The 115,343-nt window shown below is 45.9% G+C and carries 109 protein-coding genes, 1 CRISPR repeat array and 1 riboswitch (2 of these 111 running past the window's edge); of the genes, 22 read left to right on the top strand and 87 right to left on the bottom strand.

Annotation, left to right across the window (positions count from 1 at the left end):
• The 7 genes from V8Q34_RS01005 to bcp form a co-directional block, all read right to left on the bottom strand.
• Positions 1-204, bottom strand: the start of a protein-coding gene (locus V8Q34_RS01005; protein ID WP_103731979.1) for a GPP34 family phosphoprotein. The gene continues 459 nt to the left of window position 1, outside the view; 204 of the gene's 663 nt are visible here — the first part of the coding sequence; its start codon is at positions 202-204; its stop codon lies off the left edge, out of view.
• Positions 205-441: 237 nt separating this feature from the next.
• Entirely contained in the window at positions 442-693 is a 252-nt protein-coding gene (locus V8Q34_RS01000) for a hypothetical protein (protein WP_103731978.1), read from the bottom strand.
• A 142-nt stretch (positions 694-835) separates the two neighbouring features.
• The gene (locus V8Q34_RS00995; RefSeq protein WP_335834598.1) at positions 836-1,696 is read right to left on the bottom strand and encodes a hypothetical protein; all 861 of its coding nucleotides are present in this window, start codon (positions 1,694-1,696) and stop codon (positions 836-838) included.
• On the bottom strand, positions 1,693-2,466 hold the full coding sequence (locus tag V8Q34_RS00990) for a hypothetical protein (RefSeq protein WP_335834597.1): 774 nt from the start codon (positions 2,464-2,466) through the stop codon (positions 1,693-1,695). The genes V8Q34_RS00995 and V8Q34_RS00990 overlap by 4 nt, the downstream gene beginning before the upstream one ends.
• A 13-nt stretch (positions 2,467-2,479) precedes the next feature.
• On the bottom strand, positions 2,480-2,821 hold the full coding sequence (locus tag V8Q34_RS00985; protein ID WP_033140556.1) for a hypothetical protein: 342 nt from the start codon (positions 2,819-2,821) through the stop codon (positions 2,480-2,482).
• Entirely contained in the window at positions 2,802-3,869 is a 1,068-nt protein-coding gene (locus V8Q34_RS00980; protein WP_227243515.1) for a hypothetical protein, read from the bottom strand. The genes V8Q34_RS00985 and V8Q34_RS00980 overlap by 20 nt, the downstream gene beginning before the upstream one ends.
• Positions 3,870-3,877: 8 nt before the next feature.
• Complete coding sequence (gene bcp / locus V8Q34_RS00975) at positions 3,878-4,330, bottom strand: thioredoxin-dependent thiol peroxidase (RefSeq protein WP_227243516.1); 453 nt, start codon at positions 4,328-4,330, stop codon at positions 3,878-3,880.
• A 361-nt stretch (positions 4,331-4,691) separates the two neighbouring features.
• Here bcp and V8Q34_RS00970 point away from each other — a divergent pair, with 361 nt between their 5' ends.
• A complete protein-coding gene (locus tag V8Q34_RS00970) occupies positions 4,692-4,904 on the top strand; it encodes a cold-shock protein (protein ID WP_018594431.1) in 213 nt (70 codons plus the stop codon).
• A 61-nt stretch (positions 4,905-4,965) separates the two neighbouring features.
• On the opposite strand, the gene V8Q34_RS00965 is transcribed toward V8Q34_RS00970, so the two are convergent.
• The 12 genes from V8Q34_RS00965 to V8Q34_RS00910 form a co-directional block, all read right to left on the bottom strand.
• On the bottom strand, positions 4,966-5,424 hold the full coding sequence (locus tag V8Q34_RS00965) for a DUF6773 family protein (protein ID WP_054353771.1): 459 nt from the start codon (positions 5,422-5,424) through the stop codon (positions 4,966-4,968).
• Positions 5,421-5,624 carry a helix-turn-helix transcriptional regulator gene (locus tag V8Q34_RS00960; protein ID WP_033140560.1) on the bottom strand — a complete coding sequence of 68 codons (204 nt, stop codon included), beginning with the start codon at positions 5,622-5,624 and terminating at the stop codon, positions 5,421-5,423. The genes V8Q34_RS00965 and V8Q34_RS00960 overlap by 4 nt, the downstream gene beginning before the upstream one ends.
• 109 nt (positions 5,625-5,733) lie before the next feature.
• Positions 5,734-8,142 carry a transglutaminase-like domain-containing protein gene (locus tag V8Q34_RS00955; protein WP_335834595.1) on the bottom strand — a complete coding sequence of 803 codons (2,409 nt, stop codon included), beginning with the start codon at positions 8,140-8,142 and terminating at the stop codon, positions 5,734-5,736.
• Positions 8,102-9,199, bottom strand: a complete 1,098-nt coding sequence (locus tag V8Q34_RS00950; RefSeq protein ID WP_335834594.1) for a DUF58 domain-containing protein — start codon at positions 9,197-9,199, stop codon at positions 8,102-8,104. The genes V8Q34_RS00955 and V8Q34_RS00950 overlap by 41 nt, the downstream gene beginning before the upstream one ends.
• A 3-nt stretch (positions 9,200-9,202) precedes the next feature.
• Positions 9,203-10,150 carry an AAA family ATPase gene (locus tag V8Q34_RS00945; protein WP_335834593.1) on the bottom strand — a complete coding sequence of 316 codons (948 nt, stop codon included), beginning with the start codon at positions 10,148-10,150 and terminating at the stop codon, positions 9,203-9,205.
• Between the two features lie 14 nt (positions 10,151-10,164).
• Positions 10,165-10,791: a flavodoxin gene (locus V8Q34_RS00940; RefSeq protein ID WP_335834592.1), complete on the bottom strand. Its 627-nt coding sequence runs from the start codon at positions 10,789-10,791 to the stop codon at positions 10,165-10,167.
• Positions 10,792-10,875: 84 nt separating this feature from the next.
• A complete protein-coding gene (locus tag V8Q34_RS00935; RefSeq protein ID WP_033140566.1) occupies positions 10,876-11,895 on the bottom strand; it encodes an aromatic acid exporter family protein in 1,020 nt (339 codons plus the stop codon).
• Between the two features lie 173 nt (positions 11,896-12,068).
• Positions 12,069-12,500 (bottom strand): DUF2383 domain-containing protein, encoded by a 432-nt coding sequence (locus tag V8Q34_RS00930; RefSeq protein ID WP_227212059.1) that lies wholly within the window; start codon positions 12,498-12,500, stop codon positions 12,069-12,071.
• Between the two features lie 100 nt (positions 12,501-12,600).
• Positions 12,601-13,290, bottom strand: coding sequence for a diphthine--ammonia ligase (locus V8Q34_RS00925; RefSeq protein WP_227212058.1), 690 nt, complete (start codon positions 13,288-13,290; stop codon positions 12,601-12,603).
• 111 nt (positions 13,291-13,401) lie between these two features.
• Positions 13,402-13,911, bottom strand: a complete 510-nt coding sequence (locus V8Q34_RS00920) for a GNAT family N-acetyltransferase (RefSeq protein ID WP_103733132.1) — start codon at positions 13,909-13,911, stop codon at positions 13,402-13,404.
• 66 nt (positions 13,912-13,977) lie between these two features.
• Positions 13,978-14,514 carry a GNAT family N-acetyltransferase gene (locus tag V8Q34_RS00915; protein WP_335834590.1) on the bottom strand — a complete coding sequence of 179 codons (537 nt, stop codon included), beginning with the start codon at positions 14,512-14,514 and terminating at the stop codon, positions 13,978-13,980.
• Positions 14,515-14,881: 367 nt separating this feature from the next.
• Positions 14,882-15,859 (bottom strand): hypothetical protein, encoded by a 978-nt coding sequence (locus tag V8Q34_RS00910; RefSeq protein ID WP_335834589.1) that lies wholly within the window; start codon positions 15,857-15,859, stop codon positions 14,882-14,884.
• Between the two features lie 539 nt (positions 15,860-16,398).
• Here V8Q34_RS00910 and V8Q34_RS00905 point away from each other — a divergent pair.
• Positions 16,399-17,358 carry an NYN domain-containing protein gene (locus V8Q34_RS00905; RefSeq protein ID WP_033143769.1) on the top strand — a complete coding sequence of 320 codons (960 nt, stop codon included), beginning with the start codon at positions 16,399-16,401 and terminating at the stop codon, positions 17,356-17,358.
• A 135-nt stretch (positions 17,359-17,493) separates the two neighbouring features.
• On the opposite strand, the gene V8Q34_RS00900 is transcribed toward V8Q34_RS00905, so the two are convergent.
• Positions 17,494-18,171, bottom strand: a complete 678-nt coding sequence (locus V8Q34_RS00900) for an L-2-amino-thiazoline-4-carboxylic acid hydrolase (RefSeq protein ID WP_335834588.1) — start codon at positions 18,169-18,171, stop codon at positions 17,494-17,496.
• Between the two features lie 21 nt (positions 18,172-18,192).
• The gene (locus V8Q34_RS00895) at positions 18,193-18,711 is read right to left on the bottom strand and encodes a nitroreductase family protein (RefSeq protein WP_335834587.1); all 519 of its coding nucleotides are present in this window, start codon (positions 18,709-18,711) and stop codon (positions 18,193-18,195) included.
• 168 nt (positions 18,712-18,879) lie between these two features.
• On the opposite strand from V8Q34_RS00895, the gene V8Q34_RS00890 reads away from it, so the two are divergent.
• Positions 18,880-19,200, top strand: coding sequence for a winged helix-turn-helix transcriptional regulator (locus V8Q34_RS00890; protein ID WP_103731961.1), 321 nt, complete (start codon positions 18,880-18,882; stop codon positions 19,198-19,200).
• Here the strand turns inward: V8Q34_RS00890 and V8Q34_RS00885 are convergent.
• The 3 genes from V8Q34_RS00885 to V8Q34_RS00875 all read right to left on the bottom strand — a co-directional run bounded on the left by V8Q34_RS00885 (position 19,197) and on the right by V8Q34_RS00875 (position 21,654).
• Positions 19,197-19,457, bottom strand: a complete 261-nt coding sequence (locus V8Q34_RS00885) for a hypothetical protein (RefSeq protein WP_033143765.1) — start codon at positions 19,455-19,457, stop codon at positions 19,197-19,199. The genes V8Q34_RS00890 and V8Q34_RS00885 overlap by 4 nt on opposite strands.
• A gap of 344 nt (positions 19,458-19,801) precedes the next feature.
• Entirely contained in the window at positions 19,802-20,659 is an 858-nt protein-coding gene (locus V8Q34_RS00880; protein ID WP_148393676.1) for a tyrosine-type recombinase/integrase, read from the bottom strand.
• Positions 20,660-20,736: 77 nt separating this feature from the next.
• A complete protein-coding gene (locus V8Q34_RS00875; RefSeq protein WP_335834584.1) occupies positions 20,737-21,654 on the bottom strand; it encodes an AraC family transcriptional regulator in 918 nt (305 codons plus the stop codon).
• Positions 21,655-21,896: 242 nt separating this feature from the next.
• Between V8Q34_RS00875 and V8Q34_RS00870 the strand changes: the two genes are divergently transcribed.
• Complete coding sequence (locus V8Q34_RS00870) at positions 21,897-23,111, top strand: enolase C-terminal domain-like protein (protein ID WP_335834583.1); 1,215 nt, start codon at positions 21,897-21,899, stop codon at positions 23,109-23,111.
• 132 nt (positions 23,112-23,243) lie between these two features.
• Here V8Q34_RS00870 and V8Q34_RS00865 read toward each other — a convergent pair whose 3' ends face one another.
• The 5 genes from V8Q34_RS00865 to V8Q34_RS00845 all read right to left on the bottom strand — a co-directional run bounded on the left by V8Q34_RS00865 (position 23,244) and on the right by V8Q34_RS00845 (position 28,076).
• Entirely contained in the window at positions 23,244-23,729 is a 486-nt protein-coding gene (locus V8Q34_RS00865) for a pyridoxamine 5'-phosphate oxidase family protein (protein WP_054353798.1), read from the bottom strand.
• Positions 23,730-23,743: 14 nt separating this feature from the next.
• Positions 23,744-24,406 (bottom strand): ECF transporter S component, encoded by a 663-nt coding sequence (locus tag V8Q34_RS00860; RefSeq protein ID WP_033139683.1) that lies wholly within the window; start codon positions 24,404-24,406, stop codon positions 23,744-23,746.
• Positions 24,407-24,473: 67 nt separating this feature from the next.
• A riboswitch (FMN riboswitch) is annotated at positions 24,474-24,611 on the bottom strand.
• 101 nt (positions 24,612-24,712) lie between these two features.
• Positions 24,713-26,227: an ATP-binding protein gene (locus V8Q34_RS00855; protein ID WP_442893843.1), complete on the bottom strand. Its 1,515-nt coding sequence runs from the start codon at positions 26,225-26,227 to the stop codon at positions 24,713-24,715.
• Positions 26,228-26,252: 25 nt separating this feature from the next.
• Complete coding sequence (locus V8Q34_RS00850; protein WP_227210769.1) at positions 26,253-27,551, bottom strand: vWA domain-containing protein; 1,299 nt, start codon at positions 27,549-27,551, stop codon at positions 26,253-26,255.
• 96 nt (positions 27,552-27,647) lie between these two features.
• Positions 27,648-28,076 (bottom strand): hypothetical protein, encoded by a 429-nt coding sequence (locus V8Q34_RS00845; protein WP_335834581.1) that lies wholly within the window; start codon positions 28,074-28,076, stop codon positions 27,648-27,650.
• 158 nt (positions 28,077-28,234) lie between these two features.
• On the opposite strand from V8Q34_RS00845, the gene V8Q34_RS00840 reads away from it, so the two are divergent.
• From V8Q34_RS00840 to V8Q34_RS00830, 3 genes are all read left to right on the top strand, one after another.
• Positions 28,235-28,429: a hypothetical protein gene (locus V8Q34_RS00840; RefSeq protein ID WP_227210767.1), complete on the top strand. Its 195-nt coding sequence runs from the start codon at positions 28,235-28,237 to the stop codon at positions 28,427-28,429.
• A gap of 354 nt (positions 28,430-28,783) precedes the next feature.
• Positions 28,784-29,740: a cupin domain-containing protein gene (locus V8Q34_RS00835; RefSeq protein ID WP_335834580.1), complete on the top strand. Its 957-nt coding sequence runs from the start codon at positions 28,784-28,786 to the stop codon at positions 29,738-29,740.
• Between the two features lie 102 nt (positions 29,741-29,842).
• The gene (locus tag V8Q34_RS00830) at positions 29,843-31,390 is read left to right on the top strand and encodes a helix-turn-helix domain-containing protein (RefSeq protein ID WP_335834579.1); all 1,548 of its coding nucleotides are present in this window, start codon (positions 29,843-29,845) and stop codon (positions 31,388-31,390) included.
• Positions 31,391-31,903: 513 nt separating this feature from the next.
• A CRISPR array of direct repeats spans positions 31,904-32,267; the repeat unit is 32 nt; unit sequence ATTTCAATCCACACTTCCGCGAAGGAAGTGAC.
• Positions 32,268-32,578: 311 nt separating this feature from the next.
• On the opposite strand, the gene cas6 is transcribed toward V8Q34_RS00830, so the two are convergent.
• Positions 32,579-33,148, bottom strand: a complete 570-nt coding sequence (cas6, locus tag V8Q34_RS00825; RefSeq protein ID WP_335834578.1) for a CRISPR system precrRNA processing endoribonuclease RAMP protein Cas6 — start codon at positions 33,146-33,148, stop codon at positions 32,579-32,581.
• A 657-nt stretch (positions 33,149-33,805) separates the two neighbouring features.
• On the opposite strand from cas6, the gene V8Q34_RS00820 reads away from it, so the two are divergent.
• Entirely contained in the window at positions 33,806-34,498 is a 693-nt protein-coding gene (locus V8Q34_RS00820; protein ID WP_335834577.1) for a flavodoxin family protein, read from the top strand.
• A 37-nt stretch (positions 34,499-34,535) separates the two neighbouring features.
• Here V8Q34_RS00820 and V8Q34_RS00815 read toward each other — a convergent pair whose 3' ends face one another.
• Complete coding sequence (locus tag V8Q34_RS00815) at positions 34,536-35,219, bottom strand: DinB family protein (protein ID WP_335834576.1); 684 nt, start codon at positions 35,217-35,219, stop codon at positions 34,536-34,538.
• A 472-nt stretch (positions 35,220-35,691) separates the two neighbouring features.
• Between V8Q34_RS00815 and V8Q34_RS00810 the strand changes: the two genes are divergently transcribed.
• Both V8Q34_RS00810 and V8Q34_RS00805 read left to right on the top strand, forming a co-directional pair.
• Positions 35,692-36,621, top strand: coding sequence for an alpha/beta fold hydrolase (locus V8Q34_RS00810; RefSeq protein WP_335834575.1), 930 nt, complete (start codon positions 35,692-35,694; stop codon positions 36,619-36,621).
• Between the two features lie 342 nt (positions 36,622-36,963).
• Positions 36,964-37,977 (top strand): reverse transcriptase family protein, encoded by a 1,014-nt coding sequence (locus V8Q34_RS00805; RefSeq protein ID WP_335834574.1) that lies wholly within the window; start codon positions 36,964-36,966, stop codon positions 37,975-37,977.
• A 218-nt stretch (positions 37,978-38,195) separates the two neighbouring features.
• Here the strand turns inward: V8Q34_RS00805 and V8Q34_RS00800 are convergent, their stop codons facing one another.
• The 11 genes from V8Q34_RS00800 to V8Q34_RS00750 form a co-directional block, all read right to left on the bottom strand.
• Positions 38,196-40,142, bottom strand: coding sequence for a tetratricopeptide repeat protein (locus V8Q34_RS00800; RefSeq protein ID WP_335834573.1), 1,947 nt, complete (start codon positions 40,140-40,142; stop codon positions 38,196-38,198).
• Between the two features lie 15 nt (positions 40,143-40,157).
• Positions 40,158-40,334, bottom strand: a complete 177-nt coding sequence (locus V8Q34_RS00795) for a hypothetical protein (RefSeq protein ID WP_335834572.1) — start codon at positions 40,332-40,334, stop codon at positions 40,158-40,160.
• A 58-nt stretch (positions 40,335-40,392) separates the two neighbouring features.
• Positions 40,393-42,150: a hypothetical protein gene (locus tag V8Q34_RS00790; RefSeq protein ID WP_335834570.1), complete on the bottom strand. Its 1,758-nt coding sequence runs from the start codon at positions 42,148-42,150 to the stop codon at positions 40,393-40,395.
• 59 nt (positions 42,151-42,209) lie between these two features.
• Entirely contained in the window at positions 42,210-42,782 is a 573-nt protein-coding gene (locus tag V8Q34_RS00785) for a hypothetical protein (protein WP_335834569.1), read from the bottom strand.
• 385 nt (positions 42,783-43,167) lie between these two features.
• Entirely contained in the window at positions 43,168-43,749 is a 582-nt protein-coding gene (locus V8Q34_RS00780; protein ID WP_335834897.1) for a DUF6040 family protein, read from the bottom strand.
• Positions 43,750-43,755: 6 nt separating this feature from the next.
• Complete coding sequence (locus tag V8Q34_RS00775; protein WP_335834567.1) at positions 43,756-44,166, bottom strand: hypothetical protein; 411 nt, start codon at positions 44,164-44,166, stop codon at positions 43,756-43,758.
• Positions 44,069-45,637 (bottom strand): MobQ family relaxase, encoded by a 1,569-nt coding sequence (mobQ, locus tag V8Q34_RS00770; protein ID WP_335834566.1) that lies wholly within the window; start codon positions 45,635-45,637, stop codon positions 44,069-44,071. The genes V8Q34_RS00775 and mobQ overlap by 98 nt, the downstream gene beginning before the upstream one ends.
• Positions 45,638-45,962: 325 nt before the next feature.
• Positions 45,963-46,253 carry a conjugal transfer protein TraD gene (traD, locus tag V8Q34_RS00765; RefSeq protein ID WP_335834565.1) on the bottom strand — a complete coding sequence of 97 codons (291 nt, stop codon included), beginning with the start codon at positions 46,251-46,253 and terminating at the stop codon, positions 45,963-45,965.
• Positions 46,234-46,464 (bottom strand): hypothetical protein, encoded by a 231-nt coding sequence (locus V8Q34_RS00760; RefSeq protein WP_335834564.1) that lies wholly within the window; start codon positions 46,462-46,464, stop codon positions 46,234-46,236. Before V8Q34_RS00760 ends, traD begins: the two co-directional genes overlap by 20 nt.
• 18 nt (positions 46,465-46,482) lie before the next feature.
• Positions 46,483-46,698: a hypothetical protein gene (locus V8Q34_RS00755; protein ID WP_335834563.1), complete on the bottom strand. Its 216-nt coding sequence runs from the start codon at positions 46,696-46,698 to the stop codon at positions 46,483-46,485.
• Positions 46,688-46,963 (bottom strand): SymE family type I addiction module toxin, encoded by a 276-nt coding sequence (locus V8Q34_RS00750; protein WP_335834562.1) that lies wholly within the window; start codon positions 46,961-46,963, stop codon positions 46,688-46,690. Before V8Q34_RS00750 ends, V8Q34_RS00755 begins: the two co-directional genes overlap by 11 nt.
• Positions 46,964-47,524: 561 nt before the next feature.
• Between V8Q34_RS00750 and V8Q34_RS00745 the strand changes: the two genes are divergently transcribed.
• Entirely contained in the window at positions 47,525-47,737 is a 213-nt protein-coding gene (locus V8Q34_RS00745; protein ID WP_095175359.1) for a helix-turn-helix domain-containing protein, read from the top strand.
• Positions 47,738-48,294: 557 nt separating this feature from the next.
• Here V8Q34_RS00745 and tsf read toward each other — a convergent pair.
• From tsf to V8Q34_RS00705, 8 genes are all read right to left on the bottom strand, one after another.
• Positions 48,295-49,230 (bottom strand): translation elongation factor Ts, encoded by a 936-nt coding sequence (gene tsf, locus V8Q34_RS00740; RefSeq protein ID WP_335834561.1) that lies wholly within the window; start codon positions 49,228-49,230, stop codon positions 48,295-48,297.
• Positions 49,231-49,303: 73 nt separating this feature from the next.
• Complete coding sequence (gene rpsB, locus V8Q34_RS00735; protein ID WP_033139699.1) at positions 49,304-50,044, bottom strand: 30S ribosomal protein S2; 741 nt, start codon at positions 50,042-50,044, stop codon at positions 49,304-49,306.
• Between the two features lie 196 nt (positions 50,045-50,240).
• Positions 50,241-51,068, bottom strand: a complete 828-nt coding sequence (locus V8Q34_RS00730) for an alpha/beta hydrolase (protein WP_033139700.1) — start codon at positions 51,066-51,068, stop codon at positions 50,241-50,243.
• 15 nt (positions 51,069-51,083) lie between these two features.
• Positions 51,084-53,036, bottom strand: coding sequence for a fructose-bisphosphatase class III (locus V8Q34_RS00725; RefSeq protein ID WP_033139701.1), 1,953 nt, complete (start codon positions 53,034-53,036; stop codon positions 51,084-51,086).
• Positions 53,037-53,060: 24 nt separating this feature from the next.
• A complete protein-coding gene (locus tag V8Q34_RS00720) occupies positions 53,061-54,428 on the bottom strand; it encodes a hypothetical protein (protein WP_335834560.1) in 1,368 nt (455 codons plus the stop codon).
• The gene (locus V8Q34_RS00715) at positions 54,425-56,002 is read right to left on the bottom strand and encodes a serine/threonine protein kinase (RefSeq protein WP_335834559.1); all 1,578 of its coding nucleotides are present in this window, start codon (positions 56,000-56,002) and stop codon (positions 54,425-54,427) included. The genes V8Q34_RS00720 and V8Q34_RS00715 overlap by 4 nt, the downstream gene beginning before the upstream one ends.
• 130 nt (positions 56,003-56,132) lie before the next feature.
• Positions 56,133-57,899: an arginine--tRNA ligase gene (argS, locus tag V8Q34_RS00710; protein WP_244806224.1), complete on the bottom strand. Its 1,767-nt coding sequence runs from the start codon at positions 57,897-57,899 to the stop codon at positions 56,133-56,135.
• A gap of 9 nt (positions 57,900-57,908) precedes the next feature.
• Positions 57,909-58,784 carry a DegV family protein gene (locus V8Q34_RS00705; RefSeq protein ID WP_033139704.1) on the bottom strand — a complete coding sequence of 292 codons (876 nt, stop codon included), beginning with the start codon at positions 58,782-58,784 and terminating at the stop codon, positions 57,909-57,911.
• Between the two features lie 155 nt (positions 58,785-58,939).
• Between V8Q34_RS00705 and V8Q34_RS00700 the strand changes: the two genes are divergently transcribed.
• Entirely contained in the window at positions 58,940-59,575 is a 636-nt protein-coding gene (locus tag V8Q34_RS00700) for a lactate utilization protein (RefSeq protein ID WP_256138652.1), read from the top strand.
• A gap of 62 nt (positions 59,576-59,637) precedes the next feature.
• Here the strand turns inward: V8Q34_RS00700 and V8Q34_RS00695 are convergent, their stop codons facing one another.
• From V8Q34_RS00695 to V8Q34_RS00685, 3 genes are read right to left on the bottom strand one after another with little or no spacing between them, the layout of a single operon-like run.
• Positions 59,638-60,891: an ABC transporter permease gene (locus V8Q34_RS00695; protein ID WP_033139706.1), complete on the bottom strand. Its 1,254-nt coding sequence runs from the start codon at positions 60,889-60,891 to the stop codon at positions 59,638-59,640.
• A gap of 17 nt (positions 60,892-60,908) precedes the next feature.
• Positions 60,909-62,987, bottom strand: coding sequence for a hypothetical protein (locus V8Q34_RS00690; RefSeq protein WP_335834557.1), 2,079 nt, complete (start codon positions 62,985-62,987; stop codon positions 60,909-60,911).
• Between the two features lie 14 nt (positions 62,988-63,001).
• Complete coding sequence (locus V8Q34_RS00685; RefSeq protein ID WP_118594055.1) at positions 63,002-64,414, bottom strand: efflux RND transporter periplasmic adaptor subunit; 1,413 nt, start codon at positions 64,412-64,414, stop codon at positions 63,002-63,004.
• A 316-nt stretch (positions 64,415-64,730) separates the two neighbouring features.
• Here V8Q34_RS00685 and V8Q34_RS00680 point away from each other — a divergent pair, with 316 nt between their 5' ends.
• Positions 64,731-65,063 carry a sporulation initiation factor Spo0A C-terminal domain-containing protein gene (locus tag V8Q34_RS00680; protein ID WP_033139708.1) on the top strand — a complete coding sequence of 111 codons (333 nt, stop codon included), beginning with the start codon at positions 64,731-64,733 and terminating at the stop codon, positions 65,061-65,063.
• Between the two features lie 63 nt (positions 65,064-65,126).
• On the opposite strand, the gene V8Q34_RS00675 is transcribed toward V8Q34_RS00680, so the two are convergent.
• From V8Q34_RS00675 to rbsK, 7 genes are all read right to left on the bottom strand, one after another.
• Positions 65,127-66,134 (bottom strand): ADP-ribosylglycohydrolase family protein, encoded by a 1,008-nt coding sequence (locus V8Q34_RS00675; protein ID WP_335834555.1) that lies wholly within the window; start codon positions 66,132-66,134, stop codon positions 65,127-65,129.
• Positions 66,135-66,144: 10 nt separating this feature from the next.
• Positions 66,145-67,068, bottom strand: coding sequence for a carbohydrate kinase family protein (locus tag V8Q34_RS00670; protein ID WP_148393441.1), 924 nt, complete (start codon positions 67,066-67,068; stop codon positions 66,145-66,147).
• Positions 67,069-67,161: 93 nt separating this feature from the next.
• A complete protein-coding gene (locus V8Q34_RS00665; RefSeq protein ID WP_335834553.1) occupies positions 67,162-69,300 on the bottom strand; it encodes an ADP-ribosylglycohydrolase family protein in 2,139 nt (712 codons plus the stop codon).
• A gap of 31 nt (positions 69,301-69,331) precedes the next feature.
• The gene (locus V8Q34_RS00660) at positions 69,332-70,180 is read right to left on the bottom strand and encodes a carbohydrate ABC transporter permease (RefSeq protein WP_335834552.1); all 849 of its coding nucleotides are present in this window, start codon (positions 70,178-70,180) and stop codon (positions 69,332-69,334) included.
• On the bottom strand, positions 70,173-71,060 hold the full coding sequence (locus V8Q34_RS00655) for a carbohydrate ABC transporter permease (protein ID WP_335834551.1): 888 nt from the start codon (positions 71,058-71,060) through the stop codon (positions 70,173-70,175). Before V8Q34_RS00655 ends, V8Q34_RS00660 begins: the two co-directional genes overlap by 8 nt.
• Before the next feature lie 162 nt (positions 71,061-71,222).
• Entirely contained in the window at positions 71,223-72,611 is a 1,389-nt protein-coding gene (locus tag V8Q34_RS00650) for an ABC transporter substrate-binding protein (protein WP_335834550.1), read from the bottom strand.
• Positions 72,612-72,669: 58 nt separating this feature from the next.
• Entirely contained in the window at positions 72,670-73,608 is a 939-nt protein-coding gene (gene rbsK, locus V8Q34_RS00645) for a ribokinase (RefSeq protein WP_033139712.1), read from the bottom strand.
• A gap of 235 nt (positions 73,609-73,843) precedes the next feature.
• On the opposite strand from rbsK, the gene V8Q34_RS00640 reads away from it, so the two are divergent.
• The gene (locus V8Q34_RS00640) at positions 73,844-75,745 is read left to right on the top strand and encodes a PfkB family carbohydrate kinase (RefSeq protein WP_256129798.1); all 1,902 of its coding nucleotides are present in this window, start codon (positions 73,844-73,846) and stop codon (positions 75,743-75,745) included.
• A 92-nt stretch (positions 75,746-75,837) separates the two neighbouring features.
• Positions 75,838-76,944, top strand: coding sequence for a hypothetical protein (locus V8Q34_RS00635; RefSeq protein WP_335834549.1), 1,107 nt, complete (start codon positions 75,838-75,840; stop codon positions 76,942-76,944).
• Positions 76,945-77,017: 73 nt separating this feature from the next.
• On the opposite strand, the gene V8Q34_RS00630 is transcribed toward V8Q34_RS00635, so the two are convergent.
• From V8Q34_RS00630 to V8Q34_RS00565, 14 genes are all read right to left on the bottom strand, one after another.
• Positions 77,018-77,782 carry a sulfite exporter TauE/SafE family protein gene (locus V8Q34_RS00630; protein WP_335834547.1) on the bottom strand — a complete coding sequence of 255 codons (765 nt, stop codon included), beginning with the start codon at positions 77,780-77,782 and terminating at the stop codon, positions 77,018-77,020.
• Positions 77,782-79,578, bottom strand: coding sequence for an aspartate--tRNA ligase (aspS, locus tag V8Q34_RS00625; RefSeq protein ID WP_033139715.1), 1,797 nt, complete (start codon positions 79,576-79,578; stop codon positions 77,782-77,784). The genes V8Q34_RS00630 and aspS overlap by 1 nt, the downstream gene beginning before the upstream one ends.
• Before the next feature lie 64 nt (positions 79,579-79,642).
• Positions 79,643-80,893: a histidine--tRNA ligase gene (gene hisS, locus V8Q34_RS00620; RefSeq protein ID WP_033139716.1), complete on the bottom strand. Its 1,251-nt coding sequence runs from the start codon at positions 80,891-80,893 to the stop codon at positions 79,643-79,645.
• A 17-nt stretch (positions 80,894-80,910) separates the two neighbouring features.
• A complete protein-coding gene (locus tag V8Q34_RS00615) occupies positions 80,911-81,453 on the bottom strand; it encodes an HD-GYP domain-containing protein (RefSeq protein WP_033139717.1) in 543 nt (180 codons plus the stop codon).
• On the bottom strand, positions 81,425-82,939 hold the full coding sequence (gene hemZ, locus V8Q34_RS00610) for a coproporphyrinogen dehydrogenase HemZ (protein ID WP_148393489.1): 1,515 nt from the start codon (positions 82,937-82,939) through the stop codon (positions 81,425-81,427). The genes V8Q34_RS00615 and hemZ overlap by 29 nt, the downstream gene beginning before the upstream one ends.
• Before the next feature lie 43 nt (positions 82,940-82,982).
• Entirely contained in the window at positions 82,983-83,615 is a 633-nt protein-coding gene (locus tag V8Q34_RS00605) for an MBL fold metallo-hydrolase (RefSeq protein WP_148393447.1), read from the bottom strand.
• Between the two features lie 11 nt (positions 83,616-83,626).
• The gene (locus tag V8Q34_RS00600; RefSeq protein WP_033139719.1) at positions 83,627-85,936 is read right to left on the bottom strand and encodes a RelA/SpoT family protein; all 2,310 of its coding nucleotides are present in this window, start codon (positions 85,934-85,936) and stop codon (positions 83,627-83,629) included.
• 17 nt (positions 85,937-85,953) lie between these two features.
• Complete coding sequence (locus V8Q34_RS00595) at positions 85,954-86,478, bottom strand: adenine phosphoribosyltransferase (RefSeq protein WP_033139720.1); 525 nt, start codon at positions 86,476-86,478, stop codon at positions 85,954-85,956.
• Positions 86,479-86,579: 101 nt separating this feature from the next.
• The gene (gene recJ / locus V8Q34_RS00590) at positions 86,580-88,295 is read right to left on the bottom strand and encodes a single-stranded-DNA-specific exonuclease RecJ (protein WP_335834543.1); all 1,716 of its coding nucleotides are present in this window, start codon (positions 88,293-88,295) and stop codon (positions 86,580-86,582) included.
• A gap of 70 nt (positions 88,296-88,365) precedes the next feature.
• Positions 88,366-90,600 carry a protein translocase subunit SecD gene (gene secD / locus V8Q34_RS00585; RefSeq protein ID WP_103731306.1) on the bottom strand — a complete coding sequence of 745 codons (2,235 nt, stop codon included), beginning with the start codon at positions 90,598-90,600 and terminating at the stop codon, positions 88,366-88,368.
• Between the two features lie 49 nt (positions 90,601-90,649).
• Positions 90,650-92,008, bottom strand: coding sequence for a thioether cross-link-forming SCIFF peptide maturase (gene scfB, locus V8Q34_RS00580; RefSeq protein WP_335834542.1), 1,359 nt, complete (start codon positions 92,006-92,008; stop codon positions 90,650-90,652).
• A gap of 131 nt (positions 92,009-92,139) precedes the next feature.
• Positions 92,140-92,280 (bottom strand): six-cysteine ranthipeptide SCIFF, encoded by a 141-nt coding sequence (gene scfA, locus V8Q34_RS00575; protein WP_015541285.1) that lies wholly within the window; start codon positions 92,278-92,280, stop codon positions 92,140-92,142.
• Between the two features lie 138 nt (positions 92,281-92,418).
• Positions 92,419-92,793 (bottom strand): TIGR04086 family membrane protein, encoded by a 375-nt coding sequence (locus tag V8Q34_RS00570; RefSeq protein WP_033139724.1) that lies wholly within the window; start codon positions 92,791-92,793, stop codon positions 92,419-92,421.
• Positions 92,794-92,851: 58 nt separating this feature from the next.
• A complete protein-coding gene (locus V8Q34_RS00565; protein ID WP_335834539.1) occupies positions 92,852-94,825 on the bottom strand; it encodes a hypothetical protein in 1,974 nt (657 codons plus the stop codon).
• 278 nt (positions 94,826-95,103) lie between these two features.
• On the opposite strand from V8Q34_RS00565, the gene V8Q34_RS00560 reads away from it, so the two are divergent.
• Both V8Q34_RS00560 and V8Q34_RS00555 read left to right on the top strand, forming a co-directional pair.
• Complete coding sequence (locus V8Q34_RS00560) at positions 95,104-96,384, top strand: HlyC/CorC family transporter (protein WP_033139726.1); 1,281 nt, start codon at positions 95,104-95,106, stop codon at positions 96,382-96,384.
• Positions 96,385-96,451: 67 nt separating this feature from the next.
• A complete protein-coding gene (locus tag V8Q34_RS00555; protein ID WP_033139727.1) occupies positions 96,452-97,174 on the top strand; it encodes a YesL family protein in 723 nt (240 codons plus the stop codon).
• Between the two features lie 65 nt (positions 97,175-97,239).
• Here the strand turns inward: V8Q34_RS00555 and V8Q34_RS00550 are convergent, their stop codons facing one another.
• The 6 genes from V8Q34_RS00550 to V8Q34_RS00525 form a co-directional block, all read right to left on the bottom strand.
• Positions 97,240-97,863, bottom strand: coding sequence for a YdcF family protein (locus V8Q34_RS00550; protein WP_335834538.1), 624 nt, complete (start codon positions 97,861-97,863; stop codon positions 97,240-97,242).
• A 23-nt stretch (positions 97,864-97,886) separates the two neighbouring features.
• A complete protein-coding gene (locus V8Q34_RS00545; RefSeq protein ID WP_335834537.1) occupies positions 97,887-98,396 on the bottom strand; it encodes an NUDIX hydrolase in 510 nt (169 codons plus the stop codon).
• Positions 98,397-98,410: 14 nt separating this feature from the next.
• Complete coding sequence (locus V8Q34_RS00540) at positions 98,411-100,882, bottom strand: beta-mannosidase (RefSeq protein WP_335834536.1); 2,472 nt, start codon at positions 100,880-100,882, stop codon at positions 98,411-98,413.
• 27 nt (positions 100,883-100,909) lie between these two features.
• Positions 100,910-101,197: a GNAT family N-acetyltransferase gene (locus tag V8Q34_RS00535; RefSeq protein WP_335834535.1), complete on the bottom strand. Its 288-nt coding sequence runs from the start codon at positions 101,195-101,197 to the stop codon at positions 100,910-100,912.
• 60 nt (positions 101,198-101,257) lie between these two features.
• Positions 101,258-102,691 (bottom strand): MATE family efflux transporter, encoded by a 1,434-nt coding sequence (locus V8Q34_RS00530; RefSeq protein ID WP_225305338.1) that lies wholly within the window; start codon positions 102,689-102,691, stop codon positions 101,258-101,260.
• A gap of 177 nt (positions 102,692-102,868) precedes the next feature.
• Positions 102,869-103,708, bottom strand: a complete 840-nt coding sequence (locus V8Q34_RS00525) for a DegV family protein (RefSeq protein WP_033139732.1) — start codon at positions 103,706-103,708, stop codon at positions 102,869-102,871.
• A 155-nt stretch (positions 103,709-103,863) separates the two neighbouring features.
• On the opposite strand from V8Q34_RS00525, the gene V8Q34_RS00520 reads away from it, so the two are divergent.
• The 5 genes from V8Q34_RS00520 to V8Q34_RS00500 are packed head-to-tail and all read left to right on the top strand — an operon-like array spanning position 103,864 to position 109,589.
• Entirely contained in the window at positions 103,864-104,367 is a 504-nt protein-coding gene (locus V8Q34_RS00520) for a DUF5721 family protein (protein ID WP_033139733.1), read from the top strand.
• A gap of 39 nt (positions 104,368-104,406) precedes the next feature.
• Positions 104,407-105,342 carry an acyltransferase domain-containing protein gene (locus tag V8Q34_RS00515; RefSeq protein ID WP_335834534.1) on the top strand — a complete coding sequence of 312 codons (936 nt, stop codon included), beginning with the start codon at positions 104,407-104,409 and terminating at the stop codon, positions 105,340-105,342.
• Positions 105,339-106,190 (top strand): NAD(+) diphosphatase, encoded by an 852-nt coding sequence (gene nudC / locus V8Q34_RS00510; protein WP_335834532.1) that lies wholly within the window; start codon positions 105,339-105,341, stop codon positions 106,188-106,190. Before V8Q34_RS00515 ends, nudC begins: the two co-directional genes overlap by 4 nt.
• A 49-nt stretch (positions 106,191-106,239) precedes the next feature.
• The gene (locus V8Q34_RS00505; RefSeq protein ID WP_054353364.1) at positions 106,240-106,923 is read left to right on the top strand and encodes an ABC transporter ATP-binding protein; all 684 of its coding nucleotides are present in this window, start codon (positions 106,240-106,242) and stop codon (positions 106,921-106,923) included.
• On the top strand, positions 106,920-109,589 hold the full coding sequence (locus V8Q34_RS00500; RefSeq protein ID WP_335834530.1) for an ABC transporter permease: 2,670 nt from the start codon (positions 106,920-106,922) through the stop codon (positions 109,587-109,589). Before V8Q34_RS00505 ends, V8Q34_RS00500 begins: the two co-directional genes overlap by 4 nt.
• Here V8Q34_RS00500 and V8Q34_RS00495 read toward each other — a convergent pair.
• From V8Q34_RS00495 to V8Q34_RS00465, 7 genes are all read right to left on the bottom strand, one after another.
• Positions 109,586-110,782 carry a sensor histidine kinase gene (locus tag V8Q34_RS00495; RefSeq protein WP_225305339.1) on the bottom strand — a complete coding sequence of 399 codons (1,197 nt, stop codon included), beginning with the start codon at positions 110,780-110,782 and terminating at the stop codon, positions 109,586-109,588. The genes V8Q34_RS00500 and V8Q34_RS00495 overlap by 4 nt on opposite strands.
• Positions 110,775-111,455 carry a response regulator transcription factor gene (locus V8Q34_RS00490; RefSeq protein ID WP_033139739.1) on the bottom strand — a complete coding sequence of 227 codons (681 nt, stop codon included), beginning with the start codon at positions 111,453-111,455 and terminating at the stop codon, positions 110,775-110,777. Before V8Q34_RS00490 ends, V8Q34_RS00495 begins: the two co-directional genes overlap by 8 nt.
• 15 nt (positions 111,456-111,470) lie before the next feature.
• The gene (locus V8Q34_RS00485; protein ID WP_033139740.1) at positions 111,471-111,677 is read right to left on the bottom strand and encodes a helix-turn-helix domain-containing protein; all 207 of its coding nucleotides are present in this window, start codon (positions 111,675-111,677) and stop codon (positions 111,471-111,473) included.
• 15 nt (positions 111,678-111,692) lie between these two features.
• Positions 111,693-112,010, bottom strand: coding sequence for a DUF6442 family protein (locus V8Q34_RS00480; protein WP_335834528.1), 318 nt, complete (start codon positions 112,008-112,010; stop codon positions 111,693-111,695).
• A gap of 314 nt (positions 112,011-112,324) precedes the next feature.
• Positions 112,325-114,406, bottom strand: a complete 2,082-nt coding sequence (gene htpG / locus V8Q34_RS00475; RefSeq protein WP_033139742.1) for a molecular chaperone HtpG — start codon at positions 114,404-114,406, stop codon at positions 112,325-112,327.
• Between the two features lie 190 nt (positions 114,407-114,596).
• A complete protein-coding gene (locus tag V8Q34_RS00470) occupies positions 114,597-115,247 on the bottom strand; it encodes a class I SAM-dependent methyltransferase (protein ID WP_103733168.1) in 651 nt (216 codons plus the stop codon).
• A 53-nt stretch (positions 115,248-115,300) separates the two neighbouring features.
• A protein-coding gene (locus tag V8Q34_RS00465; RefSeq protein ID WP_335834526.1) for an aldehyde dehydrogenase crosses the window boundary here: on the bottom strand, positions 115,301-115,343 show its 3' portion. It continues 1,325 nt past the right edge of the window; 43 of the gene's 1,368 nt are visible here — the last part of the coding sequence; its start codon lies off the right edge, out of view; its stop codon occupies positions 115,301-115,303.

The following is a 115,343-nucleotide window of genomic DNA, read 5'->3' as shown; positions in this document are numbered from 1 at the left end:
TTCTATATGACTGAGTTCATTCGGAATGTCTTTGATTACTGTGATTTTTTTATTTTCCATTGTAATTACGCCGTTAAGTTTTAAGTCCATAATACCCGCCGCCACGATTCCGGCGATAGATTCGTCTTGATGCATTACCGGCATATATCCATTTTCATTTGTGGCTAAAATATAATATTCCTGTGCGATTGATTTTCTGTTCATGTGTGTTACCTCCAAATTTTTTAGTGTTTGCTAAACAAGGCTGCGGTATTTTTTCATTTATTCCATGCACTAACTTTAGCATATTGCATACCTCTGCTGAGTGCATAATTCCTAAACGGTATACATCTCTTCCTGAACGGTATGCTTTTGTATGTGTATAACAAAAAGAGACTGCCGTTTTTTATGACAGTCTCCTTAATTGGATTTTATATAAAGCTTATGGTTATGAGAAGCTTTTCAATTTCGATTTTTCTTTCTGTAAAAAAACACACATAAGTACACACCAATTATCATTATTACTGCACAATATATGTAAATTCCCATGTAATTTGTCAAATACATAGTATCGCTATAGCTTTGAGTTTCTGATAATTGACTTGCCATTTTCCCAATGACCGGAATCGTTTTATCAAAAAGCGCAGTAATAAAAAGACATATACATCCTATTTCAAACAGAATAAAAGACAATGCAAATCCGATTTTATCCATATATTTTCTCCTCGCAAAGTATCTATGATTATTTCGCTGGAAATGTCCTTGTATTTACAAAATAATACATTTATCACATTGTAACTAACAGTGACAATTATATCGAATGATTCCTTCGACCTTGAGTTTTCATAATCCGCCGTCACTTCTTTTTCCCGAAAAACTTCTTGATGATAATCCCTGTAACCGCCGCTGTCAGGACAACCAGCAAAGCCGCTGTCCATATATTTTCTGTACCGGTCCCGGCCGCATTTTCATTTTCTGCAGTTTGTTTATCTGCCTTTTCATTTCTTATATTCTTATCCGTACCGTTATCTGCCTCTGCAGAAATCCCCGGAACACCGTCAATTTTCTCAGGCGCTTCCTTCACCTCCTCATTAATTTCCCTGACCGGCAGATTGGGATTTTGGGGCTCATCAACGCACACCCAGAAATCCCTGTTTCCCATATAATACCCTACATTTCCCCACTGATGCCCTTCCTCATCCGTAAATGTAGAGCCGTAATCAAACGTATCCTCCATAACTTCTATCTTATATTTTGTCTCAGACCCGGGATATGTCCATCCATATATGACATCTCCTTTTGTCACATTTGGTATAATGCCTTCATCCGGTGTGATCTTATCCTTATACTCTTCATAAAATGACTGGCTGTTATACACAGGATACATATAGTCCATGGGCACCCAGCCGCTGTTCTCCTGACCATCTTCTATAAATCCCCATTTCACATGATTCCTGTCTGTATAGACAAACGAAATATAGTATTTCTCCCTGTTTTTAACAGTCATCACTTTTTCTGCGGATTCCGGACTTTCATAGACATCCGTTTCCCCATCATAACCGTTGACAATGTATGAACGGTTCACATATTCACATGCATCTGCGTGTTTTTCATAAAAACTGTCTTCGGGCTCAAAAATCAGATCTGCATGTACTGCTGCAGTCTGAAAAACAATGCACAGTAATACCAACAAAAATATATGTAATCTTTTTTTCATACCTTTCCTCTTTTCCCATATATTCCCCAAATAAGACACCCGGTCACAATCACAAGCACTGCAGCAAGTCCGGCCGCAAACCAGACAAAAACCGTAACATCTCCATAGACACGGTCAATGGATTCCGGTGGTTCCGGCATCTCATCGTCAACCTCCCGGACAGGAAGATTCAGATTAGACGGGTCATCCACGCAAATCCAAAATGAATGCCATCCCATATAATAGTAATTTACATACGCCCATTTAAGCCCCTCCTCATCTATAAAAACGCGGTCGTAACTAAGAGGATGTCCTTCTGTTTTCACATTATAAGGATCACCTGAACCGGGATACGCCCAATAATACATCTTCTCATTGCTGTCAACCGCAACAATACCTTCCTCTTTTTTGATCTGTGATTTATATTCCTCCAGAAAAGAATCTCTTCCATAATGAGAAAACATATAAACCATGGGAACCCATCCCTCTGTGTCCTCTACATCCTCAACCAATCCCCACTCGTTCCCCTTAATGTCTGTATAAACGTATGAAATATAGTATTCTTCGTTGTTTTTCATAACTGCTTTCACTTTATCAGACAGAGGACTTTTATAAAGTTCTGTTTTTCCTTCATAGCCATTGACTATAAAAAAATGGTTCACGTATTCACATTCATTTGCATGATGCTTGTAAAAAATATCCTGCGGTTCAAATATAACATCTGCAGAAACCTCCATAACCTGAATACCAAAACAGATCAACAGCAAAAACAGCCCCACTCCCTTTTTCATACATACCCCTCCGTTAGCCGATCATAAGCCCCAGAAGAAAGGAACATCCGTTAGCCGCCAGTGAAAACCATACAGGATGTCTCCCCTCCAGCAGATATGCCTTATAAATCTTTCCTTCCGTTACGACTACTGCTGTCTCTGCCACAAGATAAAACAGAAACTTCCCCCCATCTGGCATATACATTCTCCAAACCCAGGCAAGAAACACAGCCGCCGGATTGGTCAGTATGTTCACCAGGCAGACCAGCAGAAAATCTTTTCCACGCCTTATCCCATAAATCCACGCAGCAGCTTCCTCTATCATAAGGGTAAGTCCCAGCGAAACACCAAACATTTTAATCAGATACAGAACCATCCGCCGCTCCTTTCCGCCTTATCACCCCCATAAGCATCACAAGGGAAAACAAACTTCCCAGGCTTCCGGTCAGCCGGTAATCCATGGGCAGTACATTCTGGAAATAGACAGGCAAAAAGCCCAAAAACAAAGCAAACGTCAGCACACCAAATGCCAGTCCCGGCTGTTCCCGCATCTCCTTCCACATAAGAAATAACGTCAGCGGCATGGTCATATTAAAAAATAAAAGCGCCAGTATACCGGCTCCCCAAAAACTTCCCAATCCATACATCAAAGCTGCAAAAACAAGAGAAACCGTCACTGCCCTGTATATTCCAATCCGGTCAGACAGAAATCCTCCCGCCGCTTTTCCTCCCGCCACAGCCGCGGTACACACAACGCCTAGGAAAACAGTATTCTTCCAAGGAAAAGCAACTGCCATCCCCACATAGGACCTCAGTACCACCACCAGGAAACAACAGACAACCACCATTCCGCCTTTTGATGCAGACCTGTTCTCTCCAAATCTGCCAAAACAGCTTCCAAAACCTTCTCCTCGTCCCAGCCACAGGAGCATCCCCCCAAAACACAGCAGTGCCAACGCTCCCGCTAAAGCGATCCATCCTCTGACAGCAGACTGACTCCACATATTTCCTAAAAATAACCCCAGTGCTCCGGGTGCCACAAAAACACCCAGTCGTGTACACACACTGCGCTCCTCTTCACTGGACCAGATCGTGCCTGCGCCGCCTCCCACGTGGAACAGCGCATTTCCGATTCCCAGAACTATCACATGGGTAAATCCGCCGGCCAGCGTAAGCACAGCTCCCAAAACTGCAATCCCCGCAGAGCATCTGTACTTTTCAACCGCACTCTTCCCTCTGCATATCCCGTCCAGCACAACCCCCAGCGGCATCTGCAGCGCAAACGCACAGAAATTATACAAAAATATATACCAGTACCAGGTATCCCTCCCCTGAAACACCCCGTACATGGCAAAGGCGCAGGCTGCGTCCACGAGAAAATGCATACACGAAAACACCCCTAAAACAGCCCTTTCCCTTCTCATGATCCCTCTCAGATTTCTCCCAGCATCTGCGCCGGGTTATCCGCTGCCTTAACCTTACCGAATGCCTTTTCTATCACTCCGTTTTCATCGATCAGGTACGTAGTCCGCACCACCCCCATGACCTTTTTCCCATACATATTTTTTTCTTTCCAGACATCATATGCCCGGATCACCTTCAGCTCCGTATCCGAGAGCAAAGTAAAAGGCAGGTGATATTTCTCCGCAAATTTCTTATGGGAAGCCACCGTATCCTTACTAACTCCAAGCACCACTGCACCTTTTTCCATAAACTGCGGATATAGCTCTCCAAAGTTACAGGCCTGCTTCGTACACCCGGCCGTATTATCCTTACTGTAAAAATACAGCACCACTTTCTTTCCCCTGAAATCACTCAGAGCTGTTTCTTCCCCATCCTGATTTAACAAACAAAATTCCGGTGCCTTACTGCCAATTTCCAGCATATTTCTTCCTCCGTTTCTCATTTTATATTTTCATTTCTTATTTTTCCGCCGTTTACCTGAAAAATCCATCTGCTATCATTATAACTTCATTCCCTGTCTAACGCAACACACTGCGCCTTCCTGCATATCCTTTTAAATATGTGTCCGTTTAAGTCTCTTCTGTTGCATACTGCATCCGGTGTTTTTCTTATTTTTCACATCTCAAAAGTTTTTCTTGACATTCTCCATTCTCCATGATATGATACAAAAAGTGATTAATTTGAATTTAGAGCCGACCAGACAATGATTCCATTTAATTCATTGTTGTGTTGGCTTTTTTCTATTTTATTACGACCAAATATTATATATGGAGGTACTGATTATGAATAACGGTACAGTGAAATGGTTTAACGCTCAGAAGGGATACGGATTTATTACTGATTCCAATACAGGAGAGGATGTATTCGTACATTTTTCCGCTATTGTTTCCAATGGTTTCAAAAGCCTTGACGAAGGACAGAGAGTAACATTCGATACAGAGCAGGATCCGAAAGACAGCAGAAAACTGAAAGCAGTTAATGTTTGTGCAGCATAATTCCTGATTGCATAAAAGAGGCCGCGCATTCCCATGCGCAGCCTCTTTTTTATCCTTTTTACTATTCGTCATACTTCTCTTCCATTTTCTTCTGCCGTCTTTCGGCACTCTTTGCCAGAATTGTCAGCACTGCCATCCCCAGAACAAAGAACAGAACCATACAGCCTGCACCCCATATACCAAGCACCTGCAAAGACGTTCTTCCCGCTGTCTTCAGATACATTGTCACTATAAACAACAGTGCAAAAAACACACCGCAGCTAAGACTGATGATAAGATTTTCCATCACTCTCGGCGTATGCCTGTTCAGATTCCCGTCTTTTACTGTCAGCCCCAAATAGATGCCTCCACCGGCCAGAATCGCTATAGTCTCTCCCAGTACCTGACGCACATCGCCCTGCGCCAGGATCATCTGCGCAATAATCACCGCAGCAAGCACAAAAAAGGTACCTTCAAACGCTTTCCTTCCATTCCGGTCTGCATCCTGCTGTTGTCTTTCATCATAAAATTTTTTGTTCATAGGTCATCCTCCTCCCAGAACAACTGATCCAATGTCTTGTCCAGTGCTCTGCATATAGCAATACACAGTTTCAACGACGGATTGAAATCGCCGGCCTCGATCATACCAATGGTCTGCCTGGTAACGCCCGTCATCTTTGCCAGCTGAATCTGTGAGAGATTCTTTTCCATTCTGGCAATTTTTAACTTCATGTTCTTCACGGCACACCTCCTTTGATACTTTCATTATATTCCTTTCCCAAAGATATGTCAACTATATTTAACATATGACACATTTACACGACATCATCCATTTGTTCTGCGGATTCCTTTATCTATAAACCTTTCCATACCGGAAATAAATTTTTTTATACCACGGCAGTCCTCCATAGACGTAGGAACACGCTTTCTTATAAACACGGCGTGCCTCTCTTCCCTGCATTCCGGAAAGCGCCTCATTTCCAAAGCTTTCCTGCAGGGCAGCCCGCTGTATCTGCCCGGCTTCCATTTTTGTAATGGCGGGAACCATACCAGACAGTCTTTCCGGAAAATCCGCTCCCATGGGATCACAGTCCTTTATCTCTCCTGTCATTCCAAGAACCTCCAGCATTCTTACCATGATCTGACCGGCTCCGTATTTTTCCTGTCTGCGCAGAATGATATACCGCCGCAGAGAAATCATAAGCCATACAAAAATAATCCCTGCCGCAACGGCAAATACAGGTACCATCCTGATAAAAAAGATGCGAATACGCTCCGGCACATTATGTTTACGGTTCTCATTTGTACTGCCTCCCGGCTGCTCCTTCTGTCCGTCATCCCCATCTTTCTTACGGTTTTCTGTCTCGTCGGCAGATTCTTCCTTCCCCGGTTCCTCCCCATATTCTGCCTGATCCGGAACATCCTGGTTTCCCTGATTTGACTCGTCCTCCCTGCCAGTCCCATTTTCCGCCCCGGAAGCTCCGGCTGCTGCCTCTGTATCCGGCATATAGTCTCCGTTTTCCCCATCCATCCCAGCAGACTGTGTCCCGGCTGCAGGAGTTGTCTCCACAGGAAGCCACCCTTCACCGTCAAAATAGATCTCCGCCCAGGCATGCGCCTGCTCATCTGTGAGAACCGCCTTATATCTGCCGTCCTCCTGCTCCTCAAACAAATCCGGTGTCACCCGGAATCCAACGGCATAACGGGATGGAATCCCATAAATTCTGTACATAAGCGCCGCCGCGGTTGCAAAATGCTGACAGTATCCTTTTCCCTGTTCACATATAAAATATTCCGCCGGGTCTCTTCCGATAGGTGCCACACCCGGATTCAGAGAATACGCTGCCTTTGACTGCAGCCAGGCCCGGATAAATCCGGTGACCTCCTCTGTCCCGGATTTATCATTGGACCTGCAGATATTCACAAACTGCGGTACCTCCTCCCAGGGAACCACGAGACAGGACTGTTCCACGAAAGTTTTGTAGGCGCGCTCCTCCTCCTCAAACCGAAGTCTGGTGTCTGCGTCTGCCATGGCAAGCACGGTTTTAAAATCCTGTTCTGTATACATGGTTCCCCTGTGTACCTTATCGTCTCCATACTCTTCTCCGTAAATATAAGGTACCGATACTGTCCTGTTCTCCGGCGCCAGAGACCGCAGCTCCACGTTCTTTTCTCCGGGCACATTCACATCACCGTCTGTCCCTCCAAGACCGGAAAGAATGTAGCGGATCATATAAAACTGCCTGTTTTCAAAATATGTTCTGGCATCTGCTCCCTCCCTGGCCGCGTACTGCCCGTCCAGCCCCTCATAAAACGCGTTCTGGTCCGCTGCCTTCCAGGCACCGTTTTCATAAATATCCCCCACAAAGCTTTTAAGATACAGATCCTCTTCCGGTTTTTCCCGGAGGATCACTTCCATCTGTTCCCTGCCGCTTGGATAAAGACCGCCCCTGTTCACCTGGCCTTTGACGGATTCCGGGAGCCACAGGCCTGCTGCCATCCGCCAGGCTCTGTCACCTGCCTTCAGGGGGACCTGGTACAGGTTTTCCATATGTTTTGACAGCCCTTTGCCTGCAATGCCCATAGCCAGAAGAAGAAGGACAACGAGTACCGGAACTGCCCTTCCCGCATTTTTATAGATGCTTCGTCTGGGCTGCCCTGACTTCCGGCCCGTTTTCCCCGCAACGGCTGCCATCCGGTTTCCCAGATGAAAAACAGCCAGAAGGCAGAGTGTCCATATATCTAAATCCACCTGCTCCATCATTGCGGCAAACACAAGTGGGAAGGTAATAAAATAAAAAATCCATCCCTGCCTGGCCAGATTCGCTGTCAGGTAAACAAAAAGTGTCCCCAGAATCATACAGATACACAGAAGTCCGGTCACTTTGATGACAGGAATCGCCTTCATATTCCACATTCCGGCTGCATACAGCATTTTCATATTCGTAAGATACATGCCCTGCTTTGCCAGAAACATGCCTCCGGCCGCTGCGATGCCCACCCCCATTACAAAGACAGGCTTCCATTTCACGATATCCTGCAGAAACCAGCATCCCACACAGGCTGCAGCCAGGATAAGAGCCACCGGCTCCCAACTGTAATTCAGCCTGAAGATCAATGAACACAGCCTTAGATATCCGCAAACACCGCAAAAATAGCAGACGAAAAAAAGCAGGCCGCTGACCGGTCCGCTGGTTCTTCCCGCTGCTTTTCCTTTATCAGCTAAGTAAAAATCTTTCTTTTTTGATTTCTTCCGCATAATCATCCTCTGAAAACTGAATCAGCAGTTTATGATACAAATGCAGTCTGAGGGATGTGTCCATACAAAGAACGATCTCTCCCTCCTCCTGCCTCCGATACATTTCCCTTAAATATACTTCCTCTGTATATCCATTCTCCACAGTCAGCGCATCCCTGCGGATCATTTCACATACATTGTTCATAATATCTTCACAGCACGCTGTGGGATACACCTGTATCTGCCCGGTCATTCTGTCCCAGCATCCCACCTGATGGCTGATTTTTTCCTTCAAAAGGCCTGCGCTCACCGCATAGCAGAGTTCCCAGAACGCATCCATCTGCCCGGGACTTAAGGGCTTCTCCACCCTGGTATCCCAGAATACAAAGACCGGCGCCTGAACCTCTGTGCAATACTGCTTGCTGAGCAGCTCCCCGCTTCTGGCAGTCAGCTTCCAGTGAATATCCCGAAGTCCGTCTCCGGGGCGGTAAGCCTGTATCTGATAGATTTCAGGCGGCTGCACTCCGGGCCTGTTTTTCCCTGCTTCCGCCTCCATGCCAAAAGGCAGGCTACCCATGAAAAACTGCATCTCATACCCCTTCGGAAATACCACCGCTTTACAGGAAGCCTGTGTCTTTCTCTGTCCGAAGAAAAGGCACAGCGGCTCCCATACTTTCGCTTTTTCTGTGCAGATTTCCAATACTCCACAGTGCTTTGGAGAAATTTCCGCCTCTATCCTTGCAGTCCCCCTTCCCGGAACATATCCCTGTATCTTTTTCACTTCAGCTTTGGATGTTCCCCGGTTCCATATTTTAAGACGGACCTCAAACCGCATGACAGGCACCCAGGAGCGGTTAGCTGCAGTCAGAGCCACTGTCAGAGTGCTGCCCTTAGACACCTTATTTCTCTCCGGCTCCACACTGATCTCAAGCCTGCGGGCCAAATATTTGGATAAAATCCCCAGAATTGTCAGAAACACAAGAAAAGCTGAGATAAAAATCATCACCGAAGAAGAACGGTAAAGACCTGCCAGATAAAAAAACAAAACAAGTACCAATGTTATCAGGAATTTCCTCATCTGTCATCTCCCCTTAAAAAACGGCCTCTCCTCACGTTCCAGTATCTCAGCCAGCACGCTTTCTTTTTCCACACCATCCATACGCGCCCTGGTGCTCAGCCTGACTCTGTGGCCGGTCACAGGAATAAACTGGGCGGACACATCCGCAGGGGAAACAAAATCATTTCCCGCGATCCAGGCAGTGACTTTTGCCATGCGAACAAGAGAAATCGTCCCCCTCGGGCTGGCACCGGCTTCAAAATGAGGATTCCGCCTGGTCGCGGTAATGAGTTTCACGATATAGTGGTAGACAGAATCATGGACAAATACCTGCTCCACTTCCTGTCTGATATTCTGGAGCACCTGGGCATTCAGCATGGATCTCAGATGGTCTGTCCTTCTCTCAATCCCCGTTCCCTTTGCCATCTCCACCTCACTGGCAAAATCAGGATACCCCATGCTGGTGCATATCATAAACCGGTCCATCTGCGCCGGCGGCAGCATCTGTGTGCCGGCAGTTCCGGCAGGATTCTGAGTGGCTATAACAAAAAATGGAGCGGGCACCTTTCTGGTCACTCCCTCCACGGTCACCTGCTCCTCCTCCATGACTTCCAAAAGGGCAGACTGCGTCTTCGGCGATGTGCGGTTGATCTCATCTGCAAGGAGCAGATTACAGAACACAGCGCCCGGCTGATAGACGAATCTCTGCAGGTCCTTTCTGTATATGGAAAACCCCGTCAGATCCGACGGCAGCACATCCGGCGTAAACTGTACACGTTTCCAGTCCAATCCCAGAAGCCTGGACAGCGCCAGCGCTAAAGTCGTCTTCCCCGATCCCGGCAGGTCCTCCAAAAGGACGTGGCCTCCCGCCAGCATCGCTGCCAGAACCTCTGCCGTTAACGTCTCTTTTCCCAATATTACCTGATTGATCTGTGCGAGCACCTCCCACACAGCTTCTCTGTTTGATTTCATAAGATGATATCCCCCTATTCCTGTATTTCTTCTTCCCTGTCCTGATTCTCCCCGTACAGGCCCAGCTTTTCCAGCCATTCTGCCACCTGCTCCCCTGCCTGGTCAGCTCTTGAGCCATAGACTGCCAGTCCATCTGCGGTCTCCGCATCCGGACATAATTTTTCTATATCCGTTACACTGCTGCCAAGCCCGCTGCCTCCGTGGGTACAGAAGGGCGCAATGATTTTTCCTTCAAAATCATATTCCTCCAGAAATGTATTTACGGCCATGGGCATACTTCCCCACCAGATTGGGAAACCGAGCAGCACCACGTCGTACTCTTCCATATTTTCCATATGGGTGGTGAGTGCCGGACGGGCATTCTGTTCCATCTCCCGGGCTGTCTCTTCCAGACATGTATCATAGTCTTCCGCATAGGATTTTTCCGTTTCTATCCGGAACAGATCACCACCCGTGTACCGGGCAGCATTTTCTGCCAATTTTCTTGTGTTTCCGCCGTATGAGAAAAAGGCAACCAGAACCTTTCCGGTATCCCCTTCTGCCTGCTGCCTTGCTGTATCTTCTGCTTTTTCCTTACCGCAGGAGGACAGGGACAGGGAAGCGATCAGGAAACATATGGTCACAGGTATGATTTTTTTCATATTTGTCCATCCTTTCTGCGTATATTTATGCATATCCCTATTCTATCATAAATGGTGGACCTAACTCCAGCGCAAGACCCCAATTCATTCCTTTTTTTCCGTTTCCCAGTAAATCCGTTTCTGCTTTTCACTGAGGGATTCGATAAATCGTTTTTTGTAGAGGAGAAATTCCTCTAAATCCATCATAATATGATATAAGACTGCCCTTCCCTCAAACTCCTCTCTCGTCACGGGAAGAGGTGCCCTGTGAAAAGCATCCTCCACCTGGCGGAGCCGTTCTATCTGCTTTTTCGGTATATTTTTCTCCTCCACATAATTCTTCATGTAGGTAATATACTCTGCGATGGTCTCCGCCTGGCTTGGCATGGTGCGAATCTTCTGTATTTCCAAGTGAAGACTCTGCAGCATACTGCACTGCCGGGTCCGCATTTCAATGTAGTGGTTGTAATATTCCGTGTGCGGAAGAAACGTATTTCTGTCGTACTCATAGGCCCGTTCCATGGAATGGGACAGATGTTCTTCCAGATGGGCGATCTCCTCCCATACATCCGCCTCATTTTCTCTCTGCATAAGGTAGTCTGCCAGCATCTTAAGGATATCCTGCAGTCTGGCCTCCACATACCGCATATCCAGCATAATCTGCTTTCTTCTGCTCTGGTTGCGCTGGAACAGGTTCAGCAGGACAGCAACCGTAATGCCGATAAAGACAAGACAGAATTCATTCCAGATAGTAGCTGCCCCGAAATCATGGGTGGTCCAGAAATGTGTCCCTATGACTGCATTGACAGACATGGTATTCTGCCACCCCACAAAAAGACTGATCCCCACCAGTAAAAATACAAACACACCATATGTGGTCCATTCCCGGCTCATATGGCTGAAGATCATCCAGGCCAGAAGCACGGTGGCAAAGAAAGAGACAAGCCGCACCCCAGACAGCCTGAGTGTGTCCCATCTCGTATTGATCAAAGTCAGCAGGGCAATGATCCCTGCGGAACTGGCAAATTCCAGGTGAAACTGCTCTGCCGCAAGTATGGCAATACAGCTTCCTATGGCTGTTTTCAGAGCCACTGCCAAATATTTTCCGGCTTTCATTTTCAGCATACAAAAACCTCCAAACTCCTGTTTTCATAAATATCACAGCTTTCAGCCAACTGAATCCCTACGGGTATTGGCCCGTTAAAAATCGCTTTGCGATGAAGCGAATACCTGCTGCATGGAAATACGATACAAAAAAGGGCCCCTCACGGATTTCTCCGTCCGGCAGCCCCAATCCTTTAAAGAAAAGGTTTTAAATCTCTCATAAAATTCTCTTCTGATTTGACAAGTCGCTTTGCCAGTGCCACGCTGTCTGTGGACGCATGGCTGTATTGGTTGACAGCCTTGCTGATGCTCTGGATTCCCATGTTGCTGCCATCCGTTAAAATCTTTGCTATTTGTCCGCTGTCATCCTTTATCATAAGCTTCATCTCCGTCGTAACCCAGGAAAATGCGGCAGCCACAGGACCCGGCTCTTTTTCCTCCTCGCCTGATTGTTCCAGCAGCCTGGAGGTTTCTTTCTCCAAATCCTGATGTTTGCGGATATATTCATTTACCAGATCCTTCAGCTTCTCATCTTTGATATAATCGCTGATCTGCTTCATACTGTTGATTCCCATCTTGCATCCTGAGTTACATTCCTCTAAAAGCTTCTTGGTATGTGTCTCCACGTTTCATGCCCTTCTTTCTTTTTTCCTTTTAGTATGGGCATTTGCGGATTTTTTATGCGGGTCTGCCGGCGGTTATACCTACAGGGCACTGGATGACCGGTCACTTTAATTCAAGATACCAGTACCTATTTTGTTTAGAGATATCATCATCCTTCGGATAATCCCTGTAATACTTTCGGCCTATTTCAAAGTCAACAGGTTTACTGAATATTGGTCCGTCAAATACAAAAGAATGATACTCCCCGTTTTCACCACAGATATCTGCATTGGGCGGCAGATCATGTATAAAACTTTCATCAATGATCCTCCCGACAAAAGTTTCATCTAACACCGAGCCGTCAACACATGTGACAATGCTTTTAAATCCCTGCTTTATAAATTCATAAAGCAGTTCTCTCGTGTCCATTCCCCATAGCGGAAACTCTGCCCGAATACCTTGTAATCTGCAGTTATCCTCTCTGCGCTTTCTCAATTCCTCCAAATACAGGTCGCCAAACAGAGCTGCTGCAATATTTTGATCTTTGAATCGCTCCATCTGCCTGTTCATAGCAGATCGAAATTCTTCCTCCGGAGCTGCCAAATCATACTCCAATACCGACAACGGGATCCCAATGGCATCCGCCTGCCTTCTCAGTAAATCAATGCTTATCTCATGCATTGCTATTTTGGATTCTTCCTTTTTGATGATGGTAAACAATGACCGAATATCATATTTTCCATATTTCTCTGCATAATACAGAGCCATTGCTGAATCTTTTCCACTGCTCCAATTAAAATATGCGTTTATCATATGCACCTCTGCAGGCTGAAATTCAGATGAATATACAGCCTTTATCCTGTAAAATCTTTATAATCTAATCCAAGTATTTCACTCGACAGATTGAAATCTGCTGTCTACAAATTATGTCCGGCGAATAAACTCTAACTCCAGACAATTCCAATCCTCGTCAAGAATATGATAAATCTCAGGTTTTAAAAGAAATACATCCTGAAATCCAGCCGCTTTGTAACAATAATAAGCCGGTTCATTATTCTCAAATACTCCAAGTGTTACCTTTTCTGCTTTTAAAATATCAAAGGCGTACTGCAAGGCTGCTTTCAGCATTTCTTTTCCGTATCCTTTTCCCCTTTTACTGTCATCTACAATTACAAATCCGAAGCGAAGTTCTTTTTTATCGCCATCCGTATACCGCATAATCAAATGTCCTGTTATACCTGTCTCATCAAAAGCAGTCATCTCAAAAAAGGAATCGGAAAATGCATATTGCTCATAATAATCATTCAAATCTTCTGCGGTAATAGGGTATGTTTTTAATCTGTCTGCACACCACTTCCTAAAAGCCACTTCATCTTTTATCCATTTAACAATATACTCTGCATCACATTTTTTATATGGTCTTAATCCCAACATATTCCTTCACCTCACTTAATGGATCATTCAAATCATATTACTATCATTCAAACAGGCTCCAGTTTCCTATAGCTTTCTAAAATCATATTCCAATTGCATATCCCGCGCATCGTTTTGGAATAATTCCTCATTTATTTCCATAGCTTCTTTACACCCAATAGCATAATAAAAAGCTATTGTTTCTTCTGATGAACCGGCACATATATAAAACTTTTCTGCCCCATTTCCTTTAGACTTATCAGCCGCCATAAAAAATAACCTTTTCCCGATACCCTTATTTCGAAAATTCTTTGATATATAAAGTTGATCAAGCAGGACATATTTATATTTTTCACCGAAAACAAGACTGTTTGCACTACAATATCCCACAAGACGCATATCATGGAATGCCCCCAGCACCACCCCTCCGGAATTGACCGTTTCTATTAATTTACTTAAGTGAGCATCAAACCCATTGGGAAGGTCCGGTTCGTAATAGTCTATTTTTACAAGCTGTCTTTTACCATCAACTTCGCGCCATGCCTGGCCAATATATTGAGAAGCATCTATTTCTCTTATTTTTAAACATTCCGATATATCTAATCTGCGATATTTTATATTCATAGCTGCCTCTCACCCCCATTATTAAATACAGAAACCCTGATTCCTTTCGACAGACTGGAAATTAAGGGCCTGTTTACAGCATCCCGCCAAGATGGCCTTTGCTGAAGCCAAGTACATCTCTGTAAAACCCAAAAGACTCCTAAAGGTCCTCACGATCATTGTTGAATACTATACTGATATCCTCATACTATAACTCCTGTTTTTTTGCCAAATTCTCATTTGTATCATCATACCATAATCCGGAAGAAAAAGCATTATAGTTTGTCAGTCACTAAATATCCCGGCTATATGCCCAGTTATATGTCTGCAACAGTTCAGACAGGTCTGCACATTTACCGTGATGACCATTCGGCCCATGACGAAGCCTTTATATTCCGAATTCATCAAAAAGCTTCTTCTGATATTCCCGGTCTGTTACAGCTCTCCTGATTTCTTCATAAATCTCCTTTTGACCCGGCTGCCGCAATAATACTTCAATTAACTGATTCACCCGCATTTCTCCCTGTTCAATACCCTGTTCTTCTCTTTCCACCAGCATTTCCTCAATTGCAGTACACATATTCACCTCTCCCTTCTCATTTTCTTTTAAATCTTTCAAAGCAGGAACATTCAGAAACTTTGATACCAGCCAGCCCCTTTTGGCATCCAGATGCATGAACTCCTCCCTTCTGGTCTTCAGAAATTCTTTCATCCCTTCTTTATCCTTCAGAAGCGGAAGCAGTTCAAAGACCTCCCGAAGTCCGGTCCTGAAATGACTGCTCTCCACCGTACCGCTGCATACCAGGTTGACCCGGTAATCCTGGATACACGCTGCCCACGGTTCCAGCTCCGGCGGAATATCCAGCATATCATGAAGACACAGCGGCCCATCCCAGCTCTGTTCCTCCCCATAATAAAATACAATCGTGATCACCGGCAGCAGCCTGTCTTCCCTCTTCATTCCGGATAGATACTCTGCTCCCTTTTCCAGCTTTCCCTCCTCTCTTCTCTCTTTTACCATACGCTCCACCTGCCTTGTATAATCCATTGCATCATAGAGCATACAGCGGACCGGCATGGCATAATGTACATTCCTCTGCCCTTCTGCGGCCAATACAACTGCCAGGCAGCTCTCCCGAAGCCCGGACAGTTTCTGCACGTCCCGGATTCTTCTGAGTATTACCCGCCTTCCGCCTTCCTTTCCTACACGCATAACTTTCTTTTCGTTTTCCTGCTCCAGCATATCCGGCCTGATAATCTGATTTCCCCCAAACAAGGCACCATTAAATAAATCTGCAAAGATTTCGTTATCTGACAGTACCTCATAGATCTCGTCATCCATGGCTGTCAGTACAATTCCTTTCATAGACCTCCTCCCCGGACAAAAAGTAAAAGGCAGACCACCAGACCACAGGATATCTGTATCCTATACCAACAATATAAACCAAAACACAGTTTATATCAACTTTTACTTTGCATCATACTGCAGTTTTTGCCGTTTTTCTCTTTCGTCCGACAATATACAATTTTATACTTTCTGGATTTTTCGGCAGACCTGCCGCAGATTAAATGAAATGCTCTCCAGATAAACCGATTATACCTTCCTCCCTCCGCACTGTCAATCCCGTAAAATTTCACAAATAAAAACACCCGGGCTTCTCCCTGCCCAGCAACACGCTTTCTCGATGCGCAGACAGGGAGCATTTTTCCGTATCATGCTGGCTGCCCGGAGATTTTCTTGCTTTCGGTCTGAAAATATTACGTGGGACAGCAGCGCATGAACCATAATGTATCGTTGCATTCTGTCATTTTACGCGCTTTTTTCCTGTACCAAAATCCGATTTTGTATGGTATACTTTTTGATATGATGTGTGAAAAAACATCGGAATAAGAGGTTAGGGAAATATGGAAGATAAATACGCACTGCTGATTGACGCAGATAACGTCTCAGCCAAATACATCAAGCCAATTCTGGATGAACTCTCCAAATACGGAAATGTAACATACAAGAGAATCTACGGTGACTGGACAAGCACTTATAATTCAAGCTGGAAGGAAGTCCTGCTGGAAAATTCCATCACACCGATTCAGCAGTTCAGCTATACCCACGGAAAAAATGCCACAGACTCCGCCATGATCATTGATGCCATGGACATGCTGTACACCAGCGAATTGGAGGGCTTCTGCCTGGTTTCCAGCGACAGCGATTTTACAAAACTGGCAAGCCGCCTGAGGGAAAGCGGTAAAAATGTCATCGGTATGGGTGAAGACAAGACACCATCCTCTTTTAGAAAAGCCTGTGATATTTTTACGGTACTGGAACTTCTCCTTGAGGATAACGCCATAGAAAAAGAGGAAAAACCCACAATCCACGCAATGGAAAAAGGTGCAAAACAGATCAGTGCGGATGTAGTCTCCAAAACACAGATTGAGGAAGCTGTTGTCAAGATCATAACAGAGAATCAGAACAACGACAAGATAACAGGTCTTGGTGAGGTAGGCAGCCGCCTGGTGAAATTATATCCCGATTTTGATGTGAGACGCTACGGATACAGCCTTCTTTCCAAATTCCTGGAATCCTTTCCCAAATTAAAGCTGCAGCAGGAAGGAACTCAGGTATCAGTCACCCTCTATGAAGACAAGAGCAAAAAAGAGATGCTGGAGGAATACGCGGTCCAGCTTGTTAAAAATGCGGGCCGCCAGGGTGTCCCTCTGGGTACCCTCAGCAATAAGATCCGCAACCGATTCGGAGATTTCAAAGTGCGGGATTACGGTTTCTCCCAGTTCAAACAGTATATACAGAGTTTTCCGGAAATCCATATCCGGGAGGATGGAGAACAGAACTGGGCGGTCTATGATGCTTGAGTGCCATTCTTTTTATAAATATTTATACGGGTATATGGAGTGTAGTGCTCCACATACCCGTATTTTTTTGCAGCCCTATGTTCATATAAAATCACTGCTGTTCTTGTTCTGTAGTTCGGACAGATGTTTTAAGCGTTACCGCTCGATGAGGTTAAAATCTGTTTCCAGATATCCATGCAGAACATCCAGATAGTTCTCTCCATATCTCACCGCAAATTTTTCATCCACATTTTTTATGATCTCTTCCCCATCTGTAAAAACTGTACGCACATATTCCCCAAATGTTTTGTAATAATGACCACAGTGGTAGTCCCAGTCCTTCTTTGCATCTCGGGAGACCGGCACGCTGTTGTCAAGAGCGGCATTTTTAAACACAAGGCGGCAGCACGGTGCATTGTGGAGCACACTTTTCTGTTCAAACAACAGCTCAGGATTAAAGCCTCTGACAATCCCCCTGTCTATCTCTTTACAGTATACAAGGCCGCATTCCGCAAGATCCATCTCCCAAAAGGTATCATGCCATGCGCAGCTGTAAACCCGTGTCTCCGCGTCAGGATACTCCCCGGCCATCTCCGTTTTGCCCGGAATGGTGGCATATATCTCCCCATATGCCATGTATGTATTATAATCCAGAGGCATTTCATCCCGCATAGCCCTGAGAGCCATACGGTGTCCCCGCTGTTCCGCTGTTTTCTGGACAGCTTTTATAAAACATTCCACCCCTGCCGGGCCTTTGGCCGCTTTCATCTCCCTATAAAACGAACCGATCAAAAACGCATGTACTTTCTCATTAAAAACACAGCCTTCCGTCATATGATAAATCCTCCCCTGTTCTTAAAAATGTTCCAATGAGGCCAGATCTTTAATCGGTATACGTGTTTTTCCATGCCTGTCAGAGGGCTGGGGCGTCTCGTCACTATAACCCACTGCAAGTATATTAACAGGTTCCAGATTCTCAGAGATACCAAATTCTTTTCGCAGGACATCCGGCTTAAAATAACAGATCCAGACACTTCCAAGCCCTAAATCCGCTGCCTGCAGCATCATGTGGTCTGTCAGGATGGAAGCGTCAATATCACAGGTCTGTTTATGATCAAAAGGACGAACCCATGCTTTGTCGTGATCTGCACAGACCACAATGACAAGCGGTGCATGGTAAACATTTGCAGCCTTTGACAATTTTTCAAGACCTTCTTCCTCCTGTATCACCAGCAGCCGGACAGGCTGCAGATTGGCTGCTGTGGGTGCCGCATGGGCAGCCTCCAATATCTTTTCTAATTTTTCCTGCTCCACCTTCTTTCCATTATAGGAGCGTACAGAGTATCTCTTTTTTGCCAGTTCTGAAAATTCCATATAATTTCTTCCTTTCTCTTTCGATTTTTTATTGTCTATGCTATAATCTTACCACTGATTTTATTTTTAGCAAGAACGCACTTTTTTGGTATATAGTACCCAAAAAGTAACCATCCCCCCACGCATGATCTCTGCTGTGGAAAATACGAAAAAGAAAGGAACATCAAAATGAAAGTATGCAGCGACACTTACACCTGCCCTGTGGAGGCAACCATTCATCTGATCGGCGGAAAATATAAGGCAGTCATCCTCTGGCATCTGAGGGATCAGGTGCTCAGGTTCAGCGAACTGCACCGGCTTATCCCAAAAGCTACAACCAAGATGCTGACACAGCAGCTCAGGGAACTGGAAAGCGACGGCCTGATCAGCCGTACGGTTTACCCTGTTGTGCCTCCAAAAACAGAGTACGCACTGACGGAATTCGGCAAAACGCTTCTTCCTGTGTTGGAGTCTATGTGCGACTGGGGGCGCAGAATCTGCCCCTCCTAAAACAACTCATCCCAAAAATCAAGCTGGAATTCTCTCATCTTTTCCCGCAGCAGAGACATTTCTCTGTCATTCAGCACTGCAGTTTCCCGCAGTTCATTTTCCGTACATGACAGGATGTCCGTAACATACTCAATCCTGTGGTTTTTCAGTTTATCTGTCAGCTTTCTGCCAAGCCCCATCTCTTCTACATGGTTCGGCATTCTGCTTTTGGTTTCTTTACTCTTTTTGAGGAATTTACTCCGACCTGTTTCAATCATACCCTGCTCCCTCCGGTTTTCTGTCCTTCCTGCGGCTGCTTACTTACTACATAATAAGAATTATGTGGTAAAAAAAGATTATCTTCTAAAGGAATCTTATGAGAGGTGCAGCAGAATATGCCGTCTTTTCTTTTAAGCCTGCTTTTATCTGCCTGCAGGCTTCTTTTTGATATGTTTAAGACTTGGTAATTACAGATAATTTCTATACTCCGCTGTCCAAAAAAGACAAACCGAGTATATTTTGTTGACATTTTTTACCATATGTATTAAAATTTCTATAAACCAGATGCATTAACATTTATCTCAACTACATAATTCTTATTATGTTGTGTTAATGCTTTCCCTTATGGAACAATCAAATCCAACTGTTCTATCATTCCCTGAAATTTCTTCAGTGTATCCGCGGTATAAATCCTCGTCACTTCAAGACTGCTGTGTCCCAGAACATCCGCTAATGCGGCAAGGTTATTTGTGGCCTTATAAAAAGAGCGCGCAAAGAGATGGCGCAGATTGTGTGGGAATACTTTCTTTGGCTTGATTCCTGCCTGTTCCGCTAATACTTTCATCTCTGTCCATATGTTGCTCCTGTCCTTTGGCTTTCCGCTTCTGGTAATGAAGACAGGACCTGACTTGATACCCTGTTTTCCGGCGTAGCACAAAAGCTTCTTCCGCAGGCTCTCCGGAATCAGGACAATCCTTGTCTTTCCCTTGTTACAGACTTCCAGACGGCCGTCCTGAAGATTTTTCACTGTCAGATATTTCAGCTCGCTGACCCTGACCCCTGTGGCACAGATGGCCTCCAGTATTAGGGCAAGCTGGCTCTTCTCCTTCTTTCTTGCTGTCTCTACCAGTTTCCGGTATTCCGTCTTTGTCATTTCTTTTTCTGAATCCAGAAACATGCGCTTCTGCACTTTATAACTTTTTACTTTCAGCTCAGGAAAACACAGGTAATCCAAAAAGGAGTTGACTGCTGCCAGCATGGAATTGGCGCTGCTTACTGCGTACTGCTGTCTCAGCCACTCTTTATATTCCAGAAGACGGATTCTATGGACCTGTCTGTCCGTTCCCAGGTATCCCAAAAACGTCTTTAAATCCGTGGAATATTTTCTGATGGTTGCCGCTGTCTTTTCCTGGCTGTATAAGTGATAAGAAAATTCTTCGATCAATTCTGTCTTCATGGTAAAGGTGATTTCTTTCTGCATTGGCAGGCCTCCTGTGGGTATGGTTTTCTTCCACTATTATAGCTTTTGAGGAGAATAACGCAATCGCTGCGGAGGAATTACCATAATTTACCAGACTTCTCTCTTTCCTCTCTCATTTTCCCCATCCACACACTCACTGATTTCCTGTACTGAAGAGGCGACATCTCCATAATAGACCGGAACTGTCTCAGGAACGTATTTTCGCTTTCATACCCGCATTTTACAGCAATCTCCGCCACGCTGTCTGTACCTGTTTCCAGCAGGGAGGCTGCCCGGCAGATGCGGACCGTGTTGATGTATTTATTCAGGTTATGCCCGCAGCAGCGTCTGAATTCTTTGCTGATCGTAGTCGGATGAAGATAAAAGCGGCTGCTCAATGTCTTAAGCGTGAGCCGCTCCTGAAAATGAGTATCAATATACTCTTTTATTTCCCGCATAGCCTTATCCGCGGCTGTCGATGCTTCCGGGTTCCTCTCCATCCGGAAGGTTCTGAACAGAAGAACGGCTGTCTGGGTCAGGATTCCCCTCTGCATCTGTGTGCGTAACTCCTTTGTCCCCCGTTCTTCCTCCGCCAGATCCTGGAGCAGGCACACAAGTTTTTCAAATGTCTTTGGATCGACACGTTTATAATTCCGAACGAATGATTCCGGTGACGGTGTGGAAAATATTTTCTGCATATCTTTATCCGGAATCATACCTTTTAGATAAGCTGGTTTTACTGTCAGCCCATATCTCTGATAAGGAGGATTCGTAATCACGCTCCTGTGGTATTCCATGGCGCCTATGACCAGAATATCATAAGGCGCCACATGATATTTTTTCCCTGAAATATAATAATCCGCTTCTCCTGTCTCCACCAAAAGGATTTCACATGTATTATGTATATGGGACATTCTGAGCCTGTCATAGCCGCAGGTTCTTGAGACATTATAACAGTCCTCACAGATAGCCCGGAAATGTTCATGCTCCTCATAATCATTTACCCGAATCTGCATCTTTTCACCTCTATTTTGCTTTCGTTTTTCACTTTACCGATAATACATTATACCCTTTATTCTAAATCTTGAATACACCTGACTAAAAAATGGTGATTTTATACCAAATAATATCAACAATCTCCTGCAGAAAAATGTTATGCTTTCAGCAATAAATAACAAAGCGCATCTGCCGGATTTTAGAAACTGCCATAGAGTCCTTTTTTTCATCCGGCAGAGTAAGCAAAAATATGGAGGTAATTATGAAAGACATCACAATCCGAAATATCAGAACCTTTATCACCGCACCGCAAAAGGTCAATCTCGTAGTCGTGAAGGTGGAAACTTCAGAGCCTGAATTATACGGTATCGGCTGCGCCACTTTTACCTGGCGATGCAAAGCAGTTGTCACTGCCGTGGAGGAATATTTAAAACCCATGCTGGTGGGAAAGTCTGTCCACAATATTGAAGATATCTGGCAGTCCATGATGGGCAGCTCCTACTGGCGCGGCGGCCCGGTGCTCAACAATGCGCTGTCCGGCGTGGATGAAGCACTCTGGGACATAAAGGGCAAGCTGGCGGGCATGCCCCTCTACAGCCTGTTCGGAGGCAAATGCCGGGAGGGAATCGCGGTATACCGCCACGCGGACGGAACCACCATGGATCAGGTTGAGGATAAAATAAACGAATACATGGAACAGGGCTACCGCTACATCCGCTGCCACCTGGGCCTGTACGGCGGAAACGCAGGGGGCAGTATGCAGACCATGATCCATCCAGAAAACGCACCTGCAGGCGCTTACTATCATCCGAAAACCTATATGCAGAGTGTGGTAAAAATGTTTGAGCAGATCCGAAGGGATTTCGGATGGGACCTGGAAATCATGCATGATGTGCACGAACGGCTTTCCCCGGCAGATACCCTGAACTTTGCCAAAGAATTGGAGCCTTATAAACTGTTCTTCCTTGAAGATGCCCTTCCGCCGGAACAGGCCGGTTACTTTAAAATAATCAGGGAACAGACCTCTGTACCACTGGCAATGGGAGAACTTTTCACCAGCCCCGCTGAGTGGAGAACTATCGTACAGAATCAGTGGATTGATTTTATACGCGTTCATGTAAGCGATATCGGAGGGCTTACCCCTGCCAGAAAGCTGGCGCATTTCTGCGAAGCCTTTGGTGTGCGCACCGCCTTTCACGGCCCCAATGACCTGTCGCCTGTGGGAATGGCTGCGCAGATGCATCTGGATCTGTCCTGTACCAACTTTGGCATTCAGGAGTTCAGCGGATTCTGCGAAGCGGAAAAGGCGATTTTTCCGGGATGCCCGGAAGTCAGAAACGGATATGCCTATATCAGTGACCGCCCGGGAATCGGAATTGATTTTGATGAAAAGGAAGCCGCAAAATACCCATATACGGATATGGATTTCGGCTGGCTTTTCTCACGCCTGCCGGACGGCACTGCTGTCCGCCCATAGTCTGCTGTAAGTTTTTCCGGTTACGCCTCCAGGTCTATTTTAGATAAAACTACTTATGGGTATCACAAAGCGCAGCACTTTGTGATACCCATAGAACTATTTCTGTAACGATTCCTTTAGCTGAATCGTTGCCTACTTCTTATCGTACGGTTTTACCTCCACAGACTTTTTATCAAAATCAATAAAAAGCTGGTACGCGTATCCATCCTCACTGGTATCCCAGATCTCCACATATCCCGGCGACACTTCTATGAGGATTTCTGTATCCTCATGACTGTATTTGTTATAGCTCTCCCACAGATATTTTTTGTATCCCTCCTCAAATCTTCTTCCCGGTTCCTCCACCACCAGGCCTTTATTTCGCGCAGTTCCCTCTACCTGAACGCCGCTCCAGCACATGGCTACCCTGGGGTTTTCCAGAAGCTGTTTTGTCTTTCTGAAATTTTTGTCCGTTTTAAAATAAATCTTGTCATCGTAAAAAAGGCAGCTTACATTCCTTACCATGACATAGTCGTTAAGACTTGAGGCCAGTGCCATGATCTTGCTGTTCCCAAGCATTTCAAACATGCGCCCTACGGCCTCCTCATAACTGATGGATTTGTCCAGTGTAAATTTCATTTTTTTATCCCCCTTTATTTTTCTACAACACTTTTGATCACTCTGCTTAACCTTTTATATAACAGAAATGTCAGGACTGACGTCACTCCGTACTTTATCAAATTGAACGGCAGGATTCCTAAGACTGCCATGGAAAAAGCATTTTTCATGGCCGGGTTTACTGCACTACACATGGAAATGATCTCATCCATGGTCATGCCAAACAACCGCACATAAAACGGAATGATCAGATACAGGTTCGTAAAGATCGCCACAACTCCAACCAGCACTGTGCTGACGCCCATACCAGCCAATGCGGTCTTCTTCGTCTTATGTCTGTGATAGATCAGCAGCGCAGGCATGACATAGCAGCAGCTTAAAATAAAATTCTGTAACTCACCGGTTCCCAGAGAAAAGCTGCCCTGCATGACAAGCTGCAGCAGTATTTTGACCACAATGATCATAAGTGCTGCCCCGGGGCCGAACATAAATCCCCCCAGCATCTCCATCAGCCCCGACAGATCAAAGGACATAAATGGCGGCATAAAAGGAAGCGGAAACCTGAGAAGCATAAGAACAGCGCTCACTGCCCCCATAAGGCCGATGAAAGCAATCTTTTTCACCCGCATTTTAGCGCCGGTCCCGGCCCTCATACCCTTGTCAAAAGCTGCATTGGTTGTTTCGTTTGTCTGGTTCATAGTTTGTATCCTCCTTCAAAAAAATGAGCCCGGAACAAAAAATATGCTCCGGGCGTAGTTTCACAGAAAATGTCTTTTCTCATCCGGACTATACCGTCGGTGCTGGAATTCCCCTCTTCTATTAAGGAGTCACCAGCTCAGCCGCCAAAAGCGGGTCATGGACTATACCATCGGTAGGGACTTACACCCTGCCACAAAGACTTCAATATTCATTTTTTGAAATCAGAAATGCAGTAAACATCATCTGTTGTATCTGATTATATACCATAGTCTTCCATATGTAAACAAAAACAGGAAATAAAATGTTTATATCTCTTCCAGACAGATTTTTCTTAACTCCTCCTCCTTTTTCCGATAAAGCAGAGCTTCACTATATTGAAAATACGCATCACTTCCATTGCTGTTTATAAATTCCATGGCTCTTTCGCTTTTGGATAGTCCGGTTACAAAGAGCACCATCTCCTGCTCCCCACCAAAAGCATCCGCCAGAAACTGAAATGCATGTTCCAGATTTTCTCCCGCCTGTTTTACGATTTTCTGCCTCTTTTTCACTTCCTGCCCGAAAAGCTCCCGTACACAGGCCATACCCTCTTCTTTATCCGCAATATGTCTCTCCTTCAGATATACAGTAAAGGACTCCAGCCGTCCCACTGCCCACGCCTGTACTGCTGCCTCTTTTCCGGTAATCTTCTCCTCCAGTATCCGCTGTTCCAGTTCTCTTCTTCTGTTCTCCGCAAAAGTCTGAAGCACCTGCATATCTGCACTGTCATGCAAAATCTTCTTAAAATCATCCAGCGCCTCATAGAGAGCACAGACATTCCCGTCTGCCCTGATATATGTAGCAAATGACTGATCCAAATAGGCAAGCAGAAGGCCGGCCACTGTAAATCTCTCCTCAAAGGCAGCCTGGCGGGCCATATCCCTCCGCTTATCATAGTCCTCCTTTGACAAAGTACCTGCCGCTATTTCCGGAATGGCATAATCAGTCCCGTATTTTTGGTACAACCGGTAATACACGGCAAAGTCCCTGGCGATTTCCTCTTTCTGCAGATACTGGATCACCAGTTTCTCCGTGACAGGTATCTGAAATCTCTCATAGCTTTTCAATATTTCAGATAGATCCTCCCATCCTCTTGCAGTCACAAAAAATTTACCGTCCACCGTATTTTCCACAAGATAAAAATTTTCTTTCCTGATATTCAGATAGGAAAGCACAGCCCCGTGTATCTGCTGTGACCAGGCGTATTCCATCCAGACATCACAGTCCACTTCAATATCAATTTTCCTGACCCGGTCAAGCGTGACAATGTCAAATTCTCGGACCGATTTATTGTATTCCGGAGGATTTCCCGCTGCCGCGATCAGCCAGCCTTCCGGCACTTTATGGCTTCCAAATGTCTTGTTCTGCAGGAACTGCAGCATGGTGGGTGCCAGGGTTTCGGATACGCAGTTGATTTCATCAATAAACAGAATCCCCTCTTTTTTTCCCGTGCGCTCCATGCACTCATAGACAGAAGCTATGATCTCACTGAGGGTATACTCTGTTACACTCACAGACCGGCCCTGGTATATTCTGTTTTTGATACTTGGCAGCCCCACAGCACTCTGCCTCGTATGATGTGTAATGGTATAAGAGACCAGACCCACACCGCACTCCTCTGCCACCTGCTCCATGACAGCGGTCTTGCCGATGCCCGGCGGCCCCATGAGCAGTATGGGCCTCTGCCTGACCATAGGAAATACATAATTGCCCTGTTCGTCCTTCTCATGATAGGCCTTCAGTGTACTGCTGATCTCCATCTTTGCCTCTTTGATGTTCATTTCTTCCTCCTTATAGGGTATAAATTCATATCCGGGAATCCCCGGCTCTCTTCTTTTCATGAGATACCACCAGCTTCATGGCCCATGGCGGCACTCTGTCCATACCGGCACCTTCCTCCAAAAAGACGAATGCTGTCTCATACGCAGGCCTGCACTTCGGATAAATCCCATCGCCGTCTGTAAAATAAACCAGTGCTTTTAACTGCCTGATCACTCTCTTCTCCTTCTGCTCTGCCACATACTGAAATACAGGCCGAAAATCCGTCCCGCCCCGTCCCTGAATTTTTATCTCCCTGCTGTATGCTTTCCACTCCTCCTCCGAATGGATGACCACCGCTTCCTGTATCCTGCAGTCACACTGAACAAGGTGCACTTTCATCTTTTTGAAAAAATTCTCCCGCTCACTGAGTATACTGTAGGTCTCTGCCAGAAACTGCTGCACCGTCTCCCTGGAACATGACCCCGATGTATCCACAGCGATCACCAGCTCCTCCAGACGATTTACCTCTTTGTATTCCAAGGGTTCTATAAGCGGCATATCTCCGTAATGCTCCATCCCGAAATGATACATAATATAATCAAAACTCTCGGTATCAAGCTCCACTTCTTCCCTGGGGACAGCAAATTTTTTCAGGAATTTCCTGTAATCATAACGGCTTTTCCCGACGGTCACTGTCTCCTCCTCACCGTCACCTTCCCGGGTTCCTGTTTTCTGTTTCTTCTGATGCCTGTTTTGTCCTGTGTAGGCCAGAATCTTCTCCCACTTGCTTTTTGTCCTGGCTGTCCTCTCTGCATCCTGCTGCGCCGTCCAGAGACTGTGGTCATCAAAACAAAAGGCAGTCTGCATCTCCTCCAGACTGTCCGAAAATACGCCCTGCACCAGCATCCGGCAGATTCTCTCCGCGGAAAGGCTGCGCCCTCCCAGTTTTTCCAAACATCTCTTTCTGACCGGATGGTCCGGCAGGCGAAGCCCCGGCAGCGCCTCCCTCTCAATCACTTGTTCCACGGAAATATCACAGGCCAGATTCCAGATATCCTGCCTCTGCTCCTTGTTGGAAAACAGATGCAGGTACAAACAGTGCAGCATCATGTGCAGATATCCCCTGCGGATTACCTCCGGATTATTCCCGTAGCCTGCCAGCAGAAATACAGGGTCAAAGTAAAATACATTTCCCTCCGTACCGATTCCCTTTACCCCTTTGCCTGCCTCATATGAGACGCTGGCAAAGGCGCCGTCCAGATATGGGAAATAACTGTAAAGCTCATTTCTGCAGTTTTTCAGGATTTCCACTCCCAGAGCTGCTTTTTCTTCATTTGATCTCATTTTCTTTACCCTATGACATATTTATATTTTTCCGGTAATGATATCTCCGGGGTTCCCGGAATATCTACGGCCGGATGTTTTTTATTGTCATTATAATTATATAAGAAAGCTCTTTTCCGTATATCCGTACTTCTTATCTTTCAAATGCATCAGCCACACAAGAGAGGTGGTCTTCTGACGCTCTCGTGCTGTCTGGATGAAGATTTCCAACTGCTCCTCCCGAAACCAGCCCAGGCTTTCCAGATACGCCATTTTTTCCACCGCATCCTCCTCGATCAGCTCCTGCACTGCGGGCACGATCCAATCTTGTATACAGCGTCCAAAATCATCTCTCTGCTCCTTTGAAACGCCGCCTTTCAGAAAGAAGCCGCGAAGAGCCACGGCCAGACGCACGGCATCCTTTTTCGTCTCCCTGTATTTCCGGTACAGCTTTTCTCCTTCCTCCCAAGGGTCATCTCTCTTCTGTCTCTCCAGAGCCTGTACTACCACTTCCACATCTTTCCGGAAGTCACTTATCTCTCCCATGGTATTCCTCCGCGTTACGATTGCCAAATATTGTTAAACATCTATTTTAAATATACCACACCCCCTCTGTGTCAGGCAATCCAAACGCCCAAAGAATTCCCGGCTGAATCTATTTTTTCCTGAAATCCTTTTGGAAACATGACCGGACGGACTGGCGTATGTTTCTGCTCAGTGGATTTATCGACCTGGGTATCAACGGGATAAATAACCTTTTTACCTACGAAACCGACTTTCTTCTGCAGTGTATTGTGGGAATGCTGATTGTCCTGCTTTGTGAACGCATTTTCATCTGCCGATGGAATATTGTGGAGGGACCGGGCCTGTCTGTCGTGTGTATTCTGCCGGATGACTGAATCTGATATTTCATCCTGAAGCACAGGGAGGAAAAGCCTTACTATCAGATATTCGGGAAAACGCTGACCACCTATGAGAAAAAGGACTGAAGACCGCTTCGTCGAAAAAAACCACACTTTATACCAAAAACATCTTCTCATCTTCCATTCTGATATACTAAGAACACATGGTTTTTAAGCTTTATGTCCCTTTTTACCACATGGAGGCATCTTACGATAAAAAGCACACATTTTACCAAAATAAAGACACCGGAAAGAAAAGAATCTCTGTTATAATATAACCACAATTTATCAGCGGACAGTATCATCCGCATGACCGTAACCGACAAAAAGAAAAAATTAGGAGGACACATTATGACAAAGTATACCCTGCACGACATCCACATTGATCCGGAAAAGACCTGGCTTATGGACTTTGATGAATACTACGGAGGGAAGAAAACCTACTCCAAATATCTGATTGAACCTTATGGGCCATACCAGCACAATGAACTGCTGGACACTGTTTACGTGGACCCCAACCATGAAATGTGCTACCACGAACATACCCGCGGTGTGGAAACCTTTCTGGTGGACGGCGGCTCTGTGCTGACGGAAATCTGCGGCAAAAAAGCAGTGTGCACCAAAGGTGATATCGTACATATCTCAGCCTATACCCCGCATAAATTTACCTGGATCGATGCGGGAACCATATGGAGGGAGCTGTTCCAGGAAACCCAGATGGGGGAAGACTGTATTGCCAATCTGCGTTTTAAAGAATATAATAAAACTGAATTCGACATGGCAAAGGACGGACAGAGCACAGACAGCCTCTACTATACCTATACCCCTGTCACAGAGGAGGTTCCAAAGGAACAGATTTACCAGATCCGCCCGTACAACAGCGGCCTGTGTATCTACAGATTCGAGGGCTGCGAGCTGAGGCAGAAGGTAGCCCGCTGGGAGACAAAGGGACACAAGGAGATCTGGCAGCTCTGCATGGAGCCCGGTTTCCAGTTGAGCTGGAGTGCCCAGAATCCTTTCTACAGTCTGTTTATTGTGCAGGAGGGATTTGTGGAGGTCCGCATTGACGGCATGGAGAAGTTTACAGCAAAAGAACGTGACGTGCTGCACATTCCTACCCACCTCTCAGGCGAGATCACAGCACCCGACGGCGCCGTACTTTTTGACTATAACTGTGAAGGCTTCGGTCTTCGTGCCATCGAGGAACTGTATTCCCTGTATGCAGCCGACCCGGAAAAGGCAGAATCTGAAGCTGAGAATATTCTTTCCAAACATAAATGTTATGTACGCGGACGTCTCATAAAATAACAGGCAGCATAAACAGGCCGGAACCGGGAAGATTTCCCGGAGTTCCGGCCGTTTAGTTATGCTGAAAACCAAATGGAAAAAAGGAGATGGAAAAACAGGCATATGAAAATATTAGTTTACGGCAGTAGAGAATTTAAAGCAGGCTTTATGAAGGCACAAAGCCAGTGCGGTCACCAGGTTTTGTTCACCGACCGTCTTCCGTCTGCGGAAGATGCCATATCTTTCTCCCCGGATGCAGTGATCCTGATGGTCCAGAGGCCGGCATCCCGCATACAGGACTGCCTGGCTGTGCTCTATGAATCCTGCTCTACGCGCCGTTTTCTGCTGTTTGAACCGCATCCGAACGGAAATTGCTTTTTTGCAGAAACCACGCAGCAGGATGATTCCCTGCACGATTTCTTCCGCGAAGCAGCCGGATGGAAACACACCATACCGCTGCAGTATCCGGCACAGAGCTGGCAGCTCCGCTTTCCGGATGCCTTTGAAAACCTGCAGCGCAGAGAAGCCATGAAGACGATGCTGTACGGTGTCACCCGGGAAGAATTTGAAAAATACAAGAGGCAGTACCGTCTCCACATAAACACTTCGGATTTTTATCTTTTTATGTGGGAGCTTGACAAAACCGTGTTGGTTGACTATCCGGTAAACAAATCCATCCATTATTTTCTGCACGCTCTGCGCCTGGAGGATTTCAGTATGATACTGGAAGAAAACCAGGGAGGGGAAATCGTATTTTCTGATATTTCCTTTGCCTATATCCTTGTAAATGCTTCCCATCCTTCCTGCATCCGTACAAGAAGGCAGCAGGCAGACCATTTTGCCCTGGAATTTTCCAAAGCTGCCGGACAGATTTCCTCCCACTGTTTTATCAGTGACCTTTTACTGGGACCGGAAGATATCAGCCGCGGACATCAGGATTTTAAACGGACCTGCGCATACCGCTTTTTCTGCCGGGAAGCAGTGGCAATTTCCAATGATTATATCAAATCCCATCAGCGCTGGTTTAGCAGAGATGAGATTCAGAACACCATTGATGCCATTGAACATTATCTCAGCTTTGATATCAGCAGCAAGGAGCTTCCGGAGTTGATCCGGCGTCTGTATCTCAAGATCGTTAAGCCCAGTATGAGCTATAAGCTGTATTACCTGGTAAGTGAATCCATTCTGAAATCTCTGAAAAGTGAACTGTCCGTCAAACTGCTGATGGAGACTATAGACAGCCCCTGGCTTGTTCTGACCACGCAGTTAGGCACCATAGAGGAAAGCTGTACCCGTGTCCTGGACTGCATCCATACTCTGGCAAAACAGCAGGTAAAGACACACAATATCAGCAACCGTGTCGTCCGCCAGGTGCTCCGTTATATGGAAGAGCACTATGCAGAGCCCCTGTCTGTAAGCGATATTGCCAGAGACTTTAATGTAAGCCCTTCTTATTTGAGCCAGTGTTTTAAAAAAGAAACAGGCGCAAGTATGAAACATTATCTGACCATGCTGCGCATGCAGCAGGCAAAAAAGCTTCTTCTCACAACAGACGATTCCGTAAGTTCCATCGCCATAGCGGTTGGCTATGACGATTACCGCCAGTTTTCCAAAATGTTCAAAGTCTATACAGGCGTAACGCCGGTGCAGTGCAGGAAAGGGGTCATGTGATGGCATCCCCCTTACCTGCCATCTCTCATAAGAAGCCATACGGGTTCTCTGTAAACCCCCCTTTATCAGCCAGGCTGACCGGCTTTATCTTCTCCTCCCCGGGCAGACCGAACTGGAGACAAATGTCCAAGTTTTCTGTCCCGCGGTCGTCCCCAAAACGGCCGTCCGATATCAAAGAGGCATGCATCTATTGTCAATGCTTTTACAACATTTTCTCCCACTGCATAGTCCGAAACATAAATTTTCTTCCCTCCGTTGAACAAAATGGTTACGGTTTCCATTAGAAACTCCAATTTTTCTCTTCTATCCTCCTCCTCGCTTTTTTCAGTACCAAGATTTGTGTCAGACCTGAAAAAACCGTCTTTATATCCCCAAGTATCCCGGAGCCAGATTGTATTCTGGCACCTGTTCAAGAAATCGGAATTTTCTCACTTCCACAGGGATATCTACATCCAGATATACTTTGAAAATGTGGGATATGCTCTCACTGTTATATGGAAAGACGTTTGTCTGATATCAATCGACACTTCCGCGAAGGAAGTGACCCATGACAATACCGCATCAAGCCCGTATCCGTTATTTCAATCCACACTTCCGCGAAGGAAGTGACATTTATCGACTCCACAATCCCAGATACAACATTATATTTCAATCCACACTTCCGCGAAGGAAGTGACGATTGTATGGTAGTAGAAGCGCCCAGTAAACACGATTTCAATCCACACTTCCGCGAAGGAAGTGACGATTGCAATTAAACCAATACTTGCTGCCATCCACAATTTCAATCCACACTTCCGCGAAGGAAGTGACGCAATGAGTGGTTAAATAGAAGGGGTGAATTAAATATTTCAATCCACACTTCCGCGAAGGAAGTGACAGCAAACATGCACAATATTCCCAATAAATATTGTTTCTTTCTACCAAATTTTAACCCTTTTTGATTAATAATGCAACCTTTCCTACAAATATATCTTAAAAAAATCACTCCATCATCAATTTTTAACCATTTTTTCAAGTGCGAATCTCCCCGGCAAACTATGTTCACTCCACATTCGCACTTTATAAAATAAGCTTAGTAATCATCTTCTGAACAAATATTATATCATCTGCATTTTCTACAAAAAATTCAAGGCCGATTTTTATCACAATCCCTCTCAATCCAACTGTTTCCAGCCTTTTATTTCCCCATTATTTATCATAAGAAATATCATAATGTCCAAATCCAATGGTAGCACCTTTTCCTACCCGCAGATACTTACCCGCTTCCAAAATTGGCACAAAACTAGATAGATCCCCTTCATATAAAATCCAGCCAGTCCTGGATGAAAGTTTTAACTTTCCATCTTTCTGATTCATAGAATACCTGATGAACGGAACTTCTCTCCAATACTCATCTAAAGTCTTGATTTTCCTGGCCTGGTTCAGAAGTTCCTCCTCTTTCCATTCCAATTGAAAATCGGTGTAAGCCTTTGTCAACAGCGATATTCTGCGGATAAGAAACTGTATAAACGTATCAAAGGGAAGTTTATCAAATAGTTTATCCCCTGATACGATTCTAAGCGGTGTATCAAAAAAAAGGCTTGCATAAGAGGCATTTCGTCCTGTCGTCTGAAGCGGCTTTGGAGAAAGATTACGAAACCAGCATTTTCCCCCTGTATAAATCACATTGCCCGAATCTGAGTCGATAACCTGCATTAAACGAAAGGACAGCCTTGCCGCCCCCCATCCCCTTTTCTCTGCTGCCTGCAGTGCATCCAAATATATGCCTGCTCTTTCTGTTCCACTGCCAAGCAGATTAAGGTCAAATACGCATAAATCTCCTTTCTTCCATCTTTCTCTGCCTTCTCCATGTACATATAACACATATGGATTCACTGCACCTGCTTCTCCACCCGTATTGCTAAAACATTGCACATAGAGACAATTATCCTTTTTCTCACACTGAAAACATCTTTTATCAGGAAAATCACAGCAAAAATCCCGGATGCAATGGCCTAAAATTCCTCTTATTGTAGATCCCAAATATGAAGGCAGCCTTCCTTCTTCCTGACATTCATATGTTGCACGCAATGTTAATATTTTTATGAACTCGAACATATATCCTCCCTGACCTGACTATGATTTATTTTATTACATTATATCCTATATTTTTCCAAATAAAAACCTCTTTTCATTTCATCAAGTCATAATATATTAGCCACTTCAATCATAAAAATAAAATAAATCACCATAATCTGTAGCGCTGCCCTCCATTGGCTTAGATATACCAAAAGCCCTCCCTTAATCGTCCCTATACCGGCTGCAAAAACTATCTCTTTATAATACTAAGTATCTTTCCCAAAACATAAAATAAAAAGTACCTCTCAAACCATTATTATGCTATAATTTACCTGAAAACAGGAAAGGAAACAGAAAATGAAAATAGCTGTTATACATGGTCAAAGCCATAAAGGTTCAACCTATCATATCGCTAAAATGCTAACGGAAAAATTAAATGGCGAAGTCACGGAATTTTTTCTGCCAAAGGATTTTCATTCTTTTTGTATCGGATGTACAAATTGTTTTGAAAAATCAGAAACACTATGTCCTCACTTTAAGGACTTAAAGCCTATCACAGAAGCTATCGACCGTGCCGACGTAATCATTCTGGCAAGTCCTGTATACGTTTATCATACAACAGGAGCAATGAAAGCTTTTTTAGACCATTATGGATACCGGTGGATGGTGCATCGACCAGAAGAAAAAATGTTCCGCAAACAGGCTGTCTGCATATCCACAGCCGCTGGCGGAGGCATGAAAAGTACAAATAAAGATATGGCTGACAGCACATTCTTCTGGGGTGTTGCCAGAACTTATAAATATGGCGTAGGCGTTGCCGCAGTTTCATGGGATGCCGTGAATCCTGATCTAAAAAAACGTATAGAAAAAAAAATCACTGTAATAGCTGATAAAATTAATGAGAATATAGGGCACGTATCTCCTTCCATAAAAACCAGAGCATTTTTTAATATTATGCGATTGTTACAGCGGAGAGGATGGAATGAAGCGGATGTAAAATACTGGAAGGAAAAAGGATGGGCAGAAAAAGCCCGCCCATGGAAGCCTTGACTATCTCCCATAGGCAGCTCCGTTCATCTAACCTATTTTACCGATTATTTAACAAAAACTCTTTAATGACCACACTATCGGACAGATGCATCATATGATGACGAGTTATCGGCAGCAAAATAAGCCCTGCAAAAGTGTGCCGGCCCCAAAAATTTTTAAGCCAAATGGACCCTTTTACTTCCAGCAAACCACCTTCGCTGACCAGCCGCGCTAAATATTCTTCTCCGGGTTTCCGTTTCAAATCAAGTGGTGACAAGGATTTTAATATTTTGCGGGTCTGACAGCCTACCGCGTTTCTGTACTTTATCAGCTCCTGTTTATTTACCTGTTCACTAAAATCAATGATCTGCATGTCCGTCATTACGTTACCGGTATCTCTTACGGACACACTCATTTTTTCCATCCATTCTTCATTGAAAATTTGGGACTGTTCTGCTATAAGAAGATTTCCCACCAAATCTTCTATTCTCGCTATATGCCATAAATGCCAGGCTATTGTTTCGTCTTTCTCAGTCGGCATTATGCTGTAATCCTCATTCTCCAATCCCTCCAATAAATCATCACAAAATGTAGGACTGTCACTTAATGAAACCTTACCTGTGTGCGTCACTGCATGAATTTCCAATGCTAATTCAATTGCCTGATCAAAACGCCTGGACGATTTCAGCAGCTTTCGTAATTCATCAATCTTTAAATTGTAATCCTTTTCGATATCAAACATAAATAGCCTCTCCTTACGTTAATTTTCTTACCGCTCCAAAGTCTATATTGGAATAGAACTACCTCGAACTTTTCATGATTTTGAAACAAGAAATAATTACTAAAATACTTTAGTATATCAGATATAATTCCACCCAAACTTACGACTATAGATGCGAACGGTTATTCTTTTGAAACTTTGAATCTATATTAAGATTTAGATTATAAATATTATAACATTTTAAATGTGACATATGTCTGTCATAATAAAAATTCCGTTATTACTATTTCAATCATTTCATACTGGAGTAATTATATTAACCAGTATTCCAGGTTTCACGAGGCTCTAAAAAATGGAGCCCTGTTCCAAATCATACTCTCCCTGGCTGTTCAGGCTGCAATATTCTCATATAATTTCATTTCCGTTTGACACGCTCCTCTCTGCCCCTTACAATAAAAGTAGTTACAAATTTTATCACTATGGAGGTGTTTTTATGCTGCATGAAGTAAATTTTCTGTCTTACAACAAACGTGACCAGGTGCAGGGATGGATATACGTTCCGGCTGCCAGGCCGAAAGGAATCGTACAGATTATCCACGGATTCGGTGAGCATTCCAGAAGGTATCTGCATATGATCGTAAAATTCATGGACGCCGGTTATATTGTAGCGGCTGATGACCATGTGGGGCACGGAAAAACAGCCATGGTCAGCGGTGTATGGGGTGATTGGGGCGATGCGGGATTCCACACCATGATGGAGGATGAACACAGCCTGAAAAAACTGGTCTGTGAAAAATATCCGAATCTGCCGTATTTTATTTTCGGTCACAGCATGGGATCCTTTATAGCCAGAGATTATGCGGCAAAATATGGAGAAGACCTGGCAGGTGTCACGATCTGCGGTACAACGGGAGTCTTCCGGGGAGCGGATAAAGCCGCAGTGCTTCTCAAAAAAGCCATTGACGACGGACTGGGAATGAATTCCAATCCGGAATTTACAGGTGCCTTGATGGGATGGATGTGCGAACGGTGTGATGATGTTACCATCGGAAATGAATGGATCTGTTCAGACCCTTATGTACAGCGTGACCACGCGGAAGATCCTTTTGATGCCTTTACCAAACCAACCAGCAACCGGTCACTCTATGACTTTACCCAGATGATGCTGGCAATTGAAGGAACACAGTGGGCCGAGAGAGTTCCAAAGGACCTGCCGTTTTATAATATCGGCGGTGACCAGGACCCTGTTGGCGAATACGGAAAAGGTATCTATGAGGTCTCGAACTGGCTTTGTGATACCGGACATGACGTGAAAACCCGCGTATATTCCGGATATCGTCATGAAATACATAACTACAGTGAGATCAAGAATAATGTCGAGGAGGGAATTATCGCATTTATGGACGGAATTCTTGGAATTTAACTGCAATAGAGAACCCGCTTAAACATTGCGGGTTCTCCGTAACAAAATCACACTTCCATGAAAGTTCCCTTTCAGTAAAAATAAATTGTAAGTTTACTACACAGATGATATGATAGTGATACAGGGACAATAGCATATCTGGATCTGTCTGAAATAGGACAGCGTATCCAGCCGGATGGCGAGTCGCCGTCCGGTATAGAAAAAGAGACCAAAAGACTTCCAGATGCTCCGAGGTACTTCAGCACACTGCCGTGTGCAGGCGGCTTACGCCTGTGTACGTCTGCGCATCTTACAGAATCACCTTCTTGTATTGTCCCTGTATACGAGGTGAAAAAGAATCATATGACAACTACTTTATCAAACTATGACAATGATTTATGGAAATATTGTACAAAAGAACAGATCAAAGACATGCTGCTGTCCTTCCGGCTTCTACAGGGAGCACCTGTACGAGAGGAAAAAGAACTTGCATGTCTCTATGCTGTCAGTAATCATATAAAGAAACACTACCATACCGCCCAGATCCCAAAGCGAAACGGCAGTGTGCGCCGTCTGCTGGTACCGGACGCGTTACTGAATACCATACAGAAAAATCTACTTCATCATGTTCTGGACGGACTTTCCGTTTCCGTCTATGCCACTGCCTACAAAAAGAAAACCACAGTGCTGGACAATGCACTTTCCCATGTAGGACAGGAACAGGTCATGAAATTGGATATAGAAAACTTCTTTGAAAACATAACATTTCCTCTGGTTTACCAATCAGCCTTTCCGGCCATCTACTTTCCGCCTGCAGTAAGACGGATACTGGCAGAACTTTGCTGTTATGAAGATTATCTTCCACAGGGCGCACCTACTTCTCCGACAGTTTCCAATCTGGTCATGAAGTCGTTTGACAACTATATGGGAGCATGGTGCGAGGAAAGAGGGATTCATTATACACGTTACAGTGACGATATGACATTTTCCGGTGTATTCGATGAAGTCGAACTGAAAAATAAGGTCAAAAACTACCTTTTAACCATGGGATTTGTGCTGAATGAAAAGAAAACTAAGCTGCTTGGAAAACATACCAGACAAACCGTGACGGGAATCGTTGTGAACGAAAAGGCAGATGTTGGGCGTGCGTATAAAAGAGAGGTACGGGCAGAGGTATATTACTGTAAAAAATACGAGGTAATGGAGCATTTACGGCGTTGTAACAAGAAAGAATGGATGATAGAGGGGCAACCGGATCCTGTTCGTTATCTGCAGCATCTGCTGGGGAAAATTCAGTTTATTCTGCAGATTTCGCCGGAAGATGTACAATTTCGAGAAGCAAGGGAAGATATCCGCAGGCTGCTAAGGGACATATAGTACAAGCCCTTTTGCGCCTGGACCCGGTTCTGGATTGTTGTAATCCGAGAGTGTGAAACGCTGTAAATTCAATACTGACATCTATATATTGTGTCTGATTTAATCTAAAAATGGAATATCTGGTATAGATTTTCCAGATATTCCACCTTGTCCACAAGTTTTCGTGGCGGGATGTAGACATTTTAGAGACATTTCATAAATCTACGTTTATTGTCAACTTAAAAATATTTATCAAGTTGTTCTTGTGACCAGGAATCTCCCAATGAAACTGCTTTCAAATAATACTCTTTAGCCTTATCCATATCCTTACTTACTCCCATTGCATTCTGATAACACCAACCAATATTTGATGTACAAGTAACATTCCCTCGCCTATCACCTTCAGTAAACAACGCAAATGCTTTCTCTCCATCTATAGATACACCGAATCCATTACTATAACACCGCGCATACTCATTTACGGCAGCTAAATTATCATGCTCATATGCTTTTTTATAGTAATTAAAGGCTTTCTTTAAATCTTTTTCACACCCCCATCCATTTGCGTAATCTCTCCCAGCCTCGTATTCGGCTGGTGCATATCCAAAAACTGCAGCTCGCTCATATAATTCTAAGGCTTTCTCTAGATTTTTTTCTACGCCACTACCATTATCATACCTTTTTGCTAATCCATAAATACCTAATACATTTGGTGCTTTTCCAAAGCATTCAATTGCTTCGCCATAGTTATTTTCATCCGAAACACCCAAAAAGACAAGATTAATACAACATCTAGCATATTCTTCCGCTGCATACACATCGCCTTGCTTTACCATATTTTTCAGCAAATCTAGTATAGGTACAATTTTTTGTTTACACAGTTCTTGTTCAGCTTTTCGAAAAATTGGTATATACTTTCTTACTAATGCCGGCCAATACTCCTGTTCGATACATTCATCTAATAAATCATTCATCTTTTCATAATCTATTTCAATATCTGTATAACCAAGTTCATATATTAATGCCAATAAATATTTCGCCTTTACATAACCATAATCTGATAGTTCCTGGAGTATCGGATATACTTTCTCTATCTCGTTATATGAAAATAACAATTCTGCTTCTTTCATTTTTCCATCAAGTGTTTGGACATACATAATTTCTTTCACATATTCCAAATTATATAATAATTCAATTATGAAATCATATGTATTGATACTTGTACTAATATCAACATTAGCATACTTTTTTTCATAATTATCTAAAATACTCTCTTTAACCTCTTCTTCGACTAAGTGGCACCCATTGTCATCTAATAGTTTTATTGTACTATCTATAGTATACTGTTCACTCGTATCTAACAGTGTCTTTTTTTGTATTCCTGAAGCAATCGTCACATACTGTGAGTAATTTTCCACTCCCTTAAGAGATAACCCTTCAAATAGTTTTTCAAAAAGTTCTTGATTGCTTTGAATTGATAATATAAATTCCTTGTAATTAACATTTTCCTTTGGTTGTAAATTAATTGTTGACATCGCAGTTTTGAGTAAAAGCAAATCTGATGTTGTCCACTTCCCTTTAGTTAAATCATAAAAATCTCGAACAATACAAACAATTTTCTGATTTTTCTCTAAATCTGCATATTCAACGCCATTCCACATTTGATATTCTATTGAATTCTGCCAATTTAATAAATTGATGTTTTTTTCTAGTCGATCAACTCGGTTTTCAAGTTGTATAATATCACTCTTAGTCTGCTTAAAAAAAGTTACTAACGTGCCATATATTTTATTAATTTCTGCTTCAATTTCAATAACGGATGCATTTAATTTGTTATTAACTGCAGTGATTAGCTCAAAACTCATCAAATTTTGCTCTGCTAATTTTTGCAATGTCTGCTGAGAAGCATACTGTGCTCTTGCAAGACTATTATCTATTCCATTTTGCAATTTTCTGTTTTTTCCTGTAATCCCACCCCAAAATCTTTTCAGAGTACCTTGTGAATTAAGTTCATTTGAATAGTTTTCACTCTCTGTTAATGCAGCAACACTTTCAAAAACAAGTCGATTAACTTCATATCTATTATTCTTATGCTGGTTAATTATTCTATCAACTTCTTTATCAATTTCACTCTTATCACTTTCCTGCAGTGATGTTACTTCTACTGTTTTTATTGCAAGTTCCACCTTACTTTCCCCCTGTCATCTATTTTTATTGTCTTCAAAACAATTTTTAGCGTATTCATAACTAATATTAAATGTAGCCACTAGTTCATTTATAATCCAGTCATTTCTTTCCTTTATCTGTGTGATATGAACACCAGAACACTTTCTACAAAGCCGGTCTGCATATTCTTTGATTTCTTTTTCACTTGACATAGTGCTCCTCCAATCGTTATCAATTCTTCGTATTCTATATCCTATTACTTCCTTTCATCTATTTTTCAATTATTTTATTTAATTCTTGCTGATACAATTCTCTTTCATGATAAATATCATCACGTTTATTAATCATATTCTCATTACTTCTTTGAATTGATTTCATACATCTTTCCGCTTTCAATTGAGTTTTATTTATCTTCATAACGGGTTGCATAATGCTCATCACTTGTTCTTCTCTTATATTTGAATTTTCCAACAAATTTTGCTGAATATCTGCAACACTTGGTACAATTTCACTTGTATCAAATATGCCAACACCATCTATTGCATCTTCAATCAGCTCTTTAATTCCAGAAAGCATCAAATCTTCATCTGGACAGTCCACAAAAGTTCTTTTAATTAATACTGGATTTACGCATTCCATAATAACCGACTGTACATAAAGGCTTCTGTTTTGACTAACATATATATTTCTTATTTCCTTGAGTGTAAGTTTCTCCTTTAATTTCGGTAATATTTCGTATACTTCATTTTCTGTTATTAAATATTGTTCACATATACTGACAAATTCCGTTTCAACAATTCTCATCATTTTAATGGAATCATCTTCTATAACATTGTCCATTACTGTTTGCGTTGTGCCTCCTACAACAGTTCCACCTATTGCGCTTCCCGCAAATCCACCTATTTTTGATCCGATTTTTGCTCCAGTAGCAGTACCTGTTCCACCTGTTAATACTCCACCAACTGCTCCCCCAACAACGCCTCCTATTGCATTTCCGGCTCCCCATCCGACGGTGCCACCTGTTATAGTAGCTCCTGTTATCGTTACATCTTTAAACAACTGTTCTTTCGAAATACGACCTCTGAAAATATTTATTATATCACCTGACGAAAGAACAACCAATGACGCAAATCCAGCAATAATATTTCCTGCCAAAAGTTTTGAAACATTATTCATTGCAGCTGCACCATAAATATTTGTCCCATTTCGCAATGAATTAGCAATGTTCGAAGTAACTCTAGGTCCTAATTTTTGAACTACAATATCCGTTCCCAATCGAACCGTTGAATTTATTGAAGTTCTTGCTATCTGAGATGTAATAATAGTTGTCATAAATGACACTCCGCCTATCTTCAAGCCACTCAGTGCAGCATTTTGAAGTGCTGTCTGTAGATCTTCTCCATTCCAGATAGATGTTGCGAAAGAAATTGTAGCTGATATTCCCATTGCACTTGCACCAATAATCATTCCATTTGCTGCATCAAATGTGAGTGATTCAACAGTTCCTGCCTGTGCAATTCTTTTTACTTGTGAATATGTATAATGACCCTTTTTTACAATTTTTTCAGCATCATCAGGATTAGTAACACCCTCAACTTGATTATTTTCAATTCTTCGACGCATTGCTTTAACTGCATCTTCATACATATCCGATGGCACTTCAACCTGCATGGGTTCTCCATTTTTTGAATAATATCTATACTTACCATTGTGGAAACATTCTTGAATACATGCTGCTCCATTCCTACAATACTTAGACTGAATCTCCACCCCATTTACCAATCTATCTGCACCATCTTTTGCATTATTATCACCTAAGATTTGAGCATCTTTTCCATGTGCCAAGTCATTAATATGTTCTGCTCTCTCCGCAGCAAATCCATGTCCCTGCTTTGCATGAAACTTATTCATTTCATATGTAGTTTCTCCCACTCCGACATTGCTATAAACAACACCTGATGATTCAGCTATACTATTGCTATTGTTATCGACTTTATCCATAATAATCTCCTCTATGCTTATTTTCATGACATATTTTCCATAAATATCTCAAATTTTTCATCTAATAATGTTTGCTAAATGTCTTCTTAATATGAAATTAATGCCTTGGCATCCAATTCTTCCGTTCCTTCCATAACAACATCCGTAGCTTTATCAGCATCAAAAAAAGTATTGTTTTTTTCTTTGTCGGATATTTCATACAATACATCTATTAATTGCTTTATGTGGTCATATGTAAATATTACACTATCCTCTTTGGCTTCATAGATATATCTCCATTCCATAAAAGAATCAGCATTTCTTGCCACTATTTCTTTTAATTTTTGTTCATCAATTTTTTTCAAAATAGATTCCTGATATTCAATCGGTAGTTTTGAGTATAAAAAATTAAGATTATGTCCTTTAGGAATACGAATCATCTCTGCATTTTGGTCATTCTTTATCTCACGCACACCTATCAAAAACTTTATAAACAGCTCACATGCAAATGCTGCTAATGTAATACAATATGGTATTGGATATTCATCATGTACACTTCTGTGAAATTCCTTGCTTCTAAATTCAGTAACTTTTCGATTAAATTCTTTTTTAAAAGTATTTGCTTCAAAAAATATCATCAATACATTTGCTTTTTTAATCTCATTATATTTATTTTTCATTTTGTCACCTCATTATCGCTAAACTAGAATGACACAATCTGTTATTTCCTTCATTTTTTTCTCCAATTCCTATACTATCCCGTGGTAATCCTTCCATCACTCGGTTTCTCTGTTTCTGCCGGAATTGCCCAGATATGTCCAAATTTTACGGCTCCTTCTATTTTCCCATTTGTGCATAATTTTTGTACCCACCTTGGAGAAACGCACCATTGTTCAGCCTTTTCGCTTATTGTGTTATAATTATCCATTTTTCTTCATCTTTCTTCATAGCTTAATAAAATAACATCAACTTTTCCATTTCATTTATTGTATTCCGAAATGCGTACTTTGTCAATTTGGCATTTTTAATTTACCGTTTTATTTGCTACCCACTTTTACATTAGATTTATCTCTCACCATAAACCATCATCATTCCAATAGGAACCGCAATAATCCCAATCACTCCAAAGAAATGCACAAAAACCGCAAGCGCACCAACTCCGCCAACTGCAATCCCTGCGTATTTTAATATTTTCTTCTTAGCTTTCGTATTCTCCGCCTGAATAATTCCTCTCACAACTGTGTATAACATGAAGATTCCAAGAACCACCATAAACAGATTGATGGATAGGATTGATTTGATTATATCCGCCATAAAAACAATTATTGCAAGTATAAACAGCCCTACATACACGGATATGGCATCTGCTTGCCTCTTTCTAAAGAAGTACACATATTTACTTCCTAATACCACTACAGACGCCCCTAGACCACCTATAATCGCTACACAGACGATTATGAGCAATACCCAGTGAACAATCAGGGAAGCTGTCGCATTTGGTATCATATCCCCTAATCGAGCCACAAATAGTCCTGCTATCTTTCTCCATTCAAACGTAGTCATAATTCCATTTCCAATCATATGAATGAATCCCATAAAATCTGCTCTAATAACTTCCGTCTTAATAGCCATAATAACTGTGGTAATGATTGCTTAAAACAATGTGAATCTTACCATCCCCTTGTATCCCGCAATCATTGCATCATATTTTCTCTGAAGCTTATGGTTTTTAATTTTCTTTGCTTCTGCCAATTCCTTTCTTTGTCTACTTGCAGCACTGGCAAGGACATTTATTTCTGCTTCGACCATTGCCAATGCTTTGTTCTTAATTTCAGCATCAATATTGTGTTCCTTAATAGTAACCAGTGTCTCTCTTTGACCTACACCTTCTTCTCTACCAGAAAGTGCTGATTCCTTCGCCTCAAAATTCTGCTTAACTTTTGCCACTTTCTCATCAGCTTGTTCCCTAGCGGCTTTTACCTTTGCTTCTGCTTCTTCCTCGATCTTCTTGGCATAATTCTGGAGTCTCGTGTTTTCTTTCTCCAGTTCTTCGTTCTTCTTCAACACAAGATCGCTCTCGCTCAGTTTCTCGATTCTCTCGTTCTGTGATACGATAATCTCGCTTTTCTTCTGAACTTCGCTCTTTAATTTCGAGTTCTGTAAGGAAAGCCTGGATATCGTCTTTTGTGCTTCTGAGGTCTTCTCTTGCTCCGCTTGAAGTTCCGTCTGTAATCCCTCTATTTGATCCTGCATCTCCTCCATCAATGAGAGAAGCTGATCTTCGTTCTTTAAGTTTTCTGAATCGCTCATCTCTATCTGCCTCCTTCTGCTGAATTAAGTCTCGGAGTTCTGCAATTCTACTATCTGTAACTGCAATTTCTCCGTCTGTTTTACTAATTTCTTGTTCTGTTTCGTCAGCTGTTCGTTTAAGTTCATCGATTCTTCTAACTCTTCCTTTAGACTTAGAATGATCTTGTCCTTTTCCTCCAGCTCTACCTGTTGTTTTTCCAGTACCTCCATCATCTGATCTTGAATATTCAATATCTCCATGACTTCTTCTAACTTCTTTAAATCTTCCATATATTGCCCTCGCTTTCTCTGTTATTAAATCTGTTAGTTCCTTTGCTATTTTTTTCATCTGTTCCCTGAAAGAATTTCGTTCCTTAATCTCACGACTCATCTGACAACGCTCTGCTATTTTACCTTCTGCTTCCATCTGTCTAGCTGTGACACCCTCATGAATACTTGGCTCCTTATCAACACCTTGACGCTCATAACTTCTATGATCTATCTGATGTTCTACATCCAAATATTTATTACAGTGTTCTGCCCAGGAAGCTCTCCATATTTCTGCTCTTGAATGATCATTCCAATCATTCGCAGGTATCGTGATTTTCTCCCAGAGATACTCCGTACCTTTTCCTTTTCGTACTCTGGTTTTCTGTTCTCCATTTTCATCTAATTGTGGAATACGATACTGAGAAGTAGCATCACGATTTTTAGAATCATAGACTGGTAATTCTAGATTATAGATAGCTCTATCACTTTCATCCCTTACATTTGCAAATACAGTTGTCTGCTTCTGCAACCACTCTTCATGCTCATCAATTCCACGCATCGTCAGAAGAATATGTGCATGAGGATTTCCATCTGCTTTATCATGAAGTGCCCAATCCACTATCATTCCCTGCTCTACAAAATTCTCATTAACAAATGCACGGATACATTCAATCTGCTGTTCTCGATTCATTTCTACAAGAAGAGCAACTTCAATTTCCCTGGCAAATTGTGCATCCGATCTCTTTTCGATTTTCTGAACTTCATTCCACAAAGTTTCTCTATCCTTATATCTCTCAGGAGCATTCACAGGTAAGATAATTTCATTCATAATCACACCACCTTTGTTCGTAAAATCATGAATGATTCCAGTTTCATCATTGTATAATTTCTCACCAGAGCGATATGCAGCTGATGCTACGGCAGAACGACCACCTGCTCTGCTGATAATTTTGATAGAACAATGATAAATTGACATTTTGCATTCCCCCCTTTCTTCTGTAATACATCTGCAAAATGAGTTTTCCAATTTGTTCCCCAACTTGGGGAACAAATGGAATGCCGTCTGCAAGACTTCATGCAAGTAACACTTGACACCGTCCGTGCAGGAGTTTTGCCAAAGCAAAACCAATAACCGCATTTTGGTTATTGCCCCTCGGAGAGTGCAGTCTGCATAAGACCCGCCGACTGAACGCGCCCGGCACGAAGTGACCGGTTGGTGCTTGCACCAAACTTATTCATGTGGGCTTCGCCCACATATAAGTGCGCCCTTAACAAGTTAAGGGAATAGTGAAATTCCCATATTACATTTCCACTGTTTCATCCGCTACTGATGAATTGTTCATTGCTTTAGAAAAGAATTTTCCGTTTGCTTCCTGCTTTTTGAGGAAATTAATGAATCTGATTTTATCTTCTTCTCTGGTATCTCTTCCAAGAACGGATTCCACAATTCCGCCTAGTTCAATCAATCTTCTTGTCCTCTTCTTTCTCTCTTCCTCCGTTTTTCTTTTCTTAATTGCCTTAGCCTGCGCCTCTAATTGCTCTTTCTTTTTCATAATATTTTCTAGCTGTTCATCATATGATTTCTGTGCCATTATCCTGCTCCTTTCCATAAAAGCTGTTTAAAATTTCTAATATGATTCGTAATGATTCTCGTGTCTCTGGATCTAATTCTGATAGATTACAATTCGTATCTATTGCTTCTGCAATTGCATCTAATATTGTTTTATCTGAAACAATAATTTCTGGCAACTGTATTTCTTTCTGTTCCGTTGTCACTGTTATCCCTTGTTGTTCTTTTGCCATAAGCTATGTCACCTTTCTCTAAACTTCATAATATAATTTATCCCATTTTTCGCTTTCCTTTCCGTGTACCGATGTTTTGAATTTATCACCCAACCACCTAACCTCACCGCCCCGAAATCTGATTTCTGGAGTGGCAATATATGCTTTTCCAATTCTGTTCACAACACCATTCTCCGTTTCAATAGCAAATATAACCGCCTGTCTCTCCATTTTATCAATCTCCTTATTTTCCATATCTCCTTTTCCGCTCCGCCACAAGCTGTGCCTGAAACCTCTTCGTCTCTTCCTCAATATATGCCTTCTCCTCTTCCAGCCTCTTTGCTCTTTCTTTATTGAGAACGATAACCAGCTTTCCCTCTTCACACTGGACAGTAACCGGCATATTAGCTGTAAATCCCCATTCCTCCAGCCATACACCTTTTAACATAAGCGTAGGGGTTGGCTTATATCTGTATCCAGATTGTTCACAGACCTTTAAGTCTCTTTTATCTTTTCTCATATTTTTTCCACCCTTTATAAAATTTACAGTATAGCTTGGATTTTTGTTCAGAAATATCTATGAACCTGATATACACGAAAATACATTAGACTAATTGGATATGTATGAAGCAACACTGTAAGATGACCTGGTTTATCGTTACATATTGCAAAAGATTGGGCGTTGTAAGATCCCTGACTTTCAGTAAATGAATCTGATTTATAGCTGTGGTACAAAAACACAGGTTTAACTCTCCCACAGCGCCCGGTTCACATTAAACCCGGCCGGAACTTGTCAACCAACATTACAACGCCCCCGTTGCAACCCGTCAGCATTTATAAGGACTTCGGACCTTCACACTTCCCAGTGTGGTTGCTTTAATCACTAATGTTAGCATATAAATTTTTACAATTAATTCAAGTTTCTTTTCAGTGTGTAAATACTCCTTTACAGTTCTATGATATAACTATTTAGTGAGTTCGTCAAGGACTTTATTCAATCTGGCAATTACTATTTCAAATCTATTAGATTGACAATTACACTATCTAGTTATATATTTAAAATAGGAAGGTGGTGCTAATAATGTCTATGACAGAAAAAATAAAAATTGTTCTTGTCAAAAGGAAAAAGACTGCAGCCGACTTAGCTTCATTACTTGGCTGCTCTTCAACCAATATATATAATAAAATGAAACGTGATAATTTTTCCGAAAAAGAATTAATTGAAATTGGAAATGTTTTGGATTGCGATTTTGTAGGACAATTCAAAATGAGAGATACCGGAGAAACAATATAAAAATAGAGCCAGCGTTACAAGAAAATCACCTTGTAACACTGGCTTTTCAATATCAATCTCTTTTTTATCTCTTTTAAAATCATATCACCTGGAGTCAGCAGCATATTACCGTGGTATCCTGTTTGTTCGTAAAACCTCAAATTCCTAAATCCCTCTATTGCCATAAAATAATCATCTTCACAAATTGAAACGAAAAAGCCTTTTTCAATGTTATATGTATCTATACAGTTTACTTGTTTGGAAGATTACATTTTTTAGTAGTTTCCTTCCTCAGAATGCAAAAATGACACACCACTGATTTCTCAATAGTGTGCCATCAACATTCTTATTATGTGTACCCAGTCACTGACTCTCGCTAACATTTAAACATCAGGCAAAATCCCCTTAAGCAATCGAGACCATTTCCAATCCCAATTTAGTCTCAAATAAGTCCCAATTTTCGGCGATTTCTTATGATATTTTACACTAAGTTACGATAGTTTCCAATTGACCTTACACATCCGATTTTCCTTGAAAACTCAAGGTTTCCGGTATCAAACAGGATACAGCAATTTATATTAGTTGCCACCCATCTGCTTAGCAACTTCCTCAGCAAAATTCTCTTCTTTCTTCTCAATACCTTCTCCGGTCTCGAAACGAACGAAGCCTTTTACTGTAATCTTAGCGTTGTTAGCTTTTGCAACTTCTTCAACGTATTTGGCAACGGTCTGTTTTCCGTCTTCTGCTTTTACATAAACCTGGTCTAACAGGCAGATTTCTTTCAGCTCTTTGTTGATACGGCCCATAACCATACCGCTGATGATCTTGTCGTTAGCGTCCGGTTTCTCGTTCTTAGCTGCTGCTGTCAGGATTTCTTTCTCATGCTCAATGTATTCCTGAGACACTTCACTTCTGTTTGTGTATACAGGTTTCAGAGCTGCTGCCTGCATGGCAATGTTTTTAGCCATTTCTTTTACAGCATCGTTGATGACATCTGTCTCAACATCAACCAGAACACCGATTTTGCCACCCATGTGTGTGTAGGATGCAACAAATCCGTTTTCTTCGGATACCTTTGTAAATCTTCTGATGTTCATGTTCTCACCGATAACAGCAATCTGGCCTGCCAGAGCTTCCTGAACGGTTTTTGTTGTATCGAATTTCCATGCTTCAGCTAAGAAAGCTTCCACATCGGCTGCTTCTGTATCCATAGCCTGCTCTGCAACCTGTGCAACATAGCCCTGGAATTTTTCGTTTTTAGCAACGAAGTCTGTCTCTGCGTTAACCTCTACAACAACTGCTTTCTTCTCGTCAGCAGATACCAGAGTTTTGCACAGACCTTCTGCTGCAACACGGCTTGCTTTTTTCTGTGCAGTAGCAAGTCCTTTTTCTCTCAGGAATTCAACTGCTTTATCCATATCGCCTTCTGTTGCTGCAAGAGCTTTCTTACAGTCCATCATGCCGGCGCCGGTCATCTCTCTTAATTCTTTTACCATTCCTGCTGTAATAGCCATCGTGATATTCCTCCTGAATTCTATTGGTTTTTTCTAAAGAACCGCCTTGGCAGTACAGCCAAGGCGCTTTGAATTATTCCTCTGTTGCTTCCTCTTCTGCTGCTTCCTCGAAGATTTCGCTGTCTTCAGCAACACCCTGGTTAGCTTCAATGACAGCATCTGCCATTTTGGAAACGATTAATTTTACGGCTCTGATGGCATCATCATTGCCCGGGATAACATAATCCAGTTCTTCCGGATCACAGTTTGTATCACAGATACCGATTAACGGAATACCTAATGTATGTGCTTCCTGAACGCAGATTCTTTCTTTTTTCGGGTCTACAATGAAGATGGCATCCGGGAGTTTCTTCATTTCTTTGATACCGCCCAGGTTCTTCTCTAATTTGGCCTGCTCTTTTTTCAGCTCGATAACTTCTTTTTTCGGCAGTACGTCGAAAGTTCCGTCAGCTTCCATAGCTTCGATTTCTTTCAGTCTTGCGATTCTGCTCTGGATGGTCTTGAAGTTTGTCAGCATTCCGCCTAACCATCTTTCGTTTACATAGAACATTCCGCAGCGCTCTGCTTCCACTTTGATAGCATCCTGAGCCTGTTTTTTAGTTCCTACGAACAGGATTGTGCCGCCGTCAGCTGCGATGTCTGCAACTGCTTTGTAAGCATCGTCAACCATTCCTACAGATTTCTGCAGGTCGATGATGTAGATGCCGTTTCTCTCTGTGTAGATGTAGGGAGCCATTTTAGGGTTCCATCTTCTGGTCTGATGTCCGAAATGAACACCTGCTTCCAGTAACTGTTTCATTGAAATAACGCTCATGTTTTTTCTCCTTTTTGGTTGTTTTCTTCCGTCTATTTCCTCTCCGCAGGGACACTGTCGGACGCTTGTCCGCAGGCACCGTCCTTTGGTATTCATAGACGTGGTTATTTTGCAACGTTGGTATTATAGCATAGCTGAGGTGTATGTTGCAAGCTGTTTTTAAGATTTTTTCCTGTTTTTACAAGGTTTATACTACTTATTTTCTTTTGCAGGCATTCTTAAGCCAAATGTTAAGCAGCGGCATCCAGCTCTGGCACTCTTTCTGTACACCGGTGCCGTCTGCACGCATCAGTGTCTCATTTGCCAGGGAGAGGCCATGACTGCCCTTGGGATAGAGATGGTATTCAGCCGGAACGCCCGCTTTTCCCATTGCCTCCACAAATAACAGGGAGTTCTGAAACGGCACGCTCTGGTCCTCAAAGGTATGCCAGAGAAAAGCCTGGGGCACATGGACATCTACCTGGGTTTCCAGTGCCATCTCCGCTTTTTTCTCTTCATAATCACTGCCCAGCAGATTATGGATGCTTTCCAGATGCCCGTAATCCTCCCTGGATGTGATCACCGGATAGCAGAGAATCAGACCTTTTACTTTTAAAATCTCCCTGCTGCATCCCACAGCCTCAGAAAGAAAATCCCTGTTCCAGAAAACACCGTAGCTGGCTGCCAGATGGCCTCCCGCTGAAAATCCCATAACAAAGATATTTTCCGTATCCACATGCCACGCCTCCGCCTTCTCATGTATCATCTGCACAGAGCGGGCCACCTCGGTCAGGGCTGCGGGAAATACACTGGGAGCACAGGAATAGCGCAGAACTGCCGCGTGATATCCCATGCTGTTAAACTGCAGAGCCACCATCTCCGCCTCTCTGTCAGCCGTAAAACGGTATGCGCCTCCGGGACAGATCAGTATCAGAGGCCGCGTTAAGTCTTCTGGCAGCTCCTCATACGCATCCAAAATATAAGTTGTCAAATGTGTCTCTTTGGAAGACCCTGACATTTGAATCGGAATATTTTCATGTATCATGTTTCTGCTCTCCTTTTATTCCTTCTCAATAATCTGGCCGTTTCTGTAGGCCTTCAGAAGTTGTCTCAGCTCATCAATGCTCTCCTGCAGGTGATGTCCGTTATCCGTATCCCCCACTGTTTTCCTAAGAGAGGTGCGTTTTACTAAAATACTGTCAGAGAGAATATCGCTCTCCCTTGTGATGGCATCCTCTGCAGAGGTAAATGGTTCATGGGCTGCCAGGATCATTCCCCAGGAATTATAAATCAACGTATATCCCGCAATCCCGGTCTCCTTCTGATATGCTTTTGAAAATCCACCGTCAATGACCAGCACTTTGCCGCCGCATTTGATGGGACTTTCCCCTGAGGTATGGTGTACCGGGACATGACCGTTTATAATATGGCAGCAGTCCCCTTCGATTCCGAACTCCCGGAAAATATTATCCACTACGCTTTCATCCTCCAAAAGTCTGTAGTAAGGATTCTTATTCTCCACATGGGTTTCCTTCTCGGCAAGGAAATACCGCTCAAAGGTAGCCATCTTATCCTTGCCGAACAGCGGAGACGAGGGACTGCTCCAGATAAACCACAGAATATCCCTGCCGCGCTGTTTTTCTTCCTTGTCCAGAGCAAAGAAAGCTTTCCGCACATAGGCTTCCAGCACGTCATAGAGCTCTCTTCCTTTATAAGTCCTGCCGTACACTTCAACCTCTTTAAAGCTGCCGTCCTCATTCAGAGGGACACAACCGTGATAAAGCAGGTTGTTGTTATATACCTTGTACAAACTTCCCTTCTTCAAAAGAAGCTGCATATGGCGCTGGAGCTTCTCACAGTTGGCAAAGGCGGAGACGAGGCGTTCCATAACCTCCTCCTCCTCTTTTGAAAGCTCATAGGGATTTTCCGGGTCCACGGTCGGGAAGACATGATCCAGAAGGTTGTATTCTTTTCCGTATAAACGGATGGTCCCCTCCTCATAGTTAATATCATCCAGAAGCGCCCGGTCTGCCATATGAAATTCTTTTCTCCTGATCAAAAGCTGCCCTTCCAGTTTGAACTGGATAACGGAAATAGCCTTGTGCATCTTCATGTTCAGCACAGTCTCTGCCGGATTGAGGGTATTTCCCCCTTTTATTTTAAAGCACTCACAGGGGTCATCCTGATAATACGTCAGGGCAAATGTAGCCAATGGCAGCAGATTAATGCCATATCCGTCTTCCAGAAGGTCCAGATTCGCATAGCGGGCACAGATACGGATCACATTGGCAATACAGGAACGCTGGCCTGCTGCCGCACCCATCCAGACAATGTCATGGTTGCCCCACTGGATATCCAGAGAGTGATATTCCTCCAACTTCTCCATGATATGGTGCGGCCCCGGCCCCCTGTCATAAATATCTCCCAGAATATGCAGATGGTCCACAACCAGACGCTGGATCAGCTCCGAAAGAGCGATGATAAACACTTCCGCCCTGCCTATGGCTATAATGGTCTCAATAATCTGCTCATAGTAAGCCTCTTTGTCATTGAGCTCCGGTTTCTCGGTGATAAGCTCCTCGATAACATATGCAAAATCAGGCGGCAGGGCTTTACGGACTTTGGATCGGGTGTATTTGGAGGCAACACGTTTACACACCTCGATCAGACGGTATAAGGTGATCTTGTACCAGTCCTCCATGTTTTCCTCCGTCTTTTTGATCAGCTCCATCTTTTCCTTCGGATAATAGATCAGTGTTGCCAGAAAACGCTTGTCCTGCTCATTGAGTGTATGGCCGAATACTTCGTTGATCTTTCGTCTCACAGAACCGGAACCATTTTTCAGCACATGGGAAAATGCCTCATATTCCCCGTGGATATCTGTCAGGAAATGTTCTGTTCCCTTGGGAAGGTTGAGAATTGACTGCAGGTTGATGATCTCCGTGGACGCCTTGGCGATCGTCGGATATAGTTCGGAAAGGCGTTCCAGATACTTTTGTTCCAGTTTTTCCATTTGGTCTCCCCCAATATTTATAAATTAATTTATGTTGCCATTGTAACACATTTTCCTCTCCCAGAAAACAAGAACACTGCCAATCAATAAAAAAATAATTCCGGCCGGATTTTCTTTCTGCATTTTTACAGCCTCCGGTACGGGCTCTGTGTCCGTTTCGGCATTTTCATTGGCAGGCATGGTAAAATCCCATGGTTCCATATCACTTATGTTTCCTGCTGTATCCTTAACAGACAGGGTTATTCTGTTTTTACCGTTTTTCAGGTATTTACTTGGGATTCTTAGTTTTCCTTCCTTCCACTCATAGAGAACCGGTTCCCCGTTCACCGAACAGGAAACAATTCGGACGGCGTCCACATTGTCCAGGGTTATTTCCGGTGTAAAGCCGCCGCTGTGGGCAATTTCCTCCCTGTCGTATACAAAGCTTGTGCCAGATTGATTGACGGAAAAGAGAAAGTGCTGTTCTGTCCGGTTGCCGTACAGGTCACATGCCTCGCAGATAAGCACATACTCATCATCCTCTGTCACCGGGTCCAGGGTCAGAGTCAGACAATTCCGGTTCTCCTCTTTCCGGAAGGAAATCGTTCTCTCACCTGTACGTTTCCCGGTAAGACGGATTTTTACACTGTCCTTGTCCAGATTCTCATCCTGTACTGTGATACATGGCGATACCTGCGTGTTGCTGGATGAAAGATTTTTCAGATTCACAAGGGCGATAACAGGATACACGCGGTCGGGGATTTCGATTTCTGTCATAGCCGTAGGAGTATCGTCCTCTTTCTCTTTTGAAGGCTGTCGGGCAGATTCGTTTTTTTCTGCCTCCTCTGAAGGCTGCCGGGCGGTTTCAGTTCTCCCTGCCTCCTCTGAAGGCTGCCGGACGGTTTCAATTCTCCCTGCCTCCTCATGTCCGTTACCATTTTCGGTTTCCTCCATATCTTTTATACCGTCTTCTGTGTTCTGCTTCTCATCTGCTGTACCTCCTTGAATTTCTTCTGCATCTTTATCTGTGTATGTATCACCTGTCTGTGTTTTCTCTAAATCCGCAGTATCCTTTCCGTTTTTATCAGATTTCATTTCGTCTGTATTTTCTTTTGAATCAGTCTTTTTCACCCTGATCTTATACCGAACCACCACTTCTGTTTCCCCTTCTTCAAGGGCCTCTATATTTCCGTTTCTTCCCGCGCAGGCAATGCGCTCATCTGCTATCTGTACCATGCCATTGCCGGGCAAAAAAAGCGCTTCTCCCTTCTGCAGTTCTACGATCTGTGTCATTTCCGGCAGAGTCTTGTCCGTATTTCCAAAATCTTCCTCGGCTGAAGCAAATACCGGAACCGCACTGCCTAAACATAAAAATATCACTGTCACTATAAAGAACATCCTTTTACGATTCATTCTGTTTCCTCCGTTTCCAAAGCCTTGATTTTATTTTTGATTTTTTCGCTGTTAAACCCATCCTTTTTTGCTCCTCTTTTTTCCATGAGAGAAAGCAGACTCTCTGCCTTTTTCTGGTTTTCCCGTTCTGCTGCTTCCATAAGGGCATAGGCGCAGTAGGCTTCTGCATCCTGGGGAAAATCGCTCAGATAACGTTCATAGCATTTTTCCGCTTCCATATACTCCTGCATCTGTCGGTACATGGCTGCAATTGACAGACGTGCTTCCTGTTCCAGGTTTACAGGGATTTTTTCTTCCAGAAGCAGTTCATAATACCGGATGCTTTTTACCGGATTATCCAGTTTTTCGTAAATCACGGCGAGCTGATAGTAAATTTCTACACGGTATACCGGTGCATATGTCTCCCGGCTGTTTTCCTTTACATTCTTTTCCGCCTGCAAAAGAAGACCCTGTGCTTTTTCCGCGCTTTCCTGATTGGAGAATCCCAGCTCGCTTTCATATGCCTGTACAATATTTGCCAGAAATATCTGTTCGCCCGCCTTCTCCCAGGAGGTGCCTGCGCTTTTTTCCAATGTTTCTATGGCAGCTCCGGCTTCTACCCAGTTTCTTTTTGACGGCGCCTCTTCTATGGCATCCAGGATTTTTCGGTACAGCTCTCCTTTTTCTGTCCCTTCCTGTTTTTTCAGGAAATACCTGCGTGCCTCCCTGTAATCCGCTGTATCCGCAAGACCGATGTCTTTGCGAAAGCCCAGCAGCCTTCCCGCATCAAGCAGCAGCTCCTGCCGCCTGACCTGCGCGCCTAAAAGGAGCAGAAAACCCACTGCCAGAAAAACGGAACCTGCGTAAACACGCTGCCTGGTGTGCATCCACTCTTCCAGATTCTGCAGTTCTCTCTTGACCGCACGGATGTTCCTGTAGCGTTTTCCCGGAGAGGTTTCCATACATTTGTCTGCAATGTGTCTCCACTTTTTATATATCTTAGATCTGTGTTCATCCGTCTGTTCCATGTAACGCAGGACAGCTCCCAATCCATAGATGTCCGTTCGTTCCTCTGCACTACCGGAAAACTGTTCCGGTGCGGCAAAACCGGGTGTTCCGTACCCGCTGCCGCTCTTATTGGCCAGGGACGCAATGCCGAAATCAAGAATCCGTATATCCCCTGAAATGTGTACCAGCAGATTGGAAGGTTTCATATCCTGGTAGATAATCCCTTTTGCCGGACCATGGAGGTATTCCAGCAGACTGCAGAGCTGTATGGCCCATCGGATCCGTTTGCTCCAGGGTATCTTTTTTCCGCTTTTCTTTATCTCCTCCAAAGTGAATCCTTCCAGATAGTCCATGACAAGATAACAGTATCCATCTGTCCTTAGTGTATCAACGATTCTGGGCAGCGCCGGATGTTCCAGGTACCGCATGATCTCAGCTTCTCTGCTGCTGCCAGCGGGAATCCTTTTGACAGCCCAGTATTTTTCCAGCTTTATGTCAAAGGCCAGATACACCTTCCCCTGTCCGCCTTTTCCCAGGATTTTATCCAGACGGTAGCGTTCTCCAAGAAGACGCTTTTCTCCATACACGAACAGCATCACCTCTTTATGTAATTCTTATATATTGTAGAATGAAAATGGAATGTCAGGCAGAAATGCCGAAATTTCAGATATTTTCAGACGGACTGCCGCATACGGCAGCCCGTCTTTTTATATTAGATCACATTCTCTCAGGTGCTTCAAATCCCAGCAGATCGATGCATGTCTCCAGTACATCTCTTGCCAGAACCAGCAGACGAATCCAGGAAGTCTTCTGTGCTTCGTTCTCCTCACTGAGAATCTTAGTTTCATGATAAAAACTGTTGAACGCATTTGCCAGATCATAGATATAAGAACAGATCTTATGCGGAGCTTTTTCCTCAAAGGCAGGGGCGATCACGGAATTGAATCTGGAGAGTTCCAGCATCAATGCCTTCTCGCTGGCATTTGCCGCCTGCAGTAGTGTGCCCATTTCCGGATTACCGCCCTCTTCGCGGTAGCGCTCCAGAATGGATTTGATACGCACAATTGTATACAGGATATAAGGCCCTGTATTGCCCTCAAAGGATGTGAAACGCTCTACGTCAAACACGTAATCTTTGGAAGCCTGATTGGACAGATCCCCGTATTTGATTGCGGAAAGTCCCACCATCTCAGCGGTCTTTTTCGCATCATCGCCTTTTACACTGCGGTTCTCAACGATTTTCTTGTACATTTCCTCATTGATCTCATTGATGAGGCGTTCCAGACGCATAACGCCGCCTTCTCTTGTCTTAAAGGGCTTACCGTCCTTACCGTTCATGGTTCCGAAGCCGACAAATGCAAGTCCGGTGTTCTCCTCCGTGAGTTTTGCCTTCTTGGCACAGCGGAACACCTGGATAAAATGCAGTTCCTGGCGCTTGTCCACCACATAGATCATCTCATCCGGATGGTAATCCTCCATACGCTGTACAATGGTAGCCAGGTCTGTGGTATTGTAAAGGGAAGCTCCGTCGGATTTGAGGATCATACAGGGAGGAATCTCCTTGGCATCACTTTCCTCTTTTACATCCACAACAAGAGCGCCCTGGTCCAGATATGCATACCCATTGTCCTTTAAATATGCCACCATATCCGGAATATAGGGATCTGCATCCGCTTCACCCTTCCAGAGGTCAAAATCCACATGCAGCTTCTCATAGTTCTTTTTCAGGTCCGCTACAGACACTTCCATGATGTGTCTCCAGAGTGCGCGGTATCCTCTTCTGCCCTGCTGAAGTTCCAGAGTAGCCTCCAGAGCTTCATTTCTGTAGTCCTCATCTTCCTTTGATTTTCCGCTGGCTGTGGGGTATATCTCCTCCAGCTCGCTGACGGTAAACGGCGCTTCCGCCGGATACTCCCCTTCATAGGATGCATCAAAATATACCAGTTCCGGAGAACGTTTTTTAAGCTCTGTGATGATCAGACCCATCTGCAGGCCCCAGTCGCCCAGATGCACATCGCCTATTACTTTGTGCCCAAGGAAACGTCCCATTCGTTTTAAGCTCTCACCGATAATGGCGGAACGGAGATGTCCCACATGAAGCGGTTTTGCCACATTTGGTCCGCCGTAGTCGATGATGATCGTCTTTGGTGACTCTGCTTTCTCAACGGAGAGATCAGCATCTGCCTGCATATCGTTCAGATAGGATGCCAGAAATTCAGGATTCAGCTTCAGATTGATAAATCCCGGATTCACAGCGTCTGCCTGGCTGAACATATCACTCTCTTTTATTTTTTCAACCACATCGTTTGCAATCATGATAGGTGCTTTTTTGTATGTCTTGGCTGCCGCCATCGCTCCGTTGCACTGATACTCGCACAGATCCGGGCGGTTGGATACATTCACCCGGGCAAATTTTTCGTCATATCCGGAAGCTGTGAATGCGTCTTTGATGACTGCTTCCATGCATTCGATGATTTTCTTCATAACTGTTCACTACTCCACTTCTACTTTTTTAGAAACTGCCACCGCAAGGGCACCCTGTCCAATGTGACAGGCAACACTCAGGGACAGAGGGTCCATATGCACTTCCATATCGAAATGCTTCTCAAGCTCTGCCTTCCACTCCAGTGCCTCCTCCTCATTGCCGGTGTAAGCCGCCTCCAGGCACATGAGGCCCTTTTTCCTGTTATCTTTAAAACGGTTCTTCAGGTCCTCCTCCATGGCTTTGACCATCACACGCTTTGCCTGTTTCTTTCCTCTGGCTTTTGAAAAGGCATCCAGTTTCTCTCCCTGAATCTGCAGGACCGGTTTCAGATTCAGCACAGTGCCGAGCGCAGCCGCCGCAGGTGTGATCCTGCCGCCTTTTTTCAGATATTTCAGTGTCTCCAGAGTGATATAGATACTGGATTCCCCTTTTTCGGCTTCCAGGATCTCTTTGATCTCCACCGCGTTTTTACCGGCTTTTGCCAGCTCAACTGCATCCAGTACAGATTGTCTCTGCGTGACGGAAATTCTCTGGTTGTCCACCACCTGTACACGCCCCTTATATTCTCTGGCCAGTACAAATGCTGTCTGACAGGAGTTGCTGAGACCGCTTGACATGGGAATATGCACAATCTCATCGTGGTCTGCAAGCAACCGCTCCCAGGTCTCCAGCACATCGGCAGGGGATGGCTGAGATGTGGAAATATCCGCATCCTGGGCCAGGCGTTCATAAAAATCCTCCTGGGTGAGTGTGATTCCCTCCAGGAAAAGCTGTTCATTAATATAAAAAGGCATTGGAAGAACCGTAATTCCCAGCTCCCCGGCACACTGCTGGGTAATGCCGCTGTTACTGTCCGTCACAACTGCAATCTTCTTTTTTTCCATTGCTTCTTTGACTCCTTTTCCCCATTTTGGGTTACTATTTTTAATAATATCATAGACCGGAGTTAAATACAATGTCTCCCCCGGGAAAATTTTGACGAAAAAATCACTGCATGCTATAATAGATTTCAGAAAAAATACTGATAAGGAGGAAAGTCATGTCATTTCAAACAGAATCTTATGCAAACACAGCCAAAACTATCCTGTCAAATCTGGAAAAAAGGAACATGAAGGGATATTACTGTGAAAATGCCGAAGAAGCAAGAAAGCTCATTCAAAGCCTGATCCCTGCCCATGCCACAGTGACCTGGGGCGGCTCGGAAACACTGGTGGAGACAGGAATTATGGACACCTTAAAGCAGGGTGACTACATACTGCTTGACCGAAAGGAAGCCAAAACACCTGAGGAATCCAGGGCCCTCTATGGCAGGATCGTCACTGCAGATTATTTTCTCACCGGCACCAATGCCATTACCCTGGACGGGGAACTGATCAATGTGGACGGCATGGGAAACCGTGTTGCCTGTCTGATCACAGGTCCGCAGCATGTACTGGTGGTGGCCGGCATGAACAAAGTGTCTGTCACAGAGGAGGACGGTATCCGCAGGGTCCGCAACATAGCAGCTCCCCCCAACAGTATCCGCGTCGGGGCCAATACCCCCTGCTCCAAAACAGGCGTCTGCAAAGACTGCCAGAGTCCTGACTGCATCTGCTGTCAGACGGTGATCACAAGACGCTCACGTGTAAAAGACAGGATCACAGTGATCCTAATCGGTGAATCTTACGGTTTCTGAGAAAAAAACGGCAGCTCCCTGGACACAGGAAAGCTGCTGTTTTTTTATTTTATACATTCTTTTTACATTCTCCGCAGAGCTTCGATCGGACTCAGATTCGCTGCCTTTATAGATGGCAGCAGTCCGAATACCAGACCGATGATCATAGAAAATACTACTGCCGCCGCTGCAGCGGGAATGCTGATGACCATAGGCGTCTGGGAAATCTTCGAGATAACCTTTGACAGTATAAAGCCTGCCGCCACACCCAGGACACCGCCTACACTGGTAAGCACTGCCGCTTCGGTCAAAAACTGGCCCAGGATTCTGCGCTTGTTGGCGCCTATGGCTTTTTTCAGGCCGATCTCACCGGTTCGTTCCGTGACAGACACCAGCATAATATTCATAACGCCGATACCGCCTACCAGAAGTGAGATGCTGGCGATCCAGATAAGCTGCCGGTTCGTGTTCTCACTGATCTGCTGAAGGCCCTTTGCCTTCTCCATAATATCCTCTGCCTTGTATTTGATGGAATCGGAGGTGGATGTTATGGACGCGTTGAGTATTTCCGCTGTCTTCTTGCCCGCTTTGCTCATGGCCTCCGGACTGGCAGCCCGGATGACCGCCTGCTGCGGCTCGTCATACTGATAGACAATGGGCCAGGTGGAATCCGGCATAAGGATCATGCCGCTGTCATCGCTGTAGTATGTATAGTAATCCTCCATACTGTTAATGACCGGTTCGTACTCATCTGATTTTTTAATGATTCCCACAACCGTAAAAGGTTCTCCTTTTATCTCGACGGTTTTGCCGATCTCCTTTCCCTTTTCAAAGAAGTTGTTGGAGGCAGTTTCATCCAGCAGGATCACTTTACGGAAATTGTCAAAATCCTTTTTTGAAAATCCGCGCCCCCGTACGATCTGATATCCGCAGGTGTCCAGATAATCTTTATCCACTCCCAGCACTTTGCCGCCTTCCATGCTTTGATTCTGATAGTAAACGCTGTCTGCATACTGGCGCAGCCTGTAGAGTGACGCATTCTCCACATTGTCCAGATCCAGGATCTGCTGTTTCTGCTCCTCTGTGGCAACCGGCACTCCCTGGGGAATCCCCTGATACTCCATTTGATATATGTTGCTGCCCTCGTTTAAGGTGATGTCAACAACATTGTCGCCCTCACCGATCAGGTTCTTTTTTATCTGCTCACTGGTTCCCTTGATCGTAGAGACAATGGAAATCAGGGATGCGATTCCGATGATTATGCCCAGCATTGTGAGAAAAGAACGCATCTTGTGTGCCCAGAGTCCCTGGAAGGACAATCTAATATTTTCTACCATGTTTTATCCTCCCTCCTCTAGTACATGCCATATAGTTCTTCTATGGTTGCATGTCTTACTTTGACGCCTTCTTTTACCTTCTTGCCATATGGGAAAGCAATGTTGTCCTCCTCTGTGAGACCGCTTTTAATTTCCAACATACTGCCGTAGAAATTTTTTCCCACCTGCACCGTCCGCTTTTCAAGCTGATGATCCTTGTTCTCCACGTAGACAAAATCCTTGCCGTCTTTATTCCGTACAAATTGCTTGCTGATGTAAAGACCTGCGGGATTCTCTGACTCTGCGGGAAGTTCCAGGCTGACACCCTCCATATTTTTAAGGCCGTCGCTGTTTTTGATATAGGCAGTAAAGGGGTAATAAGATACCTCTCTGCCGTAACCGTACATATTGTTGGAGGACGGGAAATTGGATATCTCTTTTACTTCCGCCTCCACGGGAAGTCCTGATTCGTATGTGAATCCTGTCAGGACAGAACCCGGCTGAAGCTGCTGAAGCTGATACTCATCTGCCAGACCTTTCACATAGCTGCCCTCTGCGCTTTCCACAACAAGAAATGCCTCGCCGTCCACTTCCCCTTTGCTCGGGTCTCCGACCTTCTTCACAACGCCGTTCAGAATGGATTCTACGGTCTGGTTCTCCAGCTTTTTCTCAACATTTTGAATTTTCAGATTGCTGCCGCGAATGTCCAATTCTGCGGTTTTTATCTCTTTTTTCTTCTCTGTAATCGCTTTGTCCAGTTCATCTTTTGTATAGCCGTTTATGATATCATCCTGGGGAACCTCTTCCATAAAATCCCAGTCATCCGGGAACTCTTCCCCATCCGGATCACCGTCCGGCATCTCTTCATCAGGTGTTTTCGGTTCCTCCTCCGTATACGTTCCAAGGTGGGTGAGGTACCATTTCTGCGGTTCCACTTTCTCTGTTATTTTACTTCCGTCAAGGTACAGAGCTGCGATGAGAAATCCGTCTTTTTCGCCCTTGTCTCTGACTTCCAGGACACAGTATACCGGTTCTTTTTCTTTGGTGTCTGCATTTCCGTATCCTGCGATTTGGTTTAGAAAGGCACCCTGGATCTTCACATCTTTTTTGCAGAGATAGTAGTATGGGTCTTCCTTTGTGCCCGTTCCCTTGTAAGGAATGGCGTTTTCTATTTTCTGGCCCGGTATAGTCTCAAGGGTAATGTCTCCGTAAAGTTTATCATAAACCATGGACGGTACCGGCTTCTCCGGTTTATCCGGGTTGTCCGGTTTATCCGAATTATCTGGATCATCCGGGTTATCTGGATTCTCCGGTTTATCCGGGTTATCTGGTTTGTCCGGGTTATCTGGATTGTCCGGGTTATCTGGATTGTCCGGGTTATCTGGGTTGTCCGGGTTATCTGGGTTGTCCGGGTTATCTGGATTATCCGGGTTATCTGGGTTGTCCGGGTTATCTGGGTTGTCCGGGTTGTCCGGGTTGTCTGGGTTGTCCGGGTTATCCGGATTACCTGCGTTATCCGGGTCACCGGATTCGGCGGCAGCTCTTGTATTTTGGGAAACTGCCATTTTACTGAATGCTGCATCCCATCGTCCGCCCATACCTGAGCCTGCATCTTTCATTCCCAGAGGCAGGATGCCTGCTTTGCTGCCTGCTCCCATGATGTTTCCGGTGGAACCTTCTTCATCGTCATCCTCTGATTTCTGGCTGTCAGGAATGATATCGGCATTTTTCAGTTTTTCCAGTTCTTTTTCCAGGCCCTTTTTCTTGACCAGAAGCTGCTCTTTATTGATTTTTTCCATCTCCAGGTCAATGTTGACCAGTGTCATGTCATACGAGAGAAGCGGCGTTCCTTCAACCACTTCCTGTCCTTCCTGTACATAAATCTGGTCCACCATCTGCTTTTCCATCAGATGAACCTCCTGTGTCACACTGGAGGTTATGGTTCCGTCTATACTGGTGCTCATACCCCAGATCTGCTGCTTCAGATCAGCTACGGGATAGACATCTACTTTCGTCTGGTCCATCTTCTTCACACCATACCAGATTCCTGTGCCGGCCAACGCTGCAGCTCCGACACAGATGACGGCAATGATGATTTTTTTATTTCTCGCCTTCATTTGCATCCTCCCCTCTACTGCGCCTCACCTTCCGGACTTGGGACTGCTGCCCCGTCTGCACCTTCCGCACCGGCTTCACCTTCCGGGGCATTTCCTTCCATTTCCGCACTGCCGGCTTCACCTTCCGAAGCATTGCCTTCCATTTCGGCAGCACCTTCTTCCCCTTCAACAGGAAGTGTATCTGCTCCGTCTGCAGGCAGGCCATCCATACCTTCCGGCATTTCACCGTCCGCAGGCATTGATTCCGGATCACTCATGGGAATCTCTTCATGTGTTGTCTTCATTCCCTCTTTTAAGAACTCCTGCGGAAAAGCAATGTAATCACTTACCTTCAGGCCGCTTTTAATCTGATACTGGAAGAGATTTTCATCGTGTTCACCGAGGGTCACATCACGTTTTTCAAGCTTTCCATCCTTGTTTTCCACCCATACACAGGGCTGCTTGTCCGCGTCCATGATAAAGCCTTCGTCCAGCCATATACCCTCTTTTTCTTCCATTCCCGTGTCATTTTCAATATACACATGCTGACCCAGCATCAGGCCGTCAGAGGTGTCCAGGTTAATATAAAAAGGATAGGAGGAGGACATCATTTCACCGCTGTCGCTGCCGCCTCCGTACATCATATTATTGTTGTTTCCCTCTCTGTTTTCCGTATCCACCGCTGTAAACGTACCTGTCCATGTCTTGCTTTCATCAACTCTGGAGCGGATGATTGCCTTTTGACCTTCCTGAACAGCGCCGATATTCTGTTCATTTACTTTTCCTTTTACCCTGTAAACACCGGTTGCAAGAATAGTCATAAATGCCTGTGAACTGCCGCTGTAAGGATCTGTCTCATTGCCCTCATTAATGCTTTTTACAACTCCCTGCATCTCACTGGTGACAGAAGAATTGGCAATCTTTTCATGTATCTGTGATATTTCCACTTCTTTGCTTTTCCGTTCATATTCGCTTTTCTTCAGGTCCATCTGTGCTGTCTGGATCTGGGTCGTGTAGGAAAACTGGTCATCCTCTGAGGCGGATTTCTTTTCTTTTTCCAACTGTGCGATCTGACTGCGCAGGTTCTCCATATCGGTGTCCGCCCGCTCCAGATCCAGCTGGGCCTGCTGCAGATCTGCTTCCAGTGTCTCCGTGTCATAGACAAAAAGGGCGGTTCCCACCTCCACTTCGCTTCCCACTTCCACCAGGATCTCTTTTACTTCCCGCTCTGCATTTTTCTGAATCTCCCATGTCTTCTGTGGTTCCACAACACCGGCCAGTCTCTGAACCTGGGAAGATGGATCCATGGAGGAGACACTGGTCACATAAGCCAGCTCTGTGCTCTTGTCCTCACCTTTTCCCCGCTGCTGCATATAAATTCCCGTACCGATCACGCCTGCCAGCAGCACAATGCCTGCTCCGATTAAAATCTTATTTCTTTTATTCATATATTTCCCCCTGTTTTTAAATTTAAAATTCACATACTATTTGTTTAAGAAGGCACTTTGAAGAAAACAACTTTACACAAAGTATAACAGATTTTAAAGATTCTGTCTTTTAACTTTTTATAACCTTTTGAAATCTTTATGTAATCTTTTGTGTTCTGATTTCGTATATAATATAACAGTCGTCTTTTTGTCGTAATTCGTCGAATTATTGCTTTATTTAACGGATTATGTCTATTTTTATCTAATCAGATATTTTTATGACTTTTTAAGTTATTCTTATTATTAATAAAATAATATATAACGAAGGGGGTATTTTATGAACGTGGAAAGTCTTGTTCACCGTCTTGGTATCTGCTCCATATATCGGGGCTATTCTTTCCTTATCTACGCAGTTGAACTGTCAGTCAGAAATGAAGAATATCTGCTCTACATAACAAAAGAATTGTATCCGGATGTGGCGAAACATTTCCATTCCACCAGCACAAGAATCGAACGGTCACTTCGTACGGTCATCACCACATGCTGGAACGAAGGAAACCGAGCGCTGCTGAATCATATCGCAGGGTATGAGCTGCAGCGAAAGCCTACTACGGGAGAATTTATTTCTATGCTTGCTTATTATGTGAGAAACCATAAAGACGAGGAGTAATCATTTCTCTTTACGCTGAAAGGGCATCTACAACGTATATGTAGGTGCCCTTTCCGTATCCTGTCAGCAGGGGGTATTTCCCAGCAGTTTTTCAGTCAGTTCTGTAAACGAAATCGCATTCGTTCTTTCTAAAAGTTCAATATCCTCCGTTTTAAAGCTTTCTGCTCCCTTATAGGCACCGCAGATACCACACGCCATAGCAGCAATGGTATCTGTATCACCGCCTATATTGGCCGCGTATTCGGCACACACTGCAGGGTCTCCTTCAGACAAGTAAAATAAAGCTGCCGCTGCCGGTATACTCTCGGCAGATGAAATTCCCGTCCCCACATAGTCATAAATATCTTTAAGTGCCTTTTGAGGTTCCTGCTCCGTAAAATGTCTTGCCATTTTCATGCGGCAGGCTACAGACGGTGAACCAATGGAATTTCCATATGCACTGCCCTTTTCTGCCATTTCCGTCATATATTCATAAATTTTTGATAAATCTTTTTCTCCGTGGACAGCCGCCGCTGCTCCTGCTGCGATGGCACATGCTGCGCTTATGGCGCAGGAAGTAAAATGTGTGGGTCTGCACAATTCAATGACCTGGTGGAGTAAATAATCTGAATCCCCCCCTTCTTTGCTGTTATACCCGGCAAGAAGACCTATTGGTACGATTTTCATGGCTGCACCGTTGGTGGTTCCTGTACTTCCCGCTTCCTCCATCGGCGTTCCGGCCTCAATCAGTTCCAGAGCCTTAGCGGTACTGGGGCCTACAACTGCCGAACTTTTATCTGAGTGTTTCATCCAATACCTCAATTTTTTAATAAAAACCTGCGCGTCGACCCTGCCCCCGTTCTCACTGAGCATCTCTGTGACCAAAATACTGTTGATCGTGTCATCCGTCACCTCACCTTTTGCAAATCCGGCGGATATCCTGTTATCCGGATGTCCGGGAAGAAAGGTTTTGATATACCCGAGCTTTTTCTGTATCAATTCCCGGCTCCACATTTCTGCCGGCATTCCGAAAGCATCTCCGTAAGCGATCCCGATGAAGCCTCCCTTTACCTGGTCAAATTTTTCCCTCATCCACAGCACCTCATTTCCAGACAAACGTTTCAGCGGTTTTAAGATCCGGTGAAAAACGGGCCCCTATTCCGGTACACGTATACCCTGCGCACATGGTCGCAAATTTCATGGATTCCTCTATGGACATGCCATTCAGACAATGCTGATAGATAAACGAACCCATATACGAATCCCCGGCCCCGGTGGAATCCACAACTTCCAGATCACAGCTCTTGACCGTATACTTCCTGTCCTGCTCATCATATGCAACAGATCCTTCTTTTCCGAGGGTGAACAGTAAAGTACCCTTACAGTAATCACGGAGGTATCTCACGCACGCATCTAAGTCCGTCGTTCCTGTCAGCTCGTACAGGCCGCCGCGGCACGGTGCAAAAATATCAGTGAACTTAAGTGCTGATAATATCTCCTCTTTTGATACATGCAGTCCCTGCATGGTGCCAAGGCCTACCTGCATGTTAAAGACGGTCTTCACCCCGGCTTTCCTTGCTTTTTTAAGTCCTGTAATGGCAGGCTCTTTGGGCAGTAAATCTGTGTAGAAAACCTTTGCTGAAGAGACGGCCGAATAATCCAATTCATCACTTGTCAGGCTTTCAAAGGCATCCCCCATATTGAGCATAATAAATTTTCTGCCCTCATCATCAATGACAATATCTGTATGCAAGGTTATCTTTCCCGGTTTAACGATCATACTCTTGGTATCTACGTTCTCATCCCGGAGACTTTTCAGAACATCTTTTCCCAGCGCATCATCTCCCACAGCCCCCATATAGCCACATTTTGCTGAGAGCCTCGCAAGCTGTACGATCACGTTTGTGCCGCTTCCTCCGGGCTGCCTGTCATTACTTTTCACAATACAGAATCCATCCTCTGAAGGAAGGTTATCAACCTTCATCAAAACATCCATAGCCAATGTACCTAAACCATATACTTCCATACGCCTTCTCCTTTTGTAACTATTTCGCCAACAGAACCATTATCTTCTTTAAAAATCAGGCAGAACAAAATGTTCTGCCTGATCTGCCCCCTGTTAACAATCTGATATTATAATTTTTCTATATTTATCATGTGTTCCGTTCTGCATGGATACACCTACTGCTCCAAAAAGATAAGGTTTCTCTTCGTCTACAGCCTCCAGACAGCAGCCCTCTATTTCTGCGCTTATCTTGTTGCCGATGACCTGAACATCGATGCAGTATTCTTTCCCGCAGCCCCAGTCAAATGGAGTTTCTGCCAGAATACGGTATCCGTTATCATTTTTCAGGATTGCCGCTTTGCCGTCAGGAAGAAGTCCCACCGCATAAGAACGAATGGCTCCCTGCACTCTCACATTTACCATATGATGCTTTCCTGTCAGCGGTGTAAAGAAGAATTTTGCCCTGTAATCTCCCCAGTCATGTCTGCCGGTATATGCTTCTGCAAAATCTGAACAGGACAAATGCATTTCCCCGTCATTCAGATACATCAGGCCTTTTAATTTTGTAAACTGGCTGATCTCTTTATGCAGAACGGTCCACTGCTCTTCCGTTTCATTGGCAAAATCAATGGAATAGTCAGCTTTTCCATCCGCGTACAGGTCATCTATAAGCCCCACAAAATCAAACACCTGTGTATGGGTACCCTGCACATGGAAACATAAGCCAATCTCATCGATCAGGGCGCCTTCCAGGCTTGGAATGGTAAACTCCAGTTCTTTCCACTGGCCTTTGCAGAGATTTTCTCTGTTTCCCTCATAGATTTTATCTGCCCTGCTGTCTCTTGCGTAGAGACTCACCAGTGCATCCTCACCATATTCGGGGATCATTGCACTTCCATGGATGATCTGTCCCGGATATACAAGCGGAGAGAAACACGGATCGTATCTGCTGTCATGAAAATCTGCAGGTCTGTAGTGTGTCTTTTTATAAACAAATACGTTTTCTCCCGGCTCAACGTGTTTTGCCACAAATTTCAGGGAACGTGATCCTGTATATGCAGATTCATCCGTATTGATCACCGTACATTCCCTGTCTTTTCTTGCCCGTTTATCCAGTCCATCCACCCGGACACGCATTGCGTGGGTAGATCCCGGATATTCAAAGTGGCAGCTGTCAATTCTCTTCTGCGTAATCGTATTCCAGGGTTCCGGCATCTTTTCTCCCGCCACAGCATATGCCAGTTTCGCTATATAAGAGGCACCATATGGGATATCCATAATATTCATGGAACCCATAACACTTGAGCAGGCCAGGAAATCATTGATCGGTTTTCTCCATTTTTCGTAGTTAATACCGTCCAGTCCGTTTCTCACGCCCATGATCGTCGCTACGTTGCCAACGTTGCAGTCTGTATCCCAGCCGCACATATTGCAGATATTCAGTGTGTCTGTAAAGTCACCTTCCCCGTATAACAGTGCCAGAATCATCACTGCGATATTGGGGATGATATGGCAGTTTCCGGGATATTTATCATAGCCGTAATTGTCAAATATGTACCGGAAGCAGGCCCTCCAGTCGCCGGGGTTTTCATCATAGTATACCATGACTGCCCGCACTACTTTTGCATACTCGCATTCTCTCGGAATATAAGAGAGACCTTTTTCAATGATTTTCCTGATGTCCTTCTCCACAAAAGCATAGCTTATACATACAGCAACAAAAATACCGCCGTAAATACCATTTCCGTCATGTGTCACACTGGCGGCCTCTTTCGCATATTTTGCTGCCAGATCCGGATTTCCCGGTGTCACAAGTCCCCAGGTATCAATGAAAATCTGTCCGCCTATCTGTTCTGCCGTTGTACTTCCGTTTTGTTCGATACTTCCGCTTCGCGGAGCCGGAATCCCGTTTCTCAGATTCAGATACGCTGTATGCTCAGTAGATATCCCATAACCGCCCCACCAGAAAAATCCGTGTTCAAACGGCGCATAATTCAGAAGGGCCTCTGCCACATCCTGTGCCTGCAGTTCGTAATCATGATGTCCGTCTTCCAGTGCCCTCAGGAAAAACAGCGGGCCGTTGCTGTCATCATCCGCAGCAAATTCGTGGTAGTCTACAGGATAATGGTCTAATTCACCGTAGATGTTTTTAATTTTTTCATAAGTCCATCCCTCTACCGGGGCACCCAGGCGGATACCGATGATCTTGGCAAGCCATCCTGCATAAATACCTTCAATAAACTCTGTTTTCATACTCAACCTCCCATCGAGCAGTCTGTTAATATTAACCTTTTACACTTCCGCTGGTCATACCTTCTATAAATTTACGGCTGAAGAACAGATACAGAATAATAACCGGTGCAATGGTAATCACACTGGCCGTGTAGATACGGGCCATATTGGAACCGTGCTGTCCTGTAAACACTACATATTTTGTCGCTACCGGTTTCAGAATCTCGGTTGTGATAAAAGTGTTGGACCAGAGAAATTCATTCCATACATTTACAAATACCAGAATGGCAATAGTCAAAAACATGGGTTTTGCAATAGGCAGGGTAACTCTGAGAAAACTGTTCAGTTCGTTACATCCGTCTATTTTTGCGGCTTCCTCCAGTTCTCTTGGAATTCCTCCCAGGAAAGTACGCAAAAGCAGCATATTGAAAGGAATCTGCATGGCAGTGTAGACAATCATAAGGCTCCAGCGAGTGTCCACAAGCCCCAATTTATTCATGATAAAATAATCCGGTACAATGTATAAAAATCCCGGCAGTGAAATTGCCACAAAAAAGTATGCCGTAAAAAATCCTCTTAGCTTAAAATTCAGCTTACTGATGGAATAAGCTCCCAGGCCTACCACAATCAGAACTACTACAATGACTACAAGAGCAGTAAAAAAGCTGTTAAAATAAGCCTGTGCATAACCGCCTATTTTCCAGGTTTCACCATAGTTTGTAAATACCCAGTCTTTCGGCAGACCTAAAGGCATGGTTTTTACTTCCCTGTCAGTCCTGAAAGAGTTAATAAATACCTGAAGCAGCGGTACTGCGGCAAACAAAAGCATAACTGTCAGGAAAAGAATTCTGAGGGTTGCGAAGAAGTAATACTTTCCCCCTTTATTCATGGTTTTAGTCATCTTCAATTCCTCCCTTTTTACTGATATACTTCTGCGCAAAGTACAAAAGGATACAAATACCACTCTGGATTACGCAAAGTGCGTTGGCATAACCTGCGCGATACTTGACAAAAGCATTTTTATAAATATATGTAGACATAATTTCCGTAGAGTTGGCAGGACCGCCTTTTGTCATAATATATACATAATCAAATGTCAGGAATGACCACATAATTGTCATGATTAAAACAAAGGCTATTGTCTGTCGGATACCGGGAATCGATACATGCAGAAGTTCCTGAAAACGATTTGCCCCATCCACTCTGGCTGCCTCATAAAGTGTAGGATCTACTTGCTGTAATGCCCCGAGGAACAGTACCATAATGAATCCCCACCAATGCCAGTTATCTACAAATGCTACAGAAAACAAAGCAATCTTGGGATTTCCAAGCCAAAGCACTTTTGACAATTCTTTTAATCCCATCTGCGCAAACACCTGATTCAATCCATAATATGGATTCATATATGCAGTCCATATTTTTCCTGCAACTGCTGCAGATATAACATATGGAACAAAGTAAATCGTTCTGAAAACCATCTGGGTCCTTCTAAGCTGGCTTACAAGGATAGCAACGATAAATCCAAGCAGCAGAGGAACCGTAATAAAAACAAGCAGCCACTGGATATTATGTACTACCGCCTGTTTTACAATAGTATCTTTTGTAAAAATTTCCTGGAAGTTCTTTAAACCTATAAATTTTGCTCCGCCCATACCGTTCCAGTCAAACAGCGACATAACAAGGGTGCTCAATGCAGGCCCCGTTACAATGCAGGCATGTATAATAAACGCTGGAAGTATAAATAAATACGGAACCATATTTTTCTTTTTTGTCAAATTCATTTTCCACCACCTCATCAAATCCTGAGTCTTTCGTCTGTCATGTATAAAAATGCCGTACAATCCCAAATATCATTCTGTCTGTGATCATATCGCTGTTTTAGATTGTACGGCATTTTACGCTTTATCTGCTATAACCCCTACTGTATAACAGAATCCGAATCTTTATGGAAGAACCGGAACGGTTCCTTTTTCAAGGGCATCGTCAATATAAGTCTGGGCATTCGCAAGATAATCGTCAAGACTCAGCTCTCCAAGGAATACTGCATCTGTATTCTCATTCATATATACACGCATCTCTGCCGGATAGAATGTCCAGGAGCAATATCCAATCTGATTATTTTCCTGTGCATCCATCAGTAATTTATACTGATCCAGAAGCTTTGCATCCATACCTTCCAGGTTTGAAATATCAAATGTTTTCAGAGGATATGGCTGATAGCTTGCTTCATTAATGGACTGATAATGTCTGTCTAAGGAAGTAAACAGATAGTTCAGTACCTCAGCCGCCAGATCCGCGTTTTTAGAATTGGCATTTACTGCATAGCCGCCTCCTGTTGCAAATGGAAGGATCTGTTTTTCACCTTCTTTAGGTGGCATCATTTCAGAATCCCAGTTGCAGTCCGGATATACTGTGACAAGCTGACTGGAAGCCCAGGTTCCATTGATCATCATTGCAGCTCTGCCTTCTGCAAAGAATGCCAGCATATCTTCATTTGTAATGGACTGGGAAGCATGATCGCCAAGCCATCCTTCGTTCCACCAGTCAACCATGGTCTGCAGGGAGTCTTTGATCGGAGCATCTGTATATTTTCCTTCTCCGGTCATGGCTTTCTTAACTGCCTCAGGACCTGCGTAACAGCTTGTAAATGTGGAATACAGCCAGTCAACAGCGCCCTGATAGTTTGAGTTTCCAAATGCTATAGGAATGATTCCGGCTTCCTGGATGGTTTTCATCAGCTCTACCAGTTCTTCCTGAGTTTTCGGGATCTCCCAGCCGTTCTCTTTAAATACATCTGTGTTATAATACATTACCATGCCTTCAAAAGATGTAGGCAGTGAATATAATTTTCCTTCATAGAAGCAGCTGTCATATGCCCAGTCATAGAAGATATCCTGCCATCCGTATTGCTCAGCATATTTTCCTAAATCCAGCACTCTGTCTGATTTTGCAAACTCAGCCACATCCGTTGGGCCATCCAAATCCAGAATATCAGGACCGCCGCCGCCGGCAACCTCTACCTGCAGGCTCTGTCTGTCATTATACATTTTGATCTCAATATCCACGTCCGGAAAAGCTTCCTTTAACGGCCCATCGATATATTTCTCACGTACTGCGACCTGACTGTCATCTGCCAGATAACAGGAAATTACCAGCTTCTCCTTTTCCTTACTGTCACTGCTGTCTTTTTCCTCATCTGTCTTTGCTGTGCTTTCGGTCTGTTTGTCTTCCTCTCCGGCTGCTTTGTCATCCCCCGACGAACCGCACGCTGCCATGGATACTGCCATTGCCCCCGTCAAACATAACGCTAAAAATTTCTTCATGTTTTTCATAACTTTCCTCCTTAGAATACATTATATTTTCTCTATTTTAATTTTGCTTCCCGCAAAATCAGAGACCCGCGTTACTCTTCCTTTTACTGAGTTCCTCCAGTTCTTCCCTGCCCGGAATGGAACTCTGAGCCCCCTTTCTGGTAACTGCCAGAGAGGACGCCATATTTGCGAATACGATCGCCTCATCAAAGCTCATTTCCTCTGCCAGACCGGTGACAAATGCGCCATTAAAGCAGTCCCCCGCCGCTGTTGTATCCACAGCGGTCACTTTTCTGGCCGGAAATAATTTTTCTTTCCTGTCATTGACAAATAATACGCCTTTGTCTCCCAGGGTAACCAGGATATTTTTCACACCTTTTTCAAGCAGAGCATGTGCACCGTTTCTGATGTTGTCCATGGTCATTTCCTGCTGTCCTGTCAGTTTTAACAATTCTGTCTCATTGGGGGTCAGGTAATCAATTTTCCCCCAAATATCTTCCGGCAGGCCATCCGGTGCCGGTGCCGGATTTAAGACCACGGTCTTTCCCAGCTCTTTTGCCCTTCTGATACCATAAAAAATGGTTTCATAGGGAATTTCCATCTGAAACATGACATAGTCACATTCTGCAAATAAAGCTTCATTTTGTTTTAAATACTCAACATCACAGGCTTCATTTGCACCGGAGATAACCACTATGCTGTTATCACCATCGTCATTTACATAGATAATTGCCGTACCCGTTGGCTTGCCTTCTATATTTCTGATATATGATGCATCCGTTCCGCTATTCGCAAGATTGTCTTTTAGTTTCTGTCCCAGGCTGTCATCTCCGACGCATCCGAGCATGGTTACTTTTCCGCCAAGTTTACCTGCTGCATATGCTTGATTCGCTCCTTTTCCTCCGGGTACATATGTAAGGTTTTTTCCAAGAACGGTCTCCCCTATCAACGGCATACGTTTCATTTCTATAACGATGTCCATATTCAAACTTCCGATAATCAGAATCCGTTTATCCAAGCTATTACCTCCATCAAATTTATTAAGAAAACCATTTCTTAAATTGTTTTCCTATGCATGTATTGTACAGCCCTCTCTGTGCACTGTCAATAGTTTTTCTATTTTTTGTGAAATAAAACTATTTAGGAAAATGTTTTCTTATGCATATTGCACATATATGCGATGTATTTTCCATTGACAAATCCCTCTCTATCCTTCATAATTAGAGAAAATAATGGTAAAAGAGGGATCTCATATGACAATCAAAGAAATCGCCAGCCTGGCCGGTGTCTCTATTTCAACGGTTTCCAAAATCGTTAACAACAAAGACCAGAATATCAATCCTGAGACCCGCAGCCGGGTACTGAAAATCGTAAAAGAATACAACTACACACCTTACGGCATGGTAAAAAATATATCCAATGCGAAGCGCTTTCTGCTGGGCGTCCTGCTGCGCACTGCCTCACAGACCAACCTGATGCTGAACGGTATCCTGCAGGCCGCCCAGGAACAGGGATATAATGTACTGCTTCTGGACAGTCTGAACAGCGCAGATACGGAGTTAAAGCACATCACATCTCTGTGCAAAAACAATGTGGACGGTGTGATCTGGGAGCCGGTGGATGAGAACAGTCCCCAGCATGAGCATTATTTTGCGGAACAGAATATCTCTGTCAGCTATATCAATGCTCCTTATACCCTGCCTGCCTACAATATAGATTTTGAAAAAATGGGATACGTCCTTACGCAGAAACTGCTGGAGTATAAACACAGCAAGATTGCCTGTCTCGTGAAGGAAAAAAGCAGGCGTTCCGGCATGGTGTTTGAGGGATTCAAGAAATGTCTCTTTGACAATCAGATCCCCTATCATAAAAAGATGAAGCTTTACATCTCTGACCCTGCCTGCTGCTCCAGGATACTGAGCCATGGTTTTTCAGGCATTGTCAGCTCACATTTTGCCTCCTCCCTGATCCTGTACGAGCAGATGAACAAACTGCACTACTACGTGCCCTCTGACCTGTCTCTGGTGAGCTTAAAGGATGATGTGCGGGAAGCAATCTCTTTCCCTCATATATCCAGTATCAAAATCCCTTACCGGGAGTTCGGTTACTATGTGTGCAGGAATCTGATCCAGAAATGTGAGAAAAAAGAGACGGCAGAACCGGAATATACTTTTGTCTCACAGTGCGATTTCGACAACGAGGACAGCCTTGACATTCCTTCCTTCTTCCGCGGGAAGAAGATTGTAGTGGTTGGCAGTATCAACACGGATATCACCTTCAATGTTGACTGGCTTCCCCAGGCGGGAAAGACCACCACGATTTTGAGTTCCACCACCACACTGGGAGGCAAAGGAGCCAACCAGTCTGTTGGCGCTGCCAAGCTTGGACGGGAAGTTTCTCTCATAGGGGAGATCGGCAATGACACGGATTCCACCTTTATTTTCGATATCCTGGAGAAAGAACAGGTGGCAACCCAGGGTGTGCACAGGGATATGAAGGCGCAGACCGGGAAGGCATATATCTATATTGAACGGGACGGCGAGGGAACCATCACGATCATGTCCGGAGCAAACGGCAATCTGAGCCCGGCAGACATACAGAAACGGCAGCATCTCTTTGAAAATGCCGGCTTCTGCCTGCTCTCCACTGAGATTCCCATTCAGACCGTTCTGGAGGCAGCGAAAACTGCCAGGAAATACGGAGCAAAAAATATTATAAAGCCCGCTGCCCTGAAATCCATACCGGAACAGCTTCTGCAGAATACAGATATCTTTATCCCCAACCGTAAGGAAGCGGCCGCCCTGTGTCCCAAGTACAATACAGTGGAGGAACAGGCCGAATACTTTTACCAGAAAGGGATCAAGACAGTGATCATTACGCTTGGACATGAAGGCTGTTATCTGAAAACCGAGGATAACGCAAAGTATTTTCCGGCTGCGGATTTCATTTCCATTGATACCACCGGCGGTGCAGATGCTTTTATCTCAGCTCTGGCCTCTTTCCTGATCGAGGGGTATTCTCTGGAAAAGTCCATCCGGATCGCCACGTATGCTGCAGGCTTCTGTGTATCCAGGCAGGGCGTTGTTCCCGCCCTTGTGGACCACAACACCCTGGAAACCCATATCAAAAAACTGGAACCGGAACTTCTCAAATAGAAAATACAGGCACTTTTCTTAAAAAGTTGACTTTTTCGTCATTTCTGGTAAACTAAACGAATACGGTAACTTCCGCAAACAGGAGATGACACATGAAGATTCGACATAAGAAATGGCTGTATGCCGCGGTTTTCCTGACTTCTGCCCTGCTGCTTGCAGGATGCGAGGGCAAGGAGAAGCGCGCGGTCAAGGAGGCAGTTTCCGCGGAACTTGACCAGCTGAAAAGCCCGGATAAAAAGACCATTGAAAAATATCTCTCCGTCCATGAGCTTTTCCCTGACACAGACAACGGGGAGGAAAATGTGGACCCTGACATTGTCAAAATCTTTTCACGGTATTTTAAAGATTTCTCTTACACCATAGACAATGTCAAGCTCAAAAATAAAAAGGCGGGCGCCACTGTCACCATCACCAACCTGGATGCCCATGCACTGGCAGAGGATTACACTGCCGCTGCGCTGAAAAAACGGATTACCTGCGACGCCAATCCCAGTCAGGTGGAATTTTCACTGAAGGATTCTTACCTGCTGCTCGGAGAGACGCTGAAAAAGAACGATTATAAACTGGTGGATACCACCTTTGACCTGACCCTCAGGCAAAAAGAAGAGACGTGGCATGTTGTTTATGACGAGAACCTGGACAATCAGATCACCGGCGGTTTTCTCTCCTACATGGCTGATTCCAATCTTCTGCCCCCTGAGGAAGTAGTCAAAATACACTTTGACACCATCAAAGATTTTGACACGGAACAGCTTAACATCTATCTGTCCCTGGACAGCCTTCTGGATACGGATGACACATACAGCAGCTCCATTGCGCATGCCATGGCGGAACAGATCCGTGCCTGTTTTGATTTTAAGATCCTGGACGCAAAAAAGGATGAGCGCAACGCCCAGGTGAAAGTTCAGATCACCAGCAGTGATTTCAAAAGTATTGTGGCTTCTTACCAGGAACAGCTTTCCGGATGGCTGCAGACTTCCCAGGCCATGGCAGGAGGAGCCGAGGGGCGCCGTGAGAAGGAAAGACAGCTTCTTCTGGAAAGTATAGAGAAGAACAATGCCTCCACCACACGGGACGTGGACATTACTCTGGTCAATGACGGAACAAGCTGGAAGATGCAGATGGATGAAAATGTGGCACAGGCCATTCTCGGAGGCGTGGACAGCGCCCTGGCAGATGTGTCAGAGGATGTGGAATAGACGCACTTGTGCAGACGAAAAACAGAACACGATAAATGCCCGGGCTTTAGCATATCCAAAGCCGGGCATTTTTTTATACAAAAAATCCAGATATAATTTTTATAAGCAGCAAAATAAGAACCGTGACCACAATGGGGCGAACAATCTTCGTCCCGTTTTTTATCACCATACCGGAACCGATGTAGTGCCCTGCGATGCTGAACACGGCTGCCGCAAGTCCCAGAGAGATCACGATCTTGCCGCTGGAGAAAAAGGCAGCAAGGGCTGCCAGATTGGAAGCCAGATTGACAAGCTTCGTATTGCCTGAGGCTGTGCGGATATCCATGCCCGCAAGACCCGTGTAGACAAGCAGCAGAAAAGTACCTGTCCCCGGCCCGTAGAAGCCGTCATATGTCCCTATGACCAAAGAGGCAGTGATAACAATGGCATATTTCTGTCCTTTTGCAAGCTGCCTCTTCTGTTTTGGCTCCATGCTTTTATTTTTCAGCACATAAAATGCCACTACAGGGAGCACCACGATCAGCATGAGCTTCAGCACCCTGTCACTGGCAGTCAGCGCCAGATTTGCTCCCAAAAAGGAGCCCAAAAGCGCTGCCAGAACAGACGGTACCGCCAGCGGTATGTCCGCATATCCGTTTTTACAGTAGCGGGCCGTGGAGATGACTGTACCGGAGGCTGAGGACAGCTTATTGGTGGCAATGGCATTATGAATGGGAACTCCTGCCAAAAGATAAGCAGGCAGGGAGATCAATCCTCCCCCGCCTGCTATGGCATCTACAAAACTGGCTAAAAACACCAGCGGACATACGATCAGAAAGGAGACAGCACCTGGCTCCATTACTGCTCATCCTCCTGAACTTTCAGCGCGATCCCCAGTTCATCAAGCTGTTTTTCATCTACCGTGTTCGGTGCCTCGGACATCAGGCAGGAGGCATCCTTCACCTTCGGGAATGCGATAACTTCACGGATGGATTCCTCCTTAGCCATGAGCATGACCATACGGTCAAGGCCGTAAGCCAGTCCTGCGTGCGGCGGAACTCCGTATTTGAAGGCATCTAAAAGGAAACCGAACTGTTTATAAGCCTGCTCTTTTTCAAATCCCAGCGCTTCAAACATTTTTTCCTGCACATCGTTCTGATGGATACGCACGCTGCCTCCGCCAATCTCATTGCCGTTGAGTACAATATCATAGGCTTTTGCACGCACTGCACCCGGATCCGTATCCAGAAGCGGAATATCCTCCTCAAAAGGCATGGTGAACGGATGATGCATGGCTGTAAAACGGTTCTCTTCCTCTGACCACTCCAGAAGAGGGAACTCTGTGATCCACACAAAACGGTATTCCTCTTTATCAAACAACTCCATCTGACGCGCCAGTTCAAGACGCAGGGCACCCAATACATCCCATACAAGCTTCGTCTTGTCAGCGGCAAAGAGAAGCAGGTCGCCTGCCTCACCCTGCATGGCTTCTATGAGGGCCTTCATCTCCTCCTCTTTCATGAATTTGGCGAAGGAGGATTTTACACTGCCGTCCTCCTGGATGGCAATATAAGCCAAACCTTTGGCGCCGTATCCTTTGGCAAATTCCACCAGCTTGTCGATCTTCTTTCTCGGCATGCTGCCCTGTCCCTTGGCATTGATGCCGCGGACACTGCCGCCTGCCTCAAGGGCATTCTTGAACACAGCAAATTCACAGCCTTTTACCACCTCAGACACATCCGTAAGCTCCATGCCGAAACGCAGGTCCGGTTTGTCGGAGCCAAAGCGGTTCATAGCCTCTGTCCAGGTCATTCTCTGAATGGGAAGCTGCACCTCCACGCCCAGAACCTCTTTAAAGAGGAATGCCAGCATACGCTCATTGACATCAATGACATCATCCACATCCACAAAGGAGAGCTCCATATCAATCTGTGTAAATTCCGGCTGACGGTCAGCGCGAAGGTCCTCATCGCGGAAGCACTTGGCAATCTGGAAATACCTGTCATACCCGGAGCACATCAGAAGCTGTTTAAAAATCTGGGGAGACTGGGGCAGTGCATAAAAGCTGCCCGGATGCACACGGCTGGGAACCAGGTAATCCCTTGCCCCCTCCGGAGTGCTCTTATTCAGGATCGGCGTCTCAATCTCCAGAAAACCTTCATTTGCCAGGAACTGGCGTACCAGCACAGCTACCCGGGACCGCATGATCAGGTTTCTCTGCAGGTCCGGTCTTCTAAGATCAAGATAACGGTATTTTAAGCGCACTTCCTCTCTTGTCTTGCTGTTCTCCTCAATGGGGAACGGAGGTGTCTCAGACTCGGACAGGATGCGCAGGGCACCTGCCCGCACTTCTATCTCGCCTGTCTTCAGATTTTCATTCACAGCGCCGGAACGCGCCTCCACGCGTCCTGTCACAGCGATCACAAATTCGCTTCTCAGTCTTCCTGCTTTTTCAAAGCCTTCCTCATCAATATCGCCGTTTTCAAAGATGATCTGCATGATACCGGAACGGTCACGCAAATCCACGAAGACGATTCCGCCTTTGTTGCGGCTCTTCTGCACCCAGCCCATAAGGGTTACTGTGCTTCCGATCTCTGCTTTTGTCACTTCCGTACATCTATGGGTTCTTTTTAACCCGTTCATTGATTCTGCCATTGTGTCAGCTCTCCTTAATTCCTCATTTATGTTATTACAATGTAAGCCCGGTACCCAAAACCTGTCAGTCGTTGTATACCTCTTCGATGGTTTCGTATCCCTCTGCCATAAGTTGTTCTTTCTGGAATTTTTTGTTCTTCTTCATGTATACAATATTCACATTTTTGCCGGATTTTCTCTCTTCCCCGGCCTTTTTCACTATCTCCACCAGTTTTTCGGAACTCAGCTTCTTATCCAGCAGGTATGCTTTCTTATCCATGCTGCCCGGTACCTGGAATCCTCTCTCCATGAGCAGCATTACAATACGCTCAAATCCAATGGAAAATCCGGTTGCCGGTGTGGGGGTTCCCGTAAATTTGCCGATCATCTCATCGTAGCGTCCGCCGCCGCCCACGCTGCCTGCGAAACCGTCGATGCAGATCTCAAAGATGGGTCCTGTATAGTAAGACATACCGCGCACCAGTGTGGGGTCAAAGACGATCCTGAAGTTGGCAGTCTTTGCCTCTGTCACACTCTCAATGATCGTGGACATATTGTCAGCCACATCCGGGTCCAGGAAGCCTTCCAGTTTTTCTTTGCAGTAGTTTACACCGTCAATGCCCTCTCCGATAGCGTCGAACAGAGCGATGTATTTTTCAATGCCCTCTTTTGGGAATCCGGCCTCTTCCAGCTCTGCTGCAACGCCTTCCTTGCCGATCTTATCCATTTTATCCAGAATGATGAACACCTGGTCATAAGACTCCTCCGGGAATCCGCTGTAGGCAGCCATGGCTTTTAAGAAACGGCGGTCATTGATACGGATGGCAAAGCTCTCGAATTCCAGCCTGCCCACCAGTGTGGAAGTTGCCAGGATAACATCGATCTCAGCCAGATTGGTGGGATCACCCAAAATGTCAATATCACACTGCATAAACTGACGGAAACGTCCTCTCTGGGGCCTGTCCGCACGGAATACATTTCCCATCTGCAGAGCTTTGAAGGGGGACGGAAGCTCATTGGCGTTGTTGGAATAAAAACGGCTGAGCGGAACTGTCAGGTCATAGCGCAGACCGCTGTCAACCAAGTCATTCTCCTCTTTTGCCTCGTCGATTCTCAGTTTCTCTCCTCTTTTCAGAATACGGAAGATCAGTTTCTCATTGTCGCCGCCCTGTTTGCTGGTCAGGTTTTCAATGTGCTCCACACATGGTGTTTCCATGGATGTGAATCCAAACTCTTTGTAGGTCTCCTTGATCAGTCCGATCACATAATCACGGATTTCCATTTCTCTCGGCAGAATATCTTTCATTCCTGTAACTGGTTTTTTCTTTAACTGCATAATGTTCTCTCCTCTTCTCATTCATTTTCATGTATTGCTCTCTGAAATGCAAGAAAGACCTGCATGTCAAAATTCTTAACTTCATCAATCACCATCTTCATGGCCGTCTCGCTGGAAAAGGCATCACGGTACGTCCGTTTTGAGGTGAGCGCTGCGTATACGTCACAGATTCTCAGGATTCTGGCTCCCATGGGTATCTTTTCCCCCGCCAGATTTTCCGGGTATCCGCTTCCGTCATAATTCTCATGATGATAGTAAATGCTGTCCAGAACAAACCGGGAATAGCCCCTGTCCTTCAGACTCTCATATCCCAGCTCCGGATGGCGCCTGACATATTTCATCTCCTCCACTACCATGGGATTCTCCTCCCCGGCAATGTAGTTGTAAAGCCGCAGCTTCCCGATATCGTGAAGCACTCCGGCCACTGCCAGTTCATGACAGGTTTCCTCGGAAAGGCCCATCTGCTTTCCCACACGGAAAGCCAGGTTACTCACCTGAATGCCATGCTCGATTTCTTTTTCCAGATTGAAACTAATCAGATGCTTCTGTGTATTTGCCATTTCCGCCATCCCCGCTCTTTATATTCAGATACGTTTCCAGCCCAATCCGTTTTCTGTCCATCATTTCATCAATTCTGGTGATATAATTTGTCACGTCTTTTACATTCTCAGCCCGTTCTATGCGCTCCCCGTTTTGGAACACAAACTTGGTGGAGGCTCCCGCCCCTGCCGCCAGAATGGACTGCTTCTCTTCCATGATCAGAATATTGTAGATGCCGGCTTTTCCCGGTTTTGCATATCCCACATTCTCCAGGTTGCCTGACATATTCTTCTGTCTGTACAGATAGTAGGGACCCATGCCGCTCTCCCGGGCATAATCCATACACATATCCATGATCTCCTGGTTGTTTTCAAAGGTCATCTCTTCGTACTGCTCCCTGAACAGATGAAGCCTGGTGGCCCTCTTGACTGCCAGTGAATGTACGGTCAGGCTGTCCGGGTCCAGGGCCTTTACCTCCTCCAGTGTGTGCCTTACATCCTCTGCACATTCTCCGGGCAGGCCTACGATCAAATCCATATTGATATTATCAAATCCGCATTCCCTCGCCAGAGCGAAGGCATGTCGCGTGTCCTCCACCGTGTGCTTCCGTCCTATGAGATCCAGTGTCTTCTGGTTCATGGTCTGGGGATTCACGGAAATCCTTGTGACCGGATGCCTTTTGATCGCCATAAGCTTCTCTCTGGTGATACTGTCCGGCCTTCCTGCCTCCACAGTATATTCCTTCACCTGTTCCACCGGAAAACATGCCTCAATATGGCCAAGCAGCCGCTCCAGTTGTTCCGGTTCCAGGGTGGTGGGAGTCCCGCCGCCGATATATATGGTGTCAAGGGTGCGCACCTTCATCGTCTCTCCAATGTAAGTCAGTTCCCTGCAGAGCGCATCCAGATATTCATCCACTTTATCTCTCCATCTCGCTAAAGGAGATGAGCTGAAAGAACAGTACAGGCAGATACTCGGACAGAAGGGAATTCCCACATAGAGGCTGTACCCGTTCCGGTAGTCAATATCTTTTAACAGGTCCCGTTCCCGGTTGGCTATGGTAACTGCCAGCGCGGTCTTGGCATTACTGGTGAAATACGTGCGGCGCATATAGTCCGCAGTCTCCGCATTGCTCATCCCCGACTCGATCAGCCCCATGGCGATCTTGGTGGGACGGATACCCGTCAGGTTGCCCCAGGGAAGGGTGATTCCCGTCTCCTGTACAAGACCTCTGTATAAAATCTGTTTCAGTATGTTCTTTCTCTCTTTTCTGTCCTGCCCTTTTTCAAAGCGGGCCGCTTCTCCGAATATAATTTCTCCATCCCTCTCCAGGGAGAGGTGCGTCTCCTCCTCCCCGTAGGTGATTCTCACCAGCAGGTCCCAGGCTTTGTCCTCCTGCCCCTCTTCTGTATAGAAGTTCTCCACTTCCTCCTGGGGATAGAAGGCCTTGACCAGGGTATAGGCATCATATTCAAAATCTCTTTTATTAAATGAAATGCCAATCATATAGGTTCCTCTTTCCTGAACAGTTGCCTCTTTCTTTCGTATTTTATAGATAGGGATTATATGATCGCTCATGATGGATGCTGGTCTCCTCCCCGTGTCCGGGGTAAATCTTCACATCCTCAGGTAAATGGTTGATGATCTTATTCAAACTCTCCTGCATCTTCGCAAAATTGCCGCCGGGCAGATCACATCTGCCGCAGTTTTCACAGAAAATGGTGTCCCCGCTCATGAGCACACCTTCGTCTTCGATATAATAACAGCAGGACCCCTCCGTGTGTCCGGGAGTCAGGTACATTTTTATCTGAAAACCCGCAAGTTCAAAAACATCCCCATCCTCCAGAAAGCAGTCCGCCTTCACAGTGCAATTGGTGCCCTCCCAGGATGCGGACAGATTTAACCGGGGGTCTGTGAGCATTTCTTCCTCCGCTCTCGCCGCATAGACAGGCACCTGCCACTTTTTCTGCAGCTCACTTACTGCCATAATATGGTCATAGTGTCCGTGGGTCAGGAGTATCCCTGCCGGTTTTCCCCCGATCCGGTCAATCGTACGGCAGATACGCTCCGCCTCAGCTGCGGGGTCAACCACAAGGGTCTCCCCGCTCTGTGTATTTTTCAGGAAATAGCAGTTGGTCATGACCGGACCAACCACAATTCCTCTCAGGTTCAGATTCTTCATATCTCGACTCCTTAGCCGGTAGTACGCCCGATATCCAGGACGCTCTCTACCTGTCTGATTTTTTCCACCAGGCTGCCCAGTTCTTCCTTGCTCTTAATGTCAAAGGCAATGTTAATGGTGGCACGTCCCTGCTTGCTGGTTCTGGTATTCATGGACGTGATATCAATTTTCCTCTCTGTAAAGATCTTGGAAATGTCAACCAGAAGACCGGTGCGGTTATTGGCATACACATTGATCTCCGCCGTGTACTGCTCCCCGTCGCCTACGCTCTCTGCCTGCCATTCAGCATCGATCAGGCGCTCCCTGTCCTCCAGGGACATATTGATGATATTGATACAGTCTGTGCGGTGGATGGTAACGCCGCGTCCCCTTGTCACATAGCCTACGATCTCGTCGCCGGGAATAGGGTTGCAGCATCTGGAAAACCGGACGGAGACATCATGGATCCCCTTCACCACAATGCCGCTCTTGCTTTTGCGGATGTGCAGTTTATCTTTACTCTCCTCCGCGGCTTCCAGCACCTTCTCGTCTGTCAGTTCGCTCTTGTGGTCCTTCGTGTAAATCTCCAGGAGCTTGTTGATGACCTGGCCTTCCTTCAGACCGCCGTGTCCTACAGCCGCCAGTACGGAATCCCAGTCACGGAAACCGTATTTTTTCATAACGGATTCCAGGTATTTGGGCTTTGTCAGATTTCCCAGTCCGATGCCTTTTAGCTTAGCATATTGGGTGAGCATATCCTTGCCCTTTAAAATGTTGTCCTCTTTTAACTCCTGTTTGAACCACTGGTTGATCTTGTTCTTGGCCTGGGTGCTCTTCACCACCTTGAGCCAGTCGCGGCTTGGTCCTTTAGAGTTCTGAGAGGTGATGATCTCGATCCGGTCTCCGTTCTTGATCACATAGTCAATGGGAACCAGCTTTCCGTTCACTCTGGCACCCACCATCTTGTTGCCCACCGCACTATGTACATTATAGGCAAAGTCAATGGGAGTGGAGCCGTTCGGCAGTGTCTTCACATCTCCTGCCGGAGTAAAGCAGTACACACTCTCGGAAAACAGGTCCAGATCGCTTTTTAAGAGGCTTAAAAATTCCTTGTTGTCGGACATATCCCGCTGCCACTCCAGGATCTGGCGCAGCCAGCTCATCTTCTCCTCTTCCTGCTGGGTCACATTTGCCTTGCTGCTGTTTGATGCCTCCTTGTATTTCCAGTGGGCCGCAATACCGTATTCCGCGGTGCGGTGCATCTCAAAGGTACGGATCTGGATCTCAAAAGGCTGTCCGTTTGGTCCGATCAATGTGGTGTGCAGTGACTGGTACATATTGGGCTTTGGCATAGCAATGTAGTCCTTAAACCGGCCCGGAATGGGCTTGTACATCTCATGGATGATTCCCAGAGATGCGTAGCAGTCCTTCACTGTATCCACAATGATGCGGACCGCAAATAAATCATAGATCTGGTCCAGGGTCTTATCCTGGTTGACCATCTTCTTATATATACTGAAAAAATGCTTTACACGCCCGTCGATCTGGGCGTGAATGCCTGCATTCTCGATCTGGTCCCGGACGCCGTTCACGATTTCGCTTACAAAGGCTTCCCGCTCACTTCTGCGCAGGTTGATCTTTTCCACCAGGTCGTAGTAGACTTCCGGCTCCAGATATTTTAAGGACAGATCGTCCAGCTCGATCTTCACCTTGGAAATACCGAGTCTCTGGGCTATGGGAGCATAGATGTCCATGGTCTCCCTTGCCTTCTCCTTCTGCTTGTGGGGAGGCATGTATTTCAGTGTCCTCATATTGTGCAGCCTATCGGCCAGCTTTATCAGGATGACTCGGATATCTTTCGCCATGGCAAGGAACATTTTTCTTAAGTTCTCTGCCTGGACCTCCACCTTGTCGGCGGAGTAGTTCAACTGGCCCAGCTTGGTGACGCCGTCCACCAAAAGGGCCACCTCTGCGCCGAACTCCTGGGTGATCTCCTCCGTGGTCATGACCGTATCTTCCACCACATCATGGAGCAGGCCGGCCACGATCGTCTCCTTATCAAGCTCCAGATCCGCCAGGATGATCCCCACACAGAGGGGATGAATGATATAAGGCTCGCCGGACTTGCGCACCTGCCCTTCATGGGCATCTCTTGCAATCCGGTAAGCCTTCTCAATCATAGATATATCGGTGGAGGGATGGTACTTCTGCACACTGGAAATAAGCTCTTCATACAAAACAGAAGGGCTTGTAAAATCTTCCATTGTCTTCACACTTGCATCTGCCTTTTTAATTTTCGCTAATTCATCATCCAGAAGTGTTGCCTCTTTACTTTTCTCCATCTGCCATCACCTGATTTCTATTTACCTTCATAACATATAACGGAAGCCACATCGTAATCTTTTAAACGCTCTCTGCCATTGAGTCCGGCCAGTTCCATGAGGGTTATGATCTTCACCACTTTCCCTCCAAGCTCCTCCACCATTCTGGCTGTCGCTTCAATGGTACCGCCTGTGGCGATCAGATCATCCACCAGCACCACGTTCTGTCCCGGTGTGATGGAATCCTTATGCATCTCTATGGTCGCACTTCCGTATTCCAGCTCATAACTGCTCTCAATGGTCTCGCAGGGCAGTTTCCCCTTCTTTCGTATCAGTACAAAGGGCTTATGTAAATTGTAGGCAATAGGTGCCCCGAATATAAAGCCCCTGGACTCCGCGCCGGCAATCACATCCACCTCCACGCCGTCCAAAAGGGCCTGCATGGAATCCACCGCCAGTGCAAATCCATCTGCATCCTGCAATATGCTGGTCACATCTCTGAAAATGATTCCCGGCTCAGGAAAATCCGGGATACTGCGCACATATTCCTCAATCTTCTTCATAACTCTCTCCTGCCTTTAGTTTCATCAAATTATCTCACTATATGTCAACTATACTCAGATTTTGGGTGTAGTCTTTAGTATATCATCTTTTTTTAACATAATCAAATGTAATTTTGAACGATAATTTCAATACTTTCCCTGCCATTATAGGCATTTATGGATGGATAGTATGCAACAGACCATCTGGGCTTCTCTTTTATCCGCTCCACAAAGGCATCCCCTTCACCGAACCACACGCCCTGTGCCTCACATCCGTTCTCGTCAAAGAGCTTCATCTTCACCACATTCCTGTTCTTTCCGAAGACGCGGCAGTTCTCAATACGGACGTTTTTCTGTGCAAACAGAGGCTTGGTGTTTCCCTTGCCGAACGGCTCCAGCAGGGAAAGCTGGCGTATCAGAGGCATGTTCACATAAGAAATGGGCATGGGCACGTCAATCAGCACCTTCTGTGCCATGTCCTCCTCTGTAAGAGTACAATTTTCATTGAGCATCTGCCGGAAAGGCTCCACATTTTCCTCAGGAAGGGAAAGCCCCGCTGCCATGGGATGTCCGCCGAACTTTGACAGCAGCTCCCTGCATTTTGTAAGTTCCCTGAACATGTGGTAGGTCTCTATGGAGCGGCCGGAGCCCTTGACCCCCTCCTCCGCTTTTGTAAGGACAAATACCGGTTTGCTGTACCGCTCCCGGATACGGCCGGCAATAATGCCTGCCAGACTCTCATGACACTTGGGAAGGTAGATGACAAGTACTCTGTCCTCATGAAGAGATGTGTTCTCCACCATCTCTGCCGCTTCCTCCACACCTTTTGCTGTCATATCCTTTCTGCTGTCGTTGAGTGCTTTCAAATCCGCCGCCAGAACTGCCGCTTCCTCCCGGTCACGGCACAGAAGCAGGTTCAGCGCTCTTTTGGCTGTGCTCAGGCGCCCGCTGGCATTCATACAGGGACCGATAACAAAGCCGATATGGTAAGCGGTAAGAGGCCTGTCATCCAGATTATTGACATGAATCAGAGCTTTTAATCCCAGATTCTGCGTGTGCATGATTCTTTTCAGTCCTTCTTTTACCATGATCCTGTTCTCATCCTGCAGGTCCATCACATCCCCCACGGTGGCGATGGCTGCAAATTCAATGAGTTCCTCCGTCTCTGAAGCAGGAATTTCCATCCGCTCATAAAGGCCGCAGATGACCTTGTAGGCCACCATGGCCCCGCAGATTCCCTTGTAAGGATAAGGGCAGTCCTGCTGTTTTGGATTTACAATGGCATCCGCGTCCGGGACAAAGGTCCGCACACTGCCGTCCTCCTGCTCCTCATAGGGAATCTCATGATGGTCTGTCACCACCACGGTCATGCCGAGGCTTTTGGCGTAAGCGATCTGCTCCAGGGCGCTGATGCCGTTGTCGCAGGTCACAATGGTGTCTGTATTTGCCGCCAAAGCCAGGTCGATCAGTTCTTTGCTGATGCCGTATCCGTCTTTCATCCTGTCCGGAATATCCACATCCACACAGGCCCCTGCGCGGCGAAGGCCAATGAGCAGAATATAGGTGGAACAGATGCCGTCAATATCGTAATCCCCGATGATCCTGATCTTTTTTCCTTCCCTGATCTTATGTATCAGAATGTCAAGAGCTGTGTCCATTCCCTTTAACAGCTTCCAGGAGTGAAGGCCCGTAAGCTTTCCATGCAGATATCTGTCGATCTCCTCATCTGTTATCTGTTCCCTGTTCCGTATCAGTCTTGCTATGACCGGGTCCACGCCGAACTTCCGGCTTATCTCATAAAAATCCGCTTTCTTGGCGGAAATCACCCATTTTTCCATCTGCTGTACTCTCCCTCTTCTTCTATTTTAAAAGAAAGGAGCGCTGCCGCTGCAGCACCCCTTCCCCATTTTAAGCCATTTTCTTTTTGATTTTTGTCTTCATGACATACCACAGAGCGCCTGTGATGCACACGGAGGAATATCCGCCGCACACAATACCGACCATCAGCGGCAGGGCAAACTCTCTTACAGAGGAAACACCCAGCACGAACAGCAGGAACACCATGATAAAGGTTGTCAGTGAAGTATAGATACTTCTTGTCAGAGTCTGTGTGATACTGTTGTTGACCAGTTCCTCCAGATCCGCTTTCTTTCTGGACACTGCCATGTTCTCACGGATACGGTCAAAGATAACGATCGTGGCATTGATGGAGTAACCCACAATGGTCAGCATACATGCGATAAAGGTGTTGCCCACAGATACTCTGGCCACTGCATAGAAAGCCAGAACTACCAGCACATCGTGAAGCAGAGCTACAACCGCACTGCTGGCGAACCGGATATCCTTGAAACGCAGCCAGATGTACAGCAGCATAAGGATCGTGGCGATCACCACTGCCTTCACCGCGTCAGCACGCATCTCATTGCTGACAGTGGAGGAAATGCTCTCGGTTGCGATCAGATCTTCTTCCACATCAAACTCGTCCACCAGGGCCTTATTAAGAGCTTCTCTTGTCTTAACATCCAGTGTGATGGTCTTGATGATAACCTGGTTGGTGCCCACCACCTTTGTGGCCTGCACATTGTTGTCACCGGTAACCTCTTCCACAATGGGAACTACCTTTGCGTCAATCTCTTTGATGTCCATATTGTCATGAAATGTCACATTGGTGGATGTACCGCCTTTGAACTCCAGGCTGTATTTCAGCGCATCCCCTGTGCTGGCTTTGAACACGCCCATGGCAATGGGAGCGCAGAGAACCAGAATGATAGAAACCGCAAAGAAGATTTTTCTCTTCTGTAAAAAGCGGACCGGCTGTCTCTCTTTCTTTCTGCCGTAGAACTTTTCGTCGCGGATTCCCACAGCGAACATGGCATAGGCAATGAAACGGGAAACTACCAGCGCGGTGAACATGGACAGAACAATACCGAGTGCCAGTGTCTGTGCAAAACCTTTTACTGTACCGGAGCCAAGCCAGTTCAGCACAAACGCCGCGATCAGCGTAGTGATATTGCCGTCAAAGATCGCAGAGAACGCTTTCTGAAATCCGTTCTGGATGGCAGTCCGCACGTTTCTTCCAAGGGCGATCTCCTCCTGGATACGGGCGTATATGATGACGTTTGCATCCACCGCCATACCGATGGACAGGATAATACCTGCAATACCCGGCAGAGTCAGTGTCAGGTCAAACGCGTTCAGGCATATGAGATCCAGGCATGTGTAGATAATCAGCGCAATGCCGGATACAAGACCGGGAATCCTGTATACGAAGATCATGAACAGGATAACAAGTGCAAGTCCGATCCCTGCAGCCTTCACACTGCTGGCAATGGCTTCCTCACCTAACTGTGCGGCAACCACGTTGGAACGAAGCTCGCTCAGCTCCAGCTTCAGACCACCGATACGGATGGTGGAAGCCAGGTTTTCAGCCTCAGCAGAATCCTTCATACCAGAAATCTGGGCATTGCCGTCTTTGATCTCCGCGTTTACATTGGGTACACTGACGAATTTGCCGTCATAGTAGATACCAATGCTGTCATGGCTGTCCTCAAAGGCAGCTTTTGTGGCCTCCGCGAATTTTGTGGTTCCCTCCTCTGTCAGAGTCAGGTCCACCACATTTTCTTTGTTCTTTAAATCGTTTTCAATGATGGCAGCTTTTGCTGTCTTAACCTCTGTACCTGTCAGGACAATGGAACCATCCTTCTGCAATTCCTCAATGGTCTTGTTCAGAACATACTCTGTGCCGTTAAAGGTGTAGTTCTCAGAACCGTCAGAACCCTTGTGGGCAATAAAATACAGGGAGCCCGGTTTTCCCAGCTCTTCCAGAATCTGGTTGGCATCCGTAACACCCGGGATTTCCACGTTGATCCTGTTTGTACCCTCTTTGTAAACCTGGGCCTCGGAGCTGTACTGCTCCACTCGTTTTTGTAATTTGTAGATGGTGTCCGCCATCTCATCGTCTGTGGGGTTTTTCTTTGACGCCTCGTATGTAATGCTGACACCGCCTGCCAGATCAAGGCCGGTCTTAATGTGTTTTGCGGCACCTGTTCCGGTGGGACCCAGTCCGACTGCGGAGGTGAATACCAGGAAACCGGTAATCAGAACCGTCAGCACAAGTACGAGAATACCTCTGCTTTTCTTCATTGTTCTTTCCCTTCTTTACTTTTAGTCTTTATGTGTGTCATGATGTATGCTATTGTTCCGCCAAAGCAGCTTTTATCATAATGGCACATTCCACTCGCTTGCGCTGCAGTTCACAGCCAAGGTCATAGACATCATTGATGGAGCCGTGGAAATTATAGGAATTTGCCGCACATCCGCCGCTGCAGTAAAATCTGGCGAAGCACTCCCGGCATTTTTCCTTTGCATATACATTACACTCTTTGAACGCATCGCGGATCTCCGGTTTCTGTACACCGTCCCACACATTGCCCATGAGGAATTTTTCCTCACCGACAAACTGATGGCAGGGATACAGGTCACCCCATGGTGTCACAGCCAGATATTCGGTTCCGGAACCGCAGCCGGAAAGCCGCTTATACACACAGGGACCTCCCGTCAGGTCTATCATAAAGTGGAAAAAGTTAAAGCCTCTTCCCTCTTTTTCCCTCTTGATGATCTCTTTTGCCAGCTTGTCATACTCCTCACAGATTTTCGGGACATCCTCCCACTGAAGCGCATATTCTTCTTTTTCATCCGCCACCACAGGCTCCACGGAAATCTGTTCAAATCCCAGGTCCGCCAGATGGAGCACATCTTTGGAAAAATCCAGGTTATGACGGGTAAAGGTACCTCTGGCATAATATTTCTTCTGCCCTCTGCTGTCGGCAAATTTCTGGAATTTCGGTACCACCAGGTCATAGCTGCCCGCTCCTTTTCGGAAGGGACGCATAAAATCATGGACTTCCCTGCGGCCGTCAATACTGAGCACTACGTTGTCCATCTCTTTGTTGGCAAATTCCATAATCTCATCATTGAGCAGGACGCCGTTTGTTGTGAGTGTAAAGCGAAAATGCTTGTTGTGGATCTTTTCCTGGGAACGGCCGTAGGCCACAAGGTCTTTGACCACCTTCCAGTTCATAAGCGGCTCCCCGCCGAAGAAATCCACCTCCAGGTTCTTCCTGTTGCCGGAATTGGCGATCAGAAAATCCAGCGCCTGTTTTCCCACTTCATATGACATCATGGCTCTGCGTCCATGATACTCCCCTTCCTCCGCAAAACAGTAACGGCAGGCCAGGTTGCAGTCGTGGGCAATATGCAGGCAGAGAGCCTTCACCACTGTGGGCCTGTCCTTAAAACTGTTGATTGCTTTTTCGTACACATCCTCTGTAAACAGCATCTGCTCTTTTTTGAGCACCGCGCATTCCTCAAGAGCAGTTTTAATATCTTCCTCCTGATACCTGTCTTTCAGGGCAGTGAGTATCTCCTCCTCACTTTTTCCCTCATCCAGCAGACCGACCATGTCGTAGACAATCTCATCCACCACATGCACGGAACCGCTGTTTACATCGAGTACAATGTTGTATCCATTATTTTTATAACGATGAATCACAGTATTTTTCCTTTCTTCTCTTAGTATGCCGTACAATGAATAAGCAGCGGCTTTTATACCGCTGCTTCTGATGTCTTCCTATGACAGCAAATTATTCTTGATAACAGGAAGTTCGTGAAGCGCAGTTCCTGTTATTTATTCTCGCAGCTCTGATTTCCTACTGTGCAGGATGTTTTACAGGCTGACTGGCAGGATGTCTGGCACTCACCGCAACCGCCTTTTTTTACTGTATTCTGTAAGTTTTTTGTATTTAATGTTTTGATATGTTCCATGACATATTCCTCCCTGTGCTTAAATGTAATTCTATGCGTCTGCACGCTTGTGGCTATTATAGCATATCTATAACCGGCAAGGCAAGTATTTCTTTCGTAATTCAAGTGAACCTATCCCGGTTCCTGCAAGCGGAACTGTCACGACAACATACCGCCCAGGGCGCCTCCCAGAAAACAGAGAAAATAGGTGACTGCCATCTCCTTAAAATCAGCGGATATCTGATGCTCCGTCAAAAATGTGACTGCGGTCAGAAGCACTGCATAGCCAATCCCCAGCGCCATTCCCCACAGGTATCTCTGGTTTCCTACCTTTTTTCCAAGATAGAAGCCTCCCAGAAAACAGGACACTATGTAAATAATCAGGATACCCAGGTTCACCTGGTTTTCTCCCAGTCCCATCTTGTACAGAAGAAGCGCCAGAAGAAGCAGCATAAGGCCGGTTGCCAGGTAAGCTGCCAGCAGCGCCTTCATCATCAGTAGAGGTTTTGATTGTTTTGCAACTGTCTGCTCCATAAAGAAACCCTCCCATATGTATATATATGGGAGGGCATTCTGATGTATTACTATGTAATCATTTCTTTTTTCTTTTACCCAGGACTAAAAGGACCACCACAACAATGACTGCCGCAGCTGCCACCAGCACATAGGTAAGAATCGGTGACTCATCGCCTGTTCTGGGGTTTACCACCACTGCTCCGTTGTTTTTCTTAATGGAGGTGTTGGTTGGCTTTTTCACTGTGGAGGAACCATTGTTTCCGCCGTTCTTGTTGATGGAAGAACTGCCGCCGTTCCCTGTTGTGCCGGCTGACGGTACTGTAGGCTTATGGTTGGGGCTCTGTGTTCCGATTCCCACAAGCTGGCTGCCGCCTACATTGAAAGGACTCAGGGAGCCGGTTTCAAATACCAGGTATCCGCCTGAAACATTCATATTGCTTCCCAGTGTGAAATATTCATAACTGCCGGTCTCTTCCATATAATGTCCTATCACCAGCTTTTTGTAGAGATCTGCGTCCTTTGGCACCGGAATGGATACCGTCACCTTTTTGCCATCCGGAATCTTGTACTCTTTATCTGCTTTCAGATCCCAGAGTTCAATCTCATATGCCTGGAGAATCTGCTCAATATCCGCTGCCGGCAGACTGTCCACATCTGTATTCAGGGATACCCTGACTTCTACATAAGAGGGAATAAAATCACCGGATACTTTCACATCTGTGGCCTTGTCCCAAAGGCTGCCCACCGGTTCTTTTTCTGCCTTTTCGGAAGACTCCTTTTTCGATGATACATTCTCTTTTTTATCTGTGTTTTCCTTTTTGGAGGATTCTTCTTTTTTGGATGCGTCATCCTTTTTGGCTGACTCTTCTTTTTTGGTCTCTTCCTTCTTAGATGCGTCCTCTTTCTTGTCCTTTGCATCCTTTTTATCTTCTACGGGCTTTTCCGTCTTGTCTGTGTCTTTCTTATCGGCATCCGTATCCTTGTCATCTGCAGGCTTCTCAGCCTGGTCAGTCTTGCCGCTGTCCGTATCCTGCTTAGGTTCCTCTGTGCCGGCCTCTTCCTTCTTCGGCTCCTCTTTTTCTTCCGCAGAAGGCTCCGGCGCTTTCAGAGACTCCACATATACGGTCACACTTCGAACCACCTGCTGCCCCTCCGCGCTCCAGCCCGGGACTCCGGAATAGTCATATGTCTCCGTGTCATTGGGCGTAAAGATGATCTGATGGGTGCTCTCATAGGTATCCGGCACTTTCTCAGGCTCCGCGAAACGGAAGGTACCGTCACCGTTGAAACCGTCTCCCATGAACATGGACTCCAGTGTGGCCGGCTCCTTCATGGTCATGCTGTCCGGTACCGTCACCGCAGGTGCTTCCTGCTTTTTAACCGGTGCCTCCTCCTTGGGTTCTTCCTTGGGTTCTTCCTTTTGTTCCTCTTTTGCCTCTTCTTTAGACTCTTCTTTTGTATCCTCTTTTACCGCATCTTTATCTGCGCTGTTATCCTCTGAGGTGTTATCCTCTTTTTTTTGTTCCTGATTTTCTTTGTTCTCCTCTTTTGCCTTTTCACCCACTACAAAGGCATCGGCGCCCAGATTGGCGCTCTTGGTATCCACATCGGAGGCGCTCAGCCAACCGTAAGACAAGGTAAGCTTACCGCTTCCCTCCACCTTTATGATCGGTCCGCTGAAACCGTCCGCACGCTTGACTGTGATCCCGGAGGGCATGGTGAGCTTTGTCTCACCGGAAATGGTGATGGTTCCGCATACCAGGATGGTCGCGCTGTCGGCTGCCAGGGATTTGGCTTTCTCAAAGCTGGAAACCGCCGTATCCTTGGAGGTGCCGTCCCCGCTCTTCTTACCGCTGCCGCTTACATAGACAGTTTTTAGCTTTGCCGCATTGTCCGTCTGCTCCGCTGCTGCCACCTGGGATAATCCCATGTGCATGCCGGTGCCCGCTCCCTGTACCACCAGCATGGCTGCCAGTGTAATGCCGAGAGTTGTCTTCAGGATTCTGTTCTTATATGATCTGCTGTTATTTCCGCTGTAATTTTTCTTCATAATCTGCCCCTTTTTTCAATCTATCTCGTCGTGGTCTGCTATGTATCTTTTATATGTAAAAATTGTGTTTCTGCACATTGTGCAAATTAGACAATTTCGGTACTCTTTCTTTAGGCATAATCATCATGCCTCTATCGGAGACATTATAGCATATTTCTGTTTGTTTCGACACCCCTAAAATTCAATTTTTTTATTTTTTCTGCGATACTTGCAATCCTTCCCAAAATCATGTATCATTTCTTAATATAATTTTATATTACAAAGGAGTTGAAATTTAATTGGATTCCAGTGACGCCATACAGTTTCTCGTCTTGATTGTACTTATATGCCTCTCGGCATTCTTTTCATCCGCAGAAACTTCTATGACAACCGCAAACAAAATTCGTATCCAGACCCTGGCCGAACAGGGAAATAAGAAGGCAAAAACCCTTCTGAAGGTAACAGGCAATTCCGGAAAGATGCTCAGCACGATTCTGATCGGCAACAACCTGGTCAATATCGGGGCTTCTTCCCTTGCCACATCCATGGCTATCCGCATGTTCGGCAATGCCGCAGTGGGTATATGCACCGGTGTACTGACACTGCTGATCCTGATCTTCGGTGAGATCACGCCGAAGACCATGGCAACCCTCAACGCGGAACGGCTTGCACTTTCCTACGCCGGCCCCATCCACGGACTGATGGTGCTTCTCACACCGGTCATCTATATTGTAAATAAGCTTTCCGACGGCGTGCTGTCTCTGCTGCGCGTGGACCAAAGCGGAAAGGGCAACCGGATCACAGAGCACGAGCTGCGTACCATCGTCAATGTCAGCCACGAGGAGGGCGTCATTGAGAGCGAGGAACGCCAGATGATATATAATGTGTTCGACTTTGGGGATTCCCAGGCCAAGGATGTTATGGTTCCCCGCATTGATGTGGCTTTCGCGGATATCGGAAGTTCCTATGATGACCTGATTTCCATGTTCCGGGAGGAAAAGCATACACGGTTCCCGGTCTACGAAGATACCACCGACAATGTGGTAGGCATCGTCAATGTCAAAGACCTGCTGCTTATGGGGTCCAGGGATAATTTCTCTTTAAAAGAGATCATGCGGGAGCCTTACTTTACTTTTGAGTACAAGAAGACCTCTGAACTGCTGGTGGAAATGAAGGAAGAGAGCGTTTCTTTCGCTGTCGTTCTGGACGAGTACGGCGCTACAGCCGGAATCATCACCCTGGAGGACCTGTTGGAGGAGATTGTGGGGGATATCCACGATGAATACGATGACACCGAGGAGGATGACTTAACGGAGATCATTCCCGGAAGGGAATACGTGGCACTTGGGGCCGCGAGACTGGATGATTTAAATGAAGTGCTTCCCGTGCAGATCGAATCTGAGGACTATGATTCCATCGGCGGGTATATCATCGAACAGCTTGATCGCTTCCCGGAGCCCGGGGAAAGTATCACAACCCCGGACCATGTGCGCCTGGTTGTGGACAAGGTAGAAAAAAACAGAATCGAGGCTGTACACATTTTCCTGCCTGAGATACAGGAACAGCCCGAAGAAGAATGACCGGCAGCGGGAGGAAATCCCGGACATCTGCCATAAGAACAACAAATGGAAAGGACAACAAAGAATTATGAGCGGTTTTTTTAACATGGACAGCCCGGTTATGCGGTTTCTGTCCCGCGTATGTGACCTGATGATCTTAAATTTTATGTGCCTGATATGCTGCATTCCTATTGTAACCATAGGAGCATCTGTCACTGCGCTGTACTCTGTTACCCTGAAAATGGTAAGGGGGGAAGAATCTTATATCTTCAAAGGCTTCTTAAAGGCTTTCAAGGAGAACTTCAAAATATCCACGATTATCTGGCTGCTTCTGGCGGTACTGGGCCTGCTGATCTTCGCAGATTACAAGGCAACACAGTTTCTGCCCGACAATATGAAGAACATATTCCGCATCCTGGTAGGCGTTGTGATAACTTTCTACCTGCTGCTGATGACCTACGTTTTCCCCTATGTGGCAAGATTTGAGAACAACGTAAAAAACACGCTCAAGAACGCGCTGCTGATCAGTATTCTGAACCTGCCCCATACGGTTCTGGTTGTCTGTATTCCGGTGGGAATCGTGTTCATCACCATGTTCAACTCCACCACACTGGTTTACGGAAGCCTGTTCTGGTTCCTGATTGGACTTTCCTTTATCGCCTTCTGCAACTCCTACATATTCCGCAAGGTCTTTGCAAAGTATGAGCCTCAGGAGGAGGAAGAACAGGGAAATCCTGACGATTATACCGTACCGGAAGAAATAACCCCTGACAAACAGGATGTTATAGAAGAGATAGAAGAAAAGAAATAAAATCCTCCAAAGCGTGCCGGAATGAACTTTCCGGCACGTTTTAAACCAAGAGAAGCCGTTACGCATTACGCGTCCGGCTTCTTTTGGTTTTCTCTCATATCTTTCATGATCTCATGGAACTGCTCCCCGCAGCGGGCGATCTCACCGAGAACGGTATCACAGCTTTTTTCACTCAGATACCAATTGTCCCTGGTGATCTCACAATCATCTGCAGGGCAGACCAGAAGTTCCGCTTCCGGATACAGAAGCTGGTAATACAGAAGCGCCCGCCTGGCATGTGCCGGTTTACAGCAGATGATTCCCCGTTTCACCTGCAGTCCTGCCGCGTCTGTCACCTCCCTGGAACGGATGGCGTTCTCATATGTGTAGGTGGCCTTTTCCTCCCTCCATATGTGGCATTCCTTCACACCATGCTTTACAAGGACAGCCTTTAAAAATTCCCACTCTGTCCTGTACGTTCCCCTGTATTCCTCTTCCTTTGCCTGGACACCACCGAATCTGCCGCGCAGTATACTGTATTTTCCAGACGGCAGCACAAGCTCAGAAAATCCTTCTCTGTAGAGACTGGCCGCCTTCTCCGCGATCTGGGGAAATCCGCTGCCGGGGACAAAGATAATATCCGCCGGCTTTGGCTCCTGTTCCACAAAAATAAATTCTGTCATCTGGTCTAAAAATCTTTTGTTCCACATGATTCCTGTCCTCTCTTCGTTTCTTACAGGTACTTTTCGATGATCAGGTGAAGGAAGTACAGAATCTCCGGGTAGGTAAAAATCTCCTCTGTCCGTATCATGCGCTCCAGCTCCTCCCCGGTCACCCACCTGGCCTCCGCCACTTCCTCCGGGTCCAGGGTAAGCTTTGAGACAGGGATATCCCGGCGGGCAAGGAAAACTTCCCAGATCATATGACTTCCGTCTTCCCGGTTAATATGTGCCAGATGGATCAGTTCCTCCCTATCCAGGGCCAGCCCGATCTCCTCCTGCACTTCTCTGATACACCCTTCTTTGGCGTCCTCGCCGGCCTGTATCCTGCCGGCGGTCAGGGACCAGACATTGGGATAGTGGACACATCTGCTGCTTCTCTTCTGGATCAGAAATTCCCCCTCTGTGTTCACGATCCAGGCCTCCACCGCCACGTGGTACTCGCCGTCACCCAGTTCTTTTCCCTTTTCCATGACTCTCCCTGTAGGAATCCCTTTGCTGTCACATATATCCCAGAGCTCCATCCTTTGTCCTCCATTTACCGAATATCATACACACTTCTCAGGCGCAGGTCTTTTGGTTCCCCGCCCAGGATCCTGACGCGCTTCTCCCCTGCGTTCATGTCAAAGTAGTTGTCTGACAGGAGCAGGTCTTCCGCTTTATTTTGTATCTCCACGCTCTTTGCATAAGCCTGTGCCAGAACGACGATCTCATCCCCTTCCACTCTGCAGGAAAGCCCGGGGTCTGCATAGGCAAAATACTTGGGAAGGGAGAAGATGACAGTCCCCTCGGACAGGATTTCCCCGTTCTGCACAATCTCATAACTTACATATCTGTCAAAGATCTGGATATGCGGGAATTCCACTTTGTCCAGCCAGACACTGGACATAGCCGGAACACTGACAAGTTCTTCATGGGAGGAAAAAATCTCTGCCCTCCGGTTCCGCACCGCCCATCTGACCAGGACCTGCTGTTCCTTTCTTGTCTCATTTGTCACATTGAGACGGATGGACTTTTCAAACTCAAAATGCTCCCGGTTCATATCCGGCTTCTGTGTCAGCCAGCCCTCCTCCTGGCAGGACACCATAATGGGGGCGAAGAAACGTTTTGCGTAATAATGCAGCGCCTTCCACCGTCCGGTGTAGTCAATGGAGGACCAGGAGGCCACAGGCCAGCAGTCATTGAGCTGCCAGTAAATGGCTCCCATGCATCTTCCCCTGTTTCTCCTGAAATGTTCCACGCCGTAGCGGATGGCCTCCGCCTGGAGAAGCTGTGAAGCGTAGAGCACGGTTTCAAAAGAGGAGGGATAACGGAATGTCTGCTGCATGTAATTCATGATCTTACCGTTGGCGCCTGCATTTCTCTGGTGCTTTTCCATCACATAGGAAAAAATATTAAAGTCATCCGGATCATCCGTAAATGTCTTGACTGTGCTCAGGCAGGGAAAAGACTGGAATCCGAATTCTGACGCATAGCGGAAGAAATAATTTCTGTAATCCGAGAAGGGCTTGTTTCCGTGCCATACATCCCAGTAATGCACATCACCTCTGTCCGGATCATTCGGTTCGTCAAAGGAACCGCCGGAGGAAGGGCTTGCCGGCCAGTAAAAGGTCACAGGGTCATACTCCCTCAGCACCTCCGGGATCACTCTCTCATACATGAGCAGATAATCCCTCACCTCAGAGTGCTTTGATACCCAGTTTCCCTCCTTTACAAACATCTCCATCTCATTGTTGCCGCACCACAGACCTAAGGAAGCGTGATGGCGGATCCGTTTTATGTTGTCAGCCAGCTCTTTTCTCATATTCTCCTCAAAGGCAGGCGTCAGATCATAGACCGCACAGGCGAACATAAAGTCCTGCCATACCATAAGACCCAGTTCATCGCAGATATCGTAGAACCAGTCCTCAGGATAATACCCGCCGCCCCACACACGAACGGCATTGAAATTGGCTGCCCTGCAGTCCTTAAGCAGTTTTCTGGTCTTTGCCGGGGTAGTCCTGCCCAGCAGGTGGTCCTCGGGGATATAGTCAGCGCCCATGGCAAATACCTGTACCCCGTTAACCTCATGGGCAAAGCTCTCCCCGTATGCGTCCTTCTCCACATGCATGGTCATGGTGCGAAGACCGATGCGCTGTATCTTTTCATCCACTGCCGTATCCCCGCACATAAGCTCTGTCTTGACGGTATACAAGGGCTGTTCCCCAAGGCCGTTGGGCCACCAGAGTCTGGGATCTTCAATAACGATCTCCTCCGGGGAGCCGTCAAAGACACGTTTTGCCTTATCGGGATCCTCTATGGTGATCCGGTAGGAACAGCAGGAATCCTGTCCGTGGAGTTCCATGGGGTCTCCTGCCACCCGGTCCTTCACGATCCTTACATGCACCTGAGGCTTCAGTCTGACATATCCTGCCCGGTGCTCCTGGCGCAGATACACACTGTCAAGGCAGGCTTTCTGTATCCCCAGAAGGGATACCGGGCGGAAGATACCTGCATCCGGCAGATGAGCACCCCAGTCCCAGCCGAACATACAGTGCGCTTTCCGGATGTGCACAAAACCGTCCATGGCGTCCTCAGACCCTCTTGTGGGCGCCTCCGCGAATTTTTCCCTGATGTACGCAAGCGGTGAGTGGAAAAGTATCCGCAGGGAGTTTCCCTTTTCATGGAGAAGATGCCGCACGGAAAATTCCCAGGTCCGGTGCATATTGTCTGTTCTGCCTATATATTCATGATTCACATAGATGTCCGCAATGGTATCCAGCCCCTCAAAGCGCAGCAAAACGCTGTCACAGGAGAGAAGGTCCGTCCCACAGGCGAATATGGTCTCATATTCATAGTCGTTTTCCATCAGTGCCAGAGCTTTATTCTCATTGTCCTTCCAAAATGGATCCTCCATATTGCCGTTTCTCAAAAGATCCGTGTATACGGTTCCGGGTACCTGTGCCGGCTGCCAGTCGTCCCACCCCGCGGTATGCATTTCCCAGTTTTCATGAAGATTCTGTTTTATCATTTTGCTGCTTTCCCCTTTTCAGACTTCTTATTCTTCACTGCCGTCAAGCAGAAGATGACTATATTCCGGATGTTTTGCAAACCAGCCCACAGCATAAGAACATGTGGGAAGCACTTTTTTTCCGCTCTCATCCAGATACTGTGCCGCTGCCTGCATAAGCTTTCCCGCAATCCCCTGTCCGCGCAGAGATTCATCTACAAAGGTATGGTTGATATTCACCGTGTTTTTGTTTACAGCGGGAAATGTGACTTCTGCCAGTATTTTCCCCTCTTCATTGTAATAGGCGATTTTTGATTTTTCCTTCGTAAATTCCATAATCATTCTCCTCTTCACTTTTTTATTTCATAAAAGCCGGCTTAACCGGCTTTTATATTCCTACTTTTCTGCTGCTGCAAGCGCTTTTGTTTTCCACTTTCCTCTCCTGTAGAAAAACCAGGTGACAATGGCACCCAGTACCCAGGATACCAAGAGAGAGATAAAGATACACTCACTGCGGCCGTTGGGAAGTTCCGGTGTTCTGGTGGCCCAGGATATCCCGTAAGCCAGAGGCACACGAATCAGGACTGTGGTAATGATGGAGATCCACATAGGCGTCATGGTATCACCTGCTCCCCTCATGACTCCGGAAAGACTCTGGGTCACAGCCATGGCTATGTATCCCACTGCCAGTATGCACATCATGCGCATACTCAGATCCACAAGCTCAGAGGTGCCGGTAAAGATACCCATCAGATTCCTGCCGAACAGCAGGATGAGGACCGTGATCACAGCGGATGTGCCTGCCGCGATCATGGTGCCCTGTCTGGCTCCCTGTTCCACCCGGTCGTAGCTGTTTGCCCCCACATTCTGACCCGCATAAGTGGTCATGGTGGTGCCGAAGGAAAAGTTCGGCATCATGGCAAAGCCGTCCACACGCATAACGATCACATTGGCTGCTATGAGCATTTCCCCGAAGCTGTTGGTAAGGGACTGCACAATGACCATGGCCATGGAAAAAATAGCCTGGGTAAGCCCGGAGGGAAGTCCCAGACGGATAATATTCACGGCATGGTTCTTTTTCATCTTCAGATAGTGGAGTCTGAAATCAAAGACATCCTTCATGCGGGTCAGTTTCCACATGCAGAGGACTGCCGATACTGCCTGCGCAATGGCCGTGGCAAGGGCAACCCCCGGCACGCCCAGGCCCAGGCCGGCTACAAACCACAGATCCAGGATAATATTCAGCACCGTCGCCACAAGCAGATATATAAGGGCCGATACGGAATCTCCCAGACCCCTGAGGATTCCGCTCAGAATATTGTAGTAAGCCACACCTGCAATGCCGATGAACAAAATTCTCAGATAGGAATTACACCAGTCAATGATCGTATCCGGCGTATGCAGAAGCTCCAGCATAGGCATGATCACAAAGGGTGCCAGCGCCATGATAATGACTGAGGCAATGGCGGTCAGGGTGATACAGCTTCCTATGGTGCCGGAGAGTTCCTCCCTCTCCTTTGCCCCGAAATACTGGGAAACCATAACACTGCTTCCCACGGAAATACCGATAAATAAAACAAGCAGCAGGTTTAAGATCGGTCCGGCACTGCCCACCGCTGCCAGGGCATTGTCTCCCACATACCGTCCCACAATAATACTGTCCACCGTGTTGTAGAGCTGCTGCGCGATATTACCGATAACAAGCGGCACAGTAAAAGCCACGATCTTCTCCCACGGTCTGCCCTCTGTCATATCCACAGGGGCGAATAATTTCTTCAGTTGTCCTCCCATAATACGTTTACCTTCTTCTGTCACATTTTTCTCATACATATTCAGCTCCGCTGAATATGATATATACTTATCCTACTATAAAAAGACAGCCCGGTCAAAATGTATTTTTCTTTGACCGGGTGTTTTTTTCCGCTGTCCGCAGGTGCTGCGGCAAAAAGAGCAAATAGAAAGGCGGAAACGGCTCATCTCCTTCCGTTTCCGCCTATCCCCTTGGGGTTAAATCACCACAATGATTCCGCCGTCATTGGCATACATACTGCTGACGCCTGCGGTATCTAAAAGAACTACATCCTTTACCGGAATCCGTTTTACAATGGCGTCCTTCACGATCTCCGCCCGCTCCCGGCAGTTGCAGTGTGAGATGCCCAGTATTCTGTCCGCACTGTTCTCTGAGCGCTCCACAATATAATCCACCATTTTCATAAGGGCCTTGTTGATGCCTCTTGCCTGGTCAAGCTGTATGATCGTGCCCTCCGGGGTCGCTCCCATGACAGGCTTGATCTTCAGGGCCGTGGCCACAAATGCCTTCAGATTACTTAATCGTCCGTTCTTTCGCAGAGTTTCAAGGCTCTCCAGCACAAAATAGGTGTTCTGGCTCTCAATATAAGCCTCTACCTCCCGGACAATATCCTCAAATTCCATATTTTTACTCTCACACTCTTCAATCTTCAGAGCGATCAGGGTCTCGCCCACAGAAGCTGAGCGGGAATTGAATACATGGATTTTTTTCTCAGGACTGCTCTCCAAAAGCAGATTTCTGCCGAGTACGGCACTGTTATAGGAGCCGCTCAGTTCTGAGGAAAGCGTCACTGCATACACATGGTCTGCCTCACAGTCATAGGCTTCCATATATCTCTCCGGGGAGGGACATGAGGATTTGGGACAGTTCGGTGATTCTGCCACTCTTTTTAAGAAATATGCCTGATCAAAGCTCTCATCATCCACAATATCTTCTTCGTCGACAGTAAGGGTCAGGGATGCCCGTTCAATGGCCGGGTCTTCTTTCCAACGTTCTATTAATTCTCCGCAGCTGTCTATTACTATTTTATATCTCATCTTGCAACCTCTTATATGTAGTTTTTAATACTATGTTTTATGATAACACAAAACCATGCTGTTGAAAAGGGCTTTTTTCATGAAAGTACTTTGATTTTTCCCGTTTTTCGTATATACTATTCATTAGACTAATGACAGGAAGAGGAAATAATATCATGATAGCTTTACAGGTACAGGATGTAAAAGACTTTATGTCCCGTCTGCTTATCGGAACCGACTTCGATGCCTTCTGGCTGTGTGAGGCCAATGTGACCACCTTTGTCACTTACCATATTGACGGTTCCCTCCACAAGGAGTTCTTTGATTCAGAACAGGCGGAAATGCTCGCCCGGACAGAGCGCACCTTCTCAACGTGGAAGGAAATAAAACCCTTCTGCTTCTCCATCATGAAAGGAAAACATACCCCGCTGCACTTTAAAATTGTATTTCAGCTCTCCCGGCAGAATGTGGAAAAACTGCTTGTGGGAAGCGGACTTTCCCAGACACCGGCAGATGTCTTCGGCCTGTATCTGAACCTGCAGTACGACGGCAGTCATGTGACCTGCACAACAGGTACATCCCTGAGAACCTTTACCATGGACAAGTCCCTGGACCGGGTGTGGGATGAAATGGTGACCAAATTTTTCAAGCAGCAGCAGATTCCTGTGCTGCTTGTCTGATTTTATATTGATAATAGTTTATGTGAAAGAAGGAAAAGTATGCAAAATTATGAAAAAAATGACTTCAAACAGGAATGGATGGAAAATCTGACCCTGTTTGCCCGCGAGATGGATTACCCCCGGGAAGCTGCCGCCTCTCTTGCGCAGTCCCTGGATCAGGTTTTTAAAAATCGGGAAGTTCTCCGTATACTCACTGCTGCTGACCGGACATACAGTGAAAACATCCATATGGACTACGAAAAAATCCTGGAGGAATTAAAGGATGTCTCCCCGCGCTGCGGCATCCACACATATACCCTCCACATGCTCTTCTATATTATCCTGTCACGCAAAACCAGGAAAATCTACGAAGAACGCGGCATTGCGCCGGAAATCTTCCGTGCCTCCATGATGGACCTGCACTGGAAGCTTCTGGAATGCAGAAAAATGTTCGGCATATGGGGCACCAGCGTAGCGCAGTGGCAGATCTGGTGGTTTGAGGTCAGACGTTTTGCGCTTGGGCGTTTCCAGTATGAGCTGGTGCCCTTTCGGGAAACCTACGAAAAAGACGGCGTATCCCTACATCCCGGCGACCTTGTCATCAACGTGCACATCCCGTCCTGCGGCCCCTTAAAAAGGGAAGAATACATGAAGTCCTACGCCATGGCCGCAGACTTCTTCCGTGATTCCTTCAAGGACAGGCCCATTGTGTTCCTGTGCGAATCCTGGATGCTCTTTCCGGAACACAGGCTGTTCCTTCCGAAAACTTCCAATATTCTGGGATTTATGCAGGATTATGACATTTTCAGAGAGGAGTATAACAACGGGGATCTGTGGAGAATCTTTTATGAGGACTACAAAAAACCGGCTGACAAGCTTCCTGGTAACACAGGACTCCAGAGAGCTTACCGCTCCTGGTTAATGGAAGGACACATGGCCGGAATGGGATTCGGCGTTTTTATATATGATAAAAGAGTGACAGGAGAAGAATTATGATACAGGATATTGCACCGCATATTTACCACAACGAATATCTGCCCCACCATCCTCAAAAGAACAGTGTGCTGCTCTGTTACGATAAAGACCGGATATTCATGAATGTCACAGACGGAGAGATCGCATTTCCCACTTATGCAGAGGCGGAAGCCGTATATCCGGCTGTCAGAGACATGTGGACATATCTTTTCACCATAGATGAGACTGCATATTACCTTATATCCCGGCTCCCCTTTGAGGAGATGCCGGACTATACCTTTGAAAAGACCGACAGCCTGCGCACCTTAAGCCCCCGTCATCTTATCTTTGCAGGTATTACCGGACACCAGCTCTACAAATGGTATAAAGGGCGCCGCTTCTGCGGATCCTGCGGCCGTAAGATGAAGCCGGATAAAAAAGAACGTATGATGTACTGCCCCCACTGCCAAACTATGGAGTATCCAAAGCTCTCCCCCGCGGTCATTGTTGCCGTGAGAAACGGGGATAAGCTGCTGCTCTCCAAATACGCAGGACGTGAATTTACCAACTATGCCCTTATTGCCGGATTTGCGGAGATTGGAGAGCCTATAGAAGACACGGTGAGACGAGAAGTTATGGAGGAGGTAGGCTTAAAGGTCAAAAATATCCGCTTTTACAAAAGCCAGCCATGGTCTTTCAGTGATACTCTGCTCTTCGGCTTCTTCTGTGATTTAGACGGTGACGACACCATCCGGCTGGACGAGGAGGAGCTGGCCCTGGCAGAATGGCACGAGCGTTCCCAGATACCTGATGATGCATACGAAATCAGCCTCACCAGGGAGATGATGACACTGTTTAAAAACGGACTTGATGACAAATTGTCACTGTAATGTCATTTTCCCCTGCTATACTGTGTTTCCATAAGGAGGATACACAACTATGGAAATACTATCTTGTAAAAATCTGACGAAAATTTACGGCGCAGGGCCAAACGCGGTCACTGCCCTGGATCATGTCACTCTCTCCGTGGAAAGCGGAGAATTCGTAGCCATTGTAGGCGCTTCCGGTTCCGGAAAATCCACGCTTCTGCATCTTCTTGGAGGCGTGGACCGCCCTACAGAAGGCGAGATCCGTATTGAGGACACAGACATTTCCACCCTGAATGAGGAGGCACTCGCCGCCTTCAGGCGCCGGAAAGTCGGTCTGATCTATCAGTTTTATAATCTGATTCCCACTCTCACCATCCGGAAAAATATACTTCTGCCTGTTCTTCTGGACGGACGCAGGCCTGACCGGGAAAGATTTGACCAGATCGTCACGACTCTGGGTCTTACCGACCGGCTGGAACACCTTCCCGGAGAACTCTCCGGGGGACAGCAGCAGCGGGCTGCCATTGCCAGAAGCCTGATTTGCCGCCCTGCCATTTTGCTGGCAGATGAACCCACCGGCAACTTAGACCGGAAAAATTCCCGGGAGACCATGGATCTTCTGAAGCTGTCACACCGCAGGTTCGGACAGACCGTTCTTCTGATCACACACGATGAAAAGCTGGCACTGGAGGCTGACCGAATCCTGACCATGGAGGACGGCAGGGTAATCAAAGACCAGGTGAACCCATCATGAAGATTCTGAGAGAATATACCCTGGATTTTATCCGTCAGAACAAGCGCACAAGCTGTGCCATTATGATTGCCCTTTATCTGACCAGCACCTTCCTGGCCTCCCTCTGCGGCTTTTTGGAGACCATGTGGAAGGACACCATCACCCTCACCGTGTACAAATCCGGTGACTGGCATGGGGAACTGTTCGGGGAGACCTTCGGCCGGGATCTGCCTCTGATCAGGGATTACTCCACGGTGGAATCCCTGTTGATAAAAGGCGAATTTATCACGGCGAAGATCGAGGACCCCAGAAGAGAATATCTGTCCTTCCGCTGTGCCAATGCCCCATACTGGGAGCATATGTCTGATAAAAATGAGCTGACCGAAGGCCGCATTCCCAGAGCGTCCGATGAGATTGTCATCTCAAAACAGTATTTTGAGAACAATCCCCAGCTCAAAGTCGGGGATAGAATAACGCTTCCCATCGGGGATCGGGTAAAGGACGGTACAGTTCTGGAAGCCACAGAGCCGCTTCGCAGCGGGGAGAGTTTTTCCCAAAAAGGGGAACGCACCTTTACGATCGTGGGCATACTGGATGTCACAACAGCATCCACGGTCCCTATGTATTATGCTATGGGTTATATGGAGGAGGAAGAGATAAAACCGGAGGAGTCCGTCACAGTCTATCTGCGCTTTCATTCCATACACGACACCTACAGGGACCTTCCCAAGATAGCGGAACTGATCGGATGGGAAACAGATGAATACGGAAATTATAACCTGAAATACAATGCCGACTATCTGTCACAGCACTTTGTGTTTCCCAAAGGACAGCTTAGTTTTGACAGTGCCATGCAGATGCTGGCCTATCCCCTGATGTATCTGTTTCTGGCAGCACTGGTTGTGGGCCTTTTTATCCTCATCATACACAACGCCTTTTCCCTGTCCGCCAATTCCCGGATCACCCAGTTGGGCGTTCTGGCAAGCATCGGCGCCTCGCCCCGTCAGATTCGGCGGTCCGTCATCTGGGAGGGCCTGCTCCTCATGCTTCTGCCTCTGCCGGCCGGCCTTGCTACCGGATGGTTTCTGGACAGCCGGCTCATCCGGTATATTAACTCCATTAACAACTCCGCACGCCAGGAGGGGATGAAGGTAATTTTCTCCTACGGGCTTTTGAGCATACTGCCCGCTGTGCTCCTCACCTTCCTGACGGTCTGGTTTTCAGCCGGAATACCCGCCAAACGGATCGCACGCCTCACGCCTATAGAAGCCATACGGCAGGGTGGTATGGGAAATATAAAAAAGACACGTTCCAGGCATCTTCTGTCCCGGTTCTTCGGTATTGAGGGGGAGATGGCATCCAGTGCACTTTCCGCCCGGAAGAGATCCTACCGGACAGCCACGATTTCCCTGACTCTGTCTTTTCTTCTGCTGGCCTGCTTCTGGCATCTGAATGCCTTAAGGAGCGCCCAAACGGACGCAGCCGTCCAAAAGGATGAGGCTTCAAAAGCCCATATTGAATATTACCTGGATAACGGGCAGGCTCCGGAACAGGAGATACTCTATGACTTAAAAAAGCTTCCCCATGTAAAGGACGCTGTCTTTTATTCTTCCTTAAAATCCGCCCTGTGGATGACCGCAGACATGGAGTCCGAGGAACTGAAGCGCGCAGGAGGCATGGAAGCTGTAACAGATGCAGGAAAATATTATCCCATCAAAAGAGACGGGCAGTACCGGATCCAAAGTTACATTATGGGACTGGATGATGCGTCTTTCCGTGCATACTGCTCTCTGCTTGGCATTGACCCGGCACCTTATTTTGACACTGCGGACCCACGTGCTATTGTGTACAACCGGACTGCTGACAAGATAAACGGAAAGCCCTCCCACACAGAGGACATAGATTTTCTGAAACTTCAGGAGGGAGATACCCTGACCTTATCCGATAAGATCCTGGATGAGGAGGAGGGCGAATCCACTTTCCGTATAAAAGCCGGACATATTACAGACAAAACGCCCCTTCCCGGCGTAGAATTTCCGGGATATACCCTGATCCAGTTTGTGCCCATGAGCTCCATGGATGCCCTGGCTGAAAACTGCAGGGAAAAACGGCGGCTTGGTTCCTATCACGCCATTGGCCTTTTCTACGCTGACAGCAGAAAGCATATTGAGGGAATCCGTAAGAATATGGAAGCGTTCAGTAACAAGTATTATGGTTCCGGTGACTATTATATCTCCGACATTCTGGAGGAAGAGAAACTTGACCGGGATGCCAATAAGATGTACAGTGCTGTTATCTTCTTCATTTCCGGCCTGATGGCTGTCATTGGCCTGTCCAATGTGTGGGCAACGGTATCCGGGACCTTAAAAAGCCGCAGAAGGGAGCTTTCCACCCTGCGCTCCGTAGGGCTTTCCCCGCGGGCCCTGTCCCGTATCCTGTCACTGGAGGCTTTGCTTTTCGGTCTGACACCGATTCTTGTAAGCCTTCCCGTGCAGGTGCTCTTTGTAGCCTTCTTCCTGAACGTATCCGGGCTTCCTGTCAGCATCTATCTGGCGCACGCGCCGTTTTTAAAGATTCTTGCTTACACGGTCCTGCTGCTGGTTGTCATGCTGGGCACATACGCTCTGGGCAGCAGAAAATTACTGAAGGAAAATATCATCGACGCGCTGAAGGATGAGACGTTCTAACGGGAATCTGTATAGAACCGCACGGTAAAACAGGCGCCTCCGTCCTGCCCGTTGTCCGCCCGCAAAGTTCCGTTCTGGCGCTCGATCAGGGATTTTGACAGCGCAAGGCCAATGCCGATGCTGTCCCTGCCGGCGTTTTTCCCCCGGTAGAACCGCTGGAAAAGATGGGGGATATCCTCCTCATCAAATCCCGGGCCGTTATCTGCCACCAGAATCTCCGTATAGAGGGGGTTCTGGTGGTATTTTATTGTGATGCTCCCGCCCTCTTCTGCGTGCTCACTGCAGTTCTTAATCAGATTGGACAGAGCTTCGGCTGTCCAGTGTCTGTCCCCCTTAAAACAGGCCTGTATCTGCTGTGGAATGCTGAGCGTCTGTTCCCGCGCTCTGATCTGCGGCTCCAGCGGCTCACAGGCTTCAATGATGACGGACGCAGCATCCAGGTTTTCCTGCTCCAGTTCCAGTGTTCCCGCATCCAGTCTGGACAGGGTGAGAAGGCTGGCAACCAGATACTCCATCCGAAAAATCTGATCCTCCAGCCGGTCCAGATACACCTTTGTCCCCTGTATCTCCCCTTCCTGCTGCAGAAGCTGTACCATCAAGGACATGGAGGTAATGGGTGTCTTTAACTGGTGGGCAATATCCGCCAGATTATCCGCCAGGTTCTGCCGCTCCTGACAGGCCTCTTCCTTGGTCCTGCGAAGTTCCCGGACAGTCTTATATATCTCATCCTCCAGTATGGAAAATTCATCTTCCCTGCGGGACAACACGGTCTCACGGCCCTGGTTTACATCCTCCAGATATGCGGTGAGCTCCTCAATACGCTGCCCTTTCCCCTTCTCCGACCTTTTATACCAGCATAACCAGACTGCGAAGATCCCCAGAAAGCACAGACAAGAAATCCCCAGATACACCGGAAGCAGACCTCTTCTGTAATAAGCAGCCGTGTATCCGTATCTGTCCAGCCACTCCCTGCCCTCCCGGGATACGGAGGCGGTACTGCTTTCCTTTAATATAGCCGTCACTTTGCCGGCAAGCTCCGGCTCCTCCTTTATAGTGCAGGACATAATCTGTTCCACAGTCTTTCTCTGCATACCGGAGGAAACCGCCGCGAAGACCGTTCCAAGAAGCAGTCCCAGGCAGACTGCCGCGGCCAGCACTGCCGGTACGGTTCTCTTTTTTTCTCTTCTATCCATTCTCCCCTGTCTCCTCCATCCGATAGCCAATCCCCCGAAGGGTCTGAATCTGTTTTGGGTTATTCATTTTCTCCCGAAGGCGTTTCATGGTGACCGTAAGGGTATTGTCATTGACAAAATTTCCATCCGCATCCCACAGAAGTTCCAGCAGACGGTTCCTGGTGATCGCCTGGTTTTTATTTTCCATAAGCACACGCAGCAGGCGCAGCTCACCGGCTGTGAGAACCACTTCCTCTGTCCCCAGATAAGCTTTCATCTTCTCCGTATCCATGGAAATGTCACCACAGGTAAGTTTTCCCTTCTCCGCTGCCCTGGTGCTCCTTCTTAAGACAGCCCGAACTCTGGATAAGAGAACAGACAGCAGAAACGGCTTCACAATATAGTCATCCGCTCCCATATCCAGCCCTTTCACAATATCCTTCTCGTCATCGCGCACAGTCAGGAAGATCACAGGAAGGGTTTCATCAAAGGCCTTAACCTGACTGCAGAAAGCAAATCCGCTGCCATCCGGCAGGTTCAGGTCCAGAAGCACTAACTCCACTCTTCCGTCCAGACGGGCTTCTGCCTCCTTTAATGTCCTGCACCAGACCGTGGTGCTTCCCTCCTTCTCCATTGCGCACCGGATTCCGAAGGCAATGGTCTCATCATCCTCAAGCAGTAATATATGGGGCATGGTTTTTCTCCTTTATCAAAAATAAAACAAATCCTCGAATTTCTTATCAAGGGCAATACATAATATCAGCGCCAACTTTGCTGTTGGGTTAAACTGTCCCGTCTCAATGGAACTGATGGTGTTTCTGGACACCCCCACCATCTCTGCCAGTTGGTTCTGGGACAGCTTTTTCTCTGCCCTGGCTTCCTTTAAACGGTTTCTTAAAATCAGATTCTCTTCCATCCGCACACCTGTTTTCTATATAATTTCACTGATATAGCCGATAAACAGTGCCGCCGCGGTGAGCAGGGAAAGAATACCTAAAAACAACTCTCCTTTTTTATGCAGCTTCACCCCATTATACAGACGGGAGATTCCCATACCTGTAAAAAAGATGCAGTACACGTCACTCCATGGCTGTCCTGCCACGATCTTTGTGATCATCAGCGCCAGTGATACCAGAAGAATGACCATGAGTGCCAAAGTAAACCCTTTCTGGGAGACCTGCAGCTCCCACTCATCCATAGACCCTTTTCTGCTCTTCTGTACTCTCTCCAGAACTTCTTCTTTCTCCATTATGATACCTTCCTCTCTCTGCCAAGTTTTCTTGTCACTCTCAGTATATCATGCCAAGTTTTCTTGTCAATACCTTTTGCCAAGTTTTCTTTGCATCCTTTCAGGTATCTCGAGGCTGCCTGCCGAGAATTCCTGATTCCCGCATAAAAGTGCAGTCATCTGCGGCCCTCTTCCAATGGAACAAAGAGTCCGGCTTGCCGGACTCTCGCGCCGAAGCGCGGCCGTTTGCGGCCCTTTTCCAGTGCAAAAAAATACAGACGGAAAAGAATACTCTCTCTTCCGTCTGCACTGTCTGTTAAATTGCTGCGATTCTTTTATTTGGCAAGCATCATCATGATCTCATTGCTGCGTGCCACAAATTTTGTCATCTCCTCCGGAGTGAGCTGTCTGTGGCTCAGCACAGCCAAGTCATAGAGCTGCTCGCAGATGACTTTTGTATTGTCTGTGTCCCCGTTCTCCAGAACATACTGTACCAGCTTGTTGTTGGCATTCAGTATCAGTGTCTCCTGTCCGCCGAACATGGACGGGTCCATGCCGTACATGTTATACATCTTCATCATTTCCTGCATACGGCGGCTTTCCTCTGAAACGGTCATCATGGAAGAAACGTTCTCATTTTTCAGTTTCTCCACCTTAACTGTCAGGTTCTCTTTATTCAGCACTTTCTTGAACAGCTCGGAGAGTGTCTTTGTCTCCTCCTCAAGTGCTGCCGCGTCCTCCTCTTTTACGGATTCATTTATATCCGCATCAATGCGCAGGAATCTTACATTCTCCTTAAGCTGCTCTACATGGGAGATAAACGGAGAGTCAATATTGTGCTTCATGATAACAGCATCCTGACCCTGTTCCCTGAACATATTAATGTACTGGCTCTGCTGTACCTCGTCGGTCACATAGTAAACATTGGTCTTCTCAGGCTCTTTTTCCTCTTCGTCTTTCTTGTCTCCCTCAGCGCCTTCTTCTTTTGTCTCCTCAACCGTGGTCTCTTCTGCCTCTTTTGCATCTTCCGGTTTTTCATTCTCTTTGATGCAGTCTTCCAGAGTCAGATATTTGCCGTCAATATTCTTGTACAGGATGTAGTCCATCATTCTCTCAGAGAACTTGGTGTCTTTTAAGCAGCCGAATTTGATGAACGGGCTGATATCATCCCAGTATTTTTCATAGTTTTCTCTGTCTGTCTTGCACATGCCGGACAGTTTGTCAGCCACTTTTTTGCTGATATAATCAGAGATTTTCTTTACAAATCCGTCATTCTGCAGCGCACTTCTGGATACGTTCAGAGGCAGATCCGGGCAGTCGATGACACCCTTTAACAGCATCAGAAACTCAGGAATGACTTCTTTGATATTATCCGCAATGAATACCTGGTTGTTGTACAGTTTGATGGTTCCCTCAATGGATTCGTACTCCATATTGATCTTCGGGAAGTACAAAATACCTTTCAGATTGAAGGGGTAATCCATATTCAGGTGGATCCAGAACAGCGGCTCCTTGTAATCCATGAATACTTTCCTGTAGAAGTCCTTATACTCCTCATCGGTGCACTCATTGGGATGTTTTGTCCAAAGCGGATGGGTATCACTGAGAGATACCGGGCGCTTATTGATCTTAACTTTATCCCGGGCAGGAGATACCTCAACGATCTCTTTCTCGCCGTTCTCGTTTTCCTTTTCCTCTGTCTTGGCCTCCTCGTGGATGTGCTCAACCACCACGTCGTCATCTCTTAAATCAGCCTCGTCGATGGTCTCATATTCCTGCTCTGCGTTAGCTTTTGACAGGAAAATTTCAACAGGCATGAAGGAACAGTATTTTTCAATGATTTCCCTTGCACGGTATTCATTGGCAAACTCCAGAGCGTCCTCATTGAGGAACAGGGTGATCTCTGTACCGACTTTGGTACGATTTCCCTCACCGATCTCATATTCCGTGCCGCCGTCACATTCCCAGTGTACCGGTACGGCATCTTCCTTGTAGGAAAGTGTATCGATATGAACCTCGTCCGCTACCATGAAAGCGGAGTAGAATCCCAGACCGAAATGTCCGATGATCTGGTCTTCGTTTGTCTTGTCCTTATATTTCTCCAGGAACTCTGTTGCACCGGAAAATGCGATCTGAGTGATGTATTCTTCCACCTCGTCAGCAGTCATACCAAGACCGGTATCAATGAACTTCAGTGTCTTCTCTTCCGGATTCACGATCACTTCAATCTTGTTCTTATGTCCTTCCGGGAATGTATACTCACCCATAACCTCCAGTTTTTTCAGTTTGGTGATGGCATCACATCCGTTGGAAATCATCTCACGGAAAAAAATGTCATGGTCAGAATACAACCATTTCTTGATGATCGGAAAAATATTGTCGCTATTAATTGATAAGGTACCACGCTTGTTAGCCATGATATGCATCTCCTTTGCCTTTTCTGTGTGATTTTATTTTTTATTGCAAAAAACCTTACTCCGGTTTTCTGCTGCTAAAAATAATATTAATACCAGGGGAAAGAAAAGTCAAGAGAAAATTAGCACTCAATCTAATTGAGTGCTAACAAATTTTTATTAAGATTATAAACAAATTATAAATTCAGATTCTTTAATCCCTGTTGTCTATTTTCTGTGCCACAATAAATATATTCGGCGGATTTCTGTGCAGGTTTACGATTTCCAGCACAAGGAATCCCTTTTTCTGTATTTTTCTCATAAGACCGATCGGTGTGTCAAAAGCCACATAGGGCATCAGATGCAGCTTGCTTTTCAAAAACTTTTTCACGGAATCCTTTGAAAAATTCCTGCCCAGGCAGTCTGTGGCAGAGATAAACACACCGCCCGGCTTGAGAAGAGACCATATTTTTTCCAGGACTTCATCCCTGTCTGAGAGGTATAACAGCACATTGAACGCGGTGACCACATCAAAGCTTTCCGGTTCACCGCTGAAATTCATCAGGTCCGTATGACAAAAGGTAATGTTCCGGCACTCTTCCTGTGCTGCCTTCTGCACTGCTTTTTCCATCATCTCCTCTGAGGTATCAATCGCCACGATCTCCTTCACCTTCTGTGATATGGGAATGGTGGTGTTGCCCGTGCCGCATCCGAAATCCAGGACCTTTGCCTCCTCATTCAGATACGGCAGTGTACGTTTCACTGTCTTTTTATATGCTTTTTTATAGACCTTCCATACCTGGTCATCGTAAACTCTGGACCTCCTGTTCCAGAAATATTCATTGTCTGATGGTCTTTTTGACATCTTATGTTTCCCCTTTCTGAAATTACTGCGGACTGCTGCCGCTGTATGAAACCTTATAAAAATCTGCGGAGCAGCCACTCTTTCCCCTCCGTGTAA

This window comes from Blautia sp. JLR.GB0024 (assembly GCF_037000545.1).
GTDB lineage: Bacteria > Bacillota > Clostridia > Lachnospirales > Lachnospiraceae > Blautia > Blautia celeris.
Note: the sequence above shows the minus strand (reverse complement) of the source record. Positions and strands in the feature narration are given on the sequence as shown.

Bases quoted from the DNA above. Each gene is read 5' to 3' on its own strand.
- V8Q34_RS00955 (WP_335834595.1), bottom strand. From the start codon at position 8,142: ATGCGGAAGAAATCAAAAAAGAAAGATTTTTACTTAGCTGATAAAGGA.
- V8Q34_RS00630 (WP_335834547.1), bottom strand. From the start codon at position 77,782: ATGGAGCCAGGTGCTGTCTCCTTTCTGATCGTATGTCCGCTGGTGTTT.
- V8Q34_RS00490 (WP_033139739.1), bottom strand. From the start codon at position 111,455: ATGCCCCATATATTACTGCTTGAGGATGATGAGACCATTGCCTTCGGA.
- argS (WP_244806224.1), bottom strand. From the start codon at position 57,899: ATGAAGAAAATCATCGAATGCATGGAAGCAGTCATCAAAGACGCATTC.
- V8Q34_RS00545 (WP_335834537.1), bottom strand. From the start codon at position 98,396: ATGGAGCTCTGGGATATATGTGACAGCAAAGGGATTCCTACAGGGAGA.
- V8Q34_RS00700 (WP_256138652.1), top strand. From the start codon at position 58,940: ATGTCATTTCAAACAGAATCTTATGCAAACACAGCCAAAACTATCCTG.
- V8Q34_RS00540 (WP_335834536.1), bottom strand. From the start codon at position 100,882: ATGATAAAACAGAATCTTCATGAAAACTGGGAAATGCATACCGCGGGG.
- V8Q34_RS00850 (WP_227210769.1), bottom strand. From the start codon at position 27,551: ATGAGATCAAATGAAGAAAAAGCAGCTCTGGGAGTGGAAATCCTGAAA.
- scfA (WP_015541285.1), bottom strand. From the start codon at position 92,280: ATGGAACATATCAAAACATTAAATACAAAAAACTTACAGAATACAGTA.
- V8Q34_RS00550 (WP_335834538.1), bottom strand. From the start codon at position 97,863: ATGTGGAACAAAAGATTTTTAGACCAGATGACAGAATTTATTTTTGTG.
- V8Q34_RS00675 (WP_335834555.1), bottom strand. From the start codon at position 66,134: ATGAGGGAAAAATTTGACCAGGTAAAGGGAGGCTTCATCGGGATCGCT.
- V8Q34_RS00945 (WP_335834593.1), bottom strand. From the start codon at position 10,150: ATGAAATCAAACAGAGAAGCTGTGTGGGAGGTGCTCGCACAGATCAAT.
- mobQ (WP_335834566.1), bottom strand. From the start codon at position 45,637: ATGTCAATTTATCATTGTTCTATCAAAATTATCAGCAGAGCAGGTGGT.
- V8Q34_RS00695 (WP_033139706.1), bottom strand. From the start codon at position 60,891: ATGGTAGAAAATATTAGATTGTCCTTCCAGGGACTCTGGGCACACAAG.
- V8Q34_RS00745 (WP_095175359.1), top strand. From the start codon at position 47,525: ATGTCTATGACAGAAAAAATAAAAATTGTTCTTGTCAAAAGGAAAAAG.
- V8Q34_RS00810 (WP_335834575.1), top strand. From the start codon at position 35,692: ATGCTGCATGAAGTAAATTTTCTGTCTTACAACAAACGTGACCAGGTG.
- V8Q34_RS00935 (WP_033140566.1), bottom strand. From the start codon at position 11,895: ATGCTGAAAATGAAAGCCGGAAAATATTTGGCAGTGGCTCTGAAAACA.
- V8Q34_RS00885 (WP_033143765.1), bottom strand. From the start codon at position 19,457: ATGATTGAAACAGGTCGGAGTAAATTCCTCAAAAAGAGTAAAGAAACC.
- V8Q34_RS00600 (WP_033139719.1), bottom strand. From the start codon at position 85,936: ATGGAGAAAAGTAAAGAGGCAACACTTCTGGATGATGAATTAGCGAAA.
- V8Q34_RS00565 (WP_335834539.1), bottom strand. From the start codon at position 94,825: ATGAAGAAAAATTACAGCGGAAATAACAGCAGATCATATAAGAACAGA.
- V8Q34_RS01000 (WP_103731978.1), bottom strand. From the start codon at position 693: ATGGATAAAATCGGATTTGCATTGTCTTTTATTCTGTTTGAAATAGGA.
- V8Q34_RS00785 (WP_335834569.1), bottom strand. From the start codon at position 42,782: ATGAAAAATAAATATAATGAGATTAAAAAAGCAAATGTATTGATGATA.
- secD (WP_103731306.1), bottom strand. From the start codon at position 90,600: ATGAAGAAAAGCAGAGGTATTCTCGTACTTGTGCTGACGGTTCTGATT.
- V8Q34_RS00470 (WP_103733168.1), bottom strand. From the start codon at position 115,247: ATGTCAAAAAGACCATCAGACAATGAATATTTCTGGAACAGGAGGTCC.
- V8Q34_RS00790 (WP_335834570.1), bottom strand. From the start codon at position 42,150: ATGAAAATAAGCATAGAGGAGATTATTATGGATAAAGTCGATAACAAT.
- V8Q34_RS00495 (WP_225305339.1), bottom strand. From the start codon at position 110,782: ATGGATAGAAGAGAAAAAAAGAGAACCGTACCGGCAGTGCTGGCCGCG.
- tsf (WP_335834561.1), bottom strand. From the start codon at position 49,230: ATGGCTATTACAGCAGGAATGGTAAAAGAATTAAGAGAGATGACCGGC.
- V8Q34_RS00505 (WP_054353364.1), top strand. From the start codon at position 106,240: ATGGAAATACTATCTTGTAAAAATCTGACGAAAATTTACGGCGCAGGG.
- V8Q34_RS00890 (WP_103731961.1), top strand. From the start codon at position 18,880: ATGAAAGTATGCAGCGACACTTACACCTGCCCTGTGGAGGCAACCATT.
- V8Q34_RS00830 (WP_335834579.1), top strand. From the start codon at position 29,843: ATGAAAATATTAGTTTACGGCAGTAGAGAATTTAAAGCAGGCTTTATG.
- V8Q34_RS00995 (WP_335834598.1), bottom strand. From the start codon at position 1,696: ATGAAAAAAAGATTACATATATTTTTGTTGGTATTACTGTGCATTGTT.
- recJ (WP_335834543.1), bottom strand. From the start codon at position 88,295: ATGGAAAAATGGGTGATTTCCGCCAAGAAAGCGGATTTTTATGAGATA.
- traD (WP_335834565.1), bottom strand. From the start codon at position 46,253: ATGGCACAGAAATCATATGATGAACAGCTAGAAAATATTATGAAAAAG.
- V8Q34_RS00845 (WP_335834581.1), bottom strand. From the start codon at position 28,076: ATGGGAGAGATAAGTGACTTCCGGAAAGATGTGGAAGTGGTAGTACAG.
- V8Q34_RS00640 (WP_256129798.1), top strand. From the start codon at position 73,844: ATGACAATCAAAGAAATCGCCAGCCTGGCCGGTGTCTCTATTTCAACG.
- V8Q34_RS00730 (WP_033139700.1), bottom strand. From the start codon at position 51,068: ATGATACATGAAAATATTCCGATTCAAATGTCAGGGTCTTCCAAAGAG.
- V8Q34_RS00655 (WP_335834551.1), bottom strand. From the start codon at position 71,060: ATGAATTTGACAAAAAAGAAAAATATGGTTCCGTATTTATTTATACTT.
- V8Q34_RS00665 (WP_335834553.1), bottom strand. From the start codon at position 69,300: ATGAAAACAGAGTTTATTGAAGGTATTTATGCAGGATGGCTTGCCAAG.
- V8Q34_RS00750 (WP_335834562.1), bottom strand. From the start codon at position 46,963: ATGAGAAAAGATAAAAGAGACTTAAAGGTCTGTGAACAATCTGGATAC.
- V8Q34_RS00840 (WP_227210767.1), top strand. From the start codon at position 28,235: ATGTTTCTGCTCAGTGGATTTATCGACCTGGGTATCAACGGGATAAAT.
- V8Q34_RS00875 (WP_335834584.1), bottom strand. From the start codon at position 21,654: ATGCAGATTCGGGTAAATGATTATGAGGAGCATGAACATTTCCGGGCT.
- bcp (WP_227243516.1), bottom strand. From the start codon at position 4,330: ATGCTGGAAATTGGCAGTAAGGCACCGGAATTTTGTTTGTTAAATCAG.
- V8Q34_RS00690 (WP_335834557.1), bottom strand. From the start codon at position 62,987: ATGAAGGCGAGAAATAAAAAAATCATCATTGCCGTCATCTGTGTCGGA.
- V8Q34_RS00535 (WP_335834535.1), bottom strand. From the start codon at position 101,197: ATGGAATTTACGAAGGAAAAATCAAAAATCGCCTATTACAATGAAGAG.
- V8Q34_RS00970 (WP_018594431.1), top strand. From the start codon at position 4,692: ATGAATAACGGTACAGTGAAATGGTTTAACGCTCAGAAGGGATACGGA.
- V8Q34_RS00835 (WP_335834580.1), top strand. From the start codon at position 28,784: ATGACAAAGTATACCCTGCACGACATCCACATTGATCCGGAAAAGACC.
- V8Q34_RS00915 (WP_335834590.1), bottom strand. From the start codon at position 14,514: ATGAATATAAAATATCGCAGATTAGATATATCGGAATGTTTAAAAATA.
- V8Q34_RS00660 (WP_335834552.1), bottom strand. From the start codon at position 70,180: ATGACTAAAACCATGAATAAAGGGGGAAAGTATTACTTCTTCGCAACC.
- V8Q34_RS00720 (WP_335834560.1), bottom strand. From the start codon at position 54,428: ATGAATCGTAAAAGGATGTTCTTTATAGTGACAGTGATATTTTTATGT.
- V8Q34_RS00635 (WP_335834549.1), top strand. From the start codon at position 75,838: ATGAAGATTCGACATAAGAAATGGCTGTATGCCGCGGTTTTCCTGACT.
- V8Q34_RS00570 (WP_033139724.1), bottom strand. From the start codon at position 92,793: ATGGAGCAGACAGTTGCAAAACAATCAAAACCTCTACTGATGATGAAG.
- nudC (WP_335834532.1), top strand. From the start codon at position 105,339: ATGATACAGGATATTGCACCGCATATTTACCACAACGAATATCTGCCC.
- V8Q34_RS00965 (WP_054353771.1), bottom strand. From the start codon at position 5,424: ATGAACAAAAAATTTTATGATGAAAGACAACAGCAGGATGCAGACCGG.
- V8Q34_RS00880 (WP_148393676.1), bottom strand. From the start codon at position 20,659: ATGCAGAAAGAAATCACCTTTACCATGAAGACAGAATTGATCGAAGAA.
- V8Q34_RS00595 (WP_033139720.1), bottom strand. From the start codon at position 86,478: ATGAAGAAGATTGAGGAATATGTGCGCAGTATCCCGGATTTTCCTGAG.
- hisS (WP_033139716.1), bottom strand. From the start codon at position 80,893: ATGCAGTTAAAGAAAAAACCAGTTACAGGAATGAAAGATATTCTGCCG.
- V8Q34_RS00685 (WP_118594055.1), bottom strand. From the start codon at position 64,414: ATGAATAAAAGAAATAAGATTTTAATCGGAGCAGGCATTGTGCTGCTG.
- V8Q34_RS00530 (WP_225305338.1), bottom strand. From the start codon at position 102,691: ATGTATGAGAAAAATGTGACAGAAGAAGGTAAACGTATTATGGGAGGA.
- V8Q34_RS00555 (WP_033139727.1), top strand. From the start codon at position 96,452: ATGAGCGGTTTTTTTAACATGGACAGCCCGGTTATGCGGTTTCTGTCC.
- V8Q34_RS00805 (WP_335834574.1), top strand. From the start codon at position 36,964: ATGACAACTACTTTATCAAACTATGACAATGATTTATGGAAATATTGT.
- V8Q34_RS00990 (WP_335834597.1), bottom strand. From the start codon at position 2,466: ATGAAAAAGGGAGTGGGGCTGTTTTTGCTGTTGATCTGTTTTGGTATT.
- V8Q34_RS00525 (WP_033139732.1), bottom strand. From the start codon at position 103,708: ATGAGATATAAAATAGTAATAGACAGCTGCGGAGAATTAATAGAACGT.
- V8Q34_RS00605 (WP_148393447.1), bottom strand. From the start codon at position 83,615: ATGAAGAATCTGAACCTGAGAGGAATTGTGGTTGGTCCGGTCATGACC.
- V8Q34_RS00760 (WP_335834564.1), bottom strand. From the start codon at position 46,464: ATGGCAAAAGAACAACAAGGGATAACAGTGACAACGGAACAGAAAGAA.
- htpG (WP_033139742.1), bottom strand. From the start codon at position 114,406: ATGGCTAACAAGCGTGGTACCTTATCAATTAATAGCGACAATATTTTT.
- V8Q34_RS00865 (WP_054353798.1), bottom strand. From the start codon at position 23,729: ATGAAATTTACACTGGACAAATCCATCAGTTATGAGGAGGCCGTAGGG.
- V8Q34_RS00940 (WP_335834592.1), bottom strand. From the start codon at position 10,791: ATGAAAAAAATCATACCTGTGACCATATGTTTCCTGATCGCTTCCCTG.
- V8Q34_RS00650 (WP_335834550.1), bottom strand. From the start codon at position 72,611: ATGAAAAACATGAAGAAATTTTTAGCGTTATGTTTGACGGGGGCAATG.
- V8Q34_RS00815 (WP_335834576.1), bottom strand. From the start codon at position 35,219: ATGTTTGATATCGAAAAGGATTACAATTTAAAGATTGATGAATTACGA.
- V8Q34_RS00870 (WP_335834583.1), top strand. From the start codon at position 21,897: ATGAAAGACATCACAATCCGAAATATCAGAACCTTTATCACCGCACCG.
- V8Q34_RS00725 (WP_033139701.1), bottom strand. From the start codon at position 53,036: ATGGAAAAACTGGAACAAAAGTATCTGGAACGCCTTTCCGAACTATAT.
- V8Q34_RS00670 (WP_148393441.1), bottom strand. From the start codon at position 67,068: ATGGAAGTATATGGTTTAGGTACATTGGCTATGGATGTTTTGATGAAG.
- V8Q34_RS00860 (WP_033139683.1), bottom strand. From the start codon at position 24,406: ATGAACCAGACAAACGAAACAACCAATGCAGCTTTTGACAAGGGTATG.
- rpsB (WP_033139699.1), bottom strand. From the start codon at position 50,044: ATGAGCGTTATTTCAATGAAACAGTTACTGGAAGCAGGTGTTCATTTC.
- V8Q34_RS00755 (WP_335834563.1), bottom strand. From the start codon at position 46,698: ATGGAAAATAAGGAGATTGATAAAATGGAGAGACAGGCGGTTATATTT.
- V8Q34_RS00480 (WP_335834528.1), bottom strand. From the start codon at position 112,010: ATGGAGAAAGAAGAAGTTCTGGAGAGAGTACAGAAGAGCAGAAAAGGG.
- V8Q34_RS00500 (WP_335834530.1), top strand. From the start codon at position 106,920: ATGAAGATTCTGAGAGAATATACCCTGGATTTTATCCGTCAGAACAAG.
- V8Q34_RS00680 (WP_033139708.1), top strand. From the start codon at position 64,731: ATGAACGTGGAAAGTCTTGTTCACCGTCTTGGTATCTGCTCCATATAT.
- V8Q34_RS00910 (WP_335834589.1), bottom strand. From the start codon at position 15,859: ATGAAAGGAATTGTACTGACAGCCATGGATGACGAGATCTATGAGGTA.
- V8Q34_RS00705 (WP_033139704.1), bottom strand. From the start codon at position 58,784: ATGGAAAAAAAGAAGATTGCAGTTGTGACGGACAGTAACAGCGGCATT.
- V8Q34_RS00485 (WP_033139740.1), bottom strand. From the start codon at position 111,677: ATGGAAGAGAATCTGATTTTAAGAAACCGTTTAAAGGAAGCCAGGGCA.
- V8Q34_RS00925 (WP_227212058.1), bottom strand. From the start codon at position 13,290: ATGATAAACGCATATTTTAATTGGAGCAGTGGAAAAGATTCAGCAATG.
- V8Q34_RS00985 (WP_033140556.1), bottom strand. From the start codon at position 2,821: ATGGTTCTGTATCTGATTAAAATGTTTGGTGTTTCGCTGGGACTTACC.
- V8Q34_RS00920 (WP_103733132.1), bottom strand. From the start codon at position 13,911: ATGTTGGGATTAAGACCATATAAAAAATGTGATGCAGAGTATATTGTT.
- V8Q34_RS00900 (WP_335834588.1), bottom strand. From the start codon at position 18,171: ATGACGGAAGGCTGTGTTTTTAATGAGAAAGTACATGCGTTTTTGATC.
- V8Q34_RS00820 (WP_335834577.1), top strand. From the start codon at position 33,806: ATGAAAATAGCTGTTATACATGGTCAAAGCCATAAAGGTTCAACCTAT.
- V8Q34_RS00795 (WP_335834572.1), bottom strand. From the start codon at position 40,334: ATGTCAAGTGAAAAAGAAATCAAAGAATATGCAGACCGGCTTTGTAGA.
- V8Q34_RS00855 (WP_442893843.1), bottom strand. From the start codon at position 26,227: ATGAACATCAAAGAGGCAAAGATGGAGATCAGCAGTACACTGAAGGCC.
- V8Q34_RS00980 (WP_227243515.1), bottom strand. From the start codon at position 3,869: ATGAGAAGGGAAAGGGCTGTTTTAGGGGTGTTTTCGTGTATGCATTTT.
- V8Q34_RS00905 (WP_033143769.1), top strand. From the start codon at position 16,399: ATGGAAGATAAATACGCACTGCTGATTGACGCAGATAACGTCTCAGCC.
- V8Q34_RS00520 (WP_033139733.1), top strand. From the start codon at position 103,864: ATGATAGCTTTACAGGTACAGGATGTAAAAGACTTTATGTCCCGTCTG.
- V8Q34_RS00950 (WP_335834594.1), bottom strand. From the start codon at position 9,199: ATGAGGAAATTCCTGATAACATTGGTACTTGTTTTGTTTTTTTATCTG.
- aspS (WP_033139715.1), bottom strand. From the start codon at position 79,578: ATGGCAGAATCAATGAACGGGTTAAAAAGAACCCATAGATGTACGGAA.
- V8Q34_RS00895 (WP_335834587.1), bottom strand. From the start codon at position 18,711: ATGGAATTTTCAGAACTGGCAAAAAAGAGATACTCTGTACGCTCCTAT.
- V8Q34_RS00615 (WP_033139717.1), bottom strand. From the start codon at position 81,453: ATGGCAAATACACAGAAGCATCTGATTAGTTTCAATCTGGAAAAAGAA.
- hemZ (WP_148393489.1), bottom strand. From the start codon at position 82,939: ATGATTGGCATTTCATTTAATAAAAGAGATTTTGAATATGATGCCTAT.
- V8Q34_RS00515 (WP_335834534.1), top strand. From the start codon at position 104,407: ATGCAAAATTATGAAAAAAATGACTTCAAACAGGAATGGATGGAAAAT.